Annotated in this window: 95 protein-coding genes (2 of these 95 cut by a window edge); 64 read left to right on the top strand and 31 right to left on the bottom strand. The window is 69.6% G+C overall.

Annotated features, from left to right (window positions below; all coding sequences use genetic code 11):
- On the bottom strand, nt 1-292 hold the 5' portion of the coding sequence (locus tag AAD496_RS10890) for a hypothetical protein (protein WP_349828755.1). 218 nt of this gene lie to the left of the window's left edge; 292 of the gene's 510 nt are visible here — the first part of the coding sequence; it begins with the start codon at nt 290-292; its stop codon lies beyond the left edge, outside the window.
- Nucleotides 293-497: 205 nt separating this feature from the next.
- Between AAD496_RS10890 and AAD496_RS10885 the strand changes: the two genes are divergently transcribed.
- The 5 genes from AAD496_RS10885 to AAD496_RS10865 all read left to right on the top strand — a co-directional run bounded on the left by AAD496_RS10885 (nt 498) and on the right by AAD496_RS10865 (nt 6,582).
- Complete coding sequence (locus AAD496_RS10885) at nt 498-2,114, top strand: peptide chain release factor 3 (RefSeq protein WP_349828754.1); 1,617 nt, start codon at nt 498-500, stop codon at nt 2,112-2,114.
- 235 nt (nt 2,115-2,349) lie between these two features.
- On the top strand, nt 2,350-3,435 hold the full coding sequence (locus tag AAD496_RS10880; RefSeq protein WP_349828753.1) for an inositol-3-phosphate synthase: 1,086 nt from the start codon (nt 2,350-2,352) through the stop codon (nt 3,433-3,435).
- A 254-nt stretch (nt 3,436-3,689) separates the two neighbouring features.
- Nucleotides 3,690-5,267: an AbgT family transporter gene (locus AAD496_RS10875; RefSeq protein WP_349828752.1), complete on the top strand. Its 1,578-nt coding sequence runs from the start codon at nt 3,690-3,692 to the stop codon at nt 5,265-5,267.
- Between the two features lie 159 nt (nt 5,268-5,426).
- Nucleotides 5,427-6,239 (top strand): Bax inhibitor-1/YccA family protein, encoded by an 813-nt coding sequence (locus AAD496_RS10870; protein WP_349828751.1) that lies wholly within the window; start codon nt 5,427-5,429, stop codon nt 6,237-6,239.
- Nucleotides 6,240-6,291: 52 nt separating this feature from the next.
- Nucleotides 6,292-6,582, top strand: a complete 291-nt coding sequence (locus AAD496_RS10865) for a hypothetical protein (RefSeq protein ID WP_349828749.1) — start codon at nt 6,292-6,294, stop codon at nt 6,580-6,582.
- A 19-nt stretch (nt 6,583-6,601) separates the two neighbouring features.
- On the opposite strand, the gene AAD496_RS10860 is transcribed toward AAD496_RS10865, so the two are convergent.
- Entirely contained in the window at nt 6,602-7,312 is a 711-nt protein-coding gene (locus AAD496_RS10860) for a GntR family transcriptional regulator (protein WP_349828748.1), read from the bottom strand.
- A 420-nt stretch (nt 7,313-7,732) separates the two neighbouring features.
- Here AAD496_RS10860 and AAD496_RS10855 point away from each other — a divergent pair, with 420 nt between their 5' ends.
- The 5 genes from AAD496_RS10855 (at nt 7,733) to AAD496_RS10835 (ending at nt 12,285) form a co-directional block, all read left to right on the top strand.
- Nucleotides 7,733-8,587 carry a substrate-binding periplasmic protein gene (locus AAD496_RS10855; RefSeq protein WP_349828747.1) on the top strand — a complete coding sequence of 285 codons (855 nt, stop codon included), beginning with the start codon at nt 7,733-7,735 and terminating at the stop codon, nt 8,585-8,587.
- 124 nt (nt 8,588-8,711) lie between these two features.
- Nucleotides 8,712-9,494, top strand: coding sequence for an amino acid ABC transporter ATP-binding protein (locus AAD496_RS10850; protein ID WP_349828746.1), 783 nt, complete (start codon nt 8,712-8,714; stop codon nt 9,492-9,494).
- A gap of 5 nt (nt 9,495-9,499) precedes the next feature.
- A complete protein-coding gene (locus tag AAD496_RS10845; protein ID WP_349828744.1) occupies nt 9,500-10,141 on the top strand; it encodes an amino acid ABC transporter permease in 642 nt (213 codons plus the stop codon).
- Nucleotides 10,138-10,797, top strand: a complete 660-nt coding sequence (locus AAD496_RS10840) for an amino acid ABC transporter permease (protein ID WP_349828743.1) — start codon at nt 10,138-10,140, stop codon at nt 10,795-10,797. The genes AAD496_RS10845 and AAD496_RS10840 overlap by 4 nt, the downstream gene beginning before the upstream one ends.
- A gap of 291 nt (nt 10,798-11,088) precedes the next feature.
- Entirely contained in the window at nt 11,089-12,285 is a 1,197-nt protein-coding gene (locus AAD496_RS10835; RefSeq protein ID WP_349828742.1) for an NAD(P)/FAD-dependent oxidoreductase, read from the top strand.
- Between the two features lie 162 nt (nt 12,286-12,447).
- On the opposite strand, the gene AAD496_RS10830 is transcribed toward AAD496_RS10835, so the two are convergent.
- A complete protein-coding gene (locus tag AAD496_RS10830; RefSeq protein WP_349828740.1) occupies nt 12,448-14,172 on the bottom strand; it encodes a DUF885 domain-containing protein in 1,725 nt (574 codons plus the stop codon).
- A 202-nt stretch (nt 14,173-14,374) separates the two neighbouring features.
- Between AAD496_RS10830 and AAD496_RS10825 the strand changes: the two genes are divergently transcribed.
- Nucleotides 14,375-15,583: an MFS transporter gene (locus AAD496_RS10825; protein ID WP_349828738.1), complete on the top strand. Its 1,209-nt coding sequence runs from the start codon at nt 14,375-14,377 to the stop codon at nt 15,581-15,583.
- A gap of 211 nt (nt 15,584-15,794) precedes the next feature.
- Complete coding sequence (locus AAD496_RS10820) at nt 15,795-17,093, top strand: MFS transporter (protein ID WP_349828737.1); 1,299 nt, start codon at nt 15,795-15,797, stop codon at nt 17,091-17,093.
- Nucleotides 17,094-17,212: 119 nt separating this feature from the next.
- On the opposite strand, the gene AAD496_RS10815 is transcribed toward AAD496_RS10820, so the two are convergent.
- Both AAD496_RS10815 and AAD496_RS10810 read right to left on the bottom strand, forming a co-directional pair.
- Nucleotides 17,213-17,593 (bottom strand): hypothetical protein, encoded by a 381-nt coding sequence (locus AAD496_RS10815; protein WP_349828736.1) that lies wholly within the window; start codon nt 17,591-17,593, stop codon nt 17,213-17,215.
- Entirely contained in the window at nt 17,590-19,203 is a 1,614-nt protein-coding gene (locus AAD496_RS10810) for an acyl-CoA carboxylase subunit beta (protein ID WP_349828735.1), read from the bottom strand. The genes AAD496_RS10815 and AAD496_RS10810 overlap by 4 nt, the downstream gene beginning before the upstream one ends.
- Before the next feature lie 96 nt (nt 19,204-19,299).
- On the opposite strand from AAD496_RS10810, the gene AAD496_RS10805 reads away from it, so the two are divergent.
- The 3 genes from AAD496_RS10805 to AAD496_RS10795 all read left to right on the top strand — a co-directional run bounded on the left by AAD496_RS10805 (nt 19,300) and on the right by AAD496_RS10795 (nt 23,350).
- On the top strand, nt 19,300-20,277 hold the full coding sequence (locus tag AAD496_RS10805) for a biotin--[acetyl-CoA-carboxylase] ligase (protein WP_349828734.1): 978 nt from the start codon (nt 19,300-19,302) through the stop codon (nt 20,275-20,277).
- Nucleotides 20,274-21,914 (top strand): adenylate/guanylate cyclase domain-containing protein, encoded by a 1,641-nt coding sequence (locus tag AAD496_RS10800; RefSeq protein ID WP_349828733.1) that lies wholly within the window; start codon nt 20,274-20,276, stop codon nt 21,912-21,914. Before AAD496_RS10805 ends, AAD496_RS10800 begins: the two co-directional genes overlap by 4 nt.
- A 107-nt stretch (nt 21,915-22,021) precedes the next feature.
- The gene (locus tag AAD496_RS10795; protein ID WP_349828732.1) at nt 22,022-23,350 is read left to right on the top strand and encodes a M20 family metallo-hydrolase; all 1,329 of its coding nucleotides are present in this window, start codon (nt 22,022-22,024) and stop codon (nt 23,348-23,350) included.
- 11 nt (nt 23,351-23,361) lie between these two features.
- Here the strand turns inward: AAD496_RS10795 and AAD496_RS10790 are convergent, their stop codons facing one another.
- Complete coding sequence (locus AAD496_RS10790; protein ID WP_349828731.1) at nt 23,362-26,121, bottom strand: DNA gyrase/topoisomerase IV subunit A; 2,760 nt, start codon at nt 26,119-26,121, stop codon at nt 23,362-23,364.
- A 237-nt stretch (nt 26,122-26,358) separates the two neighbouring features.
- Nucleotides 26,359-29,040 (bottom strand): bifunctional acetate--CoA ligase family protein/GNAT family N-acetyltransferase, encoded by a 2,682-nt coding sequence (locus tag AAD496_RS10785; protein ID WP_349828729.1) that lies wholly within the window; start codon nt 29,038-29,040, stop codon nt 26,359-26,361.
- 92 nt (nt 29,041-29,132) lie between these two features.
- Here AAD496_RS10785 and AAD496_RS10780 point away from each other — a divergent pair, with 92 nt between their 5' ends.
- The 8 genes from AAD496_RS10780 to AAD496_RS10745 all read left to right on the top strand — a co-directional run bounded on the left by AAD496_RS10780 (nt 29,133) and on the right by AAD496_RS10745 (nt 36,548).
- On the top strand, nt 29,133-29,720 hold the full coding sequence (locus tag AAD496_RS10780) for a DUF5998 family protein (protein WP_349828728.1): 588 nt from the start codon (nt 29,133-29,135) through the stop codon (nt 29,718-29,720).
- An 11-nt stretch (nt 29,721-29,731) separates the two neighbouring features.
- Nucleotides 29,732-30,904: an alkaline phosphatase family protein gene (locus AAD496_RS10775; protein ID WP_349828727.1), complete on the top strand. Its 1,173-nt coding sequence runs from the start codon at nt 29,732-29,734 to the stop codon at nt 30,902-30,904.
- Between the two features lie 121 nt (nt 30,905-31,025).
- Nucleotides 31,026-31,652, top strand: coding sequence for a YitT family protein (locus AAD496_RS10770; RefSeq protein WP_349828726.1), 627 nt, complete (start codon nt 31,026-31,028; stop codon nt 31,650-31,652).
- Nucleotides 31,653-31,712: 60 nt separating this feature from the next.
- Nucleotides 31,713-32,201, top strand: a complete 489-nt coding sequence (locus AAD496_RS10765; RefSeq protein WP_349828724.1) for an NUDIX hydrolase — start codon at nt 31,713-31,715, stop codon at nt 32,199-32,201.
- Between the two features lie 59 nt (nt 32,202-32,260).
- Nucleotides 32,261-32,932 (top strand): class I SAM-dependent methyltransferase, encoded by a 672-nt coding sequence (locus AAD496_RS10760; RefSeq protein ID WP_349828723.1) that lies wholly within the window; start codon nt 32,261-32,263, stop codon nt 32,930-32,932.
- Between the two features lie 3 nt (nt 32,933-32,935).
- Nucleotides 32,936-33,781, top strand: coding sequence for a hypothetical protein (locus tag AAD496_RS10755; protein ID WP_349828722.1), 846 nt, complete (start codon nt 32,936-32,938; stop codon nt 33,779-33,781).
- A gap of 416 nt (nt 33,782-34,197) precedes the next feature.
- Nucleotides 34,198-35,715, top strand: coding sequence for a sodium/proline symporter PutP (putP, locus tag AAD496_RS10750; protein WP_349828721.1), 1,518 nt, complete (start codon nt 34,198-34,200; stop codon nt 35,713-35,715).
- Between the two features lie 293 nt (nt 35,716-36,008).
- The gene (locus AAD496_RS10745; RefSeq protein ID WP_349828720.1) at nt 36,009-36,548 is read left to right on the top strand and encodes a DUF2087 domain-containing protein; all 540 of its coding nucleotides are present in this window, start codon (nt 36,009-36,011) and stop codon (nt 36,546-36,548) included.
- A gap of 61 nt (nt 36,549-36,609) precedes the next feature.
- Here AAD496_RS10745 and AAD496_RS10740 read toward each other — a convergent pair whose 3' ends face one another.
- Both AAD496_RS10740 and AAD496_RS10735 read right to left on the bottom strand, forming a co-directional pair.
- Nucleotides 36,610-36,798: a hypothetical protein gene (locus tag AAD496_RS10740; RefSeq protein ID WP_349828719.1), complete on the bottom strand. Its 189-nt coding sequence runs from the start codon at nt 36,796-36,798 to the stop codon at nt 36,610-36,612.
- A complete protein-coding gene (locus tag AAD496_RS10735; RefSeq protein WP_349828718.1) occupies nt 36,795-37,004 on the bottom strand; it encodes a hypothetical protein in 210 nt (69 codons plus the stop codon). The genes AAD496_RS10740 and AAD496_RS10735 overlap by 4 nt, the downstream gene beginning before the upstream one ends.
- A 389-nt stretch (nt 37,005-37,393) precedes the next feature.
- On the opposite strand from AAD496_RS10735, the gene AAD496_RS10730 reads away from it, so the two are divergent.
- Nucleotides 37,394-39,112 (top strand): sodium:solute symporter family protein, encoded by a 1,719-nt coding sequence (locus AAD496_RS10730; RefSeq protein ID WP_349828717.1) that lies wholly within the window; start codon nt 37,394-37,396, stop codon nt 39,110-39,112.
- Complete coding sequence (locus AAD496_RS10725) at nt 39,109-39,240, top strand: putative transporter small subunit (protein ID WP_349828715.1); 132 nt, start codon at nt 39,109-39,111, stop codon at nt 39,238-39,240. The genes AAD496_RS10730 and AAD496_RS10725 overlap by 4 nt, the downstream gene beginning before the upstream one ends.
- A 228-nt stretch (nt 39,241-39,468) precedes the next feature.
- Here AAD496_RS10725 and AAD496_RS10720 read toward each other — a convergent pair whose 3' ends face one another.
- Complete coding sequence (locus AAD496_RS10720; protein ID WP_349828714.1) at nt 39,469-39,924, bottom strand: GtrA family protein; 456 nt, start codon at nt 39,922-39,924, stop codon at nt 39,469-39,471.
- 158 nt (nt 39,925-40,082) lie between these two features.
- On the opposite strand from AAD496_RS10720, the gene AAD496_RS10715 reads away from it, so the two are divergent.
- The 6 genes from AAD496_RS10715 (at nt 40,083) to manA (ending at nt 48,862) form a co-directional block, all read left to right on the top strand.
- Nucleotides 40,083-41,333, top strand: a complete 1,251-nt coding sequence (locus AAD496_RS10715) for a 5-(carboxyamino)imidazole ribonucleotide synthase (RefSeq protein ID WP_349828713.1) — start codon at nt 40,083-40,085, stop codon at nt 41,331-41,333.
- A complete protein-coding gene (gene purE / locus AAD496_RS10710) occupies nt 41,330-41,851 on the top strand; it encodes a 5-(carboxyamino)imidazole ribonucleotide mutase (RefSeq protein WP_349828711.1) in 522 nt (173 codons plus the stop codon). The genes AAD496_RS10715 and purE overlap by 4 nt, the downstream gene beginning before the upstream one ends.
- Before the next feature lie 331 nt (nt 41,852-42,182).
- Nucleotides 42,183-43,367 carry an acyl-CoA dehydrogenase family protein gene (locus tag AAD496_RS10705; protein WP_349828710.1) on the top strand — a complete coding sequence of 395 codons (1,185 nt, stop codon included), beginning with the start codon at nt 42,183-42,185 and terminating at the stop codon, nt 43,365-43,367.
- 64 nt (nt 43,368-43,431) lie between these two features.
- Nucleotides 43,432-44,916, top strand: coding sequence for an LCP family protein (locus AAD496_RS10700; protein ID WP_349828709.1), 1,485 nt, complete (start codon nt 43,432-43,434; stop codon nt 44,914-44,916).
- A 285-nt stretch (nt 44,917-45,201) separates the two neighbouring features.
- A complete protein-coding gene (locus AAD496_RS10695) occupies nt 45,202-47,400 on the top strand; it encodes an N-acetylmuramoyl-L-alanine amidase (protein WP_349828708.1) in 2,199 nt (732 codons plus the stop codon).
- Between the two features lie 193 nt (nt 47,401-47,593).
- A complete protein-coding gene (manA, locus tag AAD496_RS10690) occupies nt 47,594-48,862 on the top strand; it encodes a mannose-6-phosphate isomerase, class I (protein ID WP_349828707.1) in 1,269 nt (422 codons plus the stop codon).
- A gap of 54 nt (nt 48,863-48,916) precedes the next feature.
- Here the strand turns inward: manA and AAD496_RS10685 are convergent, their stop codons facing one another.
- From AAD496_RS10685 to AAD496_RS10675, 3 genes are read right to left on the bottom strand one after another with little or no spacing between them, the layout of a single operon-like run.
- Nucleotides 48,917-49,621, bottom strand: coding sequence for a hypothetical protein (locus AAD496_RS10685; RefSeq protein ID WP_349828706.1), 705 nt, complete (start codon nt 49,619-49,621; stop codon nt 48,917-48,919).
- Complete coding sequence (locus tag AAD496_RS10680) at nt 49,618-50,805, bottom strand: coenzyme F420-0:L-glutamate ligase (protein ID WP_349828705.1); 1,188 nt, start codon at nt 50,803-50,805, stop codon at nt 49,618-49,620. Before AAD496_RS10680 ends, AAD496_RS10685 begins: the two co-directional genes overlap by 4 nt.
- Nucleotides 50,802-51,629 (bottom strand): 2-phospho-L-lactate transferase CofD family protein, encoded by an 828-nt coding sequence (locus AAD496_RS10675; protein WP_349828704.1) that lies wholly within the window; start codon nt 51,627-51,629, stop codon nt 50,802-50,804. The genes AAD496_RS10680 and AAD496_RS10675 overlap by 4 nt, the downstream gene beginning before the upstream one ends.
- A gap of 513 nt (nt 51,630-52,142) precedes the next feature.
- Here AAD496_RS10675 and AAD496_RS10670 point away from each other — a divergent pair.
- Nucleotides 52,143-52,616, top strand: coding sequence for a WhiB family transcriptional regulator (locus AAD496_RS10670; protein ID WP_349828702.1), 474 nt, complete (start codon nt 52,143-52,145; stop codon nt 52,614-52,616).
- The gene (locus tag AAD496_RS10665; RefSeq protein WP_349828701.1) at nt 52,613-57,433 is read left to right on the top strand and encodes a DUF5719 family protein; all 4,821 of its coding nucleotides are present in this window, start codon (nt 52,613-52,615) and stop codon (nt 57,431-57,433) included. The genes AAD496_RS10670 and AAD496_RS10665 overlap by 4 nt, the downstream gene beginning before the upstream one ends.
- Before the next feature lie 9 nt (nt 57,434-57,442).
- Here AAD496_RS10665 and AAD496_RS10660 read toward each other — a convergent pair whose 3' ends face one another.
- Complete coding sequence (locus AAD496_RS10660; protein WP_349828700.1) at nt 57,443-57,895, bottom strand: metallopeptidase family protein; 453 nt, start codon at nt 57,893-57,895, stop codon at nt 57,443-57,445.
- Nucleotides 57,896-58,010: 115 nt separating this feature from the next.
- On the opposite strand from AAD496_RS10660, the gene AAD496_RS10655 reads away from it, so the two are divergent.
- From AAD496_RS10655 to secA, 10 genes are all read left to right on the top strand, one after another.
- The gene (locus AAD496_RS10655) at nt 58,011-58,937 is read left to right on the top strand and encodes an SCO6745 family protein (protein ID WP_349828699.1); all 927 of its coding nucleotides are present in this window, start codon (nt 58,011-58,013) and stop codon (nt 58,935-58,937) included.
- A gap of 26 nt (nt 58,938-58,963) precedes the next feature.
- Nucleotides 58,964-59,293, top strand: a complete 330-nt coding sequence (locus AAD496_RS10650) for a DUF3499 domain-containing protein (protein ID WP_349828698.1) — start codon at nt 58,964-58,966, stop codon at nt 59,291-59,293.
- A gap of 37 nt (nt 59,294-59,330) precedes the next feature.
- Nucleotides 59,331-60,857 (top strand): adenosylhomocysteinase, encoded by a 1,527-nt coding sequence (gene ahcY, locus AAD496_RS10645; RefSeq protein WP_349828696.1) that lies wholly within the window; start codon nt 59,331-59,333, stop codon nt 60,855-60,857.
- Nucleotides 60,858-60,968: 111 nt separating this feature from the next.
- Nucleotides 60,969-61,649, top strand: coding sequence for an MtrAB system response regulator MtrA (gene mtrA / locus AAD496_RS10640; RefSeq protein WP_349828695.1), 681 nt, complete (start codon nt 60,969-60,971; stop codon nt 61,647-61,649).
- Nucleotides 61,646-63,472 (top strand): MtrAB system histidine kinase MtrB, encoded by a 1,827-nt coding sequence (gene mtrB / locus AAD496_RS10635; protein ID WP_349828693.1) that lies wholly within the window; start codon nt 61,646-61,648, stop codon nt 63,470-63,472. Before mtrA ends, mtrB begins: the two co-directional genes overlap by 4 nt.
- A complete protein-coding gene (locus tag AAD496_RS10630; protein WP_349828692.1) occupies nt 63,469-65,229 on the top strand; it encodes an LpqB family beta-propeller domain-containing protein in 1,761 nt (586 codons plus the stop codon). The genes mtrB and AAD496_RS10630 overlap by 4 nt, the downstream gene beginning before the upstream one ends.
- Before the next feature lie 87 nt (nt 65,230-65,316).
- Complete coding sequence (locus AAD496_RS10625) at nt 65,317-66,069, top strand: ComF family protein (protein WP_349828691.1); 753 nt, start codon at nt 65,317-65,319, stop codon at nt 66,067-66,069.
- A 66-nt stretch (nt 66,070-66,135) separates the two neighbouring features.
- On the top strand, nt 66,136-66,807 hold the full coding sequence (gene hpf, locus AAD496_RS10620) for a ribosome hibernation-promoting factor, HPF/YfiA family (protein ID WP_349828690.1): 672 nt from the start codon (nt 66,136-66,138) through the stop codon (nt 66,805-66,807).
- Between the two features lie 42 nt (nt 66,808-66,849).
- The gene (locus tag AAD496_RS10615; RefSeq protein WP_349828689.1) at nt 66,850-68,139 is read left to right on the top strand and encodes a winged helix-turn-helix domain-containing protein; all 1,290 of its coding nucleotides are present in this window, start codon (nt 66,850-66,852) and stop codon (nt 68,137-68,139) included.
- Nucleotides 68,140-68,261: 122 nt separating this feature from the next.
- The gene (secA, locus tag AAD496_RS10610; protein WP_349828688.1) at nt 68,262-70,985 is read left to right on the top strand and encodes a preprotein translocase subunit SecA; all 2,724 of its coding nucleotides are present in this window, start codon (nt 68,262-68,264) and stop codon (nt 70,983-70,985) included.
- A gap of 49 nt (nt 70,986-71,034) precedes the next feature.
- Here secA and AAD496_RS10605 read toward each other — a convergent pair whose 3' ends face one another.
- Together AAD496_RS10605 and AAD496_RS10600 are read right to left on the bottom strand one after the other, a co-directional pair.
- On the bottom strand, nt 71,035-71,523 hold the full coding sequence (locus AAD496_RS10605) for an Rv3235 family protein (RefSeq protein WP_349828687.1): 489 nt from the start codon (nt 71,521-71,523) through the stop codon (nt 71,035-71,037).
- A complete protein-coding gene (locus AAD496_RS10600) occupies nt 71,520-72,335 on the bottom strand; it encodes a LysM peptidoglycan-binding domain-containing protein (RefSeq protein WP_349828686.1) in 816 nt (271 codons plus the stop codon). Before AAD496_RS10600 ends, AAD496_RS10605 begins: the two co-directional genes overlap by 4 nt.
- Before the next feature lie 212 nt (nt 72,336-72,547).
- Here AAD496_RS10600 and AAD496_RS10595 point away from each other — a divergent pair, with 212 nt between their 5' ends.
- Complete coding sequence (locus tag AAD496_RS10595; RefSeq protein ID WP_349828684.1) at nt 72,548-73,093, top strand: hypothetical protein; 546 nt, start codon at nt 72,548-72,550, stop codon at nt 73,091-73,093.
- A gap of 11 nt (nt 73,094-73,104) precedes the next feature.
- Here the strand turns inward: AAD496_RS10595 and AAD496_RS10590 are convergent, their stop codons facing one another.
- A complete protein-coding gene (locus tag AAD496_RS10590) occupies nt 73,105-73,335 on the bottom strand; it encodes a helix-turn-helix domain-containing protein (RefSeq protein ID WP_349828683.1) in 231 nt (76 codons plus the stop codon).
- A 128-nt stretch (nt 73,336-73,463) separates the two neighbouring features.
- On the opposite strand from AAD496_RS10590, the gene AAD496_RS10585 reads away from it, so the two are divergent.
- The 3 genes from AAD496_RS10585 to AAD496_RS10575 are packed head-to-tail and all read left to right on the top strand — an operon-like array spanning nt 73,464 to nt 76,152.
- Complete coding sequence (locus AAD496_RS10585; RefSeq protein ID WP_349828682.1) at nt 73,464-74,180, top strand: CpaB family protein; 717 nt, start codon at nt 73,464-73,466, stop codon at nt 74,178-74,180.
- Nucleotides 74,177-75,697, top strand: coding sequence for a CpaE/TadZ family protein (locus tag AAD496_RS10580; protein ID WP_349828681.1), 1,521 nt, complete (start codon nt 74,177-74,179; stop codon nt 75,695-75,697). The genes AAD496_RS10585 and AAD496_RS10580 overlap by 4 nt, the downstream gene beginning before the upstream one ends.
- Nucleotides 75,694-76,152 carry a DUF6912 family protein gene (locus tag AAD496_RS10575; RefSeq protein ID WP_349828680.1) on the top strand — a complete coding sequence of 153 codons (459 nt, stop codon included), beginning with the start codon at nt 75,694-75,696 and terminating at the stop codon, nt 76,150-76,152. Before AAD496_RS10580 ends, AAD496_RS10575 begins: the two co-directional genes overlap by 4 nt.
- A gap of 69 nt (nt 76,153-76,221) precedes the next feature.
- On the opposite strand, the gene AAD496_RS10570 is transcribed toward AAD496_RS10575, so the two are convergent.
- Nucleotides 76,222-76,704, bottom strand: a complete 483-nt coding sequence (locus tag AAD496_RS10570; RefSeq protein ID WP_349828679.1) for a DUF2505 family protein — start codon at nt 76,702-76,704, stop codon at nt 76,222-76,224.
- Between the two features lie 166 nt (nt 76,705-76,870).
- On the opposite strand from AAD496_RS10570, the gene AAD496_RS10565 reads away from it, so the two are divergent.
- Nucleotides 76,871-81,751, top strand: coding sequence for an NAD-glutamate dehydrogenase (locus tag AAD496_RS10565; protein WP_349828677.1), 4,881 nt, complete (start codon nt 76,871-76,873; stop codon nt 81,749-81,751).
- A complete protein-coding gene (locus AAD496_RS10560; RefSeq protein WP_349828676.1) occupies nt 81,748-83,238 on the top strand; it encodes a sensor histidine kinase in 1,491 nt (496 codons plus the stop codon). Before AAD496_RS10565 ends, AAD496_RS10560 begins: the two co-directional genes overlap by 4 nt.
- 191 nt (nt 83,239-83,429) lie before the next feature.
- On the opposite strand, the gene AAD496_RS10555 is transcribed toward AAD496_RS10560, so the two are convergent.
- Entirely contained in the window at nt 83,430-83,678 is a 249-nt protein-coding gene (locus AAD496_RS10555) for a WhiB family transcriptional regulator (protein ID WP_349828675.1), read from the bottom strand.
- Nucleotides 83,679-84,053: 375 nt separating this feature from the next.
- On the opposite strand from AAD496_RS10555, the gene AAD496_RS10550 reads away from it, so the two are divergent.
- Both AAD496_RS10550 and AAD496_RS10545 read left to right on the top strand, forming a co-directional pair.
- On the top strand, nt 84,054-84,683 hold the full coding sequence (locus AAD496_RS10550) for a gamma carbonic anhydrase family protein (RefSeq protein WP_349828674.1): 630 nt from the start codon (nt 84,054-84,056) through the stop codon (nt 84,681-84,683).
- Nucleotides 84,684-84,741: 58 nt separating this feature from the next.
- Nucleotides 84,742-86,175, top strand: coding sequence for an NAD(P)H-quinone dehydrogenase (locus tag AAD496_RS10545; RefSeq protein ID WP_349828673.1), 1,434 nt, complete (start codon nt 84,742-84,744; stop codon nt 86,173-86,175).
- A gap of 176 nt (nt 86,176-86,351) precedes the next feature.
- Here AAD496_RS10545 and AAD496_RS10540 read toward each other — a convergent pair whose 3' ends face one another.
- The 3 genes from AAD496_RS10540 to AAD496_RS10530 form a co-directional block, all read right to left on the bottom strand.
- Nucleotides 86,352-88,190 carry an acetyl/propionyl/methylcrotonyl-CoA carboxylase subunit alpha gene (locus tag AAD496_RS10540; RefSeq protein ID WP_349828672.1) on the bottom strand — a complete coding sequence of 613 codons (1,839 nt, stop codon included), beginning with the start codon at nt 88,188-88,190 and terminating at the stop codon, nt 86,352-86,354.
- A gap of 163 nt (nt 88,191-88,353) precedes the next feature.
- Complete coding sequence (locus AAD496_RS10535; protein WP_349828671.1) at nt 88,354-89,019, bottom strand: Maf family protein; 666 nt, start codon at nt 89,017-89,019, stop codon at nt 88,354-88,356.
- Complete coding sequence (locus tag AAD496_RS10530) at nt 89,016-89,915, bottom strand: SGNH/GDSL hydrolase family protein (protein ID WP_349828670.1); 900 nt, start codon at nt 89,913-89,915, stop codon at nt 89,016-89,018. The genes AAD496_RS10535 and AAD496_RS10530 overlap by 4 nt, the downstream gene beginning before the upstream one ends.
- 44 nt (nt 89,916-89,959) lie before the next feature.
- Here AAD496_RS10530 and AAD496_RS10525 point away from each other — a divergent pair, with 44 nt between their 5' ends.
- Entirely contained in the window at nt 89,960-91,495 is a 1,536-nt protein-coding gene (locus tag AAD496_RS10525) for an AI-2E family transporter (RefSeq protein WP_349828669.1), read from the top strand.
- Nucleotides 91,496-91,621: 126 nt separating this feature from the next.
- Here AAD496_RS10525 and greA read toward each other — a convergent pair whose 3' ends face one another.
- Nucleotides 91,622-92,101 (bottom strand): transcription elongation factor GreA, encoded by a 480-nt coding sequence (greA, locus tag AAD496_RS10520; RefSeq protein WP_349828668.1) that lies wholly within the window; start codon nt 92,099-92,101, stop codon nt 91,622-91,624.
- A gap of 243 nt (nt 92,102-92,344) precedes the next feature.
- Entirely contained in the window at nt 92,345-92,770 is a 426-nt protein-coding gene (locus AAD496_RS10515; protein ID WP_349828667.1) for a DUF4307 domain-containing protein, read from the bottom strand.
- Between the two features lie 98 nt (nt 92,771-92,868).
- On the opposite strand from AAD496_RS10515, the gene mca reads away from it, so the two are divergent.
- Nucleotides 92,869-93,801 (top strand): mycothiol conjugate amidase Mca, encoded by a 933-nt coding sequence (mca, locus tag AAD496_RS10510; RefSeq protein WP_349828666.1) that lies wholly within the window; start codon nt 92,869-92,871, stop codon nt 93,799-93,801.
- The gene (locus AAD496_RS10505; RefSeq protein ID WP_349828665.1) at nt 93,798-94,217 is read left to right on the top strand and encodes a hypothetical protein; all 420 of its coding nucleotides are present in this window, start codon (nt 93,798-93,800) and stop codon (nt 94,215-94,217) included. The genes mca and AAD496_RS10505 overlap by 4 nt, the downstream gene beginning before the upstream one ends.
- 91 nt (nt 94,218-94,308) lie before the next feature.
- Here AAD496_RS10505 and trhA read toward each other — a convergent pair whose 3' ends face one another.
- Nucleotides 94,309-95,043 carry a PAQR family membrane homeostasis protein TrhA gene (trhA, locus tag AAD496_RS10500; protein ID WP_349828664.1) on the bottom strand — a complete coding sequence of 245 codons (735 nt, stop codon included), beginning with the start codon at nt 95,041-95,043 and terminating at the stop codon, nt 94,309-94,311.
- A 170-nt stretch (nt 95,044-95,213) separates the two neighbouring features.
- Here trhA and uppS point away from each other — a divergent pair, with 170 nt between their 5' ends.
- Both uppS and phoH2 read left to right on the top strand, forming a co-directional pair.
- Nucleotides 95,214-96,011, top strand: a complete 798-nt coding sequence (uppS, locus tag AAD496_RS10495) for a polyprenyl diphosphate synthase (protein ID WP_349828663.1) — start codon at nt 95,214-95,216, stop codon at nt 96,009-96,011.
- Between the two features lie 176 nt (nt 96,012-96,187).
- Nucleotides 96,188-97,492, top strand: a complete 1,305-nt coding sequence (gene phoH2, locus AAD496_RS10490) for an RNA 5'-3' helicase PhoH2 (protein ID WP_349828662.1) — start codon at nt 96,188-96,190, stop codon at nt 97,490-97,492.
- 106 nt (nt 97,493-97,598) lie between these two features.
- Here phoH2 and AAD496_RS10485 read toward each other — a convergent pair whose 3' ends face one another.
- The 3 genes from AAD496_RS10485 to glpX all read right to left on the bottom strand — a co-directional run bounded on the left by AAD496_RS10485 (nt 97,599) and on the right by glpX (nt 100,966).
- On the bottom strand, nt 97,599-99,002 hold the full coding sequence (locus AAD496_RS10485) for a class II fumarate hydratase (protein ID WP_349828661.1): 1,404 nt from the start codon (nt 99,000-99,002) through the stop codon (nt 97,599-97,601).
- A gap of 172 nt (nt 99,003-99,174) precedes the next feature.
- Nucleotides 99,175-99,828 (bottom strand): carbonic anhydrase, encoded by a 654-nt coding sequence (locus AAD496_RS10480; protein ID WP_349828659.1) that lies wholly within the window; start codon nt 99,826-99,828, stop codon nt 99,175-99,177.
- Nucleotides 99,829-99,832: 4 nt separating this feature from the next.
- The gene (glpX, locus tag AAD496_RS10475; protein WP_349828658.1) at nt 99,833-100,966 is read right to left on the bottom strand and encodes a class II fructose-bisphosphatase; all 1,134 of its coding nucleotides are present in this window, start codon (nt 100,964-100,966) and stop codon (nt 99,833-99,835) included.
- A 203-nt stretch (nt 100,967-101,169) separates the two neighbouring features.
- Between glpX and AAD496_RS10470 the strand changes: the two genes are divergently transcribed.
- Nucleotides 101,170-101,733 carry a DUF4245 domain-containing protein gene (locus AAD496_RS10470; protein WP_349828657.1) on the top strand — a complete coding sequence of 188 codons (564 nt, stop codon included), beginning with the start codon at nt 101,170-101,172 and terminating at the stop codon, nt 101,731-101,733.
- Between the two features lie 60 nt (nt 101,734-101,793).
- Here AAD496_RS10470 and AAD496_RS10465 read toward each other — a convergent pair whose 3' ends face one another.
- Nucleotides 101,794-102,042, bottom strand: a complete 249-nt coding sequence (locus AAD496_RS10465; RefSeq protein ID WP_349828655.1) for an exodeoxyribonuclease VII small subunit — start codon at nt 102,040-102,042, stop codon at nt 101,794-101,796.
- 58 nt (nt 102,043-102,100) lie between these two features.
- Complete coding sequence (gene xseA, locus AAD496_RS10460; protein ID WP_433913758.1) at nt 102,101-103,291, bottom strand: exodeoxyribonuclease VII large subunit; 1,191 nt, start codon at nt 103,289-103,291, stop codon at nt 102,101-102,103.
- Between the two features lie 383 nt (nt 103,292-103,674).
- On the opposite strand from xseA, the gene AAD496_RS10455 reads away from it, so the two are divergent.
- Nucleotides 103,675-104,733, top strand: coding sequence for a 4-hydroxy-3-methylbut-2-enyl diphosphate reductase (locus AAD496_RS10455; RefSeq protein ID WP_349828790.1), 1,059 nt, complete (start codon nt 103,675-103,677; stop codon nt 104,731-104,733).
- A gap of 34 nt (nt 104,734-104,767) precedes the next feature.
- On the opposite strand, the gene AAD496_RS10450 is transcribed toward AAD496_RS10455, so the two are convergent.
- Complete coding sequence (locus AAD496_RS10450; RefSeq protein ID WP_349828654.1) at nt 104,768-106,183, bottom strand: sugar porter family MFS transporter; 1,416 nt, start codon at nt 106,181-106,183, stop codon at nt 104,768-104,770.
- 105 nt (nt 106,184-106,288) lie between these two features.
- On the opposite strand from AAD496_RS10450, the gene ychF reads away from it, so the two are divergent.
- The 6 genes from ychF to AAD496_RS10420 form a co-directional block, all read left to right on the top strand.
- Nucleotides 106,289-107,392, top strand: coding sequence for a redox-regulated ATPase YchF (ychF, locus tag AAD496_RS10445; protein WP_349828653.1), 1,104 nt, complete (start codon nt 106,289-106,291; stop codon nt 107,390-107,392).
- Nucleotides 107,389-108,939, top strand: a complete 1,551-nt coding sequence (locus AAD496_RS10440) for a type I restriction-modification system subunit M (RefSeq protein ID WP_349828651.1) — start codon at nt 107,389-107,391, stop codon at nt 108,937-108,939. Before ychF ends, AAD496_RS10440 begins: the two co-directional genes overlap by 4 nt.
- Nucleotides 108,936-110,111, top strand: a complete 1,176-nt coding sequence (locus tag AAD496_RS10435; protein ID WP_349828650.1) for a restriction endonuclease subunit S — start codon at nt 108,936-108,938, stop codon at nt 110,109-110,111. Before AAD496_RS10440 ends, AAD496_RS10435 begins: the two co-directional genes overlap by 4 nt.
- Nucleotides 110,111-113,443, top strand: coding sequence for a type I restriction endonuclease subunit R (locus AAD496_RS10430; RefSeq protein WP_349828649.1), 3,333 nt, complete (start codon nt 110,111-110,113; stop codon nt 113,441-113,443). Before AAD496_RS10435 ends, AAD496_RS10430 begins: the two co-directional genes overlap by 1 nt.
- Before the next feature lie 85 nt (nt 113,444-113,528).
- Complete coding sequence (locus AAD496_RS10425; protein ID WP_349828648.1) at nt 113,529-114,731, top strand: hypothetical protein; 1,203 nt, start codon at nt 113,529-113,531, stop codon at nt 114,729-114,731.
- A gap of 520 nt (nt 114,732-115,251) precedes the next feature.
- Nucleotides 115,252-115,343, top strand: partial view of a bifunctional diguanylate cyclase/phosphodiesterase gene (locus AAD496_RS10420; protein WP_349828647.1) — the beginning only. 2,965 nt of this gene lie beyond the right edge of the window; the window shows 92 of its 3,057 coding nt (coding positions 1-92); the start codon lies at nt 115,252-115,254; its stop codon lies off the right edge, out of view.

The following is a 115,343-nucleotide window of genomic DNA, read 5'->3' as shown; positions in this document are numbered from 1 at the left end:
CGATGCTGCCGACCTCCAGCGAGAAGGTCACCGACAGCCACAGCAGCGGCACGGCGAGCACTGCGACGACGAACACGGGGATCCGCCGGATCCACCTCTCGCGCGTGCCGGGATCGCGGGCCACCCGCGTGTACTCAGCAGTTTCCCGCGCCGCGGAGGCGCCCGCCCGTCGTCGAGGCGACCGATCACTCCCGGCCTCCTCGGTGTCCACCCCGTCGGACGGTCCGTCCGCGAAGGCCTGGGAGATCCGGGTGTACTCCGGCGAGTTCCGCGCGCGCTTCCTCCTGCTCATCGGACCACAGACTAGCGGCCGGAGCTGTGTCCCGATCGGAGTCGCCGTGCAGTCATACCTGCGGTCGAGTGCGAGGTGGATGGCGGATCACCCGGCACGGGGAAGTGCCACTGACCTCGCACTCGGGCAATGCCACCCCACCCACGTCGGGCAGGTCACGGACCCCACTCGGTCAGCGGAGGCCCGCGGCCGTTAGAATGGTGCGGTGAATTCCGGGCCTGACACCATCGAAGCGTCGAACATCCCTGCCAAGACCATCCGTGAGGAGGCCGCGCGCAGGCGCACCTTCGCGGTGATCTCGCACCCCGACGCCGGTAAGTCGACACTCACGGAGGCCCTCGCCCTCCACGCCCGGGCCATCGGCCAGGCGGGTGCCACGCACGGCAAGGCCGGTCGCCGGCACACCGTCTCCGACTGGATGCAGATGGAGCAGGACCGCGGCATCTCGATCTCCTCGGCCGCGCTGCAGTTCGAGTACCGCGACACCGTCGTCAACCTCGTCGACACCCCCGGTCACGCCGACTTCTCCGAAGACACCTACCGCGTGCTGTCCTCCGTCGACTCCGCCGTCATGCTCGTGGACGCCGCCAAGGGCATGGAGGCGCAGACCATGAAGCTCTTCGAAGTCTGTCGCCACCGTGGCATCCCGATCATCACGGTCATCAACAAGTGGGACCGCCCCGGCATCGACGCGCTCGCCCTCATGGACGAGATCCGCGAGAAGACCGGCCTGGTTCCCACCCCGATCACCTGGCCCGTCGGCCAGTCCGGCGACTTCCGCGGCGTGCTCGACCGCCTCACCGGCGACTACACCAAGTACACGCGCACCGACGACGGGGGCGCCTCGATCGCGGGGGAGGAGTCCATGGACCCCGCTGCCGCCGAGGCGCTCGAAGGCGATGCCTGGACCACCGCCGTCGACGAATCCGACCTCCTCGAACTCGAGGAGCAGGACCACGACCAGGAGTCCTTCCTCGCCGGTCGCACGACCCCGGTGATGTTCGGTTCGGCCGTCCTCAACTTCGGCGTCCACCGGATCCTCGACGCCCTCGTCGACATCGCGCCCGAGGCGACCGCACGCCCCGACGAGAACGACGCCCCGCGCCCCGTCGACAAGCCCTTTTCCGGCTTCGTCTTCAAGGTGCAGGCCGGCATGGACCGCAACCACCGCGACCGCCTGGCCTACATCCGCGTGTGCTCCGGCGTGTTCGAGCGAGGCATGGTGGCGACCCACGCGGCCACCGGGAAGCCCTTCGCCACCAAGTACGCCCAGCAGGTGTTCGGCCGCGGCCGCGAGGTCGTCGACCAGGCCTTCCCCGGCGACATCGTCGGGCTCGTGAACGCGAGCGCCCTGCGCGTCGGTGACTCCCTCTACCTCGACGAGAAGGTCGTCTTCCCCGGCATCCCGACCTTCTCCCCGGAACACTTCATGGTCATCCGCGCCAAGGACTCCTCGAAGTACAAGCAGTTCCGCCGGGGCATCGAGCAGCTCGACCACGAGGGCGTCGTCCAGGTCCTGCGCTCGGACCTGCGCGGCGACCAGGCCCCCGTGCTCGGCGCCGTCGGCCCCATGCAGTTCGAGGTCGCCGAGGACCGCATGAACAACGAGTTCAACGCGCCGGTGAAACTGGAATCGCTCGCCTACTCCATCGCCCGCCGCACCACCCCCGAGTGCGTGCCCACGCTCGCCCGCGAACGCAGCGTCGAGGTGCTCTCCCGCTCCGACGGCGAACTCCTCGCGCTCTTCAGCGACCGCTGGCGTCTGCAGGGTGTCGAGCGGGCCCACCCCGACCTCGTCCTCGAACCGCTCGTCGTGAGCTGAGGTCGTCCCCAGCCGCCGAGGCGCCCCGGAGGTCCCGGCCTCCCCACGGGCCCGACGTGACCCCTGTCCCATCCACGTTTGACGATTCAAGTCCGCCGTGAACGAGGAGTACGATGGTGGATCGTGCCGAGACCGCCGGGCCACGGATCGCCGAGGACGCTCCCCGGTTCCACCCGCCCGATCCCCGCGCTCACGGCACCACCGCAGAAGTTCCTTCGAAGGAGAGTTCGTCCACGTGGCTACCAATCCGATCCGCGTCGCCATCGCCGGCCTCGGCAACTGCGCGACCTCGCTCATCCAGGGCGTCGAGTACTACAAGGACGCGAAGCCCGGTGACGAGGTCCCCGGCCTCATGCACGTCCAGTTCGGCGACTACCACGTGAGCGACCTCGACTTCGTCGCCGCCTTCGACGTCGACGCCAAGAAGGTGGGCCTCGACATCGCCGAGGCCATCGAGGCGAGCGAGAACAACACGATCAAGATCGCGGACGTCCCCACCACCGGCGTCACCGTCGACCGCGGTCCCACGCACGACGGCCTGGGCAAGTACTACCGCGAGACGATCGAGGAGTCGGAGGCCGAGCCGGTCGACGTCACCCAGGTGCTCAAGGACCGCGCCGTCGACGTCCTCGTCTGCTACCTGCCCGTCGGATCGCAGAAGGCCACCGAGTACTACGCGCAGGCCGCGCTCGACGCCGGTGTCGCCTTCGTCAACGCCCTGCCGGTGTTCATCGCCGGGACGAAGGAGTGGGACGACAAGTTCCGCGCCGCCGGTGTCCCCATCGTCGGCGACGACATCAAGAGCCAGATCGGCGCGACGATCACCCACCGCGTCATGGCCAAGCTGTTCGAGTCCCGCGGGGTCGTCCTCGACCGGACCTACCAGCTCAACGTCGGCGGCAACATGGACTTCAAGAACATGCTCGAGCGCGAGCGCCTGGAGTCGAAAAAGATCTCGAAGACGCAGGCCGTCACCTCGAACACGAACGCGCACCTGGAGGACAAGGACGTCCACATCGGCCCGTCCGACTACGTCTCCTGGCTCGACGACCGCAAGTGGGCGTTCGTCCGCCTCGAGGGCCGCAACTTCGGCGACGCCCCCGTCTCCCTGGAGTACAAGCTCGAGGTCTGGGACTCCCCGAATTCCGCCGGCGTCATCATCGACGCCGTCCGCGCCGCGAAGATCGGCCTGGACCGCGGAGTCGGCGGCGCGCTCATCAGCCCGTCCTCCTACTTCATGAAGTCCCCGCCCGAGCAGCAGGCCGACGACCTCGCCCACGAGGCCGTCGAGGCGTTCATCCGCGGCGACATCGAGCGCTGAGTCCGACGCCGCCCGAACCCCGGCACCCCACCGCTGAGTCGATCGCCCGGCCCACGGGCCGGTGACCGCTCCCGAGGCGCCCGCCACCCGCACACCACATGTGCGGGAGGCGGGCGCCTCGGCGTCGTGGGAGGCGTTCCCCCTGTGAGGTGACGCACAAGGCGTGTTGCTGCTAGCGTGCGCCCGTGGCACGCGGGAAATCCCCCTCTCCCCATCCCCTCCTGCGCGCACGAACCCCTGAAGAAGGAATCCCCATGTCCTCCGTGAGCACCACTGCGCCCCCACTGAACGGGGAGCGTCTGGGCCCGCTCATGCGTGCCCTCGTCGTCATCGAGAAGGTCGGCAACAAGCTGCCGCACCCCTTCTGGCTGTTCCTCGGCCTCGCCGTGATCGTCATGGTGCTGTCCTCGGTCCTCCATGCGGTCGGCGTCTCCGCAGTGAACCCCGCGACGGAGGAGACGGTCACGGCCGTGAACCTCCTGAGCATGGAGAACCTGCGGTCGATCGTCTCCGGCGTCGTCGACAACTACACCGCCTTCCCGGCGCTCGGGCTCGTGCTCGTCGTCATGTTCGGTGTCGCCGTGGCCGAGCGGTCGGGGCTCATCCCGACCCTCATGCGCGGGGCGCTCGTGAAGACGAACCCGCGGTACATCACCGTCGTCGTCGCGCTCGTCGGTGCGGCCGGCTCGATGGCCTCGGACGCCTCGTACATGATCGTGATCCCGCTCGGTGGCCTGGCCTTCCGGGCCGTCGGACGGAACCCGGTGATCGGCTGCGCCGTCGCGTACGCGGCGACCTCAGGCGGGTACTCCGCCGCGCCCTTCGTCAACAGCCTCGACGCGATCCTCGGTGGCATCTCGACCTCGGCGGCGCACATCATCGACGAGTCCTACACGGTCACCCCGGTGGCCAACCTGTTCTTCAACTTCGTCTCGATGTTCGCCGTCGCCATCGGCGTCACCCTCGTCACCGAGCTGCTGCTCAACAAGCGCGGGCAGCAGATGACGATCGACGCGGACATTCAGGAGACCGAGGAGGACCACCGGCTCTCCGAGATCACGCCGGAGGAGAAGCGCGGCATGGTCGTCGCCGCGATCGGCCTGGTCATCAGCATCGGCATCGTCGTCGCACTCGCGTGGCCGGCGAACTCGTTCCTGCGGGACGCCGAGGGCGGCTTCGGCCCCGAGTCCGGCCTCATGGCGGGGATCGCGGCGATCATCGGGTTCGGGTTCTGGATCCTCGGCATCATGTACGGCGTCGCGGTGAAGACGATCCGGAAGTGGGACGACGTCCCGGAGATGATGGTCAAGGGACTGGCACCGTTCATCCAGGTGCTCGTCCTGTTCTTCGCGGCCTCGCAGTTCCTGGCCCTGTTCAAGATGTCCTCGCTCGGCGAGATCCTCGCGATCAAGGGAGCGGAACTGTTCCAGTCGATGGGGGCGAGCACCTTCGTCATCCTGCTCGGCACGTACTTCCTCGTGGCGATCGCCGCGCTGTTCATCACCTCGGGCTCGGGTCTGTGGACTCTGCTCGCCCCGGTGCTCGTGCCCATGCTCATGCTGCTGGGGATCTCCCCGGAGACCACCCAGGCCGTGTACCGCATCGGTGACTCGACGGTGAACATCATCTCGCCCATGAGCCCGTACTTCATCATGATCCTGGGCTTCATCCAGCGCTACAAGAAGGACGCGGGTATCGGCACGCTCCTGTCGCTCACGATCCCGTTGAGTTTCGGTATGTTCATCACCTGGGGCATCCTCTTCTTCGCCTGGTGGGCGACGGGCATCCCCTTCGGCCCGGGCGCGGCGACGAGCTACAGCCTCGGCGGGTGACGGCCGTTCGGCGCACCGCGGGCGAGGTACCCGGGGCAGGGCACCTCGGCAGCAGGAGATCGTTATCGAACGTTCACCCGCGGGGGAGCCGTCCCCAGGCGGATGTCAGGTGTGACCAGTAGGATTCTTGCAATCCGACACGACTCTCACGGAGGTACAGTGAGCAACCCCCTCATGGGCCGTATGGTCAAGCAGGGCGTGCGCGATGCACGCTCTCCCCAGTACACCGACATGGACGCCGCGCGTCTGCAGGAGATGTACTCCGCCCCGGCTGCCGGGCCGGAGGCACGCCCGCAGAAGGAGCGCGCGCTCCAGTTCGACGACGTCATCATGAAGACGGCGATCAACTTCGCGATCCTGCTCGTCGGTGCCGCCGTCGGGTGGATGGTGCCGATCCTCGGGCTGCCCGCGATGCTCGTGGGCCTCGTGCTCGCGCTCATCATCTGCTTCAAGAAGGAACCGAGCAAGGGCCTGGTCATCGCGTACTCCGCGGTCGAGGGCGTGTTCCTCGGTGGCATCTCCGCGCTGTTCGACGCCATGTACCCGGGCATCGTCGTCCAGGCGGTGCTCGCCACGCTGAGTGTCGCGGCCGTCTGCTTCGGTCTCTACAAGTTCCGTATCGTCCGCGTGACGAGCGGCTTCAACAAGTTCCTGCTCTTCGCGGTCGGCGGCTACGCCGTCTTCTCGCTGGTGAACTTCGTGTTCGCGATGGCCACCGGCACCGGCGGTGCGCGCACCATGGAGATCTCGATCATGGGCATCGACATGCCGCTGGGCATCCTCATCTCCGGCATCGCCGTGATCCTCGCGTCGATGACGCTCATCTCCGACTTCAACCAGGTCGAGGTGGCCGTGCAGAACCAGGTGCCCGAGAAGTACTCGTGGTTCTTCGCGTTCTCCCTCATGACGACGCTCATCTGGCTGTACATCGAGATCCTCCGGATCCTCAGTTACATCCGGGGTGGCGACTGATACATCCGGGGTGGCGGCTGACACCCTTCCGGCCCGCGGATAGACTGGGCACATGAACGACGCAGCGGCGGATCTCCTCCAGGAGATCCGCCGTTTGCGTGTCCGGATGGCCGGGATCAAGCCCGCCGACCTCGAGGCCGGCGGTCGCGTGCGGATCCAGGAGGCACTGGCGTCCCTGTCGGCACTCGCGGCGGACGCCCGACCGGTGCCGGACCTCGGCGACCGGGTGCTCGGCGACCAACTGGTCGTCCTCCTCACCGACTGCCTGCCGGAGTACGGTGCCGAGGAGTCGACCACCCGTCGCGCCCTCGCCGTGGCGACGCAACTCCGTCAGGAGCTCTGAGAGTCGAGGAGGGCGGCGCTCAGCCCTCGGATTCCTCTTCCACGATGTAGTCGTGGACGGCGTCGACGTGGCGGCGCATGACCCGGCCGACCTTCTCGACGTCCCGGGCGACGAGTCCGTCGATGAGGGCGGTGTGCTCGGAACTCCACCAGCTCACCTTGGACTGCGGCATGTCGACCAGCGCCCCGCCCACGCGGGTCTGGTCACGCAGACGCCGGACCGTGGCCGTGAGACGGGCGTTGTCCAACAGCCCGATGAGGAACATGTGCATGTCCTGGTCGGCGTCGAGGTAGCGCACGGTGTGGGGGAGGGGCTCGTCGGACAGGGCCGCCTCGTCGGTGTCACCGGGGGAGGGTTCGACGGTCGCGGCACACAGCCGGCGCGCCTGAACGATCTCGGCGTCCGTGAGCCCGCGTTCGGCCAGTCGCTGCATGGCCGTCACCTCGATGATCGACCGCATCTGGTGGATCTCCCGGCGGTCGTCCTCGGAGTTCTCGTGCACCCGGAATCCCCGGTTGCGGACGACCTCGAGGAGTCCCTCGCCCACGAGGTCCATGAGCGCCTCGCGGACCGGGCTGTTGGACATGTCCAGTTCGGTCGAGATCGCATTCGCGGAGAGCACGCGCCCCGGCTTGACCTCGCCCGCGAGCAGGGCGTGTTTGATGAGGTCGTAGGCCTCCTGCCGCAGCGTGTACCGCGGGGTCGGGGCGTTCCTGGCGAAGAGTGACACGGGGGTCCTGTTCCTCCTGGTGAGTCGGGTTCGGCGAGGTCCCGCCGGCCACCTTGCCGGTCGATCCTGGGCGTCACGTGAATCGTACGGCCTCGTCACCCCGGACGGCCTGGAACGCCCGGGTGACGGGACGGATGACCTCCGCCACGTTTCCGTTCCTCCCCGCGTTGCGATGTGTCCGACGGCTGCACTCCGATGTGTCCCGCACGTTTCGACCGGCTGCTGCTTCCACCGGGGAACGGGGCAGCACTCCTCTCCGCAGTGACATTTGTGTAACGGAATCCACTGGGACCACTAAGTGATTTGACGCACTCGGAGAGCCTCGTGAAAGGTAATCGATAACACGCAATGTGAGGTGGGTTACCAGCGGTGGATCAGTGCACCGGACCCGCCCCACACCATGAGGAGACGAGAGACGACATGAAGAAAGTGTTCGCTGTGTCCGCTGCCGCCGTGCTGGCCGGCATCACCCTGACCGCCTGCGAGTCGACCGAGCCGGACACGGAGGCCGGCGGCGGCGAGGTCGCCGAGGACTGCACCCCCGCGTACGAGTTCACCACCGTGGCGGAGGGCCAGCTCACCGTGGCCGTGCCGGAGTTCCCGCCCTACTCGTCGCCCGGCGGCGAGGGCATGGAGAACGACATGATGGAGCAGATCGCGGCGGACAACTGCCTGACGGTCGCCTACGAGGAGGTCACCTACGCGAACACGGTGCCCACGGTCCAGCAGGGCCGTGCGGACATCGGCATCGGTGACTACTACCGCACCGTCGAGCGCTCCGAGGTCATCACCTTCTCGACCCCCACCTTCCTCGACGAGATGGCGATCATCTCCACCGACGGACTCACGACCGTCTCCGACATCGAGTCGATGAAGGTCGGCACGGTCGACGGCTACCTGTGGGTCCCGGACATGCAGGACGTCATGGGTGCCGACAACCTGCAGATCTACCCCTCGAACGTCGAGATGAAGAACGACCTCGAGGCCGGCCGCATCGACGTGGGTCTCGACAGCTTCGGTGCCGCGATCCCGGCCTTCGAGGGCTCGGACTACGAGGTCGCCGCCATCGAGCCCGACGACCGCGTCGCCTCCTCGGTCGAGGCCGCCCAGTCCGGTTTCATCATGTCCTCCGACGACCAGTACGCGGACTTCCGTGAGGCCGTCGACGCCACCGTCACCACCTGGCACGAGGACGGCACCATGGTCGAGTTCCTCGAGTCCTACGGCCTGCCCGCCTCCTCCGCCGAGGTCGGCGAACCGCGCCTGATCGAGTGACCTCGCCACTCCCGGCACGCCGAGGCGCCACGTGGTCACCGACCCCGTGGCGCCTCGGCCGTCCCCTCCCATCCCTTTCCGTGATCTCCACCCCGGAGATCTCCCGACCGAGGAGAACCCTCTCGTGATCGAGAACCCGAAGGACCGGTTCCCCGACCGGAAGCCGGTCGTCGAGGTGAAGAACCTCGCCAAGGCGTTCGGCGACAACGTCGTGTTGGAGAACGTCAACCTGTCCGTCCTCGAAGGCACCGTGACCGCCATGATCGGTCCCTCCGGCGCCGGCAAGTCCACCGTGCTCCGCTGCCTCAACTACCTGGAGCGTCCCGACTCCGGCACGATCGAGATCGCCGGGCACAGCGTGGACGCCGGGACGAAGTTCACGAAGAACGAGCTCTACGGCCTGCGCCGCACCGCGGGTATGGTCTTCCAGCACTTCAACCTGTTTCCGCACATGACGGTGATGAAGAACATCGCCCTGCCGCAGCAGCGGATCCTCGGTCGGTCGAAGGCCGCGGCGGAGGAACGTGCCCAGCAGCTCCTCGAACGCATGGGGCTCGGCGACAAGGGTCCGGAGTACCCCAACCGGTGCTCCGGTGGTCAGCAGCAGCGCATCGCCATCGCCCGGGCGCTCGCCCTCGATCCGGAGGTCATGCTCTTCGACGAGCCGACCTCGGCCCTCGACCCCGAGGTGGGCGTCGAGGTCCTCGAGGTCATGAAGGAACTCGCCTCCGATGGCATGACGATGATCGTCGTCACCCACGAGATGGCCTTCGCCCGCGACGTCTCCGACGACCTCGTCGTCATGGCCGACGGTCACATCATCGAGCAGGGGGACCCCCAGCGGATCATGGCGGACCCGCAGACCGAGCGGGCACAGTCGTTCCTCCATGCCGTCCTGCAGAGGTGAGTGTCGTGCCCGACGTCCTCCTCGCAGTCATCACCGGTGTCCCGCTCACGTTGGCGGTCACCGTCGTGGCCATGGCACTCGGTACGGTGCTCGCCCTGCCGCTGCTCGGCCTGTCCCTCTCGCCCTTCGCGCCCCTGCGCGGCCTGTCCCGGGCGATCATCGACCTCATCCGCGGCGTCCCGATCGTCGTGTGGCTGTTCATCCTCTACTTCGGCCTCGACTTCGGTGACTTCAAGCTCTCGTCCTTCGGCGCCGCCGTCCTGGGCCTGGGCATCATCAGTGCCGCCTACCTCTCCGAGGTGTTCCGCGGCGCGGTCGGGTCCGTGAACGTCGGCCAGTTCGAGGCCTCCCGGGCGCTCGGCATGACCGACTTCGACACGTGGAAGTCGATCGTCGCACCGCAGGCCTGGCGCGTGGCGATCCCCGGCTACACGACCTACGGCATCGGACTCCTCAAGGACTCCTCGATCGCCTCGACGATCGGCGTGGCGGAGATCGTGTTCCTGTCGAACAACTACGCCCGCAGCGGCGGTGACGGACTCACCGTCTTCGCCCTCGCCGGTCTGGTCTATGTCCTCATCAGTATCCCCGTCGGGCTGTTGTCCCGCGTGGCCGACGAGAAGCTCAGTGCGGTGGTGGCGAAATGACGACCCTGCTCGAACTCGCAGCCGAATGGCTGCCGAACCAGCTCGGGGGTCTCAAGACCTCCGCCCTGCTCACGCTCGTGGCGCTGGCCCTCGGTCTGCCCCTGGCGACCGTGCTCGCCTTCGCGGCCCGCGCGAAGAACAACGTGCTCCGCATCGCGGCGATCGTCGTCATCGAGGTGGGCCGTGGCCTGCCGGCCCTCGTGCTCCTGTACTTCATGTACTTCGGGCTGCCCGAGGCGGGCCTCACCCTCTCGGCGTTCCTGTCCTCCGGCGTGGCCCTGTCGATCATGGTCGGAGCCTATTGCGCCGAGTACCTGCGCGGCGGGTTCTCCGCCGTCTCCCAGAACGAGATCGAGGGCGCCGAGGCGCTCGGGATGACGGAGCTCGACACCATGCGGTACATCATCCTGCCGCAGGGCTGGCGGATCGCACTGCCGGGGATCATGGGCTTCGCGATCCTCACCTTCCAGTCGACCTCGCTCGCCTACACGGTGACGGTCCGCGAACTCATGGCGATCACCTACTCCGCCTCGGCGCAGAACTTCCAGCACCTCTACATGTTCATCATGGCCGGCCTGCTCTACGCGATGGTGAGCATCCCGGCCTCGTGGCTGTCGGTGCTCGTCGAGAAACGGATGAGCAAGCACCTGGCCTGATTCCCGCTGCCGAGGCGCCGTGGTCCGATCCCCGACGCAACCGGATCGTTCCGGCCCGGCGCTCGTTGCCGAGGCGCCCTGGTCCGATCCCCGACGCAACCGGATCGTTGCGGCCCGGCGCTCGTTGCCGAGGCGCCCAGGTCCGATCCCCGACGCAACCGGATCGTTCCGGCCCGGCGCTCGCTGCCGAGGTGCCCTGCACTTCTCATCTGACGTGCAGGGCGCCTCGTCGTCGGTTCGGGTGATACGAATGTGCTCTGGGAACAACTCGGGAACGAAAGGGAGTGGGGTATGCACGTCATCGTCGTGGGTGCCGGGATCGTGGGACTCGCCTCGGCGGTGAATCTCGCCGCCCGGGGTGCCCGGGTCACGGTGCTCGATCGGGAGCCGGTCGGGGGAGCGGATCTCGCACACCGGGCGAGCTGGGGCAACGCCGGATGGGTGTCTCCCGGCCTCGTCGTACCCCTGGCCGAACCCGGGGCCTGGAAGCACGGGATCACCGCATTCACCGACCGGGACGCCCCGCTGTCGATCCCGCGCCTCACACCGCGCCTGGCCGTGTTCCTCGCGCGGTTCGCCTCCCAGATGACCGAGCGGAGGTTCCACCAGGCGATCGATGCCGCCGCGTCCTGGACGACCCAGGCGCTCGCCGCCTACGACCGCCTGGCCGAACGCGGTGTGCGGGAGCCGATCGTGCGGGCACCCTTCACGATCGGGACGACCTCCGAGGACGACCTGGCGGCCTTCGCACACGAGGTCGAGGTCCTCGCGGCGACCGGTGTGGACGTCGCGGCGAGCCGGGTCGACGCGGGGAAGCCGTGGTTCTCCGGGCGGGTCACCCACGCGCTCGAACTCACCGGCCAGGCGTACATGGACCCGGGCGCCTACTGCGCGGACCTCGTCCGACTGGCCCGGGAACTGGGCGTGGAGTTCCACGGCGGGGTCGAGGTCGTCACCGGCCACGAGGGGACGAAGACGGTGGGACTCGTCGATTCGACCGGTGCCACGTGGAACGCTGACCGGGTGCTCGTGGCCGCAGGTGCCTGGTCCGACGACCTGGTCGCCCGGATCTGGGGCCGACGTGCCCGGACGGGCCAGGCCAGCGGTCGGGGGTACTCGTTCACGGTCCCGGTCGAGGAGTCCCACATGCCGCCCGGTCCGGTGTACCTACCGGCCCAGCGCGTCGTGCTCACGCCCTACCGCGGCGGGATGCGGGTGGCCGGGACCATGGAGTTCGCCGACCCGGACGCGCCCCTCGACCCGCGCCGCATCGAGGGGATCGTCCGGACGCTCGAGCCCTGCGTCGAGGGACTCGACCTGCACGCGCGCACCGACGAGTGGGTGGGCGCCCGCCCGGTGCCCACCGACGGCCGCCCGGCGCTGCGACGTGTGGGTGGTCGCGGCTACCTGTGCTCCGGGATGGGCATGTGGGGAATCGTCCTCGGCGCGGTGGCCGGAGAACGCACCGCCGATCTGGTGCTCCGCTGAGCGACGCCGCCCCGGCTGTGCTTGACTCCGCCCCCACCCCGGAACCCCACCGCCCCGATATCGTTGACGACCCCCGATATGTGCTGACATATCGGGGGTCGTCAACGATATCGGGGCGGTTCCGGTTACGGAAGGGCGGTTCAGGGCACTGTGGGCACCTCGTCAGCGGGTGAGGGCCCGGGTGAGCGTGTCGAGCCCGACGGAGCCGAGCGACAGGGCGTCCATGTGGAACGCCTTGAGGTCGAAGGTGCGGCCGGACGCCTCGGCAGCGGCCCGGGCGGTGTCCCGCGACTGCTCCCACAGGCGCTGCCCGATCTTGTACGAGGGCGCCTGGCCCGGCCAGCCGAGGTACCGGTCGAGCTCGAAGGCCAGGAAGCTCCGGTCCATCGCGACGTTGTCGGTGAGGAACGTCCAGGCGTTCTCGGCGTTCCACGTGCCCCCGCCGATCGAGGCCGGGGCCTGCAACCCCAGGTGCACGCCGATGTCCAGGCACACCCGCGCGGTGCGCAGCCGCTGCGAGTCGAGCACACCCATGTAGTCACCCGGCTCGTCCATGAGACCGAGCTCGGCCATGAGCTTCTCCGAGTACAGCGCCCAGCCCTCACCGTGGCCGGAGACCCAGCACAGGCTGCGGCGCCAGGTGTTGAGCGTGTCCTGGAGGTACGTGGCCAGGCCGATCTGCAGGTGGTGGCCGGGCACGCCCTCGTGGTTGACGGTCGTGCGCTCCTGCCAGGTGGTGAACTCCTCGACGCCCGTCGGCACCGACCACCACATGCGGCCGGGACGGCTGAAGTCCGAGGACGGCGCGGTGTAGTAGATGCCGCCGGTGCCGTCGGGCAGGACCATCGCCTCGATCGTGCGCATGGGTTCCGGGATGTCGAAGTGCGTGCCGTCGACGGCGGCCAGCGCCTCGTCGGCGGTGCGCTGCATCCATTCCCGCAGCCCGTCGAGTCCGTGGAGCTTGCGGGCGGGGTCGGCGTCGAGGCGGGCCATGGCGCCGGAGACCGCGTTCTCGTCGGAGAACTCACCGGGGTAGAGACGGTGGGCGATCTCCTTCTGCTCGGCATCGATCCGCACGAGCTCTTCGAGGCCCCAGGCGTAGGTCTCCTCGAGGTCGACGTCGGCACCGAGGAAGTACCGGCTGTGGATCGCGTACTCGTCACGGCCCACGGCATCGGTCTCCCGCGCGAGGGGTGCGACCTCGTCGCGCAGGAACCGCGCGGTCTCCGCGTAGGCGGCACGGGCCTCGGCAGCGGCAACGGCGAGCTCGGTCTGCAACGCGTCCGAGGCGCCTGCCTCGGTGGCACCGGCGACGAACCGGTCGAAGTGACCGCCCTCCTCCGCCGCGGCCGCCGCCTGCTCGGCGACCTTGAGCACCTGGCGGCGGGCCGGGACCCGGTCGAGTTCGCGGTGGGTGGCGAGGATGTCCTCGCGGTGACCGGTCAGTGCCTGCCCGACCTGCCGGAGACGGGCGGCGTTGTGTTCCCAGTCGGTGACGGTCGCGGTCGGCACGAGGTCGAAGAAGTCACGGATCCGCTGGACGGGGGAGTGGATGACGTTGACGACGCCACGGTCGAGTCCGGCGGTGTGCATGTCGTCCTCGACGCCCAGACGCTCGCGCATGGCGTCGAGGGTGACCTCGTCGACGGCGTCGAGGGTGCCGGCGGCCCGGGCCCGGTCCTCGGCGGCGGCCAGCTCGGAGAGAGTTCTCGCGCGCAGTTGCGCCTCGGCGGCGGAGGCGGCCGGGGAGAAGTCGTCGAGCTCGGTCTCCCTGCCCGGGACGCCGAGTTCGACGTGGAGCGAGGGGTGCAGGTCGAGGAGGCCCTGGGCGTGGGCCTCGGCGACGGCATCGACGGGGGACGGGGTGCGCTGGGGGAGTTCTGTCATGGGGTTCACTCTAATCAGACGTCCGGTCGACGGACCTGCTCCGGGCCGGCGTGGTGATTCTCGTTCCATTATCGACCGCCCCGCCTCCTCCCTCCGGGAATCGGAGTAATCTCCGCACGGTGTCCCCGGTATACACGGAGACGGAGAATCCGAGACGGAGAGCCGGGGACGGAGAGTCACGGAGAGGACGGACGACGAGCACATGGAACAGGCGCGACACGCGGACCGGGACGCCATCTGGACCAGGGATTTCGCGCTCGCCTTCGCGTTCACCGCGTGTCTCGCCTTCGTCTTCTACCTGCTCGTCTCCGCGGTCGCCGGGTACGCGGTGGCGACCTTCGGGGTCGGCGACTCGGTGTCCGGTTTCGCCGCCACCGGGTTCGTCGTCGGGGCGCTGGGTGCCCGGATGTTCGTCGGGCCGCTCATGGACGTCGTCGGTCGCTACAGGCTCATGCTCGTCGGGGCTCTCGCCTCCGTCGTGTTCTGCCTGCTCTACCCGTTCGCGCCCACGGTGGGGCTCTTCATCGTCCTGCGCCTGCTCCACGGCCTGGCCTACGGGGTCGCGCACACGACGGTGTCCGCCGCAGTACAGTCGCTCATCCCGGCACACCGTCGGGCCGAGGGGACCGGCTACTTCATGACCTCGACCGTGCTCGCGACGGCCTTCGGCCCGCTCCTCGGAGTGGTGCTCGTCAACGGGCCGGGACACGTCTGGCTGTTCGCCTGTGCCACGGCCTTCGCCCTCCTGGCCGTCGTGGTGCTCCTCTTCATCCGGATCCCGCAGCGGGAGTCCGAACCCTTCGCGTGGCGTGCGCTCGATCCGCGTGGGTTGTTCGATCCGGACGGTGTGCGGATGGGATCGGTCATGTTGATCGGTGGGGTCGCGTACTCCTCGATCATGGCGTTCCTCGCCGGGTACACCGCCGAGCGGGGGATGCCGAACGCCGCCGCGGTCTTCTTCCTCGTCTTCGCACTCGGGACCGTGATCGCCCGACTGTTCCTCGGGCGCGTCCAGGACCGGCTGGGTGACAACCCCGTCATGTACCCCCTCTTCGCCGTCTACGCGGCGGCCCTCCTCGTCGTGTCCGTCGACCTCGGCCCGTGGGGTGTGGCGATCGCGGGGATCCTCGCCGGAGCGGGATGGGGCACCCTCATGTCCGGACTCCAGGCCATCGCGGTGAAGGCCGCCGGTCCGGAACGCACCGGAGTGGCGACCTCTTCCTTCTTCTTCATGCTCGATGCAGGGTTCGGCGTCGGTCCCGTGCTCCTGGGGGCCGTGTCGACCGCGCTCGGCGCGCCCGGCATGTACCGGGTCGCCGCAGGTCTCGTCGTGCTCGCCGGCCTCGCCTACGCTCTGCTCCACGGCCGCAGCGCCGGCGGACGCCCGCGGCGGGTGAGGGAGAAGGTGTGAAGGCGTTCCACCGAACGATCGCTCATATTTGCACAGTGTGAAGGAATCGTCTTTCCTTCCGGACCCCGTTCTGTTCTAATGAGAAGGACGGCCCGCCGCGCACCGGTGCCCGGCGCCGTCACCTCCCGCTGTCCGCATCCCCGCCGCGTGAGAGCCGGACCACGCGGTCCGACCCGCACCGACGTCTCGCATGAAAGGTCGTCGAACACCCGTGCCCGCTGGTCGCCTGTGGACGAAGGACTTCGTCCTCGCGCTGTGCATCGCCATATTCTTCTCGTTCACCTTCTACCTGCTCATCACCTCGATGGTCGGGTACGCGGTGACCCGGTTCTCCGCCTCCGACGCGGTCGCCGGACTGGCGGCCAGCGGGTTCGTCATCGGGGCGATCGGCGCGCGCCTCATCGCCGGGCCGCTGCTCGACCTCGGCAATCGGTACCGGACGATCCTCATCGCCATCGGACTCGCGATCCTCGCCTCGTGCGCCTATCTGGTCGCCGACTCCGTGTGGTTCCTCATCGCGGTGCGGTTCGTCCACGGACTCACCTTCGGGGTTGGACACACGGGTCTCATGGCGAGCGTGCAGGACATCATCCCCGGCCCCCGGCGGGGTGAGGGAACCGGCTACTTCGCGACCTCGACGACGCTCGCCGCCGCCCTCGGACCCTTCCTCGCGATCACACTCGTCGACCGGATCGGGTACGACGCACTGTTCTTCGCGGCCATCGCGGTGACGGTCATCCCGTTCATCGGCCTGTTCTTCCTCAAGATCCCGCAAAAGGGGGAACCCCAGAAGCTGCGGCTGAAGAACTTCGGCCTGCGCCGGGTGCTCGACCGCCACGGGATTCGGATCGGGTTCATCGCGCTACTCGGCGGTATGGGCTATGCGTCCGTCATGACGTTCCTGGCCGAGTACACGAAGTCCCTGTCGATGTTCGACGTGGCGCCCCTGTTCTTCCTCTCCTTCGCGATCGTCTCGCTCATCACGCGGTTGACCCTCGGGCGGGTCCAGGACCGGTACGGCGACAACGTCGTCGTCTACCCGCTGTACCTGTGTTTCCTGGGATCCCTCGGTCTCATCCTCCTCGGCGACGCGACCTGGATGTTCGTCGTCGCCGGCGGCCTGGCCGGTGCCGGCTGGGGATCGCTCATGTCGTGCCTCCAGGCGATCACCATCAACTGCGCGGGCCTGGCCCGGTCGGGCACCGCGACGGCCTCGTTCTTCCTCATGATGGACGCCGGGTTCGGGTTCGGCCCCGTCGTCTACGGCGGGGTCCGCAGTCTGTTCGGCTACGACGGTCTGTGGCTCGCCGCGATCGTCATGGTCGTGCTCTCGATCGTGGCCTACTCCGTGCTGCACTTCGGCCGTGGCCGACGTCCGTTCCACCGCCGCGAGGACGTGGCGGGTGGCGAAGCGGGTGAGGAGAAGGAACCGGCGGAGGGTTCGACCCCGGACCGGCCCACCCGCCGGGTCATCGAGGACGACGAGGAACCCGCGCGCACACGCGCCTGAAGTCGAGAGGGCTGTGTTCAACGCCGCCCGAGTCGCACCCCACCGCTGCTGAAGGCGAGAGGGCGCACATCCGCGGATCCCTGAGTGGAATCCACGGATGTGCGCCCTCTCGATACGGGTCAGAGCCGGGCGCGCCAGGTTCCGCGCTTCGTCCGGCGGATCTGCCGCGCCGGGGCACCGTAGGGAGTCGTCCGGCGGGTCACGGTGTCACCGGGTGCCGGGGGAGCGCCCTCGGCGTTGAGCTCGGTCGGCTCCCCGTCCCCGGCGGAGGCATTCACCGCCTGCCGCAGCGCGACGATCGCGGCGACCGCCGCCTCGCGGGCCAACTGGGCCTCCCGGTCGTCCCGGGCGCCGCGCACCGGGGCACCGGCCGCGCTGCCCGAGGGGGTCACGTCCGTGCTGCCGACCGTCGCCGAGGCGCCCCCACCGGTGTCACCGGCGGGGGTCTCGGGAGGGCGGGGCGCCTCGGGAGCGGTGGGGTCCTGAGGTGCCCCGGTCACAGCGGCACGTTCCCGTGCTTGCGGGCCGGCGACTCGACGTGCTTGTTCGAGAGCGCACGCAGGCCGCGGACGATCCGCTCGCGGGTCTCGGAAGGGCGGATGACGGCGTCGATGTAGCCCTCCTCCGCGGCGAGGTAGGGATTGAGGAGTTCGTCCTCGTAGTCCTGGATGAGATCGGCCCGGAGGGCCTCGACGTCCTGGCCCGTGTCCTCGGCGGCCTTGAGGTCGCGGCGGTACAGGATGTTCGCGGCACCCTGGGCGCCCATCACGGCGATCTGCGCGCTCGGCCAGGCGAGGTTGAGGTCGGCGCCCAACTGCTTGGATCCCATGACGCAGTAGGCGCCGCCGTAGGCCTTGCGGGTGATGACGGTGATGAGGGGGACGGTCGCCTCGCCGTAGGCGTAGATGAGCTTGGCGCCCCGGCGGATGATGCCGCCGTACTCCTGGTCGGTGCCCGGCAGGAAGCCGGGGACGTCGACGAAGGTGAGGATCGGCAGGCCGAAGGCGTCGCAGAAGCGGACGAACCGGGCGGCCTTCTCCGAGGCGTCGATGTCGAGCGTGCCGGCCAGCTGCATGGGCTGGTTGGCGATGATGCCGACGCTGCGACCCTCGACCCGGGCGAACCCGGTGACGACATTGGGCGCGAAGAGTTCGCCGGTCTCGAGGAACTCGCCCTCGTCGACGACGGTGCGGACGACGTCGAGGATGTCGTAGGGCTGGTTCGCGGAGTCCGGGACGAGGGCGTCGAGCGCCTCGTCGTCGGCGGTGGCCGCGAGGTCCTGGGTGAAGGGCTCGACGGAGCCGTCGACGGAGGCCGAGTCCATGTTGTTCTGCGGCAGGAAGGACAGGAGGTCCTTCACGTAGTCGAGGGCGTCCTCCTCGTCGCTGGCGAGGTAGTGGGCGTTGCCGCTCACGGAGTTGTTGGTCCGGCCGCCGCCGAGCTCCTCGTGGCCGACCTCCTCACCGGTGACCGTGCGGATGACGTCCGGCCCGGTGATGTACATGTGCGAGGTGCCGTCGACCATGATCGTGAAGTCGGTGAGTGCCGGCGAGTACACCGCGCCCCCGGCCGAGGGACCCATGATGAGGCTGATCTGCGGGATCACACCGGAGGACTTGACGTTGTAGTGGAAGATCTCCGCGAACAGTGCGATGGAGCCGACACCCTCCTGGATGCGGGCGCCGCCGGAGTCGTTGATCCCGATGATCGGGCACCCGAGCTTGAGCGCGAGCTTCTGCGCCTTGACGATCTTGCGGCCGTTGGCCTCCGCGAGCGAACCGCCGAGCACCGTGAAGTCGTGGGCGAACACGGCGACCGTCTTGCCGTCGATCTCACCGAGACCGCACACCACGCCGTCCCCGTCGGGGCGCTTGTCGGCCATGCCGAACCGGGTGTTGTGGTGGCGGACGAACTCGTCGATCTCCTGGAACGACCCGGGGTCGAGCAACTGGTCGATCCGCTCCCGGGCGGTCTGCTTGCCCTTCCGGTGCTGGGCGGCCACGCCCTTCTCCGAACTCGTGTGCGCAGCGGCGCGGCGGTCCTCGAATGCGCTGATCCTCTCGGCCGTGGTGCGGGGGACCGTGCGCGTCTGGTCGTTCTCGATCGTCATGCGCCCCACCCTAGGCACTTCCGGCGCGCGTTGTAGCCCGCCGAGGCAATTCGGACGACCGTTGTACGCCGTCACCAAACCCTCTAAGGTGATCTGGTGCACCTCAGCCCCGAACCGCAAGGCACCCGTGTGTCCACCCCGCAGGTGACCGCACCCCGCATCGAATGGCCCGCCGAGAGCCCGTCGACCAACGACGCGCTCGCCGCCGACCTCACGGCAGGCGGCGACTGGCCGGACTTCTCCGTCTACGGCACGGCCCACCAGACCGCGGGGCACGGCCGTCTCGACCGCGTGTGGGACACCCCTGCCCACACCTGCCTGACCTTCTCGGTGCCCGTGCGCGTGCCCGCCGACTACCCCGTCGACCGGATCGGCTGGCTGCCGCTCGTGACCGGTGGGGCCGTCACCGCGGCCCTGCGTGAACTCGGCGTCGACGCCGGCCTCAAGTGGCCGAACGACGTCCTGGTCTCCGGCCGCAAGATCTGCGGGATCCTCGTCCGTGCCCTGCCGCTCGAGCGTCCCGCTCCCGAGGCGCCCGCGGGCCGGGTGCCCGCCGCCGGGTCGGGAGCCGTTGCGTCGGGAGCCGTGCCGAGCACGCTGACGGCCGTCATCGGCATCGGTCTCAACCACCTGCTCTCCACGGAGCAGCTGCCCGTGCCCACCGCCACGTCCGTCGCCCTGTGCGGCGTCGACGTCGACCGGGACACCCTCCTCGACACCGTGCTGCGGCACCTGCGGGCCGAGATCGGGCAGGCGCTGGCCGCCGGTCAGACGGTCGCCCGGTCCGCGGTCGTCGAACGACTCTCCACCCACATGATCACCCTCGGGTCCGAGGTCGCCGTCGACCTGCCCGGCGGAGAGGTTCTCAGGGGCACCGCGACCGGACTCGACGACTCGGCGGCCCTGCTCGTCGACGACGGTCGCGCCGTGCACACCGTCGGTGCCGGCGACGTCGTCCACGCGCGGACCGTGCGGGCGCAGGCTGCGACGGTGGAAGCCCCGGCGTCGACCGTGGAGTCCGTGTCCGAACCCGGGTCGGAGTCGGCGTCCGGATCCCCGAGGGCCACGCGATGAGCCACCCCGACGACGGTCGCCACGGTCGTCACGAACGGTCCGGCGGGGCCGGGCGGCCCGCGGGCGAGGACCCGGGGCAGGGCGCCTCGGACGCGGGGACGTCGGGCCCGGGCGAGGAGAACCCCGCGGAGGCGACGCCCGCGGACGGTGGCGACGGGCAGGGCGCCTCGGGCGCGGGTCCGAGGGCGACGGGCAGGCGTCGGCGCAGCTGGCGCAAGCGCCTGCGCGAGAGCTGGCTGAACCCGGGGTGGCGGTCCGAGGGGCTGCCGCGGCGCCGTGACATGCAGTTCGAGGTCCCGCGGTGGGCGGCGGCCGAGGGGATGATGGCGCTCGGCGAGGACGCCCCGCGCACGCCCACGCGCGAGGAGATCGAGAGCACCTACGACGAGGTGCGCGCCAAGCGGGAGGAGATGGCCAACCGTGAGGAGGCCGCCCGGCTCGCCGCGCTCGAGAAGCTGCGCAGCGCGACGACCGGCGAGGTGCCCGTCGTCGCCGATGCGCCGGACCCCGGTCCGGAGGGACCGCGCGGTCCCGTGACCCCCGAGGTCGCGGCCGACGCGCTCACCGAGGAGGACCGCAGCCGGCTGGAGTCGACGGTCGCCGAACTGCGGGAGGCCGCCGAGCACCTGGAGTCGCGGCTGCTCGGTGGTGACCGCGTCCTCACTCGTGCGGAGGTCGCCGGGCTCGCCGACACGAGCGTGCGCAGTGCCAGGCAGGTCTGGCGGGCGCTCGGGTTCCCCCGCATCCCCGAGGGGCAGAAGGCCTACACCGCCTCCGACGTCGAGGCGCTGCGGGACGTCGTCGACCTCACCCGGCAGGGCGACCTGCTCGACGACGAGACCGCCCTGACGCTGGCGCGGGCGATCGGGCAGACCTCCGACCGGCTCGTCGTGTGGCAGATGGAGGCGCTCGTCGAGTACCTCACCGAGTCGAAGGGGCTGGGCGACGTGCAGGCGCGTGCACAGGCCGTCGACCTGTTCGAAGGGATCATCGACCCGCTGGAGGACGTGCTCGTCTACGCGTGGCGGCGGAACCTGTCGAACGCGCTCGGCCGACTGGGGGTCAACGTGCCGACGGCGCTGGCGATGGAGAACCGGCAGGGCTGGTACGACTCGTCGATGCCGCTGGCCCGCGCGATCGGCTTCGCGGATCTCGTGTCCTACACCCGTCTGGCCCAGCAGATGGAACCGAAGGAACTGGCCGCGATGGTCAAGCGGTTCCAGAACATCGTGTACAACGTCGTGGCGACCGGCGGCGGGCGGGTCATCAAGACGATCGGCGACGAGGTGTTCTACGCCGCCGAGACCCCGCACGCCGGCGCGGAGATCGCCCTGACCCTGAGCGAACGTCTGGCCGCCGACGAGCTCATGCCGCGGACCCGGGTGGGCTTCGCCTGGGGCAAGGTGCTCTCCCGCATGGGGGACATCTTCGGGTCGACGGTCAACCTGGCCGCACGGCTGGTGGCGGTCGCGGAGCCCGGGACAGTCCTCACCGACTGGGACACCGCGCACATCATCGCGAAGACGGACGACTACGTGTTCTCCGACCGCGAGGAGATCCATCTCAAGGGTCTGGGCGACGTCGGGGTCGTCCGCATGTCCCGCGGCACGGCCACGCCCCTGTCCGTCGACATCTGAGGGGGCGGCACCCCACTGCCCCTGTGCTCGACGCCGCCCCGAACCCGGCATCCCACCGCTCCTGTCGCACATCCCCTCCCATCCCCACCCGAGAGGAAGATCCCCACATGTCATCCGCACACACCTCCGCCGATCCCGCCGTCGAGGCGCCCTCCCCGGAGCACGGCCTCCGCGACTTCTCCGCCGCGCCGAGCACCGAGGGCCCGGTCTCCGGGGAGCGGCTGCTGGCCGATCTGCAGGACCTGGCCGGTTTCGTCGCTCCCGACCTTCCCGGCTGGTCCCGGCAGGCATTCACCGAGTTCGACGTGGCCGGTCGTCACCGGGCCAAGGCCTTCATGGAGTCCGCGGGGCTCACCACCCGGATCGACGGGGCCGGGAACGTGATCGGCGTCCTCCCCGGTGACGGGACCGCCGGCGGTCGGCAGATCATGCTCGGCTCACACACCGACACCGTCGAGGGCGGCGGCCGGTTCGACGGGATCGTCGGGGTCCTCGGTGCGATCGAGGTGGTCCGGGCCCTGCGCGAGTCCGGTACCCGGCTGCACCACGACCTCGTGGTCGTCGTGTTCTTCAACGAGGAGGTCAACCGGTTCGGGATGATCTGTACCGGCTCGCACGCCTTCGCCGGTGTCCTCACGCCCGAGGCGTTCGACCTGCGTGACGAGCACGGCATGCGGATGGGCGATGCCCTGGCGCCGCAGGCGGGGATCGATCCCGAGGCGATGCTGGCGGCCCGGTACGACCTGTCGAAGGTGACGGCCTTCCTCGAACTCCACATCGAGCAGGGGCCGAACCTGGAGAACTCGGGCGTCCAACTCGGCGTCGTCGAGACGATCACCGGCATCTCCCGTTTCACCGCGCTGTTCGAGGGACGGCAGGACCACGCGGGCACGACACCCATGGACGTCCGCGCCGACGCCTGCACCGCGGCGGCCGGGACGATCCTGGCCGTCGAACGGATCGCGGGGGAGCGGCCGACCTCCCGGGGGACCTGCGGGATGCTCACCTTCACGCCGACCGCGGTCAACGTCGTCACCGAGACCGCACGGGTCCAGGGCGAGTTCCGGTCGGACTCCGGCACGTGGTTGCGCGAGGCCGAGGAGGCACTCACGGCGGCCGCCGGCACCGAGGCGTCCACCCGGGGCGTCACCCTCGACATCGACTGGTTGGAGACCTCCGACCCGCAGCCGATGGCCGGGTCCGTCATGGACACGATCACCGCGGTCGCCGACGACCGCGGCATCAGCCGGGCACGGATGTTCTCCGGTGCCGGGCACGACTCCCAGATCCTCGCGCCCTTCGTCGACACCGGCATGATCTTCGTCCCCTCGGTCGACGGCCGGTCGCACTGCCCCGAGGAGTTCACCGACACGACCGACATCGTCCGCGGTGTCGAGGTGCTCCTGGAGACAGTGCTCCGCATCGATGCCGCCTGACCCCGGAGGGATCAGAACAGGGAGGTGTCGTCCTCGTAGTCTGTGACGATCGCGGACTCGCCCTCCTCGGCGGCCTCGGCGGCGCGGGCGATCGCGGCATTGCGTGCCGCCACGTCCTCGTCGTCCCCGCCGAGGTCGAGCGGGACCGCCATGCCGCGTGTCCCCGCGGTCGTCGCACCGGATCCACCCGCTCCCGAGGCGCCCCGACCCCGGGCACCACCACCGGACTTCCGGTCGGGGCCACCACCGGTGGATCCACCGGCGGAACCTGCGCCGCCACCGTCCTCGGCGGTGGGAGAGGCCGCGGTGGATGTCGGCTCCAGGGCGCCTCGGGCGTGGGGGACCGTGCCGATCGCGTCGACCTTCGCATCCAGCGGGGTCCCGGCCCCGTCGCGGCGACCGAGTTCGGCCGGCAGGCTCCGGGCGCCCCCGGCGGCACCGGCGGCGAGCGGGGACGGCCCCGCCCAGGCGAGGACGAGGGCGGACTCGCTCTTGAGGAACCGCTGGGCGCGGACCCCACCGGTCGCACGGCCCTTGGTGGGGAACTCGGCGAGGTCGGAGACCTTGACCGAGTGCGCCGGGTCCCCGTCGAAGGTCTCGCCGAGCACGACGGTGACGACGCGGTTGTCGTCCTCGGGGTCGACGAGATCGAAGGACACGACGGAGGCGCCGGAACCGAGCTTCATCCCCGCGACACCGGCCGCGGCCCAGCCCTGGGCACGCAGCGCGTCCGTGCCGAAGGTGAGCAGCTGTGCCGAGGAGGAGACGAACACGGCGCGTGCGGCGTCGATGTCCGGCAGCTGGCCGACCCCGACCACCCGGTCGGCGCCCTTGAGCGTGATGGATTCCCAGGTGTCGGCCTTGCCGGGCTTGTCGCCACCGGCCACGCGCTTGATCACACCGCCCACGGTGCCGAGCACGAAGTCGCGGGAGAAATCGACGATCCCGACCACACGCTCCTTGCCCTCCAGCGTGAAGAAGTCGGAGATCTTCACACCCCCGGCAAGATTGGGCCGGGTGGCCTGTGGGGGCAGGGACGGCAGGTCGACGACCTCGAAGGGGACGAGGCGGCCGGTGTCGGTCACCGCGCCGAGCGTCCCGCGACTGGTCGCCGCGACCTGGGAGGTGAGCGCGTCGTGGGAGGCCCGCCGCCCCTCGGTCGCGAGCGGGGACCGGTCCTGGGTGCGGGCCAGACGGCCGGAGGTGGAGAGGAGGACCCAGCAGGGCTCGTCGGCGACGGTGAGTTCCTGTGCCTTCTTCTTGCCCTGCGCCTGGATCTCCTTGAGGGACCCCTCGACGAGGACGGTGCGGCGCGGGTCGTCCATCGCCTCGGCGGTCGCGGCGAGTTCGGAGGACACGAGGGCGCGGAGCTTGGCCGGGTCCGCGAGGATCTCCAGGAGCTCGGCGATCCGGGCCTGCAGTTCGTCCCGCTCGGCCTCGAGCTCGATGCGCGAGAACCGGGTGAGCCTGCGCAGCTGGAGGTCGAGGATGTAGGTCGCCTGGATCTCCGTGAGGTCGAAGACGTCCATGAGGCGCGTGCGTGCCGTCGCGGAGTCGTCCGAGGACCGGATGAGCTGGATGACCTCGTCGATGTCGACGATCGCGATGAGCATGCCCTCGACGAGGTGCAGGCGGTCACGGGCCTTGCCGAGCTGGAACTCGGTGCGCCGGCGGGTGACCTCCAGGCGGTGACCGAGGTAGACCCCGAGGAGGTCCTTGAGCCCCAGCGTGCGCGGCTGCCCCTCGACCAGGCACACGTTGTTGATGCCGAAGGACTCCTCCATCGGGGTGAGGCGGTAGAGCTGTTCGAGCACGGCCTCCGGGTTGAACCCGTTCTTGATGCCGATGACCAGACGCAGTCCGTGCTTGCGGTCGGAGAAGTCGTCGATCGAGGTGATGCCGGTGAGCTTCTTGGAGTTCACCGCGTCCTTGACCTTTTCGATGACCTTCTCCGGGCCCACGCCGTAGGGCAGTTCGGTCACGACGATGCCCTTGCGCCGGGCCGTGAGGTTCTCGAACTTCACCGTCGCCCGGGTGCGGAAGGTGCCCCGGCCGGTCTCGTAGGCCTCCCGGACCCCGGACAGTCCGATGATCCGCCCGCCCGAGGGCAGGTCCGGTCCCGGCACGTATCGCATGAGTTCGGACAGCGGGGCGTCCGGGTTCTCCAACAGGTGCCGGGCGGCGGCGATCACCTCGCCGGGGTTGTGCGGGGCCATGTTCGTCGCCATGCCCACCGCGATGCCGCTGGCACCGTTGATGAGGAGATTGGGGAAGGCCGCCGGCAGGACCTCCGGCTGGGTGATCGTGTTGTCGTAGTTCGGCACGAAGTCGACGACGTCCTCGTCGAGCCCGGCGATCATCGCCATCGAGGCGTCCGTGAGCTTGGCCTCGGTGTACCGGGGCGCGGCCGGACCGTCGTCGAGCGACCCGAAGTTCCCGTGTCCGTCCACGAGCGGCACCCGCATGACGAAGGGCTGCGCCTGGCGCACGAGGGCGTCGTAGATCGCCGTGTCGCCGTGCGGGTGGAGCTTGCCCATGACGTCACCGACGATGCGCGAGGACTTCACGTGCCCGCGGTCGGGCCGCAGCCCCATCTCGCCCATCTGGTGGATGATCCGTCGCTGCACGGGCTTGAGACCGTCACGCGCATCGGGCAGGGCACGCGAGTAGATCACCGAGTACGCGTACTCGAGGAAGGAGGTCTCCATCTCCTCGGACACGTCGATGTCGGTGATCTGTCCGGCGACCTGATCGGTGGTCTTCTCGGCCATGCAGCTCCTCGGATTCGTACGCGTTTGCGATGTCCGATTCTACAGTCGAACCGGGGGAGCGCCGCCGAGGCGCCCCGCCCCTGGCATGTCCCGCTCGCGGGAGCCGCGACGACGGCGGCCGGGCAGGTACGGCCCGGGTGCGTCGGGGATCGGACCAGGGCGCCCCGGGAGCGGAGTGCGGAAAACCGTTGAGTGGGCGGTTCGGGGTGGGGTGCCGGGGTTCGATCGGCGTCGAGCTCACCCGAGGAACAGGCGGCGGCGGAAGCCGTCCATCCGGTCGTTCGCGGCCACGAGCTTGACCTTGACGCTCAGCACGTGCGCCTCGGTCTCGGTGGCCATGACGGGACGCAGCTCGATGTCGCGGATGGCGGGGAAGGCGTCGACCATCGCCGAGAGCCGCAGCATGATGTCCTCCAGCGGTGCGACGTTCATGACCGGCAGGCCCTTGTACCCGAACAGGCGGGGAGCGGCGCGCAGCCCGCGGATCATCTGGCGGACGTCGACGTCGGTGAGGGGTGCCACGCGGTGGGAGACGTCGTCGAGCAGCTCTGTCGTGTCGCCGGCGAGTGAAAAGGAGACCATGGGGCCCAGCAGCGGGTCCTCGCCGGCGCGGATGACGCAGGAGGTACCGGGAGGGGCCATGGGCTGGACGTCGATCCGGTGGTCGTCCTCGGGGCCGAGGACCTGGTCGATGACCTCCTTGATGCCGTCCCAGTCGAGGCGGAGTTCCTCGTCGTCGTCGATGTTGAGCCGCACACCGCCGAGCTCCAGACGGTGGCGTAGGCGCGGGCTCACGGCCTTGAGCGCGACGGGGTAGCCGAGATCGGTGGCGTGGGCCAGCGCCTCCTCGACGGTGCTCGCCGCCCGGTAGGGCACGTGGCCGATGCCGTAGGCCCGCAGCAGCGCGGAGCACTCGTCACGTTCGAGGAAGACCCGGGTGCCGGGCTCCTTGCCCTCCAGGGCTCCGGCGACGACGGCGCGGGCGGCGTGTTCGTCGACCTCGGCGAGTTCCGGGTAGGTGCCACGGTCGGACCGCAGCCACATGGCGTACTCGGAGACCCGGGAAAGGGCGAAGACCGCGTCCTCCGGACCCATGAAGGAGGGCACGGTGTGGGACACCGTCTCACCGTCGACCGTGACGGTGTGGGCGGTGAGCTCGTCCTGCACACCGTGGACGCCGAGGAAGCAGGCCACGGTGGTCCGGCCGGCCCGGGCCGCCTCGGTCGCGACGGCCTGGGCGATCTCCGTCTCCTGCGCTCCGGAGGAGGGCGCGAACAGGACGACGACGGAGTCGAGGGTCGGGTCCTCGTACACGGACTGCAGGGCGGCGCGGAAGTCCGCGACGGAGACCTCCGGGTGGAGGGACACCGGCGGGGTGTCGACGCGCAGTCCCTCGGACCGGGCACGCTGGACGACGAGGGTCGACAGGGCGGCGGAGTTGCCGATCACCCCGACGCGCCTGCCCTCGGGCAGCGGCTGCGAGGTGAACACCTGGGCGATGTCGAAGAGCTGGTGGATCGTGTCGGCGCGGATGACACCGGCCTGTGTGAGCACCTGGTCGAGCGCCTTGCCGGACAGGGAGGACAGCCGCACGGTGTGGCCCGGGGGCAGCTCGCGGCCGGTGAAGTCGCTCTTGATGACGATGACGGGCTTGACACGGGAGACCCGCCGGGCGATCCGGGAGAACTTGCGGGGATTGCCGATCGATTCGAAGTACAGGCCGACGACGTCGGTGGCCGGGTCCTCGTCCCAGTACTGGAGGACGTCGTTGCCGGACAGGTCCGCACGGTTGCCGGCGGAGACGAAGGTCGAGATCCCCAGGCCCCGGTTCTTCGCGGCGGCGAGCAGCGCGGTGCCGAGCGCGCCGGACTGGCTGAACAGCCCGAGCTTGCCGGAGTCCGGCAGGAAGGGCGCGAGCGAGGCGTTGAGCGCGACGGTGTCCTCGGAGTTCGCGATGCCGAAGGAGTTGGGGCCGACCACCCGCATGCCGTGGCTGCGGGCGGTGAGGACGACCTCCCGCTGGAGGTCCAGACCCGCCTCGCCGGTCTCGGCGAAACCGGAGGAGATGACGACGACGGCCTTGACGCCGTGGGCCGCGCAGTCGCGGACCACCCCGGCGACCGCCTCGGCGGGCACCGCGATGATGGCGAGGTCGACGTCGCGGTCCAGGTCGTCCATCGAGGGGACGGCCGGGATGCCGGCGACCGCCTCGGCCTCCGGGTGGACGACGTGGATCCGGCCGGTGAAGCCTGCGCCGGTGAGATTCCGGATGAGCAGGTTGCCCGTCGAGTTCTTCTTGCGGCTGGCACCGATGACGACGACCGACCGGGGGTGGAGGACCGAGCGGACGCTCAGGGCCTCGGCGCGGTGCTCACGGGACTCCAGCACCTGCATGGACTTCTCGGTCGGGTCGATGTCGAACCGGACGGCCACGACGCCGTCGTCGAACTCCCGCGACACCTCGTACCCGGCGGCGGCGAAGACCTGGAGCATCGACCGGTTCTGCGGCAGCACCTCCGCCGTGAACTCCTCGATGCCGCGCTCGCGGGCGGCGGCGGCCAGGTGCTCGAGGAAGATCGAGCCGAGGCCCCGGCCCTGATGGGCGTCGGCGATGTTGAAGGCGACCTCCGCCGAGCGCTCGCCGATCCGGTCGTAGCGGGCGATACCGATGATCTCCTCGCCGATCGTCATGACGAAGGCGACCCTGTCGACGTGGTCGACGGTGACGAACCGGTCGAGATCCCGCTGGGGGATGGTGGGCAGGGGTGCGAAGAACCGCAGGTACACGGACTCGGGGGACTGCCGGGAATGCATCGCCTGGAGGGCGTCGGCGTCGTCGGGACGGATGGGCCGCAGGTGCGCCGTTGCACCGTCGCGCAGCACGACATCGGCTTCCCAGTACGCGGGGTAGGCTTCCATGCCCTCCATCCTAGGCACAGGCGGTGACGAGGAGGTTGCGATCGGGTACACCCGCGCGCCCGGACCGGACCGGCGCGCCTAGACTTGTGGGCATGCCGTCCTCCATCCCGCACGACCTCGTCGCCGATCTCCAGAGCTCCGGGTACTACCCGCAGCTCACCGGCTCCATGCTCCTGGAGTCGCTCTACGACGAGGAGGTCCTCGCTCACCTCGTCCACATGGACACCCATGTCGACTACGACAGCATCCACAGACACGTCATGGCCTTTCTCGTGACGCCCACCCGGCTGCTGTTCGCCGACGTCGAGGACGAGCCGGAGGAGGGCGTGTACCGGCGCGAGCCCCGCGGACTCACGATGTCCGAGGAGATCCCGCTGTCCCAGCTGCACACGGTGCGCCTCAACCGCGTCTACGCCAAGCCCGCCGAGTCGCGGGCCGGAGACCGCCCCGACGAGGTGGCGCTCACCCTCGGCTGGGGCGGCGCCGGTGGGCTCGACCTGCTCCCGCAGGGCTGCCCGGACCCCGACTGCACCGCCGACCACGGCTACAACGGCCGGATGGTGTACGACGACGTCGTCGTCCGCGTCTCCGCCCAGGCCGAGGGGAAGGACGCCGTCGCACGCGCCGAACACTTCGTGCGGACCCTCCGGCGGGCCGCGTTCGAGGCGCGCCGACAGTGACACGAGGGGACGTGACGGGAGGGGACGTGCCGGGAGCGTTCCGGCCTCCGGACTACGCGGGTGCCCACCTGCTGTCGGACCTCGTCCCCGCCGCGGCGCTCGGCCTCGGGGCGGGTGGTGTGCTCGATCACGGGGCGGCCGACCGGGCCCGGGGCCTCGCCCTCGACGTGGAGCTCCGCGCGGCCGTCGTCGTCCTCGTCGACGGCCTGGGGGAGCGGTTGCTGCGTGCGCGCGCCGCCCACACCCCCTTCCTTCGCTCCTTGTTGCCCGGGACCCTGTCGATGAGCGCGGGTTTCCCCTCGACGACCGCCAACTCCCTGTCCTCGCTCGGCACCGGTCTGCTGCCGGGCAGTCACGGCGTCATGGGCTACCGGCTGCTCGACCCGTCCCGGGACGCCGTGTTCAACCAGCTCACCTGGGACCCCGAGGTCGACCCCGAGGCGTGGGTCCCCGACGACACCCTGTTCGAACGGGTCGCCGCCGCAGGTGTCGACGTCGTGAGCCTGGGCGAGCCCAAGTTCGCCGGGCGTGGACTCAACCAGGCCTCCCTGCGGGGCGGTCGGTTCCGCGGGTCGCGCTCCCTGTCCCAGCGGGTCGATCACGCGGTGCAGGAACTGCGGGCGCCCGGTCGGCGCCTCGTCTACCTGTACTGGGGCAACCTCGACAAGATCGGGCACGGCAAGGGTGTCGACTCCTGGGAGTGGCTGGAGGAACTCGAGGAGATCGACCGGAACCTCGCCGAGCTCGCCTCCTCCCTGGGCAAGGACACCGGGCTGTTCGTCACCGCCGATCACGGCATGGTCGACGTCCCGCACTCCGGGCGCACCGACATCGCCGAACACCCGGAACTCACCACCGGGTTGCGGGGGGTCGGCGGCGAGCCGCGGGCCGTGCACCTCTACGCCCGATCGGGTGCCACCGCGGACGTCGCCGCCGCCTTCGCCGCCGAGTCGGGGGACCGCGCCCGCGTCCTCACCCGGGACCGGGCCGTCGCCGAGGGGTGGTTCGGCCCCGTCCGTGAGGAGAACCTGGGACGCCTGGGCGACGTGATCGTCGTCTGTGGTCCCGGGTACGGCATCGTCGACTCCGCCCACGACAGCGCGAGCAGCCTGGGCCTCATCGGCCACCACGGGGGTGTGACCCCGGACGAACTGGAGATCCCGCTCCTGCGCGTGCTCGGGTGAGGCGATCGGCCCGGCGCGGGGGATTCCGGGCGCGTCGGGGATCCGGCCAGGGCACCTCGCGAGCGGCCCGTCCCGAGGGGTGGGACACGGTTGCGAAACCTGCGTCTGAGATGATGGAGGCATGTCAGCACCTGTCACCGAGACCGTCGAGTCCGTCCGTATCCCGCACACCGCTCTCGAGGACGCCCTCGGTCTCGTCACCGGGATCGTCGTCACCTCGCTCGGGCTGTACCTGGTCAAGGCGGTCGGCGCGGTCACCGGTGGAACGGCGGGCCTGTCGCTGGCGATCAGCTATGCCGCACCGCTGTCGTTCGAGGTCCTCTTCATCCTCGTGAACCTGCCCTTCTTCGCGCTGGCACTGTGGAAGAAGGGGTGGGTGTTCACGGTGAAGTCGCTCGGTTGCGTCGTCGCGGCCTCGGCGCTCACGGGTCTGCAGTCCTGGGCCCTGCCGCTCGATCAGGTCAACACGCTCTACGGTGTGCTCGCCGGCAACCTGCTCATCGGTGTCGGACTGCTCGTCCTGTTCCGGCACGGCGGCAGCATGGGCGGGTTCAACATCTTCGCGATCATCGTGCAGGAGAAGTCCGGCGTCCGGGCCGGCTACGTGCAGATGGGCCTCGACGTCGCGGTCGTGCTCTCCAGTTTCTTCCTCGCCTCGCCGCTCATGGTGTTGCTCTCGGCCCTCGGTGCGGCGGTGCTCAACATCGTGCTGGCCTTCAACCACCGCCCCGGGCGCTACATCGCCTGAGCGGTCGCCTGTCCCGCAGCGGTCGCCTGCCCGGCGATCCGGCCTGGCAAGATGGGGTGCATGACCGGTCCCGAGCGCTATTCCGAGGCCTATGCCGCCTCCCACGGACGGTTCTCCGTCATCCCCGCCGCGTACGTGTTCCTTCGCCGTGACGACCGGGTGCTCCTGCAACTGCGTGCCGGTACCGGGTATCACGACGGGTACTGGGCCGCGGGAGCCGCGGGCCACGTCGAACAGGGGGAACACCTGCTCGCCGCGGCCGTCCGCGAGGTCCGGGAAGAACTCGGGGTGGACGTCACGGCCTCGGACCTGGAGTTCCTCACCGTCGAGCATCGCACGGGGGCCGGTGCCGCGGTCGACGAGCGCATCGACTTCTTCTTCGCCTGCACCACCTGGGACGGCGAGCCCGCACTCCAGGAGGACAAGGCGACCGACCTGCGGTGGTTCCCGCTCGATGCGCTCCCCGACCCCGTGGTCCCGCACGAGCGTCTGGCCCTGGAGTCCTGGTACCGGGGGACCTTGAGGCCCATCACTCCCGTGGGGTTCTGACCCCACTTCCGATACCCACCATGCGTCGACGTGTCGGCGGTCGATGACAGGATGGGAGCATGACGTACGACCACCAGTGGGCCCGCATGCGTGCGGCCGATCCCGGGCACTCCGACCGCTACGCCCGCCGGTGGGTGGACCTCGTCGAGTCGGGGAAGGACATCGACGGCGAGGCGCGTCTGGTCGACGCCCTCGCGCCCCGTGGCGCCGCGATCCTCGACGCCGGCTGCGGGCAGGGCCGGACCGGCGGCTACCTGGCCGCACGGGGTCACCATGTCGTCGGGGTCGATCTCGACGACGTGCTCATCGGCCATGCCCGTCGGGCGTTCCCACGGGCCGCCTGGTACGTGCGCGACCTCGCCGCGCTCGAACCGGACCTCGTCCCGGCCGGGGCCACGGGCTTCGACCTCATCGTCTCCGCCGGGAACGTCCTCACCTTCCTCGACCCGGCCGCCCGCGTCCCCGCGCTCACCCGCCTGGTCGGGCTCCTGGCCCCCGGCGGACGTCTGATCACCGGTTTCGGTGCCGGCCGCGACTACGACTTCGCCGCCTACGCGGACGATCTCGCCACCGCCGGTGCCCGGATCGACGCCCGTTGGTCCACGTGGAACGCCCATCCGTTCGAAGCGGACTCCGACTTCCTCGTCTGCCTGTCCTCCGCGGACACCGACCGTGCCCCGGATACCCCCACCGACGCCACCACCACGGGCGCCACCCCCGAGGCGGTCTGAGCCGTGGACACGACGCCGGTCGACCCGCACGCCGATGACGGGATGGAGGGCATCGACTCCTTCAGTCTCGTGCGTCTCGACGCCGTCACGGACATGGACGAGGTCCTCGGCCTCCTCGACGACCTGGCGACCACCGACGCGCACGGCGACGGGCCCGGACACCGCTTCCTCGTCACCCTCGACGACCTCGACCAGGCGGTCTACACGTCGATGCATGCGATGGAGGACGAGCGGCTGGCACTCGACGACTTCGAGGCGCCCGCCGGGGCGGAACCGACGATCAGTTCCGAGGCGGACGACGTCGCTTTCATCGAGGCCTTCGAACACGCCCAGCTCGCCCATGTCGTCGCCGCGCTCGACGCTTCGGAGAACCGCGTGACCTGGGCGGACGCCTGCGGTCGCGTCCCGGCGGAAACGACCGACCTGGAGACCCTGGCCCGGGTGAATGCCGATCCCGGTCTCGTCTTCACGGGCGCCGCGATGATCCAAGCACTCCCGGCCGACATCGTCACCCGTGACGACCTGGTACTCGCCGGCCTCCCCAATGGCTACTTCACCGACGACCTCGACGTCTTCCACAACCAGGCCGTCGTCCGGACACTCGGGGAGGAGTTCGGTCTCCGCCTCTTCGGTATCGGCGCCGCCTACCTCGGCTTCGTCCGTGACACCCCCTTCACCGCGACCGAGGCCGCGCGGATCGCGGACCGGCTCCGCGAACTCCACGCCGCTGCCGAGGCACCTGGCCATGACGACCTCGTGGCCGCCCTCACCGACTCCCGGACCGTCCTCGTCGGGTACGCGGAGGATTTCGGGGACCTGTTCTTCGACGCAGGCGAATCCCGTCGCTGATATCCCGCACGCTGATATCGAAAATGTGACCCACTGGGCACTTCAGGCCCTTTACGGAAGCCCTCTCGGCGGCCCTGAGGTCAAATGTGAGATATTCCATCCGGCATGAAGCAGATCACCGATGTACAGGAGGCATTCAACTTCTCCGAGTTGACATCGACATCCGGCGCGACACCAGGGAATAAGGACCTCTCTCGGGACCATTTCCGCAGGTCAGTGACACACTTCACATGACGCGGCCCACATCGCGCATGGTGCGGGCGGATACGGTCGGACGGCGTGCGATATGCGCAGGAGTCGTTATCGTGATTCGCGGGAAAACAACCGCAACCGACCGTGGGTAGGACCCACGACAGACGCGCCACGCACAGCCGGACATCCGTCCGGCTTTTGCATGTCGCGCACCAAGGAGAAAGATGTCGGAAACCACTTTCCGGACTATCGCGATCATCCTCTATTTCGTCGGCATGCTCGCGATCGGGTACTTCGCGTACCGCCGGTCGCGGAACTCCGTCGGCGAGTACATGCTCGGCGGCCGTGGGCTGCACCCGGGCACCGCCGCCCTCAGCGCCGGCGCCTCGGACATGTCCGGCTGGCTGCTGCTCGGGCTGCCCGGTGCCGTCTACATGGGCGGACTCATCGAGGCCTGGATGGCCGTCGGCCTCACCGTCGGCGCCTGGCTCAACTGGAAGTTCGTCGCACCGCGCCTGCGTGCCTACACCGAGCTCGCCGGGGACTCGATCACCGTCCCCAGCTTCTTCGAGAACCGCCTGCGTGACAGCTCGCGCGTCCTCCGCGTGCTCTGTGGCGTCATCATCCTCGTGTTCTTCACCTTCTACGTGTCCTCGGGCATGGTGGCCTCCGGCCAGTTCTTCGAGTCGACCTTCGGCGCTCCGTACGTCGTCGGCATGCTGATCGTCTCGGTCATCACCCTGGCCTACACGCTGTTCGGCGGATTCCTCGGCGCCACCCTCACGGACGTCGCCCAGGGCATCCTCATGCTCCTGGCGCTCATCGCCGTCCCGGTCGTCGCGCTCATGCAGGCCGGCGGCCCCGGTACCGTCATCGCCAACGTGCAGGCCGCGCAGCCCGAGGCGCTCAGCTGGGTCGCCGGCGGAACCGCACTCGGCATCATCTCGGCCGTCGCCTGGGGCCTCGGTTACCCGGGTCAGCCGCACATCATCGTGCGCTTCATGGCACTGCGATCCGCCAAGGAGGCCACGACCGCCCGCCGGATCGGCATCAGCTGGATGGTGCTCGCCTCGGTCGGTGCCGTCTCGACCGCACTCGTCGGCATCAGCGTCTTCTCCACCAACCCGGACATGACGTTGACGAACACGGAGACCGCCGAGACCGTCTTCCTCGATCTCGCGCAGATCCTGTTCCACCCGCTCATCGCCGGTCTCGTGCTCGCCGCGGTCCTCGCGGCCATCATGTCGACGATCTCCTCGCAGCTCGTCGTCACCTCCTCGGCGCTCATCGAGGACCTCGTGAAGACCTTCACCGAGAAGCGGGGCGCCACCGAGGCGCGCCTGTCGCCCAAGACCTACGTGTGGCTGGGCCGCGGTGCCGTGCTGCTCGTCGCCGTCGTCGCAGCACTGTTGTCCATCGATCCGGCGGACAGCATCCTCGACCTCGTCGGCTTCGCCTGGGCCGGGTTCGGTGCCTCCTTCGGCCCGATCGTCCTGCTCGCCCTGTTCTGGAAGAAGCTCACCAACTGGGGCACGATCGCCGGTCTCGCCTCGGGCGCGCTCGTCGCCTTCGTGTGGGGCCAGGTCGACGTCCTGTCGTCCACGATCTACGAGATCGTCCCCGGCTTCGTCGTCAACATGATCGTCACGGTCGTCGTGTCGCTCCTGACCCGCAACAGCGAGGTCGAGGAGAAGGTCGCGGAGGAACTGCGCACCGCCGACGCCATGACGAAGAAGGCGTGATGACGTCCTTCACGTGAGGCCCTGACGGACCTCTCCGGCACTCGGACCCCCGCACCCACCCCGGGTGCGGGGGTCCTTCGCGTCGGTGGGGGCACCGGCACCTCGGGCGCGCGGTAGACTCGTGTGCAGTGGCGTGCGAGTCCGACGCCCAGCCGCGCTCGCCCCGGTACGAGCGACGCCCGCCCACGCGGGACCGGCGAAGGGGAGAGGATCCTCGGACCTCCAGCGAGTCCGCCTGACGCACCCACAGGCGCACCCGGACCGGGGCCGCGCCGTGCGCCGGAGGAACCGTCATGACGCGAGATCGCGACTTCAAACGCCTGGTCCGTACCCGTATGGAACGTACGGGGGAGACCTACACGGCCGCCCGCGCGGCCCTGCTCGACACCCCGCCTCCCACTCGCGAGGCGCCCTCTGCACCGGCACAGGCCGTGCCGACTCCGGCCGCGCCGGATCGCACGTGGCTCGACGGGGTCGACGTCGCCGCGCGACGCTTCTACGACCGCACCGTCCGGTCCTTCTTCGACACGCAGGGCCGTCTGCGGTCCATTCCGACCAGGCGGCGGGCCAAGGTCGTCGTGCTCTTCGAGATCCTCGCGCGGTTCGAGCCGTACCGCGACTACCCGGAGGCCGAGGTCAACGCCCTCATCGGGGCGGTCCACCCGGACTTCGCGACCCTGCGGCGGGAACTCGTCGACTACCGGTGGCTCACGCGTGAGAACGGCGTGTACCGGCTCGCGACGGAGTGGCCCCTGTGGTCCGCGACGCTCGAACAGGAGGTCGAGCCCTTCGAGAGCGCCTGGTTCTCCCACCTGGGGCCGGGGCCCGACTGACATCGGATCCCGCCCCCGTGCCCGGTACGACCCACCGTTCCGGGCGCCGGCGTGGGGCGGTTCAGTCGCCGACGAGCGCGATGAGGATCCCGAGGATCGCGCAGACGGCCGCGGAGCCCACGGCGACGAGGAGGAACGCCTTGAACCCGGCGTTCCCCGCGCCGCCGGTGAGGCGGAGGACGACGGCGAGCACGAAGGACAGGACGGCGACGGCACCGACGACGGCGAGGGCCAGGACGATGCCGCTCATGAGGACTGCTTCCTCCCGGTGAGTGCGAAACTCAGGCCGATGACGGCGCAGATCCCGGCGGCGATGTAGGCGATGGTGCGGAGCACCCCGGACGTGTCGGGGCCGACGTTGAAGGACACGAGGAAACAGACGACGGCGACCGCACCGACGAGGGAGACGGCGACGATCTGGACCCACAGGACGAGGTCACGATTCATGCCGCTCATGGACGGCAATGATACTTTTCATGAATCGATCCCGACAGGGGTGGACGGTGACGAACGAGCTCGGTCCTGCCGTGGGTGGTCCGCTGGACTCCGGGCCACACGAGCCCCGGAATTCTCTGGGCCTAGATATTCAACTTTCGATTACTTATAGTCTCCTGTGAGGTACATGCCATTCGCCTGGTAGCTCTACCGGTCGCTCCACTCACCGGGGCGACCTGTTCCGGGCACGGCCTGTGCCGACCGTGTTCCGGAAGGAGGGTCGATTCCTCGACGAGGTCGGGGCCCGACGCAGGCGCTGTGAGCGCACGTGCTCGGCTGCCACGTCCGACCCGTCGCGTCGCACTGCTCCCGGACACGGGGGTATTGCAACCGAACACAGGAGTCGACACGTGAACTCATCGGACCTCGTCCAGTTCGGCATCCCCCTCGTGGTGGTGCTGATCCTCGTCTTCTACGGCGGAACCTTCCTGCTGTCCGTGCGGATCGGCAAGAAGAAGGAGAACGCCGACGGCTACATGACGGCCGGCAACGGCATCGGTTTCGGCATCGCCGCGGCCAGTATGACCGCCACCTGGATCTGGGCGTCGTCGATGTACGCCGCGGCGACCTCCGGCTACAACTACGGCATCTCCGGACCCATCCACTACGGGCTCTGGGGCGCGCTGATGATCCTCTTCATCTACCCCTTCGGCAAGCGGATCCGCGCGGTCGCCCCGAAGGCGCACACCCTCGCCGAGGTCATGTACGCCCGCCACGGCAAGTCGAGCCAGCTCATGCTCGCGAGCTCCAACCTCGTCGGCTCGCTCATCAGCCTCATGTCGAACTTCCTGGCCGGTGGCGTGCTCATCTCGCTGCTCTCGCCGCTCACCTTCACGCAGGGCGTCTTCATCGTCGCCCTCGGCGTGCTCCTGTACTCGCTGTGGTCGGGCTTCCGCGCCTCGGTGCTCACGGACTTCGTGCAGGTCCTGTTCATGCTCGGTGCCGTCGTCATCATCGTGCCGGTCATCTTCGTCGCCGCGGACTTCCCGGCGGCCTTCGAGACCGGTGCCGCCAACCTCACGCCCGAGCAGGGCAACTTCTTCTCCTCGACGGCCTTCTTCGAGCAGGGCGCCCCCTACATCGCGGCCGTCCTCGCCTACGCGATCGGCAACCAGACGATCGCGCAGCGCCTCTTCGCCGTCCGTGAGGACCTCATCAAGAAGACCTTCGTCACCGCGACCTTCGGCTACGGTGCGATGGTCATCGGCGTCGGCATGCTCGGTGTGCTCGCCCTCTACCTCGGCATGGAGCCGCTGAACGGCGACACGAACAACATCATCCCGCAGATGGCCTCGACCTACCTGCCGGTGCCGCTGCTCGCCCTGTTCTTCATCATGGTCATCGGCGCGCTGTCCTCGACGGCCGACTCCGACCTCGCCGCCCTGTCGTCCATCACCATGGCCGACATCTACGGGCAGGACATCGCCGGCGGCAAGGACAACGCGAACCCGAAGACGATGCTGCTCGTCGGACGCATCACGATGATCCTCGCGACCGCCGCGGCACTCGCCTTCGCGAGCCTGCAACTCGACATCCTCGACCTGCTCGTGTTCGTCGGTGGCCTGTGGGGTGCGCTCGTGTTCCCCGTCATCGCGAGCTTCTACTGGAAGAAGGTGACGAACGCGGCGTTCACCGTCTCGGTCGTCGTGGCACTCGTCTTCTTCATCGTCGTCCGCTTCGAGCTCATCGCGCCGGCCGGCTTCTTCGGCATCGTCACCGACATCCTGAGCGTCATCGGCATCGGCATCGTGCTCGGCCTCATGGTCTTCGGGTTCGTCGGCCGGACCCCTGCCCTGTGGGTCGGTGGCATCGCGATGGTCGTGAGTGCTCCGTTCTCGATCGGGTTCCTGCACCAGTACGGCACCCTGTCCGCCGCGCTCGTCGCCTACTCGGTGAGCGCCGTCATCTGTGCGGTCATGTCGTTCCGTTCGACCATGGACTTCGACTTCTCCACCCTCAAGCGCCTCACCGGTGACTTCGACGACCGAGCGGAGACCGGAACCACCACGGAGGGTGCCCGCGACACCTCGCGGGTCACCGCCACCGACCAGGAAGGAACCCGCCGATGAGCATCGCCGCCCTCACCGTCTACGTCCTCATGTGGCCGGCCATCGTCGCCGTCGTCCTCGGCGTCGTGTCCGTCTCGTTCTTCCGGGACCTCGCGAAGGCCCGCAAGGACGGTCACGACATCATCTGATCCGCCGTCGCCCGACGGTACCGCTCCCGAGGCGCTCTGGCCTGATCCCCGACGCAGTGGGATCCCCGGGTGCCCGGTCGCAGCTCCCGAGGCGCTCTGGAGTTCCCCCGAGGACTCCAGAGCGCCTCGTTGGTGTCTCCGCGATTCGAGTGTGCGCGGATCGGCGGCGAACCGGGGCAAAAGCACCATTCCTCGCACACCCGATTCCCGGGAAGCGTACTGCCGGGGTCAGGCGTCGACGGGGACGACCTCGCGGCGGAGGCTCGGGCGGCGGGGCGTGACCTTGTAGACGACGAACCGGTACATGAAGTACCGGAAGATGTTGCCCAGGCCCACCCCCACGACGTTGCCGAACACGTTGTCCCAGAAGATGCTCGTGAGGTCGAGGACGTTCCGGCTGAACCACAGGCAACCGACGGCGATGAGCAGGCCGCCGGCATTCACGAGGAGGAAGGCGACCGCCTCCTTGGCCGCGGAGTGCCGCTTCCCGTCCTTGAAGGTCCAGTACCGGGAGCCGACCCAGGCGATGAGGGTCGCGAGCGTGACGGAGATGATCTTCGCCCAGATGGGGCCGGCGAGGGAATCGGGGCGCAGGAGGTTGAAGACGAGGACGTCGATGACGAACGCCACCCCGCCCACGGCGGAGAACTTGGCCACGCGTTTGGCCTCGTGACGCACACCCATGTCCGCGGTCGCGCTCCTCGTCCTCGTCCTGCCCCGGGTCCTGTCCCGGATCCCCGGGTCGGTGACCTGCACCGATCGGTCGATTGTCGCACGACCTCCTGACGACCACCCGGGGGTCCTCCCCACTGCAGGTCACGTCTCGCGATAGACTGCCCCGCGTGAGTTTTCCCAAGGTCGGTGTGATCGGCGGAGGTCAGTTGGCGCGCATGATGGCGCCCGCGGCCGAGGCCCTCGGTGTCCAGTTCCATCTCCTCTCGGAGGCAGAAGGGTCCTCGGCGGCCCAGGTGTCCGCGTACACGACGGTGGGTGACCATCGCGACTACGCGACGCTCAAGGCATTCGCCGAGACGGTCGATGTCCTCACCTTCGACCATGAGCACGTGCCGCCGGAGCACCTGCGGGCGCTCGCCGCCGACGGCCACGCCGTCCACCCGGGGCCCGACGCCCTCATCCACGCGCAGGACAAACTCGTCATGCGCGCGAAGGTCGAGGAACTCGGCCTGCCCAACCCCCGCTGGGCGCGCGTCGCGGACACCGCCGAGCTCACCGCCTTCGGCGACGAGATCGGCTGGCCCGTCGTCGTGAAGACCCCGCGCGGTGGCTACGACGGTCACGGCGTGCGAGTGGTCGAGGACGCCGCGGACGTCGCCGACTGGTTCGCCGACCTGCCGACCGGCACGGACGCCCTCCTGGCCGAGGAGAAGATCGACTTCACCCGCGAACTCGCCGTCATGGTCGGCCGCTCGCCCATGGGCCAGACCGCCGTGTGGCCGGTCGTGGCGACCTACCAGCAGGACGGCATCTGCAAGGAGGCCGTCGCCCCGGCGCCCGGGATCGACCCGGAGCTGGCCACGCGCATCCAGGCGGACGTCCTCACGGTCGCCGGGTCCTTGGGCGTCACCGGTGTCATGGCGATGGAGATGTTCGAGACGGCGGACGGGTACGTCGTCAACGAGTTCGCCATGCGCCCGCACAACACCGGCCACTGGACGCAGGACGGTTCCGTCACCAGCCAGTTCGAACAGCACCTGCGGGCGGTCCTCGACCTGCCGCTGGGCGACCCCTCCGCGCTCGCCCCGGCGACCGCCATGGTGAACGTGCTCGGCACCGAGCACGAGGACCTCTACCACCCGTACCTCCACGTGATGGCGCACGACCCCCGCGTGAAGATCCACATGTACGGCAAGGAGGCCCGCCCGGGTCGCAAGCTCGGTCACGTGAACCTCGTCGGCACCGACCCCGAGGACGTCCTGCGCCGCGCCCGACACGCCGCGGACTTCATCGCCGGGGCCGACACCGACCCGTGGCCGGACCACCCCGACAGGTCGCAGGCCGCGGTGGCCGATGCCGCAGCGCCCGGGTTCCCGGTCCCTGCACCGGTCGCCGCCGAGACCGAGGAGCAGGCATGAGTGACGCGAACACCGCACCCGTCGTCGGTATCGTCATGGGGTCGGACTCCGACTGGCCGACGATGTCCGCCGCCGCCGAGGTCCTCACCGAGTTCGGGATCCCGTTCTCCGCGGAGGTCGTCTCCGCCCATCGCATGCCCCACGAGATGATCGAGTGGGGCGAGACCGCCGCCGACCGCGGGCTGCGCGCGATCATCGCCGGGGCCGGGGGAGCGGCACACCTGCCGGGCATGATCGCCTCGGTCACCTCGCTGCCGGTCATCGGTGTGCCGGTGCCGCTCAAGTACCTGGACGGCATGGACTCCCTCCTGTCGATCGTGCAGATGCCCGGGGGAGTCCCCGTCGCGACCGTCTCGATCGGCAATGCGAAAAACGCCGGACTCCTCGCCGCCCGGATGCTCGGTGCCGGTGAAGGGGAGGAAGCCGCCCGGATCCGCACCGCGATGGACACCTACCGCGACGACCTCAAGGCACAGGCCGAGGCGAAGGGCCGGGCCCTCCTCGACGAGCTGGACTGACTGGTCCGCCGCCCGGGCCCGAGACCGCCCCGGTATCTTTCACGACCCCCGATATGTGCTGACATATCGGGGGTCGTCGCGTATATCGGGGCGGCGGGGTGCCGGGGCGGGACGGCGTCGGGCACAGTCGGGGCGGCGGGGTGCCGGGGCGGAGTCGGGCTCAGCCGGGCCGGGCTCCTGGGAGTGTGATGCGAGCGCGGGCCGGTGACGGGGTGTCCACGCGCGCGTGGGGGACCGGGGTCGGTAGGCTCTGATCCGGTGGCCGGGCCCGGACGACGTGGTCCCGGATTTCTCCCGCCACCGTGAGTCCCCGACCCGAGGAGCCCGCTCCATGGCATCCGCTACCGATTTCGCCACCATCTACCGCCCGACCGAGGACCACGAGGAGCTGCGATCTCTCCTCCGGGACGTCGTCGACCAGACGATCGCCCCGGCCGCGGCCTCCGTCGACGCGGACTCCCGATACCCGCAAGAGGCGCACGAGGCGCTCGTCGCCACGGATCTCTTCGCCGCCCACGTGCCCGAGGAGTACGAAGGTGCCGGAGCCGACGCCCTCGCGGTGTCGATCATCATCGAGGAGATCGCCCGCGGCTGTGCCTCCTCCTCGCTCATCCCGGCCGTCAACAAGCTCGGTTCCATGCCGGTGCAGTTGGGCGGCGACGAGGCGATCAAGAAGAAGTACCTGTCCCAGCTGGCCGCCGGCAAGGGCTTCAGCTACGGCCTGTCCGAGCGGGAGGCCGGATCCGACACCGCGAGCATGCGCACCCGCGCCGTGGCCGACGGCGACGACTGGATCCTCAACGGCGTGAAGACCTGGATCACGAACGCCGGTGAGAGCGAGTTCTACACCGTCATGGCCGTCACCGACCCGGACGGGCCGCGCGGCCGGAACATCAGTGCCTTCGTCGTCGAGAAGGGCGACGAGGGCTTCAGCTTCGGGGAGAAGGAACGCAAGCTCGGCATCAAGGGTTCGCCCACCCGGGAACTGTTCTTCGAGAACTGCCGGATCCCCGGCGACCGGATAATCGGGGAGCCGGGCACCGGCCTCAAGACCGCGTTGCGGACCCTCGACCACACGCGCGTGACGATCGCCGCGCAGGCCGTCGGGATCGCCCAGGGAGCGCTCGACTACGCGATCGGCTACGTGAAGGAACGCAAGCAGTTCGGCAAGCCGGTCGGCGACAACCAGGGCGTGCAGTTCATGCTCGCGGACATGGGGATGAAGCTCGAGTCCGCCCGCCAGCTCACCTACGCGGCCGCCGCCAAGAGCGAGCGGGCCGCCCAGGGGTCGAGCGACGAGACGGACCTCGGCTACTTCGGTGCCGCGGCGAAGGCGCACGCCTCCGACGTCGCCATGCAGGTGACGACCGACGCCGTCCAGCTGCTCGGCGGTGCCGGGTACGTGCAGGACCACCCGGTCGAGCGCATGATGCGCGACGCCAAGATCACCCAGATCTACGAGGGCACCAACCAGATCCAGCGCATGGTCATGGGGCGCAAGCTCCTGGCCGGCTGAAACCGCCGCATCAATCGCCTGAATCCGCACAACCACCATCACGAGGACAGGAGAGGCTCCACCCGTGAGTGAGCAGCGTCGACCGACTTGGGTCGACCCGATGAGGAACCCGCAGTACACCCACCAGTCCGGTCGGGACGTCCGCGGGTGGATCCTCCTCGTCGCCACGCTGCTGCTGCCGGGCTCCGTGCAGAGCCTGTACGGAGCCCGGCGTCTGGCCCGTCCCGCACTCGTGGTCACGGCGCTCAGTTGGTTGCTCGTCGTCCTCGTCGTCGTCCTCCTGCTGGTGCACCGGAACACGGCGTTCACCCTCGGGACCGACCCGATCGTGCTCACGGTCCTCACCCTGTGGCTCCTCGTCCTCACCGTCACGTGGTTCGTCACCTTCGCGGACACCCTGCGCCGGGTGCGCCTCGTGACGCTCTCGGCACGCAGTCGCACGCGGTTCCTCGCGGCGGCGGTCGTCTGCGTCCTCGTGTGCGGCGGTGGTCTGGCCGGGGCGACGTGGACGGCGAACTCGCAGCGGGGCCTCATGTCCGGTCTGTTCGCCTCCGGTGGGGTCCAGCGCCCCGTCGACGGCCGCTACAACATCGCGCTGCTGGGCTCCGACGCCGGTGACGGACGCGAGGGCATCCGACCCGACAGCATCTCCGTCGTCTCCGTCGACGCGGACACCGGCGAGACCGTGATGATCGGTCTGCCCCGCAACATGCAGAACGTCCCGTTCCCCGAGTCCTCACCCCTGCACGACCTCCACCCGAACGGCTACGACTGCGGCGACGCCTGCCTGCTCAACGCCGTTTACCAGCTCGGCGAACAGAACGCGGACCTCTTCGACGACCCGGATCTCGCCGGCCCGCAGGCGATGATGGACGCCCTCTCCGGTGCCACCGGCCTGGAGGTCCAGTACTACGCGATGATCGAGATGAAGGGCTTCGAGACCCTCATCGACGCGATGGGCGGCATCCGACTGCGCTCCGAGGTCCGCGTCCCCGTCTCCGCGCCGATCGACAAGGAGACCGGGGAGCACGGGCCCGTCCGCGAGTGGATGGAGCCCGGTGACCTCCACCTCGACGGCTTCCACGCCCTCTGGTACGCCCGCTCCCGGGAGTTCTCCAGCGACTACGAGCGGATGACCCGCCAGCGCTGTGTGCAGGAGGCGATGATGAAGCAGCTCGACCCCGCCACCGTCGTCCTCCGCTACCAGGCGATCGCCAAGGCCGCTCCGGAGGTCGTCTCGACCGACATCCCGCAGCGGATGGTCGACCGGTTCGTCGGCCTCGCGCTGGAGGCCAAGGACGGAGGCATGGAGTCCCTCGACCTCACACCGCCGCGCATCACCCCGTCCCATCCGGACTTCGACGAGGCCCATCGCCTGGTCGCCGAGGCGATCGAGGGCACGGGCGAGGAGTCCACGGAATCCGCCGGCGAGGCGCCCCACACCTCCTCCTCGGACGCGCACACTATCCTCGCGATGGGGTCGGACGTCTCCGTGCTCGCCTCCGGATCGGCCGAACCGGATGCCGCGAGCATCTGCTCTGTTCCCTGACCTCGGCCGTTCCCCGGTGCGTCAGGAGGAGTCCGGAGGGCGGTCCACGGCCCTCGGATCGCAAGAAATTTCACCACGGCGTGTCGCCCAGGATCTCGGGAAACGACATCCGTGTAATTCGTGCCGAAGGTCGTATTGTCCACTCCGACACGCCGTGAACTGTGTAAGAATTCGGAGCTGTTGAGCAGATTCGTCCGTCCTGGGCCGCCGTGAGGTGCCCGAGGGTCGCGGCCGATGAACTCGTGAAAGCCTTCACTTCCCGTCTTCCCCCGAAGGGCTGAAACGATGAACACGCTTGTCCGTACGTTCGGGCTGCCCACTGTGGCCACCTGTGCTGCTGCGGCCGTGCTGTCGAGCATCGCGCTCGCCCCGGCCGCCGCGTCGACCCAGGTGACCCCGAAGATCTCGGAGCACGCCCTCGAACTGGACTCCGAGGGCCTCGGTGAACCGGGCGCCCGCAATTCCTCGCAGTCGTCCGCGACCGCCGCGAACCAGTCGTCGATGACGAACCTGTCGAACGCGCTGAAGTCCGAGGAGTACTTCGAGACCGCCGCCGGTCTCACGCCTCTGGGCGTCTACGACCCCACCGCCGCCGACGGCACCCAGGTGCAGAACGTCGCGAAGGACGCGGGCGCCTCGGACGCCGAGGACGACGCCTCGGAGAAGGATGCCGCCGGTGCCCCGGCTCCGGACATGTCCGCCGGGGTCAAGGAGAAGACCGAGGACGGTGTGGGCATCGCCGCGATCTCCCAGCCGCTCGACGTGCCGGAGACCCGCGCGTCCGTGGTCGGCATCAAGGGCCTGGACGACGCCGAGGTGTTCGTCGAGGTCCGCACCCGCACCGACGAGGGCTGGGACACGTGGACCGCCCTCGACATCGAGGACAGCGAGGAGGGCGTGGCCGGCACCGAGCCCTTCGTCGTCTCCGACGCCACGAAGGTCCAGCTGCGTGTGCTCGGCACCGAGGCACCCGAGGACGCACGCCTGGTCGTCATCGACCCGCGCTACTCCGCGAACGACGCCCAGGCCGTGGCCGCCAACGCACCCGTCGTCCCGGCCGCCACCCTGCCGGCCGACGGCTCCATCCCGCGGACCGAGGACCGGCCCGACAACGAGTACCTCTCCGAGGACGACCTGGCCGCCGCCGAGTCCGCCGACGGTTCCGAGGCGAGCCCGCAGGCCGCGACCGGTGAGGCGGGCTCCTCCGAGGGCGCCGGTGAGGACACCGGGGCCGTCGAGGCCGAGAACGTCACCGACACCGTCGTGTCGGACGCCCAATCCGCGCCCGAAGTGGGTACTGCGCAGGCACAGACCGTCAACTACGTGCCCGGCACGGCCGGGGTGCAGACCACCTCGAACCGCTCGGTCCCCAAGCCGGACGTCGGTTCCCGCTCCGCCTGGGGCGCGAACGAGAGCTGGCGATCGGGTAGCCCGGACTACGCCTACGAGACCGAGGCCGCCGTCATCCACCACACGGCCGGGTCGAACAACTACTCCGCCGAGCAGGTGCCGGGCATCATCCGCGGGACGTACAGCTACCACACGAAGGCGCTGGGCTGGTCCGACATCGGCTATAACGTCCTCGTCGACAAGTACGGACGCCTGTGGGAGGGCCGCGCCGGCGGACTGGACAAGAACGTCATCGGTGCCCACGTGGCGAACTACAACACCGGGTCCTTCGGTGTCTCCGTCATGGGTACCTTCACGGACCAGGCCCCGCCGGAGGCCGCCCTCGAGGCGGTCGAGCAGATCATCGCCTGGAAGTTCGACCGCAACGGGATCGACCCGTCCGCCCGGACGAACCTGGACGGGCGCAACATCCCGACGATCGTCGGACACCGTGACCTCGGCTCGACCGAGTGCCCCGGGCAGGCGTTCTACGACAAGCTCGGCCAGGTCCGCGACAACGTCGGCAAGATGATCGACAACAAGAGCCTCACCGCCGACCTCACCGCGCTGCAGAAGGCCTATGTCGAGTCCGGCATGGACCTGGGCAAGGCCTACGGCAACGAGTACTCGATCCTCGACGGGTTCGCCCACGTCTTCGAGAAGGGCATCTTCGTCTACCGGAAGGACCTGGGCGGCCACTCGGTCCGCGACGGGATCCTCAGCCTCTACCAGGGCCGTCACCGCGAGGCGCTCGGCCTGCCGACCTCCGAGGAGGTCAAGGGCCTCAAGGGCGACGGGGCCTTCCAGAAGTTCGAGAACGGCGCCATTCACTGGAGTCCGGACACCTCCGCCCACTACACGCTCCACGGTCCGATCCAGGACTACTGGGCCGACAAGGGCTACGAGCGCGGCCACCTGGGTTACCCGGACGGTCAGCCGGAGTGCACGGACGACGGAACACGCTGTGAGCAGCTGTTCCAGGGTGCACGCCTGGTGTGGGTCGAGGGCCGTGGCATCACGGAGTTCTCGCCGACCGGCTCCATCTCCGCCGGCGCGACCGACCTGACCGGCGGAGGCGCCACCGACCTGGGCTGACGCCTTGGAATGCCCGGGTGACACCCGGGACCGAATACCTGCCCACGTGTGGTTCGGGATCATGTCCGCCACCCGTCACGCGCACCCTCACCGGGTGCGTGTGACGGGTGCGGACAGGGGAAGTGATCCGGGACCACGCGTGGGTGTTCACATTCAGCCCCCGTTCAGGCGGCTCTCAGTAGACTCCTGCCACGTGGAGAAACTGCAGAACACCGTGCGTCACTACGACTGGGGAGCGACCCGGGGCATCCCGGAGATCCTCGGGGTCGAACCCGATGGCCGCCCCTGGGCGGAACTGTGGATCGGTGCCCACCCCGCCACCCCCTCGCACGTGGAGGACGGTCGCGGACTCGATGCGGTGATCGCGGCCGATCCGGACGCCGCCCTCGGGCAGGCCTCCCGCGCCGTCTTCGGCGACCGCCTGCCCTTCCTCCTCAAGATCCTCGCGGCGGGGAAGGCCCTGTCGATCCAGGCGCACCCCTCCCTCGACCAGGCACGCGAGGGTTTCGCCCGGGAGGAGGCCGCCGGGATCCCCGTCGACGCCTCCCACCGCAACTACAAGGACGCCTGGCACAAGCCGGAGCTCATCCACGCCCTCACCGATTTCACCGCACTCTGCGGCTACCGCCCGGTCGCGGAGATCCGCGCCGACATCGCCCGCCTGCGCACCCTCCTCGCCGAGGCACCTCGGGCTCCCGGCTCCACCCCGGTTCCGACGGACGACGCCGCCCTGCTCGACGCCGCCCTGCTCGACGCGTGGGACGCGGTGTTCGCCCCGGTCTACTCCGGTGCGGACGCGGACTCCGCCGGTGCCGCGCTGCTCGCCGCCACCCGCCACGTGCTCTCCGGCACCGGATACGGGGACCTTGTGGGGCGCCTCGGCGAGCTGCCGGAGGTCACCGCACGCCGCGCCGGGACCACGGAGGACCCGGCCGACGACCTGCTCGACCTCCTCGCGCTCCTCACCGGGGACTTCCCCGGCGATCCCGGCGTCCTCGTCGGTCTCATGCTGCAGGTCCACCACCTGCGCCCCGGACAGTCGCTCGCCCTCGACGCCGGCGTGCCGCACGCCTATGTCCGCGGGCTCGGCGTCGAGATCATGGCGTCCTCGGACAACGTGCTCCGCGGCGGCCTCACCGGCAAGCACATCGACCTCGACGAACTCGACCGGGTGCTCGTCCCCACGGGTGCCGACGGGGGACCGGTGTCACCCGACGCCGCGGGCGTGGTCCGCGGGGCCACCGACGACTTCGCCCTCCAGCGTATCGACTCCGCGACCGACACCCCGGTGCGGCGCAGCGGGGCGTCGATCCTGCTCGCCGTCGAGGGGGAGTGGACCGTGTCCTCGGGGACCGCGCAGGTGACCCTCGGCGCCGGTGGGTCGGTGTTCGTCGCCGCCTCCGAGGCGACTCCGCACGTCACCGGTTCCGGCGCCCTGTTCGTCGCCTCGACGGGCCTGTGAGTCCGGCTCCCCGGCGCTGATTCGCTACTGCTGATTCCCTGCCACTGAGCGCGCTCAGACGCGGAGGTCCACCTCGCGGGTGCCGAGCGCGTCGAGGAGGGCCTGCCACGCACCGGTGACCGTGCCGGCCATCTCCGCCGAACCGGTGCTGCCACCCGTGCCCCCACCGTCGAGGGTGTGCTCACCGTCCGCGTCGACGAGGATGACCGGTCCGAGCGGGCGCAGTGGCGCCTGATCGGGATACGTGCGGACCGTCGAGAGGTAGTCCGTGTAGCCGTCCTCGACCTCGGTGCGCAGGGCCAGACCGGGGAGGGCGTACACGAGCACCTCGTCGGCGGCCCCCGTGCGGTCGCGGACCGCCGGGTCCCGGAGAGCCACGTCGGAGACGACGGCGATCCAGTCGTCCTCCGGGACCGTCGCTGCGTCCGTGACGAGGTGGACCCGGGTGTCGAGGGTCCAGGCGGCGAGCACGAGGGCCAGGGCACGCCAGTGGAGACCGGCGGGCACCTCGGCGGCGGGGGAGCCATCGGCGGGGGTACCGGACGACCCGGCGAGTTCCGACCCGACGACGAGACCGAGCGACAGACCCCCGTCCTCGACCGGCCCCACCCCGAGGTCCGTCAGCAGACCGTGGGACTTGTGGACCCAGTTCGACAGGACCGGGCCGCCGAGGTCCATACGTTCGGGCGGGTCCGTGAGGTGCTGGGTGAGCACCGGACCGGCGACGGTGGCGAGGCGGTGGGGGAGCGGACGGGTCATCGGGATTCTCCTGTGAAGGGTTCGGCGGGGACGCGTACCTGGACGTCGGCCCCGGTCGGGATCCCGGAGGTTCCCCAGTGGAACTGTGCGGATCCGACCAGGTCCTCGGCGAACAGGGCGGTGTGCAGGCGGTCGACGAGGGCGCCGAGACCGAGGGCGGCTTCCACCAGCGGATGCCCGCCGGTGCTCGCCTCGCGGGGTCGGTCCGCCTCGGGCGCGGGGGTGATCCGCACGAGGGCGCCGGCCCCGGTCACCTGCAGGCGCCAGTGTGCCTGCCCCGGGGTCCGGTCGCGGCCGGCGCGGGTCACCTGGAGGGCGCGGGTGACGCGGGCGAGCAGGTCGTCCTCGCCGTCGCCGTGGGGTGCGGGGTCGACGTCCTCGGTGGCGCCGAGACTCCGCTGGATCGCCTCGACGTGCCCCCACCGGAACCAGTCCGTGGCCGGGTCGCGGACGAGGTCGGCGCCGGCAGAGGCACCCGGCACTCGCTCGAACCGGTCGCCCACGTGTTCGGCCAGGCCCCGGACGACGGCGACCGGGAGTCCACCGCTGGCCCCGCGCACGAGGTCCGCGGCCGCGGCCACCTCGTCGGCGAGTGCCCGGACCGTGACGGCCATGGGACGGCCGGCGTCGTCGGCGACACCGCGGAGGCTGTGCAGGACCTCGAACCCGGCCGCGCCGAGCACGACGTCGCTCACCCCCTGCCGCCAGGGGCGGGAGACGGTGTCGGTGACGAGGACGGCGAGGTCGACGCGGAACCAGGCCTGCAGGCCGGAGCGCAGACGCGCCGCCGAGGCGTCCGGGTCGACGGGCAGGCACAGCACCTCGTCGTCCGCGCCCTCGGTGTTCGACCGATCGAGACCGGCGGCCGCCTGGACGGTGCCCAGCCGGGTCCGGACCACCCGGGTCGTCACGACCCCGCCGTCGGGACGTCGGCCGTAGCGGCGGGAGGCGACGGTGCCCCGGGAGTGGTCGGTGACGAGATCCTCGAAGTCGGCGCGGAAGGCCGCACGTTCGGTCGCGCCCTCCGCCTTCGCCACGATCTTCGAGGCGACGACGACGGTGTCCCCGTGCTTGGGCTGGATCCGGGCGCGGTCGAGCGCGGTGGCGATCGCACGGACCAGGTCGTCGCCCGAGTGGATACGGTCGATCCCCGGGACGGCGATCGCCGTGAGCAGCCCGCTCACGCGCGCGGACCGGAGGCCGGGGGCGCCCAGATCCCGGACCCGCCGTCCGCTCCCGAGGCGTCCGTGGAATCTGCGGAACCCGCGAGCTCGGCGAGTGCGGCCTCGAGGTCCTCGACCTCGCGACCACCGATCTTCTCGCGCAGGGTGTCGGGCAGGAACTTGGCACCGAGGGTGAGCACGGTGCTCTTGGAGCCGGCGACCGCCTCGGTCATGCCGGGCAGGTCGAAGGCCGGGACGGTGTCGAAGGCGGCGTAGTGGTCGGCGTGGACGACGAGGACGTCGGCCTGGCGGACGGCGGCGAGCACACCGGGTGCCGCCTTCGCCTCGTCGAAACCGGTGCGGGCGATCCGTACGACGTCGGGCACGGGGTTCTCCAGGTAGCGGCGGGCCGGCCAGGCCTCCTCCTGGGTGCCGGTGCGGACGACGACGAAGGTCTCGACGGCCTGGTCGGACAGCGGCAGGAGCGTGTAGTCGAGGTCGAACCGGGAGGACATCGCCTTCGTCACCTGCGAGAGAGGATAACCGAGTCCGAGGAGCCGGGTGCGCAGGATCGCGGCGGCGAGGGTCCGTTCGGTCATCGTGAACCACTCGGCGTCGACGTGGTAATCGCGTAGTTCGCTCACCGCGCCGCCGCTCACCGGCATGCTCGGCGGCAGGAAACAGGCGTCGAGATCCGGGCTGAACCGCAGGCCGTGCACCGTCACGTCGGTGAGGGTCGAGGCCACGACGGTGAGGTCGACGTCGTCGAGGTCACCGGTGACCGCACGGACGTCCGCGAGGACGTCGGAGGTCGAATCGGTGAGGGGCAGCACGGTGATCTTCATGGGGTCCATCTTCGCAAAGGAAGCCCGCCGGTGGGGTGCCGGGGGTGGGGCGGCGTCGAATACAGGCAAGGGGGGAAAGGAATGCGGGGAAGGGGAGTGGGGACTATTTCCTCACTTTTTCCTGAATAGGGCGTAATCCCATCCCTAGTGTCGTTGCCGTTTCGTGACCACTACATCTTGTGATGGTGTCCGTGACCATCGGGAACATGCGTTCTATTAGTGCGGTCACGCGAGCATGTGTGCAGCACATGTCCGCTTGACGGATGGGGAATGACACACGTGTAATTCTCGTGGTGAATGACAGTTCCGACCCATCGGATTTGTCGCCGCCGATACATTGCACGTCACGCAGGTCATGACCTGACGCCACGTCGCACCGTCGGTGGTGGTCCGGTGGCCGGGGCCGAGCGGGCCTTCGGACACCTTCGCAAGGCTAGGGGTGCCGTTCGTCCGGACGGGGGACCGACACACCGACACGCACGTGACCGAACACGGACGACGAAGGGGAACACCGTGGCAGAAGCAGCACGGAAGTACGCCGAGGAGCGCCAGGACCTTCTCCGCCCGGGGGTCACCTCCCGCGCCGCCGAGGACTGGTTCGTCGATCCCACCCGTCCGGTGCCCGACTTCGTGCCGGACCCGCTCTCGCTCGACCCCACGGACCTCGGCCCCGTGCCGACCTGGAACCCGGAGACCCCGGCCGCCGACGACCAGGCCGTCTCCCCGCTGTCCCTCCTGCTCGGTGGGACCCCGGACGGTCTCCTCGCCTGGCAGGACCAGGCCCTGTGCGCCCAGACCGACCCGGAGGCGTTCTTCCCGGAGAAGGGCGGCTCCACCCGCGAGGCCAAGAAGGTCTGCGCCTCCTGCGAGGTCCGCTCCGAGTGCCTCGACTACGCCCTCGACAACGATGAGCGCTTCGGCATCTGGGGAGGCCTGTCCGAGCGCGAGCGCCGCAAGATCAAGCAGCTGAAGAAGCGGGCCGGGTGAGCTTCGAGGTCGCGACCGTCGTCGAACTCGGCGACGCTCCCCCCGACGCCGGGTGGTTGCAGACACTGCGCCACCGGTTCCGCTCCGTCGACACTCTCGTCCTGACCTCTCGGGACGGGAGTGTTCCCGGTTCCGTGGCCGCCACCGAGCTGGCGGACCAACCGGAGATCGCCCACGCACAGTACGTGTGGTTCGTCCCGCAGGGGGCGGACCCCGCACCCCACACGCTCGACCTCCTCCTCGAGTCCCTCACCTCCGCGGAGACCCTCGGCGCCGTCGGCCCCAAGCTCGTCCGACCCGGCACCCAGGAGATCCTCTCCGCCGGGGTCACGACCACCCGGTCCGGGCACCGCCTCAACCCTGTCTCCCCGCGGGAGGTCGACGCCGGCCAGTACGACCGGACCGAGGATGTCCTCGCCCTCGACATGCCCGGGCTCCTGGTCGACGCCGAACTGGTCCGCCGCCTCGGTCCACCGGCGGACGTCCTCGACGACGCCCACCGCGGTCTGGAGTACAGTCGCCGGATCCGCAGTGCGGGGCGGCGGGTCCAGCTGTGCCACCGGGCCCGCGTGGCCGTCCCGGTCTCCGTCGTCGCCGACCTCGGCACCTCCGCCCGCCCGATCACCTCGGCGACCCGCCTGCGGGGTGAACACCGGTACCGGCTGTCCGTCGTCACCGGCTCCCGCCTCCCGGCACTCCTGGTGCTCCTCGTGCTCCAGTGTCTGGCCGGCGCCGTCTCCGGCCTGCTCGCCAACGATCCCGCCCGCGCCGGCTGGTTCCTCCGGGCGCTCCTCGCCCTCCCGACCGACTCCCGACTCACCCGTCACGTCCGCGCCACCGGGTCGGGCCGTGACCCCGACGTCGGACTGTTCGCCACCGCCGGCGACCTGGCCGTCGTCCGCCGCGGTCTGCGTCGCCGCGACCCGTCCGGCTACTCCGAGGGGGTACCGGGTCCGGACGCCGCCTTCACCGAGGACGAGGACGTCTTCGTCGACACCGAGGGCGACGTCGGCGGGTACGCCCGCCTGCGCACCCGCTCCCGCGGCGTGCTGTCCCATCCGCTCACCGCCGTCCTCGTCGCACTCTCGGTCGCCACCCTCGTGCAGTTCGTCCGCCTCGTCGGACCCGGCTCGATCTCCGGCGGTGCCCTGCCGCACACGGACGTCGGCCTCGCGGAGATCTGGCGGCGGGTGTTCGTCCCCGTCGACCCGAGCGGACTCGGCCAGGCGGTCCCGGCCGACCCACTGCTCACCGTCATCGGCCTCCTCTCGACGCTCTTCCTCGGCCACACCGACCTCGCCCTGCGGGTCCTGTGGGCGCTCGCACTCCCCCTCTCCGCGGTCCTCGCGTACCTCTGCGCCGGGAAGGTCGTCCCGGCCTCCGGCCCCCGTGCGCTCCTCGCCCTCGTGTGGGCCTGTTCCCCGGCCCATCTGCTCGCCGCCCAGCAGGGCCGGCTCGGCACCCTCGTCGTGTGGCTGGCCGTGCCCGTGGCCGTCCTCGCCCTCGTCCGCGCCGCCGAGGCGCGTTCCGGTTCCCGCCGGGCCGCCGCTGCCGCCGGGGCCGGGTTGGCCCTCGCCCTCGTCGGCGCCGGTGCCCCGCTGCTCGTCGTCCCCTGCCTCCTCGCGGTCGTTCTCCTCACCCTGTTCGCCCGCAGACCCGGGCTGCTGTGGGCGCTCGTCGCACCGCTGGGACTCCTCGGTCCGTGGCTGTGGGGTGTGCTCCGGGAACCCGACGCCCTCCTCACCTCGCCGGGCCTCGTCGTCGACGCCGCCCTCACCGGGCTGCAGGCGCCCCGCAGTTGGGAGGTCGCCCTCGGCTTCCCCGTGCGGACCGGTGACCTGGCCCTCGCGGGTCTGCTGCCCGAGGCGGTCGCCGGGTGGATCCTGCTCCTGCTCGCTCTCCCGCTCCTCGTCACCGCGGCCCTCGCGCTGCTGCGCGTGGTGGGCTCCCTCCTCGTGCTCGGGATCTCCGTCCTCGCCTACGTCCTCGGGCTGTGCGGCGGGATCGCCCAGGCGGCGACGGAGTCGGGGCTCACCGCGACCGGTCTCGTCGCCTCGTGGTCGGGGGACTCGGCGGCACTGCTCACCCTCGGCGCCTGCGGCATGGTCGCCGCGGCGGTGTGGCCGGTCCGCGACGACCGCAGCGGTCGGCTCCGCAACCGGTTCGTCCGCTCGGCGGTCCCGGCCGCGGCGCTGGCCGTCCTCGGGGTGTTCGTCGCCCAGTCGGTCCTCACCTCCGTGCCCGTCCGGGCCTCCGACGCCTCCCGGCTGCCCACCTTCGCCTCCGAACGGGCCGTCGGTGAGCACCGGCAGCGCACCCTCGTCGTGTGGGAGACCGACGGGCAGGTGACGGGACGATTGGAGGACCCCTCGACCGGCAGCCTCGTCGCCACCTCGACCCTCGCCCAGGCCCGGGCGGTCGAGGGGGGACCCTTCGACCGCCGTCCCGTCGACATCGACCCGGCCGACCGGGCGCTCGCCACCGCACTCGGCCGGCTCACCTCCGGCGACGGGGTCGACGCTCGGGACGCCCTCCGGGAGCTGGCGGTCGGGTTCGTCGTCGTGCAGTCCCCGCCGACGGCCGACGACCCGGAGGGCACCCGGCGGGCGGGCGCCTCGGCGGCGGACGGGGAGGACCCCGATCCCGCGATCGAGGCGCTCGCCCGGACGGTCGGCGTGTCCCCGGGGCTCACCCGCCTGGGCGACACCGACCGCGGGGCGCTGTGGCAGGTCTCCGTCGAGGACGGGGCCGCCCCGTCGAGCCGGGCCCAGGTGATCGACCTGGCCGGGCAGATGACCCCGCTCACGTATTCCGATCCGATCGGGGCGCGGACGAGCGCGGAGCTCCCGGCCCTCACCGAGGACCAGCAGCGGGCCGCCGACGAGGAGGAGGTGCTCGCGGAGGACGAGGGCCGTGACCGACGTCCGGCCCGGGTCCTCGCCCTGTCCGAACGCCCCGGCCTCACGCGGGTCACGCTCGCCGGTGAGCCGCTGGAGGAGATCACCGACGAGCAGGTCCTCGCCGATCTCCCCGGCGATTGGCGCGCCTACTACGCGCTCCCGGCCGAGGGCGCGACGGGCAGCGGCGGTCTCCTCGAGATGTCGACGGTGCGCCCCGGGTACGTCGTCGCGGCCTCTCTCGGTCTGGGCGGCGTGCTCGTGGCGATCCTCTGTGCCCTGCCGCTGGGGCGCCGTCGGGTCCGGGAGGACCTGCGGGAACCGGTCCCGGACACGCTCACCCTGCCCGTCGTCGAGGAGCCTGGGCGACCCAATCCCGAGACCTCGCGCATGATGGTGTTCGCGCGGATGGTGAAGAACCCCGCGAACGCCCGGTCGATCGTCACCTTCGCCTGCATCGCGCTCCCCGGGGTCCTCATCGCGACGACCGGGTTCCTCACACCCCTGGCCGCGGGCGACGTCGCGCGGGCGGCCGAGCAGGTCCGTCTGCCGGCCACCCGGACGGTGTCGGTGTGCCCCGGCCCCTTCCACGTCGCCGAGGAGGCGGAGGGGACCGACGAGGACTTCCGCGCCTCGGACGCACCGGAGATCTCGGTGCAGAACGTCTCCGCCGTCACCGGCGCGCCCGACGGTTCCACCGCGGCCGCGGGTGTCCGGGCGACCGCCCTGGAGGGCGGGGAGTACTACCGGACGGGCGCCTCGAACGGATTCGTCTCCGGTGACGACGTCGTGGCCACCCCCGTCGTCGTCGCCGGGGAGCCGGAGGGCGAGAGCCCCGCGCTCGTCTCCGCGGTGCAGACCGTCGCCGTGGACGACGGTGACTTCACCGGACTCGCGACGCCCACGTGCACCCGTCCGACCACCCATGCGGTGTTCGCGGGGACGAACACGATGATCGGGACGGACTCCCGCCTCGTCCTCTCGAACCCCGGTGATTCGCCGGTCACCGTGACGCCCCGTCTGAGTGGCCCCTCCGGTCCGCTCGGGGTACTCGGGCAGGACGCCGTGAGCGTCCCCGCGCACGGGCAGCGGGCCGTCCTGCTCGGGTCGCTCGCCGGGATCCAGGACGTCGTGGGTGTCGAGGTCGAGGCGGCCGGTGGTCTCGTGTCCGCGACGATCCAGCAGACGCGCCTGGACGGCCTCACCCCGCGCGGTATCGAGTACGTCGAACCGGCGGCCGCGGCGGCGCGGACCACGCGGGTCCCGCTCGCCGAGGGCGGCCGGGCCACGGTCCACGTGCACAACCCGACGGGCACGACCGTCGAGGCGGACATCCGGGTGGTCGGGGAGGCCGGCGCCGTCGAGACGGACCAGGACTTCCTCGCACTCCCGGCCGGTGCGACCGGCGAGGTGGAGATCGGCGAGGTGCCCGCCGGCACCGTCGAGATCACCTCCGAACACGCCCTGCAGGCCTCCGTGTCGGTGTCCCGCGACTTCGCCCCGGATGCCGAGGAGGACACCGAGGACGCAGGTGCGACGGACGACGAGGACGCGTACTCGGACGTCGCCACCGTCTCCGCCCCGGCCGGACTGCGGGACTCCCAGCTCGTCTCCCTGCCGCGGGACGCCGAATCCGCGTTCCTCCTCAGCCCGGGCAGCGGCACGGTACGGGTGAGCGGGATCCGGGAGGACGGATCCGTCATCGGGCAGCGCGACGTCCAGGTGTCCGCCGACCGGTCGACCCGGATCGTGCCCGACGACTTGTTCGGTGAGCGGGTGTACGCGCTCCGCCTGGACACCGCCGAGGACTCACGGGTCGTCGCCGCGGGTACGGCCCTCAACGGGGCCGGGATCAGCGGACTGCAGATCCCCGCCGCGCCCATAGGCGTCGGCTACCGCTCCATCCGAATAGCTCCGTGAGGGCGGTACTCACGGACCGTGGGGGAGCAACTGTTCGGGGTCGCGGCCGATGAGGAGCCCTGCCTGCTCAGCGATCACCTCGCCGAGCAGCACCTGCAGGTCGACCGGCCCCGCCGCCCGCGCGAGGACGGGCATGCGGTGGACGACGATCGTCGGGGGAGTGCCGGGCGCGGCCGGGTAGGCCCGCCCCAGTTCGACCCCCGTCGTGCCCGGATCGACCATGTCGGCGAAGGCCGAGCCCTCGCCGAGGGCCCCGGGCGGCGGGACCATGTCGAGGGCGAGGACGACCGTCTCCAACTCGTCCGGTGCCCGGTCCCGCACCCGCTCCATCACCTCGGCCGCGACCCGGGCGAACCGCTGGGCCCGGGTCCGGGCGGCGGGCACGGAGGCGCGGAAGACGGGCGAGCGCAGACCACGGCCGTGGCGGTCGCGGCGGACGCGGGAGGAGGGACGTGCGGACATGACCGCCAGTGTAGATCCGCGCCCGGTCCCACCCTGGTCGACATCCGGACGGCGCCCGGGTAGCCGTCCTTCAAAATCCCTGGACGATCGATCGGTGCTGTGCAACAGTGACCCCATGAACTCCTCACGACGACGTGACGACCTGCGCGCGACCACCCATCGCCTCGAACTCCTGCACTCCGCCTCGTACTTCTCCCCGCGGGTGTCGGGACGCTACGCCGGGCTGGGCATCGAACATCCCTCCGCCATGTACTTCGCCGGACGCGGGGCACCCCTCGGCGCGGTCGGTGGGCCCGTGCTCGCGGCCACCTTCCACAACTTCAACCCGGACTACGTGGCGCAGTTCCTGCCCTCCGTGTGGGACACCGCCGCCCCCGCGGAGGTCCTGCAGGCACGCCACGCCGGCGTCGAGGACATGCTCGTGGAGTTCTTCCCCGACACCCCGGAGACGGCCGCGCTCGCCGCGACGGCCGAGCGCCTGGCCGGGCAGCTGCGTCCCGTCGTCGAGGCCCAGTGCCCCGACGGCCGCACCCTCTACGCGGCGACCGCCGCGACCTACGCCGAGGCGCCCCGCGCCTCCTCGGCCCGTCTCCAGCCCTTCCTCGACCTGTGGGCCGTCGCCACCCTCCTGCGCGAGTACCGCGGCGACGGGCACATCGGGGCACTCGTCGGGCAGGGTCTCAGCGGACTGGAGGCCGTCGTCCTGCACTGTGCCACCGGCACGGCCTTCCGGCCGCGCGCGGCCAGGAAGTCCCGTGGCTGGAGCGACGAACAGTGGGAGGCCGCGACCGCGGACCTCGTGTCACGGGGTCTGCTCGCCGGCAGCGGCGACGAGGTCGAGCTCACCGCGGACGGGAAGGACCTGCGGGCCCGCCTCGAAGCCGTCACCGATGCCGCCTGCGAGGGCGCCTGGGACTCCCTCGATGACCCGGAGCTCTCCCGCATCGCGGACGAGGCGAAGGCGTTCGCACGCCTCGTCCGAGACAGTGGGGTGTTCCCCGGCAAGGTGTTCGCCCCCGGCTCGGGTCGCACCACCGACTGACGGGCTCCTGTACTAGAATCCCGTGCGTGTCCGGAGTGAGAAGCTGTTCCAAGACGAGTTGCGCCACGACTGCGCGGTGGACCCTCACCTACGTGCACGCCGACGCGACGATCGTCATCGGACCGCTGGCCACCCGGGCCGAGCCCGGCGCCCACGACCTGTGCGAGTTCCACGCGGAACGCCTCACCGCACCGCAGGGCTGGCACCTCATCCGCCTCGGCGCCGGGGAGGACCCGCCCGAGCGCAGCCGTGACGACCTCCTGGCGATCGCCGACGCCGTCCGCGAGGCCGCCCGCCCCACCGTCGAGGAGCCGGTCGGGCGTACCCACGGCCACCTCAGAGTCATAGAAGACTGAACGCGCGGAGAGGTGGATCACGTCTAGGGTGAGGGCCATGAACGTTCACTCCTCCTCAGCCGTCCTCGACCCCGACGACTTCCGGGTCGCCGACCTCTCCCTCGCCGCGGCCGGGCGGCACCAGATCCGGCTCGCCGAGCGGGAGATGCCCGGTCTCATGGCGTTGCGCGCCGAGTACGACGGCGCGCAGCCGCTCGCCGGTGCCCGGATCGCCGGGTCCCTCCACATGACGGTGCAGACCGCGGTGCTCATCGAGACCCTCGTGGCGCTCGGCGCGGACGTCCGGTGGGCCTCCTGCAACATCTTCTCCACCCAGGACGAGGCCGCGGCGGCCGTCGTGGTCGGCGACGGCACCCCGGAGGCCCCGACGGGAGTGCCGGTGTTCGCGTGGAAGGGCGAGACCCTCGAGGAGTACTGGTGGTGCACCGACCGGATCTTCCGGTTCCCGGCCACCGATTCCCGGGGTGCGGGCCCCGACATGATCCTCGACGACGGTGGGGACGCGACGATGCTCCTGCTCGACGGGGCCGCCGCGGAGGCCGCCGGCGGGATCGCGGCCGCGGCACCCGAGGACCCGGAGGAGAAGCACGTCTTCGTCGCCCGGGTCGAGCAGTCACTGGCCGAGGACCCCGGCCGGTTCACCGCGATGGTCCCGCGGGTGCTCGGTGTCTCCGAGGAGACGACCACCGGCGTCAACCGCCTCTACCGCCTGGCGGAGGAGGGCCGCCTGCCCTTCCCGGCGATCAACGTCAACGACGCGGTCACGAAGTCGAAGTTCGACAACCGTTACGGCATCCGCCACTCCCTGCCCGACGGGCTCAACCGGGCCACCGACGTCCTCATCGGTGGCAAGGTCGCCGTCGTCGTCGGCTACGGCGACGTGGGCAAGGGTGCGGCCGAGGCGATGGCCGGTCAGGGTGCCCGCGTGAAGGTCGTCGAGATCGACCCGATCTGCGCGCTCCAGGCGGCCATGGACGGCTACGACGTCGTCACGCTCACCGAGATCGCCCCGCTCGCCGACTTCGTCATCACGACGACGGGTAACACCCGGGTCGTGCCGGTCGAGGTGCTCCAGTCGCTCAAGCCCGGCGCGGTGGTCGGCAACGTCGGGCACTTCGACGACGAGATCGACCTGCTCGGCATGAGCCGGGTGGACGGCACCGAGGTCGTCGAGATCAAGCCCCAGGTCCACGAGTGGACGGTGCCGGTGCCGGCCGAGGTCGCCGCCCACGTCCGCGCGACGACCGGTGAGGGGCGGGCGGAGACCTCCTTCGTCGTCCTCTCCGAGGGACGTCTGCTCAACCTCGGCAACGCGACCGGGCACCCCTCCTTCGTCATGAGCGCCTCCTTCACCAACCAGGTGATGGCCCAGATCGAACTCTTCGAGAAACACGCCGACTACCCGGCCGGGGTCCACCGTCTGGCGAAGGCCCTCGACGAGAAGGTCGCCCTGCTCCACCTGCCGGCCCTCGGGGCCCGCCTGAGCACGCTGACGAAGGAGCAGGCCGAGTACATCGGCGTCGACGTCGCCGGTCCCTTCAAGCCCGAGCACTACCGGTACTGAACCGGCGCGGTTCCGGTACCGGGAACGCGCACCGGGGACTCCCGGACGGCCGGGACACGACCGGCGCCCGGAGTCCCCGGTGCAGATGTGCGCTCGTGCGACAATGAGCCCATGAACGCACGGATCCTCGTCGTCGACGACGACACAGCACTGGCGGAAATGATCGGGATCGTCCTCAAGTCCGAGGGCTTCGAACCGTCCTTCTGTGCCACCGGATCCGGTGCCCTCGAAGCCTTCCACCAGGTCCGTCCCGACCTCGTCCTCCTGGACCTCATGCTGCCCGGCAAGGACGGCCTGGAGGTCTGCCGGGAGATCCGGCAGGAGGCCGGGACCCCGATCATCATGCTCACCGCGAAGTCGGACACCGTGGACGTCGTCCTGGGCCTGGAGTCCGGCGCCGACGACTACGTCCCCAAGCCCTTCAAGCCCAAGGAGCTCGTCGCCCGCATCCGTGCCCGCCTGCGGATGTCGGAACCGAGCCAGCCGGAGGTGCTCGAGGTCGGCGACGTGGTGGTCGACGTCGCCGGGCACTCCGTGACGAAGGACGGTCAGCCCGTCTCCCTCACACCTCTGGAGTTCGACCTGCTCGTCGCGCTCGCCCGGAAACCCTGGCAGGTGTTCTCGCGGGAGACCCTCCTGGAGGAGGTCTGGGGATACAGTCACGCGGCCGACACCCGCTTGGTGAACGTGCACGTGCAGCGTCTGCGCTCGAAGATCGAGCGTGACCCGGAGAAGCCCGAGATCGTCGTCACCGTCCGGGGTGTCGGGTACAAGGCGGGTCACGCGGCATGACCGCAGCTCCCCCGCGGAGCCCGACCGGATCCGAGGCCGACAGGGACGATTCCCGGTCGACGGGGTCGAACGACCCGTGGCGGTCGGCCCGGCAGGTGCTCTTCCGCTCCTACCTGGCGACGCTGCGGGTCTTCATGCGGTCGCTGCAGTTGCGGACGGTGGCACTCACCGTCCTCCTCACGGTCGTCGCGATCTTCGGGGTGGGGACCTACGTCTCCCAACACATCGCCATGGGTCTCGTGGAGGCCAAACGGGAGGCCGTCCTCGTCGAGACCGCCCGGTTCGCCGGTGAGATCGGGTCGCTGTCGTCCTCCGAGGGTGGGCAGACGCTCCAGGAGGACCTGGAGACCCAGCTGCGGGCACAGCGCGAACGCTCGGCGGCCGTCGACATCGTCTCGATCGACCTCGTCCCCCTCGACGGTGGGGGAGAGGTCCGTCCCCGGCCCGCCTCGGACGCGGAGGTCGTCGACGGCTACGAGGCCGCGGACCTCGACTCCCGGCTGCGGGACCAGGTCGCCGCGCAGGCAGACGTGCAGTACTACCGGTCGGTCGCCATCGACATGCGCACGGGCACGGTTCCCGGCATCGTCGTCGCCCAGCAGGTCGAGACGACCTCCGGGGGCCGGTTCGGCCTCTACGTGTTCTCCGATCTCACGACCGAGCAGAACACCCTGTCCTTCGTCCAACGCTCCCTGCTCGTCGCCGCGATCGTCCTCGTCGTCCTCGTCGGGGCGGTCGCCTGGCTCATCTCCCGCCTCGTCGTCGCGCCGATCCGCACCGGTGCCCAGGTGGCCCGCGAGATCGCCGACGGCAACCTCGACCAGCGCATGCCGGTGCACGGCCGGGACGAGATCGCGGGTCTCGCCCAGAGCTTCAACGACATGGCGACGACCCTGCAGGACCAGATCACCCGGATGGAGCAGATCACGACCCTCCAGCGACAGTTCGTGTCCGACGTGTCGCACGAACTGCGGACCCCGCTCACCACGATCAACGTCGCCTCGGACATGATCTACGAGTCCCGCGAGGACCTCGACGAGGTGGCCCGGCGCAGCGCGGAACTCCTCAAGAGTCAGGTCGAGCGGTTCGAGAACCTGCTCGGGGACCTGTTGGAGATCTCCCGCCACGACGCCGGGGCCACCGAACTGGCCACGAAACCCGGTGACCTGGGCGAGATCGTCACCGGGGTCCTCGACAACATCTCCGTCGTCGCCGAGGAGATGGGCGCCCGGATCGTCCTCCACGCCCCGTCCTCCCCGGTCATGGCCGAGGTCGACCGGGTCCGGATCACCCGGATCGTCCGGAACCTCGTCGTCAACGCGATCGAACACGGCGAGGGTCGACCCATCGACGTGTACCTCTCCGCCGACGCCGAGGCGGCCGCCGTGAGCGTCCGTGACCACGGCGTGGGGATGGACGAGGAACAGGTGGAGCACGTCTTCGACCGGTTCTGGCGGGCCGATCCGTCCCGCCGCCGCACGCTCGGGGGCTCCGGCCTGGGCCTGGCGATCTCCCTGGAGGACGCCCACCTGCACGGCGGATGGCTGCAGGCCTGGGGGCGTCCGGGAGAGGGCGCCTGTTTCCGGCTCACCCTGCCCCGCCGCCAGGGCCGGACCCTCACCTCCTCACCCCTGCCCCTGCCACCGACCGACGCGATGATCCGGGGCAAGGCACTCGTCGCCGGACCGAGTACCTCTGACGGCACCGTCCGGATCCAGACCGGCAGCATCCCGATCGTCGTCGAGGCGGAGGTGCTCGACGCCGAGGGCTCCGACTTCAGGGGGGCCGAGGGATCCGAGGACGGAGAGGACGGGGACCGATGACGACGCCGCGTACGCCTCGGCGACGGGGGACCGGTGCGTCCCGGGCCCGGTTCCTGCTCGCCCTCCTGCTCCCGGCACTCCTCGTCCTCGCCGGGTGCGCGACGATCCCGACGACCTCGGGCATCGGATCCCGTCCCCTCCCCGAGGAGGACGGCACGGAGGTCGTCCAGCCCGACCCCGACGGTCCGGCCGAGGGCGCCGAGGTCGGGGAGATCGTGCGTGGTTTCCTCCAGGCCGGCACCGGGTACGCCGACGACCACGGGACCGCCCGGCAGTACCTCACCGGTGACTTCCAGCAGTCCTGGCAGCCCTCGAGCTCCGTCCTCGTCCTCACCGAGGGCACGACTCTCAGTTCCCTCACCCCGACCGTGGCGGAGGACCAGACGCGGGTGACGGTGCAGGTCCCGGTCGTGGCCACCCTCGACGGCGCGAACGTGCTCCACGAGGTGCCGCGCGGGACGTCCTCGGAACTCCAGTTCACCCTGCGGCAGATCGACGGTGAGTGGCGCATCATGGACGGGCCGGACGGGACCGTGATGTCCGCGCGTGACTTCGACACGCTCTACAAGCAGTTCCCCCTGTACTTCTTCACCCCGGACCTCCAGGCGCTCGTGCCCGACGACAGGTGGGTGATGCGGACCCCGGCGATCGCGACGGAGGTCGTCCAGCTGCTGCTCGCAGGGCCCGCCGAACACCTGGGCAGCTCCGTGGTGAGCTCCCTGCCGCTCGGGGTGCGCCTGGAACCGAGCGCGGTGACCGTGACGGACGGCCGAGCGGCCGTCGGCCTGTCGGCGGAGGCCGATTCGATGAGCGCCGAGGCCCAGGCCCGGATGATCGCCCAGATCGACCGCACGCTCGGGGACATCACCTCCGAGGTGACGGTGTCCGCTCCCAGCGGGGACCTGCAGGTCGACCCGGTGTCCTCCCTCGGGACGTACTCACCGTCGGAACAACGATTCATCGGGATCCGGGAGGAGGACCGGCGCCTGGTCATCGGGGCGCGGAGTTCCGAACTCGAACCCGTCGAGGATCTCGACCCCCTGCCCGAGGACGCCGCCGCTCCCGCGATCTCGCCCGGCGGTGACGTGTTCGCCTGGCTCCGGGACGACGGTGCCTCGCTCGTGCGGTACCGGCCGGGTCAGGACCCGGCCACGGTTCTCACCGCGCAGGACGACGGGGCGTTCCGTGGCCCGAGCGTCGACCGGTTCGGGACCCTGTGGGTGTACGACACCGCGCGCGGGGCGATCAGGACCGTCACCTCGGCCGGTGCGACCACGGACATCTCCGCCGGGTTCCTCACCGACCGGGAGGTCCGGGGACTGCAGGTCTCCCGGGACGGCACCCGCCTGGCCGTCCTCAGCACCGATACCGACGGCGTCGGCACACGTGTGGACGTCGTCGGGATCCTCCGTTCGGGGGCCCGGTCCGACGCGACCGGACTCGCCTCGACGACGACCCTGCAGATCGGTCTGCGGCACACCGGGATCCGCGACCTCAGCTGGGCCGGGCCGGACGCCCTCGTCCTGCTCGTCGCGGACACCGACGAGAGTGACGCGTCGTCGGCACGGGTGGTCCACCACACGCTCGCCGGTGTCGAACGGGAACTGGGCAAACCGGAGGACGCGGTCGACGTCACCGCCCCGGAGGACGGCACCCGGGTCCGGGCGGCGACCCCGGACGGCGACGTGTGGGAACTCGACGCCGGGACCTCCCAGGTCAACGCGGTCGGCGTCGTCGACGTCGCCTTCCCCGGCTGAGTCCGACGAATCCCTGATCGGCGGATCCGGCTGGGAGTTCGCCGGGAGACCTTGCCCGGGGTCCTGAGGCGTGGTGGTCTGGACGGCATGGTCGGGCGCGCGTTCACGGAGGTCCTCGACCTCCTCGCGCCGCGTAGTTGTGCGGCCTGCGGGACGGAGGGAGCGGCCGTGTGCGGTGAGTGCCTGGCAGCGCTCGCCGGACCGGTGCGCACGGTCGCGCCGCGGTACGGGACCCTGCCGGTCCTCGCGGCCGGTGAACACCGGGACGTGCTGCGTGAGCTGCTCGTCGCGCACAAGGACCGGGGTCGCCACGACCTCGCGCCCCTCCTCGGGCTCGCGCTCGCCCGTGCGGTCGACGCCGCGGTGCACCGTGCCCTGCCGGGAGTCGTCGAGGGGGCGGCCGGCACTCCGGCCCCGACCGCGCGTCCCGTGTTCCTCGTCCCGGTCCCGAGCACCCGGAAGGCTCGCCGACGGCGACACGCCGACCACGTGGCGGTCCTCGCGGACCACGCCGTCAGAGACCTGCGACAAGGCGGGATCCCCGCCCAAGTGGCCCCGGTCCTGCGGGTGGCCGGACATCACGATCAGGTGGGCGCCGGGCGTGCCGGCCGCCGGCGCAACGTGCGGGGGACCCTGCACCTGCGCGAGGACGTCCCGGAGGCACACCGGGCACGTCTGCGCACCGGCACCGTCGTGGTCGTCGACGACGTGTGCACGACCGGCGCGACGCTAGCGGAAAGTGTCCGCGCGCTCCGTGTCGGTCGGATACCGACACAGCGTGTCGCAACTGTCGGAACGACTCCCGGAGCTCCTTGCCCACCGGCGGTCGGTGGTGTTTGATGAGGGTACTCGTCGAGAGGACGAGAACTCGATTCTCCCGAGTGCAGACCTACTGAAGGAGCGAAAATGGACACCGTCGTCAAGGGTCGTGGACTGACCATCTCCGACAGCTTCCGTTCGCACATCGAGGACAAGGTCGCCAAGGTCGAGCAGCTCGCACCCCGTGCACTGCGTACCGAGGTCCAGGTGACCAACGACCCCAATGTCCGTGACCCCGAGAACTCCGAACGTGTGGAGATCACGGTGGTCGGCAAGGGTCGGATCCTCCGCGCCGAGGCCCACGCCTCCGACAAGTACGCCGCACTCGACCTCGCCTGGGCCAAGCTCCTGGAGCGCCTGCGGCGGGCCCGTGACCGGCAGAAGATGAGCCACAAGGGCAAGCACCGCGCCCAGTCGACGGCCGAGGCCCTGGCGGCAATGCCGCTCAAGGACGAACCGCTCGTTCCCGTCGAGACGGAGGACACCGGCGAGGACGAGCCGGAGACGATCGACCGAACCGGTGGACGGATCCGCGCGGAGGGTGATTCTCCCGTCGTCCTGCGCGAGAAGACCTTCCCGGCGACCCCGATGGGTGTCGAGGACGCACTCAACCGCATGGAGATGGTCGGTCACGACTTCTACCTGTACATCGACTCCGAGTCCGGCAAGCCCTCCGTGGTCTACCGGCGGCGCGGTTGGAGCTACGGCGTCATCGCACTCGACGAGTCGTTGGACGAGGACGTCGAGCTCTCGGCCTGAGGGCCGGGTGCCGCGTCGACCGCGGAGGTCACACAGGACACCATGGGTGAGAATTCGCGGTCCCCGCGACGACTGAGCACGGAGGCGGCCCGCCGCATCGCGGTGGCCGCCTCCGGCCTGTCCGTCCCCCGCCCCGCCCGCGTCGGCCCCGCGCGTCTGCGCGGGGTCTTCGCGCGCCTGGGGCTCGTCCAGATCGATTCCGTGGCACGGGTGGTGCGTGCCCACTACATGCTCTTCTTCTCCCGGCTGGGTCCCTACGACCGGTCCACGCTCGACCGACTGTTCCACGGACCCGCCCGCGCCACCCGTGTCACCGGCGAGGGCACCGCGTGCCACCGGGCTCCGGGGCCGGGGGAGCGCGGCGAACGGATGGGCGTCGAATACTGGGTCCACGAGGCCGCCTATGCACCCCCACAGGTCATCGCCGCCCTCGACGGTCGCCGGGCCCGCTTCCGCGACCGCTACTACCGGGCGGAACTCGAACGGGAGACACCGGCCGAAGCCCGGGCGCACCGGCACCTCTACGCGGACGTGCTCCGGGTGCTCGGGGAGGGGCCTGCGACCGCCCGGGAACTCGACGCCCGGATCGACCACGACATCCCCGAGGCCGAGCGCGACCACTGGGGGTGGAACCCCAGCCGGGTCAAGGCCGCGGCCGAGGCGCTGCTGCGCACCGGCCACGTGTCGGTCGCCGCGCGCAACGGACACTTCGAACGGGTCTACGCCCTGCCCGGCGACGTCCACCCGGACCTGCCCGCCCCTGCCGCCTGGCCGGAAATCGACGGGTCGGCCGGGCCGGACGCCGAGGCCACGGACGACGTCGAGTTCCTCGTCCTCGAGGCGACCCGGGCACTCGGCATCGGACGGATCGACTGCCTGGCCGACTACCACCGCCAGCGCACGACCCCGGTGAAGGAGGCGGTCGCCACCCTCGTGGCGGACGGCCGTCTGGAGGAGGTCGACGTCGAGGGGGTGCGGGCCTGGATGCTGCCGGGGACACCGGTGCCCCGGACCGACCGGGGGACCGCACTGCTCGCGCCCTTCGATCCCCTCGTCTTCAACCGGAAGCGGATCGCCTGGCTGTTCGGGTTCGACTACCGGATCGAGATCTACACCCCGGCCCACCTGCGCGTCCACGGGTACTACGTGCTGCCGTTCCTGCACGCCGGACGCCTCGTGGGACGCGTCGACCTCGCGGCGGACCGGAAGGCGGGGCTCCTCCACGCCCATGCCGTCCACTGGGAGGACGGGCGCGGGACACCGGACGACCACGCGGCGCTGGAGTCGGAACTGCACACCCTCGCCACGTGGTTGGGGCTCCGCCTCTCCTGATACGAGTGAGGAGGGCCCACCGTGCGCCCGACCCCCGTCGGGCCCTATGCTGAGGGACGGTCCGTCCGACACGTCGGGCCGTGAGATGGGACCGTCGAGAGAACCGCACGCCGAGGAGAACCGTGGCCAACTTCCTGGAAAAGCTGCTGCGCAGTGGTGAAGGACGCACGCTGAAGAAGCTGCGCGCCTACACCAAGGCGGTCAACGCACTCGCCGACGAGTTCGAGGCGATGACGGACGAGGAGCTGCGGGAGGAGACCGACCGGCTCAAGGGACGGGCCGCCGAGGGGGAGGCACTCGAATCGCTCCTGCCGGAGGCCTTCGCCACGGTGCGCGAGGCCTCGACGCGTGTGCTCGGCATGCGCCACTTCGACGTGCAGATCATGGGTGGTGCCGCCCTGCACCTGGGCAACATCGCGGAGATGAAGACCGGTGAGGGCAAGACGCTCGTCGCCACGCTCCCGGCCTACCTCAACGCGCTCACCGGCAAGGGCGTCCACGTCGTCACGGTCAACGACTACCTGGCCAAGTACCAGTCGGACCTCATGGGCCGCGTGTTCCGGTTCCTCGGCATGGAGACCGGGTGCATCCTCGCGAACATGAAGCCCGAGCAGCGCCGGGAGCAGTACGCCGCGGACATCACCTATGGCACGAACAACGAGTTCGGCTTCGACTACCTGCGCGACAACATGGCGTGGAGCGTCGAGGAGATGGTCCAGCGCGGTCACAACTTCGCCGTGGTCGACGAGGTCGACTCCATCCTCATCGACGAGGCGCGGACGCCGCTCATCATCTCCGGACCGGCCGACGGCGACTCGAACCGCTGGTACGGCGAGTTCGCCAAGGTCGTCACCCGGTTGCGGCCGGAGCGGGACTACGAGGTCGACGAGAAGAAGCGCACCGTCGGCGTGCTCGAACCGGGCATCGACCGGGTGGAGAACCACCTGGGCATCGGGAACCTCTACGACGCGGACAACACACCGCTCATCAGCTTCCTCAACAACGCGATCCGCGCCAAGGAACTGTTCAAGAAGGACAAGGACTACGTCGTCCTCGACGGCGAGGTCCTCATCGTCGACGAGCACACCGGTCGCATCCTCAAGGGCCGGCGTTACAACGAGGGCCTCCACCAGGCGATCGAGGCGAAGGAGGGTGTCGAGGTCAAGCCGGAGAACCAGACCCTGGCGACCATCACCCTGCAGAACTACTTCCGCCTGTACGACACGCTCTCCGGCATGACCGGTACGGCCGAGACCGAGGCCGCGGAGTTCATGTCGACCTACAAGCTCGGCGTCGTTCCGATCCCGACGAACAAGCCGCTGCTGCGCATCGACCAGCCGGACTTCGTGTACAAGAACGAGAAGGTGAAGTTCGAGGCCGTCGCCGAGGACATCCTCGACCGCCACGAGGCCGGACAGCCGGTCCTCGTCGGCACCACGAGCGTCGAGAAGAGCGAGTACCTCTCTAAGCTGTTGGCCAAGAAGGGCGTCAAGCACGAGGTCCTCAACGCCAAGAACCACGCCCGTGAGGCCTCGATCGTCGCGCTGGCCGGACGCAAGGGTGCGGTGACCGTCGCGACGAACATGGCCGGTCGTGGTACCGACATCATGCTCGGCGGCAACGCCGAGCACATCGCGGTCGCGGAGATGGCGGCCAAGGGGCTCGACCCGGTCGAGCACCAGGAGGAGTACGAGAAGCTCTGGCCGGAGGTCCTCGAAGCCGCGGAGAAGCGGGTCGAGGCCGAGGCGGAGGAGGTCCGGGAGGCCGGTGGCCTCTACGTGCTCGGTACCGAACGGCACGAGTCCCGCCGGATCGACAACCAGCTGCGCGGCCGCTCCGGTCGTCAGGGCGATCCCGGCGAGTCCCGCTTCTACCTGTCCCTCACCGACGACCTCATGCGCCTGTTCGGTTCCGGCATGGCCGAGCGGATCATGGCGAGCGCGAACGTCCCCGACGACGAACCGCTGGAGTCGAAGATGGTGACGCGGGCGATCCTGTCCGCGCAGACCCAGGTCGAGCAGCGCAATGCCGAGCAGCGCAAGAACGTGCTCAAGTACGACGACGTGCTCAACCGTCAGCGCACCGTCATCTACGCCGAGCGCCGCCGCGTGCTCGACGGGGCGGACCTGGCCGAGCAGATCCAGTTGTTCCGCGACGAGGTGCTCGCCGCCTACGTCGACGGCGCGGCCATGGGCCCGAGCGAGGACTGGGACGTCGACGCACTGTTCGAGGCCCTCGGCAAGCTGTACCACCCGTCCATCACGGCCGAGGAACTCATCGAGGACGTCGGGGGGAAGAAGAACCTCACCCGTGACGGTCTGTTGCGGGAGATCCGGGCCGATGCGGATCTCGCCTACGACCGCCGCGAGGAGGAACTGGGCGAGGACGCCGTGCGCGAACTCGAGCGGCGGGTCGTCCTGTCGGTCATCGACAAGAAGTGGCGCGAACACCTCTACGAGATGGACTACCTGAAGAACGGCATCGGCCTGCGGGCGATGGCCCAGCGTGACCCGCTCGTCGAGTACCAGCGCGAGGGCTTCGAGATGTTCTCCACCATGCAGGGGGGCATCAAGGAGGAGTCCGTACGCCTGACGAACACCCTCCAGGTGACGGTGAAGAAGGACACCGGTGCCGACCCGGAGGATCCCTCCGACGACACCGTCGAGGTCGAGGCCGAGGAGCTCAAGCCGCGTAAGCCGCAGCTGCGCCTGTCCGCCCCGACCGATTCCGGTGGCGTCGAGGTCCGGGCCGAGGGCACCGGCTCGTCCGGGAACGGGGCCGGCGCGGGTCGGACTGCACCGCGCGCGTCCGGGGGCAACCGGGCGGAACGCCGGAAGAAGAAGTGACACCGTCCCCGGTGTCCGCCACGGCGGCGGGCACCGGGGACCCACGGCCTCACACGCACAGGAAGCGGGTGACGGTCCACCGGCCGCGGCCGTACTCCAGGCGGAGTGCGGCCGCGCGTGCTCTCCGGGCCCCGCGCAGGACGACGCTCGCCTCGACGATCCCCTTATCCACGTGACACAGACGGGGGACACCGGGGCGGGTGGACTGGTCGTGGGGAGGGGCACCGCGGGCCAGTTCCTGGCGGAGCGTCGCGTGTGTCCGCAGGCGGTCGAGCAGTTCCGGCGACACCCAGCGGGCGATCGACGCCGCGGCCCGCTCCCCGGACCGCACCTGGAGGAGGGCGACGACGAGCGACCGGACGGCGGTCTCCAGGAACCCGTCGTGGTCGTCCGGTGGCGGTGAGCCCGCGGCCGAGGCGACCGGACCGGTGGCAGCCGGATCCGGAGCTCCCGGCGCCGACGCCCCGGGGCCGAGAACGGCCGGTCGTGCGGGTGCCGGGCGGGCGAGCGGTCGGGTGAGGACGAACGCGGAGGTCATGTCGCATCCCCCGGGGTCGCGGCCGCCGGCACACGGAGCACCTGGCCGGGGACGAGGAGGTCCGGGTCGGCACCGATGACGGCCCGGTTGAGCTCGTGCAGTCGCGCGACCGCCCGGGCGGTCGCATCGGTTTCCCCGGAACCGGTGGAACCCTCTTCCCCGGCCCCGTCGGCGACCAGTGCGTCGGCGATCCCCCACAGGGAGTCCCCGGCCTCGACGACGTATTCCTCCGCAGTGGTGTCATTGTCGGCGTGAGGGGTCGAGGGTGCGGGCGCCTCGGGGGCGTGGGCGGGGTCGTCCACGGGGCCTGGCTGGTCGTCCGCCTTGACAGGCTGGTCGTCCGCCTTGACAGGCTGGTCGTCCGCCTTGACAGGCGATGACACCGGCCAGGCGGGGGAGGCGACGGGCAATGGCTCCCGGGGTTCGGCGAGGGTGGGTGTCGGGACCTCCGGTGTCGTCGGCCAGGCGGGCGAGGCGTGGGCTCCACCGGCGATCCCGAGCACGACCACGCCGGTCCCGAGGGTGGTCACGAGCGACCGCCGGAGGAAGGCCGGGGCCGTGCGGATCGCCGCGGCCCACAGACCCGCGCCCAGGCGGGGGAGACGTGCGCCCACCACCCGGGCACCCGCGGCGAGGAGGACGGCCAGTGTGGGCCGGATCCCGACGAGGGCGACCCCGGCCGCGAGGACGAGCAGTGCCGCCGCGGCGACGTCACCCCCGGTGGTCGCCCGCCACAGGGCCGGCGCACCGAGGAACAGACCGATCACCACCGCGGCATGGACGGGAACGACGAGAAACACCATCAAACGCATGAAAACGACTCCTTCCGAGTGTGAATGAGTGTTGATCATCACAAGAGTGTTGTCAATGGTCACCCAGGGTGGTCATCGACCAATCGTCATGGATCGCCGCTTGTGTGCGCGGTCACACCGGGGCAGGATGGAGCGCGGACGGATGAGTCGCCGGAACCCCCGGGCCGCACAGGGATGCGCGCCGGGTGCGGCAGGGAAGGAGAGTGGTCGCGGTGGACCGGTTCACGCGATACCTCGCCGATCTCGAGGCGCAGCGCGCGGGCGAGGAGGCCCATGAGCGGGCGGGGGAGTACGGCGAGAGGATCGTCGAGGAGTACGCGGAGGCGACCCTGCCGGAGCTCCTCGTGGCTGCCCGGGGTCGGGCCGTCACCACCCGGGTCGCAGGCCTGGAGGTCTCCGGAGTGATCGACCAGGTGGGGGAGGACTGGGTGCTGCTGGAGGTCGGGGCCGGAGCCCGGGCGCTCGTGCGGATCTCCTGCACGGAGGGGTGGGAAGGTCTGCCGGTGCGCCGTGGGCAGGTCGACCGCTGGTCACGGCGTCCGGTCACCGCGGCACTGCGGGGCCTGCGGGCTGAGGGAACGCCGATCGCCCTCGTCACGACGACGGGTACCGTCCACGCGGACGTCCGGATCGCGGCGGTCGGGGCCGATCACGTGGTCGTGGCCCGGACCCGGGAGCGCAGACGCGTCGTCCCGACCCGGGCACTGGCACTCGTCCGTACGGGTGCCGAGGACCGGGCCGGGACGTGGTCGGTGTGAAGGGGTCGACCTCAGAGGTCGTCGAGGTCCGCCGCGCCGGTGCGGACGGCCTCCTGGGTGGCGGAGTACATGCGCTGGATGTAGTCCTCCAGTTCCGACTTCTCGACCCGCCACTGGCCGCGGCCACCGACCTTGATGGCGCGCAGCTCACCCGACCGCACGAGCGAGCGGGCCTGGGTGACGGAGACGTTGAGGACCTCGGCGACATCGACGAGGGGGAGGAAACGGGGTTCGACGACCATGGTGCTTCCCTTTCGACGGGTAGTGGCGGGGTCCGGCACCCCGGGGAGTCGTCCCCACCACTGGCGACGTGTTCGTCATCAAATGCTATCACCAGCACCCCAGGACCGTCCGAGAACAGGAGTCGACCGTGTCCGACCCGTCCATGACCCCACGCCGCGCCGAACGGTTCCGCCTACCGAAGTGGAGCGACCCCCGTCTGCTCGTCGGTCTCGCACTGGTCCTCGCCTCGGTGGCGGGCACCTGGCTGCTCGTCGAGAGGGTGGGTGACACCCGCACCGTGTGGGCCGCGGCCACACCCCTGGTCCCCGGCGCCGTCGTCGAGGCTGAACACCTGGTGCCCGTCGAGGTGGGCCTGCCGGCGGGCGGCGACGCCTATCTCGACGTCGCCGAACCCCTCGGGTCCGGGGCCGTCGTGCTCGCACCCGTCGGGGTCGGAGAGCTCGTCCCGGCCTCCGCGCTCGGTGACGCCGGTGACCTCACCGGCCGGGTGGTGGCCCTCGACGTGAGCGGCACGGTCCCGGCCTCCGTGGCCACCGGCAGTCGGGTCGACGTGTGGACCACCGACCCCCGGGCGGAGACCGTCGACCCCGTCCTCACGCTCGAAGGGGTCCGGGTGCTCGCCGTCGACCACGAGGCCGGCGGGTTCGCGGGGTCGGGGACCGCCCGAGTCGAGGTGTTCGTCCCGGCCGACACCCTCGGACACCTGGTGGGCGCGCTCGCGGCGGGCCACCATGTGTCCGTGGCCGCCGTCCCGGGGGCGGGCGACTTGCCGGGTGGGTCCGAGGGATCCGCGGAGTCCACGCGACCCACCGCGGTCCCGGCCGTCGACGGGGTGGAACCGTGACCGCCGTCGTGCTCGCCGTCGACGTCGAGTTCGAGGCGCGGGTCGCCGGTGCCCTCGATCCGCTCTCGGACCTGCAGGTGGTGCGCCGGCCCGCCGACGAGGTCGAACTGCTCGCCGTCACCGCGGCCGGGATCGGGGACGTCGTACTCCTGGGGCGGTGGTTCCCCGGGGCCGACGCCGAGGTGGTCGCCCGCCTGCGGGCCACCGGTGTCGCCGTCGTCGGGTTCGGGGTCGCGGGGGCCTGGTCGACCGGGTGGAGCCTGCCGCGCACCGTGGACCCCGGCGCTCCGGCCGAGGACCTCGCCCGTGTCCTCCGGGAGGCTGCCGCCGGGGACGAGCCGGCACCCGGCCCGGACGCACCCCACGCGGTGACCCGTCGGGACGTGGACCCACCCGACCCCGGACCGGGGCCCGGACGGACCGAGGACGCCGGGGCCGCGGATGCCCAGGGCTTCGACGTGCCGCCCGCGCCGCCGTGGGAACCGGATTCCGGGCCACCGTCCATGGGGCAGGCAGGGCCGGAGACGACGGTGCACGGGGAGACGGTGCAGGGGGAGGCCCCCGGGGTGGAGCGCCTCGGCGGCGAGGCCGGTGGGCGTCCGGGCACGCGGCCGGCCCCGGTCGTGGCCGTGTGGGGGACCGGCTCGGCTCCGGGGCGGACGACGGTCGCCGCCAACCTCGCCCAGCGGATCGCCCGGCACCACGGGCACGTGCTCCTGCTCGACGCGGACACCGTGGCCGCCGCCCAGGCGGTCCACCTCGGGCTGCTCGACGAATCGCCCAGGATCGCCGCCCTGTGCCGGGCCGCGGCCGCGGGCGGCCTCGACGCGGAGACCGTGACTGCGCAGATCGCACGGATCGAGGACCGGTTCGACGTCGTCACCGGTCTCGGGCGTCCGGAGCGGTGGCCGGAGGTGCGCGCCGGTGTCCTCACGGAGGTGGTGGAGGTGCTGCGCACCCGGTGCGAAGTCCTGGTCGTCGACGTGGCCGACCGGATCGACCCGGACGACGACCTGGCGGATCCCCACTACGACCGACACGGGGCCACGCGGGCGGTCCTCGACATCGCGGACCGGGTACTGCTCGTCGCCGCCGCGGATCCCCCGGGGCTGCAGAAACTCGTCCGGCTGCTGGCGACCGAGCGGGTCCGGGCGGCCGGGGACCGGGTGACCCCCGTGCTCACGAAGGTGCGGGCCTCGGCCACCGGCGGTGATCCCGCGCCGACGATCCGCGACACCCTCACCCGCTTCGCGACACTGCCCGCGGGGGTGGAACCGGTGCTCCTCCCGGCGGACACCGAGGCCTGTGACCGTGCCCTGCTCGCCGGGCGGACCGTCGTCGAGCACGTGCCGGACTCCCCGCTGGCCGCCGCGATCGCCGCACTCGCCGAGGCGCTGCCCGAGGTCCCCGCCCGGGTCACCCGCACCCGGCGGACGGACCGGCGGGGTGGACGTCGGCGGGCACGGCGACCCCGGCGCCGCGACCGCACCCGGGCCCGGGGGACAATGGGCGCATGACGAACGCGAACGTACGGGCCTACGTCCCCGTCCTGCTCGACGACCTCGACGCGGTCGACCGCGCCGGTGCCCCGCACGCGGCCTACGTGCCCGACCGCATGCACCGGGGGCTGGCCGGGGAGGCGCTGGAGGAGGCGGAGTGGTATGCGCAGGCCGTCGCCGCGGAGACGGTCCTCGACGCCGCGGTCGCGGCCCGCCGGCCCCGGGTCGTCATCGCCTGTGACGTGCCGGCCGCGCGGCTGGCCGGCGCCCGGCCGCTCGTCGAGGGCGTCGAGACGATCCCGGACGTGGTGGTCGATCCGAGTACCGTCGTCGCCTACCACGTCGACGACCCGGAGGTCCTCGCCGATCTCCCGACGGAGTCCGCCGCCGCGGCCGAGGCGCTCCGCGAGGCGGGCCTGCTGTGGTTCGACGCGAGCGAGCGGGCGGTGCTCCCCGAGGTGTTCCGCGCCTGACACCGCCCGGACCCCGGCACCCCACCTCCAGTGCCTGACACCGCCCACGCCTCGGCGGAGGCCCGGGCCTCAGGCGCGGGCGGTCTCCTCGGCGACGGCGTCGAGCCGGTCGCCGATGATGTCTGCGACCCGGGGTTCGAGGGCCGCCTCGACGATCCCGCCGAGGAACGGCACCTCGGAGACGATCCGCACCTGTGCGGTGACCGTGGAGCCCGGGCCCCCGTCGACGGTCGCGGCGGCGAGTTCGAGCTCGGCGGTGATCTCCGCCGGTGCCCCGGGCACCTCGGCACGCAGAGCCAGGGGCGCCTCGGCGGCGGCCGGGGCCGTGAGGTCCACCACGAGTTCGGCACCGGCCGGCAGGAACCGGTGGACCGCCTCGGGCAGCTGTGACAGGTCCAGTGGTGAGCGTGCCATCAGGTGTGTGGCACCCGCGCCGACCGTCTCCGTCCGCACCACGGTGCGGGAGTCCCGCCATGCGGACTCCGCCAGGAGGCGGGCACGGAGGTCGGTGGGGGCGAGCCGGTAGTGGCGGGTGAGTTCGACGGTCTTCATGGACCACGAGTCTGCCACTTCCGAGGAGGGCACCGGAACGTTCGTCCGCGGGTGGATCCGGGGCATAAGGTGGGGGCGTGTCCTCCGGGGCACGGGTCCGGGAAGCGGCGGACCCGGCACGGGGCTCACACCGGCTCATCCGATCGGACGAACAAGAGGTGTCACAGTGGTCGAATCCGGCACGACGGTGCTCACACAGGCGTGGGTCGAAGTGACGGGGGCAGAACCGCCACGGAACCTGCTCTCCGCCTATTTCCCTCGCATCGACGAGACGGAACTCGCGGTGCACGGGGCGATCGGGCTCGCCGCCCAGACCGCCCGTCACCTGGACCTCGCTGCCGGCTACGACGGTGGCGACGCCCTCATCGACATCCGGAACCCGGGCCCGGAGGAACCGGACCACGCGGGCAACCGGACGGTGATCGACCTGGTCGTCACCGACAAGCGCTACACCCTCAGCTCGGTGGTCAACCAGCTCACCCGCACCGGGCGCAACATCCGCAGTGTCCGCCACCCCGTCGTCGCCGTCGACCGCGGGCACGACGACATGCGGATCCTCGCGACCGAGGACGTGACCTCCGAGAGCACGAACACCGTCGCCCTGCCCGTGCTGTCCCCGGAGGGGTACGCCGCGGCCGACGACGCCGCGACCGTCTCCATCGAGTCATGGATCCACCTGGAGATCGACCGCATCCCCTCCGCGGAGTTCGCCGAGGTCGAGGCCGGGCTGCGGACTGTCCTGGAGTTCGTGGCCGCCGCCGATGCCGACCACGACGCGATGGTCGACCGGTCCCGGGAGATCGCCGCCGAACTGCGCGCCCACGCACCGCGGACCGAACTCACCGAGGAGGCGGCCGAGGCGGCCCGGCTGCTCGACTGGCTCGACGGACGCTTCGCGTTCCTCGGGTACCGCGAGTACCTGCTGGGGACCAAGAACGGCGAGACGACACTCGTACCCGTCGAGGACACCGCGATGGGCATCTCGGCCCTCCGCGAGACGACCGTGACCCCGCTGTCGAAGGCGGTGGCCGCGAAGACGCTCGAACCGCACGTGCTCGTCCTCACGAAGGCGAACTCGAGGTCGACCCTCATCCGCAACGGCTACATGGACTACGTGGGTGTCAAGACCTTCGACGCCGACGGTACGATCATCGGGGAGAAGCGGTTCGTCGGGCTCTACACCTCCCGCATGTACACCGCCTCCGTCCTCGACATCCCCGTCGTCTCCCGCAAGGTCAAGGACATCCTGCGGGCCTCCGGGCTACCGCAGAACTCGCACTCGGGCAACGAGCTGCTCACGATCCTCGAGACCTACCCGCGCGACGACCTGTTCCACGCGGACACCGCGGAGATCGATCAGGTCGCCACCGAGGTCCTCGACCTGCAGGAGAAGCGCGAGGCCCGCGTCTTCATCCGGCGCGATCCCTACGAGCGTTACGTCTCCGTCCAGGTCTACGTCCCGCGCGACCTCTACGACACGGAGTCCCGGGTCCGGGTGCAGAACGTGTTGCGCGACTACTACTCGGCCGAGAGCGTCGACTTCGACGTCCTCCTGTCCGACTCCGCGACCGCGCGCCTGCACTTCGTCGCCCGCGTCCCGCGGGACGAACTGCTGCCGGATCCCGACCACGACGCCGTGACCGCCCGGATCACCGCCGCACTCCGGTCCTGGGAGGAAGACGTCGCGGAACTCCTGGCCCCGGCCTCCGAACCGGCCAGTGCCGAGGCGCTCGCCCTCGTCCAGAAGTACGCCCATGCCTTCCCGCCCGGGTACATCCACCGGCATTCGGCCTCGGAGGCCGTCGAGGACATCTCCCGCTTCGAGGCGCTGCCCGCCGACGGGACCCCGACGGTGAGGATGTACCGTCCGCGCGGGTTCTCCGAGGAGTACGCCCGGCTCGTCGTCTACCGGCGGACCCCGGCGCTCCTGTCGGACATCGTGCCCTTCCTGTCGCACCTCGGGGCGAAGATCCACGACGAGCGCCCCCACGACATCCAGCTGGCCGACGGTTCGCACGCCTACGTGTACGACTTCGGTCTGGAGTTCGACCGTCCGGTGGGACCGGCCGACCACACCCGGATCGCGCGGACCTTCGTGGCCGGGTGGACCGGCGTCCGGGAGGCCGGCGGCCTCGACCGCCTGGTCGTGCGCGGTCTCGAGTGGAGCCAGGTGGCCGTCATCCGGTCCTTCCTCCACTACCTGAGCCAGGCGAACTTCTCGCTGTCCAACCAGTACATGGGTCAGGTCTTCACCCAGCACCCGGACATCTCGGCGGACCTCGTCGAGATGTTCCGCACCAAGTTCGACCCGGACCTGCCGGCCGGGGTCGACCGGGAGACCCGCGTCGCCGAGGTGCGTGCCAACGTCCTCGACGCCCTGCACGCGGTCTCCAGCCTCGACGCGGACCGCGTCCTGCGCAGCGTCCTCGACCTCATCGACGCGATCGTGCGGACGAACGTGTACCGACCCGCCGACGGCAAGCTGCCCGAGGCGATGGTCTTCAAGATCCTGCCCCGGCAGCTCGACTTCCTGCCCAAGCCGCGCCCGGCCTACGAGATGTGGGTGTACTCGCCCCGTGTCGAGGGCGTGCACCTGCGGTTCGGCAAGGTCGCCCGCGGTGGTCTGCGGTGGTCGGACCGTCGGGAGGACTTCCGCACCGAGGTCCTCGGTCTCGTGAAGGCCCAGATGGTGAAGAACTCCCTCATCGTGCCGACCGGTGCGAAGGGTGGCTTCTATCCCAAGCAGTTGCCGGACCCGGCACTCGACCGGGAGGCCTGGGCCGCGGAGGGCCAGGCGGCGTACGAGGTGTTCATCAACGCACTCCTCGACGTCACCGACGACCTAGCCGACGACGACACCGTCGTCCACCCGTCGCGCACCGTGGTCCACGACGGGGACGACTCCTACCTCGTCGTCGCCGCGGACAAGGGCACCGCGCGGTTCTCCGACGTCGCCAACGGGATCGCGATCCGCCGGGGCTTCTGGCTGGAGGACGCCTTCGCCTCCGGTGGGTCCGTCGGGTACGACCACAAGGCCATGGGCATCACCTCCCGAGGCGCCTGGAAGTCCGTCGAACGGCACTTCCGGGAGCTCGGTGTCGACACCGCCCGGGACGATTTCACCGTCGTCGCGATCGGCGACATGAGCGGCGACGTGTTCGGCAACGGCATGCTCCGCAGCGAGCACATCCGCCTCGTCGCCGCCTTCGACCACCGGGACGTGTTCCTCGACCCGGATCCGGACCCGGCGGCCTCCTACGCCGAGCGGCAGCGCCTGTTCGACCTGCCCCGGTCGAGCTGGAAGGACTACGACACCGCGCTCATCAGCGCCGGTGGTGGCGTCTTCCCCCGCACCGCCAAGTCGATCCCGGTGAGCCCCGAGGCGGCCGCCGTGCTCGGTGTCCCTGCCGGGGAACGCACCCCGGACGAGGTCATCACCGCGATCCTCAAGGCCCCGGTCGACCTGCTCTTCAACGGGGGGATCGGCACGTATGTCAAGGCCTCGTCCGAGTCCGACGCCCAGGTGGGCGACAAGGCCAACGACGCGATCCGGATCGACGGGAACGAGATCCGGGCCCGCGTGGTCGGGGAGGGCGGCAACCTGGGCGCCACCCAGCTGGGCCGGGTCGAGGCCGCTCTGGCCGGGGTGAAGATCAACACCGACGCCGTGGACAACTCCGCCGGTGTGGACTGCTCCGACCACGAGGTCAACATCAAGCTGCTGCTGCGCACGCTCATCCGGGCCGGCGAGTTCGCCCCGCAGGACCGCGAGTCCGTCCTCAAGTCGATGACGGAGGAGGTCGCCGCGGACGTCCTGCGCAACAACTACGAGCAGAACATCGCCCTCGGTGAGGCCCGCGACCGGGCCCGGGCGATGACGAACACGCACCGGCGTCTGCTCAAGTACCTGGAGCGCGAGGCCGATCTCGACCGGGTCGTCGAGTTCCTGCCGAGCGACAAGGTGCTCGACCAGCGGGCCGAGGTCGGCCAGGGCTTCACCTCCCCGGAGCTCGCGGTGCTGCTCGCGTACACGAAGATGGACGCCGCCGACAAGATCCTCGCCTCGGACCTGCCGGACGAGGAATGGATGCAGGACCTGCTCGTCGACTACTTCCCGGACAGCCTGGCGAAGTACCGCGCGCACATGGACCGCCACCCCCTGCGGCGGGAGATCGCCACCGCGGTGCTCGTCAACCTCGTCGTCGACCGGGGCGGACTCACCTACCTGTTCCGCATGGCGGAGGAGACCGGGGTGTCGATCCCGCAGGTGGCGCGGACCTACGTGGCCGTCACGCGGATCTTCGACCTGCCGGACCACTTCCGCGACATCTGCGCCCTCGACAACGTCGTGCCGACCGACCTGCAGGTCGTCCTCGGCCACGGCTGGGTGCGGCTGCTCGACAGGTCCTCGCGGTGGCTCGTCGGCCAGACCGCCGGTCTCGTCGACGTGCCCACGGTCGTCGACCGGTACGGCTCGACCGTCCGGGCACTGCGCCCCGAGGTCCCGAACCTCACCCGGGGTGCGGACCGGTCCGCGATCGAGGACCAGGCCTACGCCTGGGTGACCGCCGGGGTCCCGGAGTCCCTGGCCTTCCGGTCCGCGGCGCTCCTCGACGAGTTCGCGCTCCTCGACGTCACGCAGGCCTCCCTCGTCACCGACGAGGACCCGGAGGAGGTCGCGGAGGTCTACTACGGCGTCACCGACGTGTTCCACGGCCACGAGCTGCTGGGTCTCGTCGGCGCCCTCGACCGCAGCACACGGTGGACGGCACTGGCCCGTGGCGCTCTGCGTGACGACTTCTACCAGGCGGTCCACTCGATCGTGCTCGCCGTGCTCGGCACCACGAGCAGTGAGCGTGGGACCCCGCAGGTGCGTGCCGACGAGCGGGTGGCCCAGTGGCGGGCCGCGAACGACACCTCGGTGCGTGGTGTGCTGCGGACGATCGACGAGGTGACCTCCCTCGACGCCGTCGACCAGGCGCCCCTGTCCGTGTTGCTGCGCCTCATGCGCGGCATCGTCCGGCAGACCGCGGGAGCCCTCCTGTGAGTCTGCTGGCGGACCTGCTGGCCGCCGAGGGGATCACGGACGAGACCGACGTCGAGTGGCTGCACGTCCTTGTGGGGGACTGGCAGCTCATCGCGGACCTGTCGTTCGCGGATCTCGTGCTGTGGGTCCCGGCCTCCGATCCGACCGAGGGGTTCCGGGTCGTCGCGCACTGTCGCCCCACGACGGGGACGACGGTGTACCCGCACGACCAGATCGGCACCCTCGCCGGGGACGAGGACCGCGTCTACCTGCGGCGCGCCGCCGACGAGACGGGCGTCGTCATCGTCCCCGAGGCGACCGGTGACCTGTCCGGCGCCGAGGTCGTCCCGGTCGTGCGGGACGGCCGGGTGCTCGGGCTCATCACCCGCCACACAGAGGAGAGCCGCCGGTCCGGATCGTCCCGGCTGGAGCGCTACTACCGGTCCTGCGCCTCGATGCTCCTGTCGATGATCGCCGAGGGCGCCTTCCCGGACCTCACCGCGCCCTCGGGTGCCCGCCGGGGCGAACCCCGGGTGGGTGACGGGCTCATCGTCCTCAACCGGGAGGGGCGGGTCCGCTACGCCTCGCCGAACGGGGTGTCGGTGCTCCACCGCCTCGGACACGAGGACGAGATCGAGGGCCGCTACCTCGCCGAGGTGGTTTCCGACCTCATCGAGCAGATGCGGCCGGTCGACGAGTCCCTGCCCCTCGTCCTCACCGGGCGCGCGCCGTGGCGGGCCGAGGTGGAGTCGGGCCGGGTCGCGGTGACCCTGCGGGCGATCCCGCTCGTGCGCGCCGGGAACCGGACCGGTGCGCTCATCCTCGCCCGGGACGTCTCGGAGATCCGGCGGCGGGAGCGCGAACTGCTCAGCCGTGACGCGATGATCCGCGAGATGCACCACCGGGTGAAGAACAACCTGCAGACCGTCTCCGCGCTGCTGCGGCTGCAGACCCGCCGGATGGAGTCCCCCGAGGCGAAGGACGCCCTGGAGGAGGCGATGCGGCGCGTGTCGATCATCTCCGTCGTCCACGACGTGCTCAGCCAGGGGGTCGAGAGCGAGGTCGACTTCGACGAGATCGTCGACAAGGGTCTGCGGCTCACGCCGGAGCTCTCCTCGCCCCAGGTGCAGGTGCGGCTGCGGCGGACGGCGAGTTTCGGGCCCGTGTCCTCGGCCGACGCGACCTCGCTCGCCCTGGCGCTCACCGAACTCGTGACGAACGCGATCGAGCACGGGTTCCCGCTCACGCCCGAACAGGAGGCGAGCGGCGAGGTGCTCCACGGTTGCGTGTGGGTGACACCCGAACGCGAGGGTGACCGCATGCACGTGACCGTCGCCGACGACGGGGTGGGACTGGGCGACGAGCAGGGGCCGGGCAACGGCCTGGGCACCCAGATCGTCCGGACGCTCATCACGAGCGACCTCGGTGGCTCCATCCAGTGGCGTCCCCGGGAAGGCGGCGGCACCGAGGCGGTCATCGACGTCCCGCTGCGGGTCGACAAGACCTGAGGCGGTCGTGAGCGCAGCGGGTCGCGGCCCGTCGGTCCTGGCCCCGTGAATCGCTTCGGCCCCCTGAGATGCTCATCTCAGGGGGCCGAAGCGATTCAGCGGGCCAGGACCGGTGTCGGACTTCGCCGGTGGGGTGCCGGGGTTCGGGCGGCGTAAAGCACTAGCGGTGGGGTGCCGGGGCCGGGGCGGCCTCAGCCGGCGCGGCGGGCGCGGGCGGCGCGGCGCTTGAGTGCGCGGCGTTCGTCCTCGCTCAGACCACCCCAGACGCCGGCGTCCTGTCCGGATTCCAGAGCCCACTGGAGGCAGCTCTCCGCGACGTCGCAACGACGGCAGACGCTCTTGGCCTCCTCGATCTGCAGGAGCGCGGGGCCCGTGTTGCCGATGGGGAAGAAGAGTTCGGGGTCCTCGTTGAGGCATGCCGCGCGATGGCGCCAGTCCATGGTGTCCTTTCCGGATGCCGGTGCGAGCCTGCGGTCGGTGTGTGGGCCTGTCTCCAGCGGCGGGTTCGCCGCGAGCCCGGTCCACGCATCGGACCACCGGTTCCGCGCGGGGCGTCACCGGCCTGTTCACACCTGTGTTCGGGTGTCAGTCCTTCTGATCCCCACTAGGTTCGCACTGCCCGTGGGAGGGCACAAGAGTCGACCTGTGTGAAATTGCCGACAAACGAATATCTTCCAATTGTTCTCCGCCCAGTGCAAATTGATGCATATGACATGGACATCGATTCCGCCGGGTCGTGCGCCCGCACTCTTGTCGCCGGGCCCTCCCTGTGGTGAGGTGAGTGTCGGAACACACCCGGACCCGAGGAGATCGCCATGGCCGACCAGGACCCCACCGCTGCACCGGACGCCCCGGACACCCCGGGTACGGGCACAGGCACGTCCGGCAGGGACGGGCGCGCGGTCGGTGACCTGCGCGATGTCCGGATCATCGCGATCGAGGGGCGTGCCCCGCAGATCGACCCGGGTGCCTGGGTGGCCCCGGGGGTCACTCTCATCGGGGACGTCCGCCTGCACGCCGGGAGCAGCATCTGGTACGGCTGCGTGCTGCGCGCCGACCGGGGGTCCATCACGATCGGGGAGGGGTCGAACGTCCAGGACAACACGGTCATGCACGCGGACCCGGGCAAGCCGGTGACGCTCGGGGCTCGGGTGTCCGTCGGGCACCGGGCGCTCGTCCACGGCTGCACCGTCGGTGACGACGTCCTGGTGGGCATGAGCTCGACGCTCCTCAACAACTGTGTGATCGGCAGCGACTCGCTCGTCGCGGCCGGTGCCGTCGTCCTCGAGGGGACCGAGGTGCCCGCGGGATCGCTCGTCGCCGGTGTCCCCGCGAAGGTACGGCGCGAGCTGCGCGAGGAGGACCTGGCCCGCGTCCACGGCAATGCCCGCAACTACGACCTCATCACTGCCCTCCACCGCGATGAAGGCAGGATTCTTTCCTGAATGAGGAATCTCGATATCGAGATTTCTCTGCCGCCCGCCGATTTGGGAGAATGAGCCCGTGAAGAACGTACTGGATCCCTCGCAGAACCGTGTCGTCATCATCGGTGGAGGCCCCGGCGGGTACGAGTCCGCTCTCGTGGCCGCGCAGCTGGGTGCCGATGTCATGCTCATCGAACGTGATCGGTGCGGTGGGTCCGCCGTCCTCACCGACGTCGTCCCCTCGAAGACGCTCATCTCCACCGCCGACCTCATGGTCGAGATCCGGGAGTCCTCGGAACTCGGTATCCGGCTGGAGTCGGTGACCCCGGGAGCGGACGGGGAGGAGACCACGGACTCCCACGTCCGGGCCGATCTCAAGGCCATCAACTCCCGGATCCTGGAGCTCGCCCACGCGCAGGCCACCGACATCTACAACGGTCTGGTGCGCAACGGGGTCAAGGCCATCAAGGGCACCGCGACCCTCACCGGTCGCCACACCGTCCACGTGGAGGAGGCCTCCGGCTCGGCCTACGACCTCGAAGCGGACACGATCCTGCTGGCGGTCGGGGCCCATCCGCGGGAACTGCCCACGGCCGTCCCCGACGGTGAGCGGATCCTCACGTGGACCCAGCTCTACGACCTCGACGAACTGCCCGAGCACCTGGTCGTCGTCGGCTCCGGTGTCACCGGCGCGGAGTTCGCCTCCGCCTACCACGCGCTCGGGTGCGAGGTCTCGCTCGTGTCCTCCCGTGACCAGGTGCTGCCCGGCGAGGACAGCGATGCCGCCGAGGTGCTCGAGAAGGTCTTCCGCGGCCGCGGCATGAACATCCTCTCCCGCTCGCGGGCGGACAAGGTCGAACGCACCGAGGACGGTGTGCTCGCCACTCTCGCCGACGGCCGCAAGGTCAACGCCAGCCACTGCCTCATGGCCGTCGGCTCGATCCCGAACACCGAGGGACTCGGCCTCGAGACCGCGGGTGTCGCCATGGAGGAGTCCGGGCACATCAAGGTCGACGGCGTGTCCCGGACGACCGCCCCGGGCATCTACGCCGCCGGTGACTGCACGCCCGTCTTCCCGCTCGCCTCGGTGGCGGCCATGCAGGGACGGATCGCCATGTGGCACGCACTCGGTGACGCGGTCTCCCCGCTCAAGCTGCGCAACGTCGCCTCGAACGTCTTCACCTCCCCGGAGATCGCGACCGTCGGATTCACCCAGTCTGACTACTCCGGCAGCCGCGGTGAGATCACGGCCGTCACGGTCCCGCTCGCCACGAACGCCCGGGCCAAGATGCAGAACGTCACCGACGGTTTCGTCAAGCTGTTCGCCCGGAAGGCCTCCGGTTCGATCCTCGGTGGCGTGGTCGTGGGTCCGAAGGCGAGCGAGCTCATCATGCCGATCACCTCGGCCGTCGAGAACAGGATGACCGTCGACGAACTCTCCCAGAGCTTCGCCGTCTACCCCTCCCTCAGCGGATCGATCACGGAAGCTGCCCGCAAACTCCACATGCGCTGACCCTGCGGCGCGGGAGCACCGCCAGGGCTGCGTTGTCGTCGCTCGAAGTACCAAACCCCCGTACGTCTTCGCTCCTCCGCCTTGCCCTGACGGCACTCCCGCACCGCGGGCGGGAAGCGGAAGGCCCCCGACCGGATCACCGGTCGGGGGCCTTCCTTCTACCTGAGGGTCTGCTCTCAGGACTCGAACTCGACGAGGACGGTGCCGGCTTTCACACTCGTGCCGACGGCGGCCGGGACTGCCTTGACGGTCCCGGCGTGGGTCGCCTCGAGCGGCTGTTCCATCTTCATCGCCTCGATGACGCACAGGCGGTCGCCCACCTCGACGGTGTCACCGGGGGCGACGTCGACCGTCACGAGGTTGGCCTGCATGGGTGCGGTGAGGACGGGGGAGTCGTCGGTGCGGACGGCACCCTTGCGGCGCAGTCCACGACGGGCCTTCCGGGGTGCTGCCTGCGTACCCTGCCCGTTCTTCCCACCTGCTGCGAGTTCGCCGGGCAGGGTCACCGTCATGCGGTGGCCGTCGACCTCGACGACGACGTCGACCGGGGGCACCGTGGGCTCACCCTCGGCACCGGTGTGGCCGGCCGGCGCCTTGTCCTTCTTCCGCGCCTCGCGGGCCGGCACGAACTCCTCCTGGAGCCACAGGGTCGACACGGAGAGGTCCTCGGCGAAGGCCGGCTCGTCCAGCAGTTCCGCGTGGAGACCGAGGAGCGTGGTGACACCCTCGAGCTCGAACTCACGCAGTGCACGGCGGGCCCGGGCGATCGCCTGCGGGCGGTCCTCACCGGTGACGATCAGCTTGGCGAGCATCGGGTCGAAGGTGGTGCCGACCTCGGAGCCGGTGCGCACACCGGAGTCGAGGCGGACGCCGGGGCCCGAGGGTGCGCGGAAGCGGGTGATGGTGCCGGTGGCCGGGAAGAATCCCTTGTCGGGGTCCTCGGCGTTCACACGGAACTGGAGGGCGTGGCCGCGGGGTGCGGGGAAGGCCTCCGGCAGGGTCTCGCCGAGGGCGATGCGCAGCTGCCAGGCGACGAGGTCGACCCCGGTGATCTCCTCCGTGACGGTGTGCTCGACCTGGATCCGGGCGTTGGCCTCCATGAAGAACAGGCGACCCTGGCGGTCGAGCAGGAACTCGCAGGTGGCGGCACCCTTGTACCCGACATGGGCGAGCAGACGCTTGGAGGTCTCCTCGAGCGTCGTGATCTGTTCCTCGGTGAGGAAGGGAGCCGGTGCCTCCTCGAGGATCTTCTGGTTGCGGCGCTGCAGCGTGCAGTCGCGCGTCGAGGCGACGAGCACGCGACCGGTGCCGTCTGCCATGCACTGGGTCTCGACGTGGCGCGGCTGGACGATCTGCTGTTCGAGCAGGCAGGTGCCGTCACCGAAGGCCGCCTGGGCCTCACGGGAGGCGGACTCGAAGGCGGCCGGCAGCTCCGTGGCGTTCGCCGCGGTGCGGAACCCACGGCCACCACCACCGTGCACGGCCTTCACCGCCACGGGGTAGCCGATCTGCTCGGCGATCTCCAGGGCGTGGTCGGCGTCGCGGACGGGACCGTCGGATCCCCTGGTAACCGGGGCGTCGACGGCCAGGGCGGAGGCGCGGGCACCGGACTTGTCACCGAGCGTCCGGATGGCCTCCGGGTCGGGACCGACCCACACGAGCCCGGCGTCGATGACCGCACGGGCGAACTCCGGGCTCTCCGACAGGTAGCCGTACCCGGGGTGGACGGCCTGGGCGCCGGAGCGTGCGGCGATCCCGAGCACCGCGTCGATGTCGAGGTAGGTCGCCGCGGCGTTGTCACCGGGCAACAACCATGCGTCGTCGGCCAGACCCACGAAGTCCGCCTCGGCGTCCGGACGGGTGTAGAGGGCGACGGACTCGAGGCCGAGGTCACGGCAGGCGCGGATGATGCGCAGGGCGATCTCCCCGCGGTTGGCCACGAGCACCCGCGAGAAGCGGCGTTCGGCTCCGGTGGCCCCGGCGTCGACTGCGGTGGTCTGCGGTGTCTCTTTCAACCCTGGCTCCTGTGGACGGTCGGAGGTCTGACGTCCGACAACCTAGAGGTGACCACGAAGGTGTTGTGACCGACCGACAAACACGGGGCATCAACCCGGTGATTCACGCCGTGCGGTTCATATCCCTGTTCCGTCTCTCCGACGCAGATGGTCCCTCGGACTGTCAGCCGCGGTTCATATCCCACAGTGAGAACCACTCCACGCCGAGGTCGGTGACGACCTTCCGCAGGGTCGGCAGGCTCAGGCCGATGACGTTGAGATGGTCCCCCTCGATCCTCTCGACGAGGGCACCGCCGTAGCCGTCGATCGTGAGGGCGCCTGCGACCTCGAAGGGTTCCTCCGTCGCGATGTACGCCTCCAGTTCCGCCGGGCTCGGGGCAACCGTGTGGATGCGGGTGCCGACGACCTCGACGGTCTCCCCGGCGAGGGTCCACGCCCCGTCCACCCGGTCCATCCGCACGACGTGGTGGCCGGTCCACAGGTCCGCGACGCGGCCTCCCATCGCGCGCCACACCGCGCGGGTCGCCTCGGCGGTGTGGGGCTTGCCGACGGCCCGGCCGTCGACCTCGAGGACGGAGTCGCTGGCGAGGAGCACGAGGACGTCCTCGGTGGTGTCCGGGACGAGGTCACCGGTGAGGATCCGGGCGACGACGGCAGCACCCTTGGCGGCGGCGAGCACCCCGGAGATCTCCGCGACCGAGGCGCCCGGGTGCCGTGCCTGCACCGCGTCCTCCTCGACACCGGAGGGGGCCACCTGGGGTGTGATCCCGGTCCGGGCGAGGATCTCGCGGCGCGACGGCGAGGTGGAGGCGAGGACGACATGGGTCACGGTGCGGGGTCCTTCCGGTCGGTCCGGTCGGTGGGGGTGGTCACGACGGGCAGGTCGAGGTCCTCGACGATGCGCCGGAGGACGGCGGAGGCGAGGTGCTGATAGCCGAGCGGGGAGGGGTAGCGGCCGGTGCGGGAGACGGGGCCGGGGCGGGTGGTGCCGTGGATCGCCTCGTCCGCGGACAGGGGGATCTGTCCGCAGGTGACGGCGGTGAGCCACTGCGAGCCGGCGAGGACGCGGGAGGACCGCCGGAGGAAGGTCCGCAGTGGGCGCGGGACGCCGGGGAGCCGACCGAGGTTGGGGCAGGTGAGGACGATGACGCGGTAACCGCCCTCGCGTTCGAGACGGTTGAGCGCATTCGTGAGGACCGGGATGCCGATCGAGCCGGTGACGGGGTGGACGACATCCGCCGAACCCATCGAGACGACGGCGTAGCGGGGGCTGCGGACACGGGCGCGGGCGTAGCGCATGGCGGGGTCGGTCAGCAGCGTGTCGACCTGGGCGGCGACCTCCTCGGCACGCGCACTCGGCTGGGCCAGGGCCGTGAGGCGGATCGGGGAGCCGAGCGCGGTCGAGAGCCCGCGGGCGATGAGGACGCCGGGGGTCTTGCGGCGACGGCCGACGGACAGCCCGGCCAACCAGGTGTCGCCGAGCACGGCGACGGCCGGGGTCTCCTGCGGGTCGACATCGGTGACCGCACGGGCTGAGTCGAGCGGGACGCTGTGGTCGAGGTGGGGGTCGACGAGACGGGAGACCGGCGGTACCCGGCGGCGGGCGTCGAGGTCGTAGGCGGCGCGGAGGCGGGCCGACTGGACGCGGAGGAGGCCGATGACGGCGGTGCCCGCGACCGCGGCCGCCGTGAGGAACCCGAGGGCACCCCGTGTGGATCGTCGCACTCCTGACCTCCTGAATCGTCGCGTCCCAGACTATCCTCCTTCACATGGCGACGAATCGAACCGCGCTGACCGACCGCATCCGCAGCGTGTGGGGTGACCTGCGGCAGAAGAGCGAGGCCGTGGTCTCGCGGCCCGGGGGAGTGATGCCCTACGAGGTCGAGGCCCCGGTGTACGCACCGCCCACGGAGGACGAGCTGGGACGCGGCGCCTACGAGCCCTACGTCGAACCCTCCGTGAGACTGGCCGCGGCCTGGAGTTGGCGGAGCCTCGTGGTCCTCGCCGCGGCGGCTGCCCTGTTCTGGCTGCTGGGGAAGGTCGCGGTCGTCCTCCTCCCGGCGCTCATCGCGCTGCTCATCGCCGCCCTGCTCTCGCCCGTGGCGCTGTTCCTGCGCACGACGCTCAAGTTCCCGCGTGCGCTCGCGGCGACCGTCGCCTTCGTCGGGTTCCTGGTCGTCGTCTCCGGTCTCCTCAGTCTCGTCGGGCAGCAGATCGTCTCGGGGTTCCAACCGCTGGTCAACCAGGTGATCGCCGGCTACCAGTCGGTCGTCGTGTGGTTGCAGACCGAGCCCTTCGGCATCGACGCCGCCCAGGTTGCCACCTTCCTCGACGAGGGTCTGGGCCAGGCCCTGGCATTCCTGGAGACGAACGCCTCCCGGATCGCCGGTGGGGCCGCCGGCGCGGTGTCCTCGGTCGGCAGCTTCCTCACCGGCCTCGTCCTCACCCTGTTCACGGCCTTCTTCTTCGTCCTCGACGGTCGGCGGATCTACACGTGGTTCATCGGCCTGCTGCCCCGGCCTTCGCGGAACCGGGCCGAGAGTGCGGGTCTGCGCGGCTGGCAGACGCTCGTGCAGTACGTGCGGGTGCAGATCATCGTCGCAGCCGTCGACGCCGTTCTCATCGGCCTGGGTGCGTGGATCATCGGCTGGTTCTTCGAGCCGATGCCGCTCCTCATCCCCCTGGCCGTGCTCATCTTCATGGCCTCGTTCATCCCGATCGTCGGTGCGGTCGTCACCGGGATCATGGCGGTGCTCGTCTCCCTCGTGACGCAGGGTCTCGTGCCCGCGGTGCTCGTTCTCGGCGTCGTGCTGCTCGTCCAACAGTTGGAGGGCAACGTCCTCCAGCCGCTCATCATGGGCAAGGCGGTCGCGGTACATCCGCTGGCCGTCGTCCTCGCGGTCGCCACCGGCGGATTCCTGTTCGGGATCCCGGGTGCCCTGTTCGCGGTCCCGGTCGTCGCGACGCTCAATTCCGTCGTCCTCCAACTCGTGGGTCGTGGCGACGAGGTCGACGAGGACGGGGACGCGGCACCGCCGGGGGAGGACCCCGGCGGATCCGGTCCGGTGGATCCCGGTCCCGGGGGCTCCGGACCGGGTGCGAACGGTGCGGGTGCAGCGAGTACCGGCCCGAACGGTGCGCGTCCCCCCGGTGCCGGTGTCCCGGGCACCGGCCCGAACGGGAGTGCCGCGGCGGAGGGGAGGCCCGCGCGCGAGGCACCCGCCCGGGGCGCCTCGGACGCGGAGTACGTCTCCGCACCGCCGGCAGGAGAGCCGCCGACCTCCCCGGACCCCGATCCCCGCTGAACCGTCGACTGGGCGCTCCCTACAGTCCAGTGGGCACTCCGTCGGACAGCACGAGGGCCCGTCACCGATGCGGTGACGGGCCCTCGCGGCGTGCTCCGGGGAGCTCCGTGCTCACACGAGCGCGGGTCAGAAGGACTCGACCTTCTTCACCTCGACGGAGAGGGTACGGCCGTTGGGGGCCTCGAACTCGACGGTCGAGCCGACCTTCGCGCCGTTGACGGCCGAACCCAGGGGCGAGGCCTCGGAGAACACGTCGATGTCGGAATCGCCGGCGATCTCGCGAGAACCCAGCAGGAAGCGGGTCTCCTTGGGTCCCATGACGACCGTGACGATCTTGCCGGGGCCGGCGGTCGTGTTGTCATTGTCCGCCTCTCCGACGTGCGCGTTCTCCAGCAGCTGTTCGAGCTGACGGATGCGGGCCTCGTTCGCGGCCTGTTCCTCGCGGGCGGCGTGGTATCCACCGTTCTCCTTGAGGTCACCCTCCTCGCGGGCGGCGTCGATGCGCTGGGCGATCTCCTGTCGGCCCGTGGTGGACAGCTCCTCCAGCTCCTGCGTGAGGCGCGCGTGGGCCTCCGGGCTGAGCCAGGTTCCTTCGCTCGTGGACATCTCGTCTCCTTCCGTGACGGGTCTCGCATCCTCGTCGGCGTGTGTGCACACGGGTGTCCGACAACGACAAGTCCCGGGGACCGACATCCGCCTGCCTGCCGCGTCGATGGTGTCAGCGCGGTGCTTGCGGGAGTGCCGTCACCCGGGAGTACTGTCCGATCACGCTTCCGATCGGATGTGTTCGGAACAGAGTAGTCGATGTGGCCCGTATGTGTCGCGCGGCACGCCGGGGAGGTGTCGAGGTCAGTCGACGAAGCGGCAGGACTCGACGTGCCCGCTCGCGGCCAGCTGCGTGGTGCGGACCGTCACGGTGGTGATCGCCGGTTCGTGTGCGGCCGCCTGCGGGTCGGCCGGCACGGTGACCTCGGTGTAGCCGACCACGGCGTACTGTTCGTTGGTCGCCTGGACGGCGCACACGATGTCCTTCTCGGCGTCCTCGACGACGGAGAACGTGACCTCGGTGTGTGCGTGGTCGATCGACTCGTACTTCTGGGTCGTCGGGTCGACGGGCGTCGTGGCCGGGCGGAAGGCGAAGGCGGCGGCCGCGAGCACACCGAGGGACAGTGCCGCCGTGACGAGCACCGTGGTCCGGCGGCGGCGACGGGGGCCGGTGACACGGGGTGCGCGGGTGCCGTAGCGCTCGGCCGGACGGTGCACCGTGGTGGACATGTGGGACTCCCGACATCGCTGGGTGGAACGGTCACGGCCGCGGTGAGCGGCGATAGACTCGGAATCACAAGTCTAGTGGTTCTTCGAAGGGATACGTTTTGCCGTATACCGGCCTGCGCCTGTTGGCGGTCCATGCTCATCCGGACGACGAGTCGTCGAAGGGGGCCGCGACGACCGCGATGTACGCCTCGCTCGGCGCGCGCGTCCGCGTGGCGACGATGACCGGTGGCGAGGCCGGGGACATCCTCAACCCCGCACTCGACGGCAGCCCCAAGGCGGTGCGCGACATCGCCGGTCTCCGCCGGGAGGAGATGGCGCGGGCCGCCGCGACCCTCGGTGTCGAGCACTCCTGGGTGGGCTTCGTCGACTCCGGTCTGCCCGAGGGCGACCCGGAGACCGAGACCCCCAGTGGCTGCTTCTACCGGATCCCGGTCGACGTCGCCGCGCGCACCCTCGTGCACATCCTGCGGACCTTCCGCCCGCACGTCGTGACGACCTACGACGAGATGGGTGGCTACCCGCACCCCGACCACATCAAGAACCACGTCGTCACCATGCGGGCGATCGAACTCGCCGCGGACGCCGCGGCGAACCCTGAACTCGGCGAGCCCTGGCAGGTCCAGAAGGTCTACTACAACCAGGACCTGTCCGAGCGGAAGTACCGCACCATCCACGAGGCGCTCCTGGCCGACGGCCGGGAATCCCCCTTCGGCGAGATGCTCGAGCACTACGAGAAGCGCGACTGGAAGCGTGACTCCTGGCTCTCGACGCGGATCGAGTGCAAGGAGTTCTTCCCGCTGCGTGACCGGGCCCTGCTGTCCCACGCCACGCAGATCGACCCGAAGGGTGGCTTCTTCAGCGAGGCCCGGGAGATCGCCAAGGACTACTGGAGCTCCGAGGAGTTCGAACTCGCCGTCGACCACACCGGTCGGGAGCCCCTGCCCGCGGGCGTCGACTTCGTCGAGACGGACCTGTTCGCCGGTGTCACGAAGGACGACGGCACCGTCGTCCCGGCCGAGGGTCTGCGATGACCGCGCCGTCGGTCACGGACCTGTTCGCGACGGGGGCGGACCTGCTCGCGGCGACCCCGACACCCACGCACATCGAGGGTGTCACCCCGCCGGACCCCGCGCTCGTCACTCCCGGGACTATCGGGTTCCTGGCGACCCTGGCCGTCGTCGTCGCGACGATCTTCCTCATCCGTGACGCCGCCCGCCGCGTCCGCCGGATCCGGGCGAACCACGGCGTCGAGGTGCGCTCCCGGCTGCCGGTGAGCCGTGACGACCGACCGTCGACGGAGGCCCCGGACGCAGAGGCCTCCACCGACGCCGAGGCGCACTCCACCCCGGCACGGGACGCGGAGGCAGGTGCCGCGGACCGCACTTCCGTTGACCAGGGACAGGGCGCCTCGGGCGCGGAGGACGACGGGACGTCGACCGACCGCTGAGGCGGAGACACACGACGAGGGCCCGACCACCATCGCGGTGGTCGGGCCCTCGTCGTGTCCGGGTCCGCCCCTGCAGAGGGCCGGAAGGACGTCAGACGCCCTGCAGGGTGAGCCAGACGGCGCCGACGAGGAGTGCGGCCAGGTGGCAGCCGTAGCCGAGGACGGTGAAGGCGTGGAAGATCTCGTGGAACCCGAAGTTCCGGGGGAACGGATCGGGGCGCTTGAGCCCGTAGATCACCGCGCCGGTGATGTACATGGCACCGCCGACGACGACGAGGATGCCGACGGCGAGGTTCTGCTGCCAGATGAAGGGCACGTACCCGGTGCCGGCGACGCCGATGCCGATGTAGACGGGGACGAACAGCCAGCGGGGTGCGGTCGTCCACAGGAGACGGAACGCCACACCGAGGCCCGCGCCCGCCCACATGATCGACAGGAGGACCGTCGCGTCGCGGGCTGGCAGCATGAGGACCGCGAGCGGCGTGTACGTGCCGGCGATGATGAGGAAGATGTTCGAGTGGTCGAACCGGCGCAGCAGGAGCTTGATGCGTGCCCGCCACGAACCACGGTGGTAGACGGCGGAGGTGCCGAACAGAGCCATGCCCGTGAGGGCGAAGACCGCAGCGGCCAGGCGGGAGGGGATCGTCGGGGAGACGATCACGAGGGCCAGGCCGCCGATGACGGCCAGGGGGAAGGCCCCGGCGTGGATCCAGCCACGCCAGCTCGGCCGGATCTGACCGGCGAGCTTGGCCAGTTCGGCCCGCAGGGCGCGTTCCCGGCGTCCGGGCGTGCGCGTGGGCGGATGTGTGTCCGTGGTTGCTGCCATGTCTCTACGGTAGGGACCGAAGATGTGTTTATGCTGTACACAGTTATCGATCCGGCCTTCCCGGGCAGGATCCGTGGGTGGCATCACAGCGTGGGAGCTCGGTGCGAACGGGGTCGGTGGTGCGGGAGTAATGTGTCGGTGTACGACCGGCCCCACCGACAGGAGACCCGATGACCGGAGAGCCCGTGCGCCGATCCGCGCTGTCGTGGCTGTACCGGCTCTACGACCGCCGGATCACCAAGAATCTCGGTCCGTCCGATCGGATCCCGTGCCACGTCGGGGTCATCACCGACGGCAACCGCCGGTGGGCCAAGGACTTCGGCGCGACGACGGCCGACGGGCACCGGGCAGGAGCGGCCAAGATCGTCGAGTTCCTGGGCTGGTGCGAGGAGATCGGCGTGCAGATCGTCACGCTGTACGTCCTCTCGAAGGAGAACCTGGCCCGCTCCGAGGCCGAGGTGGGTGCCCTCACGGAGATCATCTCCGAGATGGTCGAGCGGATCGCGGACAAGCGGTCGGTCTCCCTCTCCCTGGCAGGTGACCTGGAGGTCATCCCGGAACCCCTGCGGTCCCGCCTGCAGGCGGCAGAGGACCGCTCCGCCGCAGGAGATGCGGCTGCCAAGAAGCTGCGGGTCAACGTCGCGGTCGGCTACAGCGGCCGACAGGAGATCGTCGACGCGGTGAAGTCCTATCTGCGGACGCGGGCGGCCGAGGGGGCAGACCTCACCCAGGTGCTCGAGGACTTCACCGAGGACTCGGTGTCCGAACACCTCTACATCAAGGGGCAGCCCGACCCGGACCTCATCATCCGGACCTCCGGGGAGCAGCGACTGTCCGGCTTCCTCGTCTGGCAGAGCGCCTATTCGGAGTTCTACTTCTGCGAGGTCTACTGGCCCGGGTTCCGGCGTACCGACTTCCTCCGCGCGGTCCGATCCTACGCCCAGCGCAACCGTCGCTACGGCAAGTGACCCCCGAGGCGCCTGTTCACCTCTTCGTCACCGGGAATCTTCCTGCCCGGAACATCCGCACCGGCCCACAGGACGTAGGTTGAGAGCATCCGGTCGCCGACCGGTCCGGGGTGCACGCCTCGTCGTCGGAAGGATCTCGTGGTACACCCCGGTTCACGGACAACCCTGGGGAGACCATGGCCGCCACGACACTCCACACCTACGTGCTCGACACCTCGGTGCTTCTGTCCGATCCACACGCGATGCTCCGGTTCGCCGAACACGAGGTCGTCATCCCCCTCATCGTCGTCACGGAACTCGAGGCCAAGCGGCACCACCCGGAGCTCGGGTACACGGCCCGGCGTGCCCTGGGGCAATTGGAGGCGTTCCGGACCGAGGTGGGACGCCTGGACGAACCCTTCTCGGTCAACGAGCAGGACGGCACCCTGCGGGTCGAGCTCAACCACGTGGACGCGACCGCGATGCCCGCGGCCTTCGATCGCAAGGAGAACGACACCCGGATTCTCGCCGTCGCCCGCAACCTCCAGGCGGAGGGTGACGACGTCGTCGTCGTGACGAAGGACGTCCCCATGCGGATCAAAGCCGCATCACTCGGTCTCAAGGCCGAGGAGTACCTGGCCGAACAGGCCGTCGACTCGGGGTTCACCGGGATGGCCGAGCTGGGCCTCGACGAGGCGGAGATGGCGACGCTCTACGACGCCGGTCGGGTCGAGACGCCACGGGCGGAGGGGCTGGTCGTCAACACCGGACTCGTGCTCACCTCCCCGCGGGGCTCCGGACTGGGCCGCGTCGTCGCGCCGAACACGGTGAAGGCGGTCAAGGGCGATGCGAACGTGTTCGGGGTCAACGGTCGGTCCGCCGAACAGCGCGTGGCGATCGACCTGCTCACCGACCCGGACGTCGGCATCGTCTCCCTCGGTGGCCGGGCGGGAACGGGGAAGTCGGCGATGGCACTCATGGCGGGCCTGCAGTCGGTCCTGGAGGACGGGACCCACGACAAGATCATGGTCTTCCGCCCGCTCTACGCCGTCGGCGGGCAGAACCTCGGCTACCTGCCGGGCACCGAGGGCGAGAAGATGAACCCCTGGGCGGAGGCCGTGTTCGACACCCTCGGCGCACTGGTCTCGCGCAACGTCATCGACGAGGTCGTCCACCGCGGCATCCTCGAGGTGCTCCCGCTCACTCACATCCGGGGCCGGTCCCTCCACGACGCCTTCGTCGTCGTCGACGAGGCACAGTCCCTCGAACGCACCGTCCTCCTCACGGTGCTCTCCCGCCTGGGCACCAACTCCCGCGTCGTCCTCACCCACGACGTCGCCCAGCGCGACAACCTGCGGGTCGGCCGCCACGACGGAGTCGCCGCCGTCATCGAGAAGCTCAAGGGCCACCGCCTCTTCGCCCACGTGACCCTCACCCGCTCGGAACGCTCCGAGATCGCCGCACTCGTCACCAGCGTCCTCGAAGAGTTCGACGTGCACTGAGCCCGACGCCGCCCGCTCCCCGGCACCCCACCCTCCGCACACGAGGCGTCCTGCAGTTCTTTTCATGAGAACTGCAGGACGCCTCGGTGCCGGGGAGAGGTGGGTCTTACTTGTACTCGCCGATCATCGTCGTGACGTCGAGGGCGGCGTCGAGGTCCGCCTCGGTGATCGACCCGTCCTCGACGAAGCCGAGGGCGATGGTCGCCTCCTTGACGGTCATCTTGTTGTTGACGGAGTACTTGGCGATCTTGGCGGCCGCCTCGTAACCGATCACCTTGTTGAGCGGGGTGACGATCGAGGGGGAGGCCTCGGCGAGGAAGCGGGCGCGCTCCTCGTTGGCCTTGAGACCGGTGATCATCTTGTCGGTCATGACAATCGAGACGTTGGCCATGAGGCGGATCGACTCGAGGAGGTTGGCGGCCATCACCGGGATGCCGACGTTGAGCTCGAACTGACCGTTCGTCGAGGACAGTGCGACGACGGTGTCGTTGCCGATGATCTGGTGCATGGCCTGGATGGAGGCCTCGCAGATGACCGGGTTGACCTTGCCGGGCATGATCGACGAACCGGGCTGGAGGTCGGGGATGGCGACCTCGCCCAGGCCGGTGTTCGGGCCGGAGCCCATCCAGCGCAGGTCGTTGTTGATCTTCACGAAGTCGTACGCGATCGTCCGGAGCTGACCGGAGACCTCGACGAGGCCCGTGCGGTTGGCCTGCGCCTCGAAGTGGTTGCGGGCCTCGGTGATCGGCAGGCCGGTCTGCTCGGCGAGCAGGGCGACGACGCGGGAGGAGAAACCGGCCGGGGTGTTGATGCCGGTGCCGACGGCGGTGCCGCCCTGGGGGACCTCGGCGACGCGGGGGAGGGAGGCCTCGACGCGCTCGATGGCGTAGCGGATCTGTGCGGCGTAGCCACCGAACTCCTGGCCCAGGGTGATGGGCGTGGCGTCCATGAGGTGGGTGCGGCCGGACTTGACGACGGAGGCGAACTCCTCGTGCTTGACCTCCAGGGCGTCTTCGAGCTTCTTCAGCGCCGGGATCAGCTGGTTGACGAGGGCGTTCGTCACGGCGACGTGCACGGAGGTGGGGAACACGTCGTTGCTCGACTGCGAGGCGTTGACGTGATCGTTCGGGTGGACCTCGACGCCGGCGGACTCCAGAGCCTGCGAGGCGAGGGTCGCGATGACCTCGTTCGTGTTCATGTTCGAGCTCGTGCCCGAACCGGTCTGGAAGACGTCGATCGGGAAATGGTCGTCGAGGTCGCCGGCGATGATCTTGTCGGCTGCGTCCTGGATGGCCTGCGCACGCTGCTCGTCGAGCACGCCGAGCTCGGCGTTGGCACGGGCGGCGGCCTTCTTCACCTGGGCGAGTGCGGCGATGTGCTCGCGCTCCAGGGTCTTGCCGGAGATCGGGAAGTTCTCGACGGCGCGCTGCGTCTGCGCGCGGTAGAGGGCGTCGATCGGGACCTTGACCTCACCCATCGTGTCGTGCTCGATGCGGAATTCCTGCGTCATGACGGTTCTGACCTGTCCTTTCGGTGGTGAACGCGGTCCGGCCCGGAATCGGCCGGGAGATCGGGGCCCCCGCCGGTTCGGTCGGCAGGGACGGGACGTGTGCGGTGTGCCCGTGGTGTCGGGCGGCGGAGTCCGGGCCCGGGCCCGGGTGGTGGTGCGCCGGGGCCGGGACTCAGGCCGTGGGGCCGGGGTCCTCGGCGGTGAGACGTGCGACCTCACGGACGCGGCCGTCGTGCAGATCATAGGTGAGGCCCACGATCTGCAAGGAGCCGTCGAGGAGTGCACGCCGCAACAGGTGGGAACGCTGGGCGAGTGAGTGGACGGTGTCGACGACGTTCTGTGCGACGGCCCCGTCCACACTCTGGTCCCCACCCCGACGGGTCCGGACGACGGAGGGGTAGAGGCTCGACGTGATGTCGCCGATGAACCCCGGGGGAGTGTCACCGGACTCGACGGCCTCGACCGTCGCCCGGACCGCTCCACAGCCGTCGTGACCGAGCACGACGAGCAGAGGGGTGCCGAGGACGGCGACGCCGTACTCCAGGCTGCCCATCGACACGTTGCCGGTGACCTGACCGGCGGTCCGTACGATGAACATCTCTCCCAGGCCGACGTCGAAGATCATCTCCGCGGCGACACGGGAGTCGGAGCATCCGAGCAGGCTGGCGAAGGGCTGCTGCCCGCCGGCGAGGGCCGCGCGCCGGGAGGCGTCCTGGTTGGGATGGAGCGGGGACTCCGTGACGAAGCGTTCATTGCCCTCGAGCAGACGACGGTAGGCCTCGTCCGGGGTCCGTGGGGTCTGCGGGCTGTCCGTGGGTGCAGTCATCGGTTCAGACGAGTCCGCGGCGGGCCGCTTCCTCCGCGGCGTCGACGTACGAGTGCGTCTTCTCCAGCTTGTGCTCCGCGTAGACGTTGCGGACGGTGCCGGAACGCGAGCGCATGACGAGGGAATGCGTCATGACGTGCCCACCCTCGTAGCGGACGCCCTCCAGCAGGTCACCGTCGGTGATGCCGGTGGCGACGAAGTAGGTGTTGTCGCCGGTCGTGAGGTCGTCCGTGTTGAGGATCGCGTCGCAGTCGAGGCCGGCGGCCTCGGCGTTCGCGCGCTCCTCGTCGGACTGCGGCCACAGGCGACCCTGGATCATGCCGCCGAGGGCCTTGACGGCGCAGGCGGTGATGATGCCCTCGGGGGTGCCGCCGATGCCCATGAGCATGTCGATGCCGGTGCCGGGGCGGCAGGCGGCGATCGCGCCGGCGACGTCGCCGTCGCGGATCAGGCGGATGCGGGCCCCCGCCTCACGGATCTCCGCGATGAGGTCGGCGTGGCGCGGACGGTCGAGGACGACGACCGTGATGTTCGAGATGTCCGTCTTCTTCGCCTTGGCGACGCGGCGGATGTTCTCGGCCACGGGCAGACGGAGGTCGACGAAGTCGGCGGCCTCGGGGCCGGTGACGAGCTTTTCCATGTAGAAGACCGCGGACGGGTCGTACATGGCGCCGCCCTCGGAGACGGCCATGACGGAGATCGCGCCTGCCATGCCCTGGGCGGTGAGGGTGGTGCCGTCGATCGGGTCGACCGCGACGTCCACCTTGGGGCCGTTGCCGTCGCCCACCTGTTCACCGTTGAAGAGCATGGGCGCCTCGTCCTTCTCACCCTCGCCGATGACGACGGTGCCGTCCATCCGGACGGTGGAGATGACGTTGCGCATCGCGGCCACGGCGGCACCGTCGGCCTTGAGCTTCTCGCCGCGACCCACCCACGGGGCGGCGGCGATCGCAGCGGCCTCGGACACGCGCACGAGTTCGAGCGCGAGGTTGCGGTCGGGTTCACCTTCGGTGGTGCGTAGCTTCTGCGTCCACTCGTCGGTCACGGCGACGGGAGGAGTCTCCGCCCGGCCACCGCTGTGATGTGCCTTCTCGTTGTTCACCTCGGGAGTCTCCTCCGACTGCGTCGTCTCGCTCATGGGGTCATTGTGTCACGAGTCCCACTCGGGGCCCGGCTGCGGCCGCGGTGTCGCATGCTCCGTGACCGTAAGTCGAATCGTTCCGGTGGGCACCGGTGATGCGGCGCGGTGCTCTCGACGGGACGTAGAATCGTGGGGTCGGACCATCGACCGGATCGAGACCGGTCACCGCCTTCGAACGGAAAGCAGCGACGAACCCCGCGATGAGCCAGCAGCAGCCCGAGTCCCACACACAACTCAAGCTCCGTGCCAACTGGGTGAACATGGCGATCGCTCTGGGCGCGTGCATGCTCGTGGTGTTCCTGGCGCTGGCCTTCGTGCCACGCCCGGAGACCGAATTCGAGCGGGTGGTCGACCACGTGGCGATCGCCGAATCCGTGGCGGGTGGCGAGGAGGGTGCGGACTTCGACCTCGCGGTGCCGACCCTGCCGACGGACTGGGTGGCGAACGAGGCCACCTACAAGCCGATGGGTGAACCGGCCCTCGTGACCTGGTACGCCTCCTTCATCGGCCCGCAGCAGCAGTGGGTGTCGCTGCGGCAGGCCGCCGACACCACGGGGGACTGGGCCGATTCGATGCTCGACGACGACATGGTGGAGTCGCGCACCGAGACGGTCGCCGGCACCGAGTTCACGGTGCACCAGAACTCCGGGTCCCGTGTCGCCTACGTGGGGACCGCGTCCGACACGACCCTCGTCTTCATCGGGACCGGAACCGTCGAGAGCTTCGAGGCGGTCATCACCTCCGCACTCGACTCCCTCGCCTGAGGTCGGCCCCGCCCCGGAGGCCCTGCCCCCGAGAACCTGCGCTGAGTTCCCGACCGGAGATCAGCCCTCGTGGGCCTGACCTTCGGTCTCCTCGCGCCGGGCGCGGGCCGCGTCGAGTGTGGTACGGGCGCCGTCGAGCCACGCCTGGCAGTGGTCGGCCAGTGCCTCGCCGCGTTCCCACAGGCGCAGTGATTCCTCGAGCGGCAGGTTGCCGGCCTCCAGCGTGCGCACGGTGGTGACGAGTTCCTCCCGTGCCTGTTCGTAACTGAGGGCCGAGACCTCGGTGGTGCCCTGTGCCGGTGTCGTCATGGTGTGTCCTCTCGTCGTGTGAGTCGGGGTCGTATGGATCTCGGTCGTGCGGAGTCGGTCAGGTGTCCTCGCCGGACCGGTCGACCGTGGTGACGGTCGCGTCGAACCGGCCGTTCTCCACCCGGACGTGCACCGTGGAGCCCTGCTCCACCTGGGTGGTGTCCCGGACGGCCGCGCCGTCGGCGGTCTGTACCACGGCGTAGCCGCGGGCGAGTGTCGCCCTGGGGGACAGGGACCGCACCTGTGCCCGGAGGTGTGCGATCTGGGCGGCTCCGCGGTCGACCGCCGCGGACCCCGCCTGCCAGGACCGGGACCGGAGGGTGTGGAGGTCCTGCTCGCGCACGGTGATCATCGATCCCGGTTCCGCGAGCACGGGCCGGGAGCGAACGGCGGCCAGGGCGTCGGACTCCCGCTTGAGGAGACGGTCGATGGCCCCGTCGAGGTTGGCCCGGGCCTGGAGGACACCCATCCGTTCCTCCGCGATGTCCGGGACGATCCGCTTGGCGGCATCCGTGGGGGTGGAGGCCCGCATGTCCACGACCTCGTCGAGGATCGGGCGGTCGGCCTCGTGGCCGATGGCGGAGACGACCGGTGTGCGTGCCTGCCACACGTCGCGGATCAGTGCCTCGTTCGAGAAGGGCAGGAGATCCTCGAAACTGCCGCCACCGCGGGCGATGACGATGACGTCGACGCTCTCCATGGCGTCCAACTCCGCGAAGGCGCGGCGGACCTGGGGGACGGCATCGACACCCTGGACCGCGACGTTTCGGACCTCGAACTGCACCGCCGGCCAACGCAGGCCGGCATTGCGCATGACGTCCTTCTCCGCGTCGGAATCGCGGCCGGTGATGAGGCCGATGCGGTGAGGGAGGAAGGGCAGGGGTTTCTTGAGCGAGGGGTCGAACAGTCCCTCCGCGCCGAGGGTGCGGCGCAGCTTCTCCAGGCGGGCGAGCAGGTCACCCAGACCGACGGCCCGTATGTCGCTCGCCTGCATGCTCATCCGACCGGCCTTGAGCCAGAAGTTCGGTTTGACCCGGACGACCACGCGCGAGCCCTGTTCGACGGGGGACTCCATGCGGTCGAGGACGTTCGCCCAGATCTGGAGGGGCAGCGACATCTCCTCGTCGATGTCCCGCAGGGTGAGGTAGGAGGCCTTGGCGCGCCGATTGAATTCGACGACCTGGCCCTCGACCCAGACGGAGGACATCTTCTCGACGTAGGCCTTGATGTTGCGGCTCAGCAGACTCACCGGCCACGGGGACTCCGCGGTGGTGTCCGCGGCCTTCGCCGGCAGTGGGGTGGTGCGCGGGGCCTCTTCCCCGAGACTCCCGGGTGTCCCGGAGATCCGCGGTCCGCCCGCGCCCGTCCCCGTGTTCGATGCTGTGCCCGACCCTGTGCCCGACCCGGTTCCCGTCCCTGTCACGACCCCTCCCGCACGTTCGACGACCATGTGTCCGCGAGTCTATCCAGGAGCCTCGGACACCATTCTTCCACCGATCGTCCTCCGGGCACGTGACGTGCTCCTCGTCTCCGTGGGGTGAGTACTCAGGTGTACGTCCGTAGACTGGGGCCGTGACTTCCACCGCGACGCCCACGAGTGCACCCACCGGACCCGCGACGATCGGTCTGGGCATCCCCTCCATGCCCCGTGTCCGCAAGGACCCCTCGGAGATCCGGTCCCCGGAGGGAGTGGAGAAGAAGGTCCTGTTGGCCGCGCCGCGTGGCTACTGCGCCGGTGTCGACCGCGCGGTCATCACCGTGGAGAAGGCGCTGGAGCACTACGGTGCGCCGATCTACGTCCGCAAGGAGATCGTGCACAACCGGCACGTGGTCGACACCCTCACCGAACGGGGTGCGGTGTTCGTCGACGAAACCTCGGAGGTCCCCGAGGGTGAACGTGTCGTGTTCTCCGCGCACGGCGTGTCCCCGGCCGTCCACGCCGAGGCGGCCGAACTCGAACTGCGCACCATCGACGCCACCTGCCCGCTCGTGACGAAGGTCCACAAGGAGGCCGTCCGCTACGCCAAGCAGGGGTACACGATCGTCCTCGTCGGTCATGCCGGCCACGAGGAGGTCGAGGGCACCATGGGTGAGGCCCCGGAGGCCACGATTCTCGTGCAGAACCCGGACGAGGCACGGACCGTCGAACTGCCGGACACGGACAAGCTCGTGTGGCTCTCGCAGACGACCCTGAGCGTCGACGAGACGATGGAGACGGTCGACATCCTCACCGCACGGTACCCGCAGCTCACCAGCCCGCCCTCGGACGACATCTGCTATGCCACCCAGAACCGACAGGTCGCGGTGAAGAAGATCGCCCCGCAGGCGGATCTCGTGCTCGTCGTCGGGTCGGCGAACTCCTCGAACTCCGTGCGTCTCATGGAGGTCGCCCTGGAGCACGGCGCCAAGGCCTCGCACCGCGTGGACTTCGCCCGCGAGGTCGACGAGGAGTGGTTCCACGACGTCGCGACCGTCGGCCTCACGAGTGGTGCGAGCGTGCCCGAGACCCTCGTCCAGGACCTGCTGACGCTGCTGGCCGAGTACGGGTTCGGCACCGTCGAAGAGGTCCGCACCGCGGAGGAGGACCTCATGTTCTCCCTGCCGCGCGAACTCCGGAAGGACTTCAAGGCCGCGGGCAAGGCGTCCTCGAACAAGAAGGACGGCGCCGACCGGGACCACGAACTCCGCTGAGTCCGCGGCCCCGGTCGGCGCCGGTCGTCGGCCCTCAGACCATCTCCTCCAGCTCCTTGCCCTTCGTCTCCTGCACGAACTTGAGGACGAAGAAGAAGGACGCGAGCGCGCACAGCGAGTAGAAGCCGTAGGCGAACCACAGGCCCACGTCGGCCATGGCCGGGAAGGTCGTGGAGATCGCGAAGTTCGCCAGCCACTGTGCGGCGGCCGCGATGCCCAGGGCGATGGCGCGGATGCGGTTGTTGAAGATCTCGCCGAGGAGCACCCAGACACCGGGGCCCCAGGACGCACCGAAGAAGACGACGAAGGCGTTCGCCGCGATGAGCGCGGTGACGTCGTAGCCGGGCAGCAGCGCGACGGTGTCGGTCACGGAGCGGTCGACGCCGGCGGTGAAGCACAGCGTCATGAGGCCGAGGGTCACGAACATTCCGGCGGAGCCGACGGTGAGCAACAGCTTCCGGCCGATCCTGTCGATGAGCAGGATCGCGACGACCGTGACGACGATGTTCGTCACCGAGGTGATCACCGTGATGGTGAAGGAGTCGTTCTCCGAGAACCCGACGGACTGCCACAGCGTGTTCGAGTAGTAGAAGATCACGTTGATGCCGACGAACTGCTGGAACACCGACAGCGCGATACCGATCCACACGATCGGCAGGATGCGGTTGGAACCGGGGGCGAAGATGTCCCGGATGCTCGCCTTCGCCTCGACGTGGAGGGTCGACCGGATCTCGTCGATGCGTTCCTGCACGCCTTCACCGAGGATGGAACCGAGCACCTTCGCGGCCTGGTCGTCCTTGCCCTTCTGCACGAGGAAACGCGGGGACTCCGGCACCGTGAGCGCCAGGACACCGTAGACGAGAGCCGGGACCACCTCGGCGATGAACATCCACCTCCAGGCCGCGAGGCCGAAGAGCGAGGGTTCGGCCGCGCCGCCGGCGTTGATCGCGATGACGTAGTCGATACCGAGCGCGGCGAAGATGCCGCAGACGATCGCCAGCTGCTGCATGGAGCCGAGGCGCCCGCGCGCACTCGCCGGAGAGATCTCGGCGATGTACGCCGGGGCGATGACGGAGGCCGCACCGACACCCAGTCCACCGACCACGCGCCACAGGATGAGGTCCCATTCGGTGAAGGCCAGGCCGGAACCGATCGCGGAGACGATGAAGAAGGCCGCAGCGAGCATCATGACCCGGACACGGCCGATGGACGCCGAGATCCGACCGGCCAGGTAGGCACCGACCATGCAGCCGAGCAGTGCGGAGGAGACCGTGAAACCGGTCGTGAAACTGCCGAGACCGAAGTCCGCGGACAGCGCCGAGACCGCCCCGTTGATGACGGAGGTGTCGTAACCGAAGAGGAAGCCGCCGAGCGCGGCGACGAAGGTGAGCTGCACGACTCGACCGACGTGGAAACTCTCCCGGTGGGTCAGGGATGCAGGTGCTGTCATCGCGTTCTCCTTTGAACGGGGCCGTGGGGATGATGACGGGAGCGTAACCGCTCGCGAGGCGCCCTGCACTCCTCATGACGAAGTTGGCCGGTAGACTTGCCTGCCGTGGCTCTTACTATCGGAATCGTCGGACTGCCCAACGTCGGCAAGTCCACCATGTTCAATGCCCTGACCAAGAACCAGGTCCTCGCCGCGAACTACCCGTTCGCGACGATCGAACCGAACGTCGGCGTGGTCGAACTGCCCGACCCGCGGCTGCAGCGCCTGGCGGAGATCTTCGGCTCGGAGAAGATCCTCCCGGCGACGGTGAGCTTCGTCGACATCGCGGGCATCGTGCGGGGTGCGTCCGAGGGTGAGGGCCTGGGCAACCAGTTCCTCGCGAACATCCGCGAGGCGGATGCGATCTGCCAGGTGATCCGTGGATTCACCGACGGGGACGTCGTGCACGTGGACGGCAAGGTGAGCCCGGCCGACGACATCGACACGATCAACACCGAGCTCGTGCTCGCCGACCTCCAGACGATCGAGAAGGCGCGCCCGCGCATCGAGAAGGAGGTCAAGCGGAAGACCGTGGACCCCTCGGTGCTCGAGGCGATGGACGCCGCTCAGGCGATCCTCGAAGAAGGTACGACGCTCTACACCGCGATGCAGAAGGACGGGTTCGACGCGAGCCCGCTGCACGAGCTGCAGCTCATGACGACCAAGCCGTTCCTCTACGTGTTCAACGTGGACGACGACGTGCTGGCCGACGAGGACGCCAAGCAGAAGATGCGGGACCTCGTGGCGCCGGTCGAGGCGATCTTCCTCGACGCGAAGTTCGAGTCGGAGCTCGCCGAGCTCGACGAGGAGTCCGCCGCCGAGATGCTGGAGATGAGCGAGCAGGACGAGGCGGGCCTCGACCAGCTGGCGCGCATCGGTTTCGACACCCTCGGGCTGCAGACCTACCTGACGGCCGGCCCCAAGGAGTCACGCGCCTGGACGATCCACAAGGGTGACACCGCCCCGCAGGCCGCGGGCGTCATCCACACGGACTTCGAGAAGGGCTTCATCAAGGCCGAGATAGTGTCCTTCGACGACCTCGACGCCGCCGGCTCCATGGCCGACGCGAAGGCCGCCGGCAAGGTCCGCATGGAGGGCAAGGACTACGTGATGGTCGACGGCGACGTGGTGGAATTTAGGACGGGGCTTACGTCTGGGAGTAAGAAATGAAGACAACTGATCTTGCCAAGGTTCGCGCGATGCTGTGGAGCGCCGCGGACGAGTTGCGCGCGAACTCCAAGCTGACGCCTGTTCAGTATCGCGACCCAGTCCTCGGCTTGGTGTTCCTCGCGTACGCCGAGAACCGTTTCGAGACCGTCCGCGAAGAGGTTGAGGCCAACTCCAGCGCACGTAACCCCGCGACGGTCGCGGACTACAAGGCAAAATCGGTGCTGTACGTCCCCGCTGAGTCTCGGCTCTCCCACCTTGTCGATCTGCCCGAGGGTGCCGATGTCGGGAAGGCCACCGACGAGGCGATCAAGGCTATCGAGGACGCCAACCCGGAGCTCAAGGACATCCTGCCTCGCGGCTATCAGAAGCTTGAGCGTCCGACGCTGGTCGAACTGCTCCGGCTCTTCGCACCGCTGCCCACCCAGCTCGCGGGCGATGCGTTCGGCTTCATCTATGAGGACTTCCTCTCCAACTTCGCCGCGCAGGAGGGCAGGGGAGGCGGCGAGTACTTCACGCCGTACTCCATCGTCCGTCTCATCGTGGAGATCTTGCAGCCGTTCCAGGGGCGAGTCTTCGACCCCGCGTGTGGGTCGGGCGGCATGTTCGTTCAGTGCGCGAAGTTCGTCGAGCGGCACCACGAATCGGCCAGCCGTCAGCTCTCTGTCTTCGGGACGGAGAAGACCGAGGACACCGTTCCACTTGCCAAGATGAACCTCGCACTGCACGGGCTCTCGGGTGACATTCGTCAGGCCAATAGCTATTACGAGGACCCGCACGGCGCTGTCGGTGCCTTCGACTATGTGATGGCCAACCCGCCGTTCAATGTCGACAAGATCAAGAAGGGGCAGCTGGCTGGCGACAAGAGGTTCCCGTTCGGCCTGCCCAAGGCTGACAATGGTAACTTCCTGTGGGTCCAGCAGTTCTACACCGCACTCTCTCCTGAGGGCCGTGCAGGATTCGTCATGGCCAACTCTGCCGGTGATGCCGGCCATTCCGAGAAGGAGATCCGCAAGCAGCTGATCGAGTCGGGGACCGTCGACGTGATGGTCGCCATCAGCTCAAACTTCTTCTACACAGTCACCTTGCCGGTGACGCTGTGGTTCCTCGACAAGGCCAAGGTCGGGACGCCGCGCGAGGACACGGTGTTGTTCATCGACGCCCGGCACATCTTCCACCAGATCGATCGCGCCCACCGTGACTTCACGCCCGAGCAGATCGAGTTCCTGGCCAACATCGTGAGGCTCTACCGTGGCGAAGATGTCGAGACGAGCGAGGGGAGTGAAGCGCTGCTAGACGAGAACTTCCCCGACGGCAAGTACGTCGACGTTGGCGGCTTGTGTAAGGTCGCCACCCGCGACGAGATCGAGGCGCAGGGCTGGAGCCTCAACCCTGGCCGCTACACCGGCACCGCGGTCGTCGACGAGAGCGATGTCGACTTCATGGGCGATCTCGCTGCGTTGTACGAGGAGTTCACTGCGCTAAGTGACGAGGCCGACGTGCTGCGATCCAAGGTCGACGTGGCCGTTCAAGGGATTCTCGACGTATGAGTGAGTGGCGGGAGGTCACGCTCTCGGAACTAGGGAAGTTCTCGAGCGGAAAACCGATCACGCCAGGGCAGCCAGGCGAGTTCAAAGCCTACGGCGCGAACGGTGTTATCGGCGGCTCAGATGAGGCCCGATACGGATCAGGAATCATCGTGGGCCGCGTCGGTGCCTATTGCGGAGCTGTAGCAGTTAGCCACGAACCGTTCTGGGCGTCGGACAACACCATCGTCATCGAACCAGCGATCGATGAGGATCTCGACTACTTGGGCTGTCTCCTGCGTTCTGCGCAGCTTCATCGCCATGCCGGCGGGGCGGCTCAACCGTTGGTTACTCAGGGAATTCTGAAGGCGCTTCGGTTCCGCGTTCCTGGGCCGGATGTGCGCGTCTGTATTGGACAGGTAATGGCTGTCTTCGACGATCTGATTGAGAACAATCGGCGTCGGATTGAGCTGCTGGAGGAGATGGCGCGGGCCATCTACCGTGAGTGGTTCGTGAAGTTCCGCTACCCCGGCCACGAGGACGTGCCCATGGTCGACTCCGTCCTCGGCCCCATCCCCGAGGGGTGGGAGGTCGTTCCTGCTTCGACGCTGATCACCGTGAACCCCCGAATCAAGCTCGATAAGTCGGTGAAGCACCCCTTCATCACGATGGGCGACCTCGATGAGGGGAGTCTCAGCTGTCGACCGAGTGATGTTCGCGCTGGTGGATCAGGTACCAAGTTTGAGCTCGGGGACACCTTGTTTGCTCGGATAACCCCATGCTTGCAGAACGGTAAGACCGGTCTCGTTCAGTCGCTGGCGGTGGGGGAGGTCGGGATGGGATCTACCGAGTTCATCGTGTTGCGAGGGCGACTCGTTGGATCGGCGTACACGTACTGTTTAGCCCGAGACGAACACTTCAGGGGTCATGCGATCTCGAGTATGAGCGGGGCAAGTGGTCGTCAGCGCGTGCGGAACGAGTGCTTTGACTCCTACTTGATCGCTGCGCCGCCAGGTGGGCTTTCGGATGAGTTCGAGGACACTGCGGAACCGCTCCTTCTGCAGGCCAAGGTCTTGTTTGACGAATCGGGGAGACTCGGCGCGCTCCGAGATGCTCTCCTGCCGAAGCTTGTGACGGGTCAAATCGACGTCTCGACGCTAGACCTCGATGCGTTGTTCGCGGAGCAGGTGGCGTAATGACTCCCACGGGCCCGGAATACCGGTTCGTCGAAAAGCCGAGCATCGAGCTTCTGGCGGAGCTCGGCTGGGCTCCAGTCGACGCCTTCCAGGAGATCTTGGGACCCGAGGGCAGCCTGGGGCGCGATTCCCAACGTGATGTCGTGCTCGTTCACCGGCTCCGGCTTGCTATGCGCAAGATCAACTCTGAGTACGTGCCCGATATCGCTATCAACGAGGCGGTCGAGGTACTGACGAAGGACCGCACAGCCATGGATCGGGTCCGCGCTAACAGAGAAGTCCATGATTTGCTGCGTGACGGCTATCTGGCGGAGTGGGTTGACGACCAGGGCGCGAAGCAGATTGAGACCTTACGGTTCCTCGACTTCGCGGATCCATCGAATAACGACTTGTTGGCGGCTCAGCAGATGTGGGTCAAGGGCAACCTGCACAGCCGGCGGCTGGATCTGGCGCTGTTCGTCAACGGGGTACCGCTGGTGCTGATGGAGTTCAAGGCGCCCAACGAGTCGGTCAAGTCGGCCTACGACAACAACCTGACTGACTACCGGGACACGATTCCGCAGCTATTCATCCCTAACTGCTTCGTGCTGCTGTCCAATGGAAGCCAGGCGAAGGTCGGGTCAACTTACGCGCCGTGGGAGTTCTTCAACGATTGGAAGGTCATCGACGCCCACGGTACCCGAGGTGTGGTCGCCCTGGAGACTGCGCTGCGAGGTACCTGCGATCCATCCGTCCTGCTTGACCTGCTGGAGAACTTCGTCGCGTACATGGAGCGGCCTGGTGGTCTGATAAAGGTGCTCGCGCGATCTCACCAAGTCCTCGGAGTCAACGCCGCGATCGAGAACCTGCACCGGGCGCGAGCCGAGCAGGACAAGCGCCTCGGGGTGTTTTGGCACACCCAGGGCTCCGGCAAGTCGCTGTCGATGCTGTGGTTCACGCAGAAGGTGCTGCGCCAAATACCGGGCAATTGGACGTTCGTCATGGTCACCGACCGCACGGAACTGGATACTCAGTTGCACGGTGAGTTCGCCGACGCCGGAGCTATCTCGCCAGAGGCCCGAGTGCACGCAGACTCCGTGGCGCACCTGCGCGATCTGCTGGCGGCCGACCACCGGTACGTGTTCACGTTGATCCACAAGTTCCAGCCGTCGAAGGCATTGGGGGAGCGGCAGATGCCGGTTCTCTCCACACGCTCGGAAGTCATCGTCATTACTGACGAGGCGCACCGCAGTCAGTACGACACCCTCGCGCTGAACATGCGCACAGCGCTGCCGAACGCGTCGATGATGGGTTTCACCGGCACCCCGCTGATCGAGGGTGAGGAGCAGGCCACGCGCGAGCAGTTCGGTGACTACGTCAGCGTCTATAACTTCCGTGATGCCATTGAAGACGGTGCGACGGTCCCGCTCTATTATGAGAACCGCATTCCCGAACTTCAGCTCACCAACGAAAACTTCTCCGACGAACTCGAGGCTATTCTCGAGGATGCTGAGCTCGACGAGGACGCAGAAGGCCAGTTGGCCCGTGACTTCGGCACGCAGTACACGTTGCTCACCCGTCCGGAGCGATTGAAGACGCTTGCCAGGGACCTTGTCGCACACTTCGTAGGGCGCGGGTTCAGTGGTAAAGCAATGTACGTCGGGCTCGACAAGGCTGCTGCCGTCCGCATGTACAACCTCGTCCAGGAGGCCTGGGGTGAGCACTTGGCGGCATTGAAAGCCGAGCACGACGCACTACCGGAGCTCGAGCGGCCGTGGCTCGCCTCGCGGATCGAGCTCATGGAGACCACCGACATGGCTGTGGTCGTCTCGCAGAGCCAGAACGAGTTGAAGATGCTCGACGACCTCGGGCTGGACATTCGGCCGCACCGTGAGCGGATGAACCGCGAGGACTTAGCGGAGAAGTTCAAGGACGCAGAGGACCCGCTGCGACTGGTGTTTGTCTGCGCGATGTGGATGACCGGTTTTGACGCGCCGAGTGTCTCGACGATCTATCTCGATCGCCCGATGCGCAACCACACGTTGATGCAGACGATCGCCCGTGCGAACCGCGTATTCCCGGAGAAGGACAATGGCCTGATCGTCGACTACGTCGGTGTCTTCCGGAACCTGGAGAAGGCGTTGGCGATCTACGGGGCCGCGAACGCCGGCGACTCACCGATCGAAATCATCGACGCCCTCGCCGCCGAGCTGGACGCTGCCGTGGCCGACCTGTTCGCCTTCTGCACCGGCGTCGGAGTCGACCTTGCTGCGATGCGCGACGCCGAAGGATTCGACCACGTCGCCAAGCGCGACGCAGCTGTCGAGGCGCTACTCGTCGACGAGTGCACACGCACCGACTTCCAGCAGAAGGCACGCCAGGTGCGGAAGCTCTTCAAGGCCCTCCTGCCCGACCCCAAGGCTGCTGCGCAGCAACGCAACGTCGCAGCGATCAGAGTGCTCGCCGAGCGCATCGCGGAGGTCACACGGCCGGCCGAGGCGGACCTCGGTTCGGTCACGGATGCGGTGGACGCACTGCTCGACCGGTCAGTGGGTGCCGAGGAGTACGTCATTCGCGCCGCTGCCGAAGGCACCAAGCCAGACCCGCTGATCGATCTGTCTTTGATCGACTTCGAGGGCCTGGCGACCAAGTTCGCTGGTCGTAAGCGAGCCGAGGCAGACCGGCTGGCGCAACTGCTCCGCCAGCAGGCCATCGCCTCGGCAACGCGTAACCCCACCAGATACGAACTCGTCGAGCGGATCGAGCGGCTGATCGACGACTACAACTCCGGCAGCGTGAACATCGACGAGTACCTGCGGCGCTTGATCGAGTTGACGCAGAACCTGACCGAGGAGGAGGAACGGTCGGCTCGTGAGGGGATGACCGAGGAAGAGCTAGCGATCGTCGACCTGCTGACCCAGCCCGATCCGGTGCTCACCGACGACGAGCGCGACACGGTGAAGGCCAGCGCAAAGAAGCTGCTGGAACATCTCCACGACAAACTAGTCCAAGACTGGCGACGCAAGGTCGACGTGATGAATGACGTCGACAGCACGATCCGACGAGTCCTGGACCAAGAGCTGCCCGAGACGCCCTACACGCTCGACATCTTCTCTTCGAAGGTGCGGCTTGTCTTTGATCATGTCCTCACTGCCTACGGCGACGACGGAGAGAGCGCCTACACCCCGCGGGTCGATTTCCAGTGGCCCGCGCAGTCGGTGGAGTACGACGGCCCAGACGGGCCTCTTGATGTGGACAAGATCGCTGACGACGTCGTCGCCCGAATCCACGTCGATCCGACCTTCGCCTCTCAAGTGGCCGCACAACTGGGTGCCACCGACTCCGCGATGTAGAGCGCCCAAGAGTCTCTGAGAGTGCCGACAACGGTCTCGATGATGCAACGTCGCTTCGAGCGAGCGTGGCGACTAGGAGAGTGTCATGATGCACGACGACGATGACCGTGAGGACGATCTCAAGCCTGCCCAAGAGAGGGAGCGCAACTCGGAGAGCGAGCAAGACGGAGACTCTGCTGCGGACGTCGGGGCGAGGCTTCAACTGCCGCCAAGGTTCGCGCAGTCTTTGATGCCCAGCATGGATGCCGCCGTCGCGAAGATGGTCGCGCCCATCCGAGAGCAGATGAAGGCGATGATCCCGGACACCTCGGCGTACGCGCGAGACATCATGGGGCCGCTGAACCGACGCCTCCAGGAGCAGATGAAGTCGGCGCTGCCTGACTACGACGCGCTGGTCAAGAATGCGCTCGAGCCATACAACGAACGGGTCCAGTCGCAGGTGGCGTCGATCGTGGCGAGCCTACCGGCGTTCACGGCTCCGATGATCGACTTCCCGGCGCTGAAGGGCGTCGGAGTCAGCCCAGAAATCGAGCCGATGCTCAAGCAGATCGCGAGCCAGCAGGCCGCGATGCTCGAGGGGCTGCGCGGCTCCCTGAAGCCGCTCTTCGACCCGCAGATGCTGCGCGGGTTCAACCGTGCGCTCCTCCCGCCTAATCTGAGGAGCCACGCAGACGAGATCAAGGCCTATCAAGTGCATGAGTTCCTCGAGCAGGAGGGCATCCCGCTCTACCTGGTGCCTCGCGGCCGCACAGCGCTCCGCCTGCTCCGGGCACAGGACCGCTCGGGCCGTCGGCGGGTGCTGGGTGACTGTTACGAGTCGATCACCGACGACTGCGCTACCGTTCTTGAGCAGGCGAACCGCGACGTAGTCGGCGACGAGCTGAAGTTCGTACTCGACGGGCTCGGCGCGATGCGTTCTGGACACTTCCGCTCGGCCCAGGCGATGTTCACCGTCACGCTCGACACGCTCATCTACCGTTTCTACCCCGACCAGGCCGCCCGACGCCTCATCACGAATCGGAAGAAGGACGCGGACGTGCCGGCCGCCATCGACGAGATGGGTGTCCACGAGGCGATGGTCTGGCTGCCGATCTGGAACGCCCACGAGCAGTTCTGGAAGCACAAGGGCGACAAGGTGCCGAACTACTACTCGCGCCATGCGAGCGTGCATGGCGTCTCATCGCGTCAGTTCAGTAAGCGCAACTGCATCCAGGTTCTCATGCTGGTCACCAGTCTCATCGGCTACGCCGACCGGCTCATGTCGTCGGCTGGGCGTGCCAGAGCTTGATCATGTCGTCGCCGTCGGAGTAGACGGCTTCGCTGCCTTTGCCCATTGCGCGCTCGACGAGCTCCTCTACCCCTCACACCGCTTCGACAGAGAAATAGGCCCTGACGTGGACCTACGCTCTAGAGAGTGGGGGCGCTCGTGGCTCGGTCGGGGGTCCAGCTCGAGTTCGAGTTTCCTGCCGCGATCTCTTTCGCTCGGTGGCAGAGGGCGCCCGCGTATGTGTCGACCGTTGCCGCCCATGCATGCTGGATGATATCGCGGACATCCGTAGTCTCGCCGCCCTCCGGCAACGTAAACGTCAAGACGCGCTTGAAATCATTGTTGGCGTCGATGTTTGTATCGATGTTAGGCAGCCGATTCAACGTGTGAACCTCTGACCAATGGGTGTTGCTGGGGCTTCCTCACGATCCGTGCGCTCCGCCGTACTCTCGGGACTAGTATAAGTTTCAATGAGACGCGCGGTGACGGCTGATGCCTTCCAAGGGCCGCGAATGGGCCGACGATGCGAGGAGCGGTTGCGATGAATTCGACAAGTCGATGGCTGTTTTCCCACGTCTCCAGTGTGGCCGGGACTAAGAACCGACTGCGGGGCGAATCGTGGTACCGTCATCT

This window comes from Brevibacterium litoralis (genome assembly GCF_040212315.1).
Taxonomy (GTDB): Bacteria; Actinomycetota; Actinomycetes; order Actinomycetales; family Brevibacteriaceae; genus Brevibacterium; species Brevibacterium litoralis.
Note: the sequence above shows the minus strand (reverse complement) of the source record. Positions and strands in the feature narration are given on the sequence as shown.

What these genes read in the sequence shown, in the direction of transcription:
- AAD496_RS10875 (WP_349828752.1), top strand. Translation starts at nt 3,690, where the DNA reads ATGTCCTCCGTGAGCACCACTGCGCCCCCACTGAACGGGGAGCGTCTG.
- AAD496_RS10865 (WP_349828749.1), top strand. Translation starts at nt 6,292, where the DNA reads ATGAACGACGCAGCGGCGGATCTCCTCCAGGAGATCCGCCGTTTGCGT.
- AAD496_RS10855 (WP_349828747.1), top strand. Translation starts at nt 7,733, where the DNA reads ATGAAGAAAGTGTTCGCTGTGTCCGCTGCCGCCGTGCTGGCCGGCATC.
- AAD496_RS10840 (WP_349828743.1), top strand. Translation starts at nt 10,138, where the DNA reads ATGACGACCCTGCTCGAACTCGCAGCCGAATGGCTGCCGAACCAGCTC.
- AAD496_RS10835 (WP_349828742.1), top strand. Translation starts at nt 11,089, where the DNA reads ATGCACGTCATCGTCGTGGGTGCCGGGATCGTGGGACTCGCCTCGGCG.
- AAD496_RS10830 (WP_349828740.1), bottom strand. Translation starts at nt 14,172, where the DNA reads ATGACAGAACTCCCCCAGCGCACCCCGTCCCCCGTCGATGCCGTCGCC.
- AAD496_RS10825 (WP_349828738.1), top strand. Translation starts at nt 14,375, where the DNA reads ATGGAACAGGCGCGACACGCGGACCGGGACGCCATCTGGACCAGGGAT.
- AAD496_RS10810 (WP_349828735.1), bottom strand. Translation starts at nt 19,203, where the DNA reads ATGACGATCGAGAACGACCAGACGCGCACGGTCCCCCGCACCACGGCC.
- AAD496_RS10800 (WP_349828733.1), top strand. Translation starts at nt 20,274, where the DNA reads ATGAGCCACCCCGACGACGGTCGCCACGGTCGTCACGAACGGTCCGGC.
- AAD496_RS10795 (WP_349828732.1), top strand. Translation starts at nt 22,022, where the DNA reads ATGTCATCCGCACACACCTCCGCCGATCCCGCCGTCGAGGCGCCCTCC.
- AAD496_RS10790 (WP_349828731.1), bottom strand. Translation starts at nt 26,121, where the DNA reads ATGGCCGAGAAGACCACCGATCAGGTCGCCGGACAGATCACCGACATC.
- AAD496_RS10785 (WP_349828729.1), bottom strand. Translation starts at nt 29,040, where the DNA reads ATGGAAGCCTACCCCGCGTACTGGGAAGCCGATGTCGTGCTGCGCGAC.
- AAD496_RS10780 (WP_349828728.1), top strand. Translation starts at nt 29,133, where the DNA reads ATGCCGTCCTCCATCCCGCACGACCTCGTCGCCGATCTCCAGAGCTCC.
- AAD496_RS10770 (WP_349828726.1), top strand. Translation starts at nt 31,026, where the DNA reads ATGTCAGCACCTGTCACCGAGACCGTCGAGTCCGTCCGTATCCCGCAC.
- AAD496_RS10765 (WP_349828724.1), top strand. Translation starts at nt 31,713, where the DNA reads ATGACCGGTCCCGAGCGCTATTCCGAGGCCTATGCCGCCTCCCACGGA.
- AAD496_RS10760 (WP_349828723.1), top strand. Translation starts at nt 32,261, where the DNA reads ATGACGTACGACCACCAGTGGGCCCGCATGCGTGCGGCCGATCCCGGG.
- putP (WP_349828721.1), top strand. Translation starts at nt 34,198, where the DNA reads ATGTCGGAAACCACTTTCCGGACTATCGCGATCATCCTCTATTTCGTC.
- AAD496_RS10745 (WP_349828720.1), top strand. Translation starts at nt 36,009, where the DNA reads ATGACGCGAGATCGCGACTTCAAACGCCTGGTCCGTACCCGTATGGAA.
- AAD496_RS10740 (WP_349828719.1), bottom strand. Translation starts at nt 36,798, where the DNA reads ATGAGCGGCATCGTCCTGGCCCTCGCCGTCGTCGGTGCCGTCGCCGTC.
- AAD496_RS10735 (WP_349828718.1), bottom strand. Translation starts at nt 37,004, where the DNA reads ATGAGCGGCATGAATCGTGACCTCGTCCTGTGGGTCCAGATCGTCGCC.
- AAD496_RS10725 (WP_349828715.1), top strand. Translation starts at nt 39,109, where the DNA reads ATGAGCATCGCCGCCCTCACCGTCTACGTCCTCATGTGGCCGGCCATC.
- AAD496_RS10720 (WP_349828714.1), bottom strand. Translation starts at nt 39,924, where the DNA reads ATGGGTGTGCGTCACGAGGCCAAACGCGTGGCCAAGTTCTCCGCCGTG.
- purE (WP_349828711.1), top strand. Translation starts at nt 41,330, where the DNA reads ATGAGTGACGCGAACACCGCACCCGTCGTCGGTATCGTCATGGGGTCG.
- AAD496_RS10705 (WP_349828710.1), top strand. Translation starts at nt 42,183, where the DNA reads ATGGCATCCGCTACCGATTTCGCCACCATCTACCGCCCGACCGAGGAC.
- AAD496_RS10695 (WP_349828708.1), top strand. Translation starts at nt 45,202, where the DNA reads ATGAACACGCTTGTCCGTACGTTCGGGCTGCCCACTGTGGCCACCTGT.
- AAD496_RS10685 (WP_349828706.1), bottom strand. Translation starts at nt 49,621, where the DNA reads ATGACCCGTCCGCTCCCCCACCGCCTCGCCACCGTCGCCGGTCCGGTG.
- AAD496_RS10675 (WP_349828704.1), bottom strand. Translation starts at nt 51,629, where the DNA reads ATGAAGATCACCGTGCTGCCCCTCACCGATTCGACCTCCGACGTCCTC.
- AAD496_RS10660 (WP_349828700.1), bottom strand. Translation starts at nt 57,895, where the DNA reads ATGTCCGCACGTCCCTCCTCCCGCGTCCGCCGCGACCGCCACGGCCGT.
- AAD496_RS10655 (WP_349828699.1), top strand. Translation starts at nt 58,011, where the DNA reads ATGAACTCCTCACGACGACGTGACGACCTGCGCGCGACCACCCATCGC.
- ahcY (WP_349828696.1), top strand. Translation starts at nt 59,331, where the DNA reads ATGAACGTTCACTCCTCCTCAGCCGTCCTCGACCCCGACGACTTCCGG.
- mtrA (WP_349828695.1), top strand. Translation starts at nt 60,969, where the DNA reads ATGAACGCACGGATCCTCGTCGTCGACGACGACACAGCACTGGCGGAA.
- mtrB (WP_349828693.1), top strand. Translation starts at nt 61,646, where the DNA reads ATGACCGCAGCTCCCCCGCGGAGCCCGACCGGATCCGAGGCCGACAGG.
- AAD496_RS10630 (WP_349828692.1), top strand. Translation starts at nt 63,469, where the DNA reads ATGACGACGCCGCGTACGCCTCGGCGACGGGGGACCGGTGCGTCCCGG.
- AAD496_RS10625 (WP_349828691.1), top strand. Translation starts at nt 65,317, where the DNA reads ATGGTCGGGCGCGCGTTCACGGAGGTCCTCGACCTCCTCGCGCCGCGT.
- hpf (WP_349828690.1), top strand. Translation starts at nt 66,136, where the DNA reads ATGGACACCGTCGTCAAGGGTCGTGGACTGACCATCTCCGACAGCTTC.
- AAD496_RS10615 (WP_349828689.1), top strand. Translation starts at nt 66,850, where the DNA reads ATGGGTGAGAATTCGCGGTCCCCGCGACGACTGAGCACGGAGGCGGCC.
- AAD496_RS10605 (WP_349828687.1), bottom strand. Translation starts at nt 71,523, where the DNA reads ATGACCTCCGCGTTCGTCCTCACCCGACCGCTCGCCCGCCCGGCACCC.
- AAD496_RS10600 (WP_349828686.1), bottom strand. Translation starts at nt 72,335, where the DNA reads ATGCGTTTGATGGTGTTTCTCGTCGTTCCCGTCCATGCCGCGGTGGTG.
- AAD496_RS10590 (WP_349828683.1), bottom strand. Translation starts at nt 73,335, where the DNA reads ATGGTCGTCGAACCCCGTTTCCTCCCCCTCGTCGATGTCGCCGAGGTC.
- AAD496_RS10575 (WP_349828680.1), top strand. Translation starts at nt 75,694, where the DNA reads ATGACGAACGCGAACGTACGGGCCTACGTCCCCGTCCTGCTCGACGAC.
- AAD496_RS10570 (WP_349828679.1), bottom strand. Translation starts at nt 76,704, where the DNA reads ATGAAGACCGTCGAACTCACCCGCCACTACCGGCTCGCCCCCACCGAC.
- AAD496_RS10555 (WP_349828675.1), bottom strand. Translation starts at nt 83,678, where the DNA reads ATGGACTGGCGCCATCGCGCGGCATGCCTCAACGAGGACCCCGAACTC.
- AAD496_RS10550 (WP_349828674.1), top strand. Translation starts at nt 84,054, where the DNA reads ATGGCCGACCAGGACCCCACCGCTGCACCGGACGCCCCGGACACCCCG.
- AAD496_RS10525 (WP_349828669.1), top strand. Translation starts at nt 89,960, where the DNA reads ATGGCGACGAATCGAACCGCGCTGACCGACCGCATCCGCAGCGTGTGG.
- greA (WP_349828668.1), bottom strand. Translation starts at nt 92,101, where the DNA reads ATGTCCACGAGCGAAGGAACCTGGCTCAGCCCGGAGGCCCACGCGCGC.
- AAD496_RS10515 (WP_349828667.1), bottom strand. Translation starts at nt 92,770, where the DNA reads ATGTCCACCACGGTGCACCGTCCGGCCGAGCGCTACGGCACCCGCGCA.
- AAD496_RS10505 (WP_349828665.1), top strand. Translation starts at nt 93,798, where the DNA reads ATGACCGCGCCGTCGGTCACGGACCTGTTCGCGACGGGGGCGGACCTG.
- trhA (WP_349828664.1), bottom strand. Translation starts at nt 95,043, where the DNA reads ATGGCAGCAACCACGGACACACATCCGCCCACGCGCACGCCCGGACGC.
- uppS (WP_349828663.1), top strand. Translation starts at nt 95,214, where the DNA reads ATGACCGGAGAGCCCGTGCGCCGATCCGCGCTGTCGTGGCTGTACCGG.
- phoH2 (WP_349828662.1), top strand. Translation starts at nt 96,188, where the DNA reads ATGGCCGCCACGACACTCCACACCTACGTGCTCGACACCTCGGTGCTT.
- AAD496_RS10485 (WP_349828661.1), bottom strand. Translation starts at nt 99,002, where the DNA reads ATGACGCAGGAATTCCGCATCGAGCACGACACGATGGGTGAGGTCAAG.
- AAD496_RS10480 (WP_349828659.1), bottom strand. Translation starts at nt 99,828, where the DNA reads ATGACTGCACCCACGGACAGCCCGCAGACCCCACGGACCCCGGACGAG.
- glpX (WP_349828658.1), bottom strand. Translation starts at nt 100,966, where the DNA reads ATGAGCGAGACGACGCAGTCGGAGGAGACTCCCGAGGTGAACAACGAG.
- AAD496_RS10470 (WP_349828657.1), top strand. Translation starts at nt 101,170, where the DNA reads ATGAGCCAGCAGCAGCCCGAGTCCCACACACAACTCAAGCTCCGTGCC.
- AAD496_RS10465 (WP_349828655.1), bottom strand. Translation starts at nt 102,042, where the DNA reads ATGACGACACCGGCACAGGGCACCACCGAGGTCTCGGCCCTCAGTTAC.
- AAD496_RS10450 (WP_349828654.1), bottom strand. Translation starts at nt 106,183, where the DNA reads ATGACAGCACCTGCATCCCTGACCCACCGGGAGAGTTTCCACGTCGGT.
- AAD496_RS10440 (WP_349828651.1), top strand. Translation starts at nt 107,389, where the DNA reads ATGAAGACAACTGATCTTGCCAAGGTTCGCGCGATGCTGTGGAGCGCC.
- AAD496_RS10435 (WP_349828650.1), top strand. Translation starts at nt 108,936, where the DNA reads ATGAGTGAGTGGCGGGAGGTCACGCTCTCGGAACTAGGGAAGTTCTCG.
- AAD496_RS10430 (WP_349828649.1), top strand. Translation starts at nt 110,111, where the DNA reads ATGACTCCCACGGGCCCGGAATACCGGTTCGTCGAAAAGCCGAGCATC.
- AAD496_RS10425 (WP_349828648.1), top strand. Translation starts at nt 113,529, where the DNA reads ATGATGCACGACGACGATGACCGTGAGGACGATCTCAAGCCTGCCCAA.